We start from the raw sequence: 93,560 nt of genomic DNA on the forward strand, positions 1-93,560 counted from the left end.
GGCTCGTGCATCGCCCTGACTCTTCTCCGCCATGTGCGCATCGTAGCCCGCGACACGCGTCAATGGATACTTGACAGATCCGTCAAGCGATGGTTGACTCGTGTGTCAACGAGACATTGACGCACAGGAGGTGACATCATGGCGAAGAAGGATAAGAAGTCCAAGAAGGACAAGAAGTCGAAGAAGTCCAAGAAGTCCAAGAAGTGACTCGAACCCCACCGAGAAGGCCGGCCCCGTGAGGGGCCGGCCTTCGGCGCGTCTGGGCCTGGGCTCCGCGCTACGCCGTGGGCTGAGCCAGCCAGCAGCCCTGAATGTGGTCGTCTGCCATCCCCACCGCCTGCATGAGCGCGTACAGAGTGGTGGGGCCCACGAAGCGGAAGCCGCGCTTCTTGAGGTCCTTGCTCAGAGCGACGGTTCCTGGTGTCTGGGTCGGCACGTCCGCAAACGTGAGCGGTGGACGATCGCGTGGCTCTGGGGCGTGCTCGGCCACGAGGTCCGCCAGACGGAGGCCACCGTCGTGCATGTCCAGCAGCGCCCGGGCGTTGCCGATGGCCGCGGTGATCTTGGCCCGGTTGCGCACGATTCCGGCATCGCCCATGAGTCGCGCGATCTCCTCCTCGCCGAACTCCGCGACCGCCGCCGGCCGGAACCCCGCGAAGGCGGCGCGGAATGCCTCGCGCTTGCGCAGGATGGTCAGCCAGGACAGGCCGGCCTGGAACCCCTCCAGGCAGAGGCGCTCGAACAGTGCCGCCTCGTCCGGTGAGTCCGGCACGGGCCGCCCCCACTCCTCGTCGTGGTAGGCCTGATACAGCTCGTCGCCCGCCCCGAAGCAGCGCACCTTGTCCATGAGTAGATCTCCCTTCAGAGATTCGAGTGTGCCCCCACTCTGGGCCGCGCGCGTGGCGATGTCCCAGACGACTTCGCGGGCTGGGGATAAGTCGTCGCGTCTTCGGGCGCGCGCTCCTGGCCCGCTCACCGGTTCGGTGGCGGGCTGAGCCGAATGGGCGGAGGCCCGGGGTCAGTTGAGGGCGACGGTGCCGTGCGGGGTGACGCGGTAGAGGTAGCCGAGTGGGCTTCGCCACAGCGCACAGCCTGGACTCTGCAGGTGGGCGAGCCAGTGGCCGGCGGTCTTGGCTCGGTGGATGCGCGTCCTGAGGGGCGCGAGGTTGCCTGTCCAGGTCTGCCCCGGCGGTCCGGACGCCCGGTAGGCGACGGTGTGGTCCTGCTGCAGGCCGCGGCTGGGTGTCTGGGAGTAGGGGAAGGCGTCGGTGGGGAAGATCTGGATCACCGCCTCGCGGAGCCGGTGGCTGGGGCGGTAGGGATCCTCGGCCGGAATCTCCGGCAGGTCGATGACCGGGCGGACCACCACCTGCTTGTCGCCGAGGAGGAGGCGCAGCGTGTCCTGCGTGAGGGAGCCGGCGCCTTCGACCCGGGCAGGGCCGTTCAGGCCGGCCAGGGATGCGGCCGGGATGTGAACGAACACCTGGGTGACGGGGCGCAGCTTCTCCAAGGGCGTGGTGATGGTGCCGCAGGTGTGCCCGGTGCAGCCGGCAGGGTGTGGGCGGTGGCGCTCCGCGTCCGGATCCTGGTCTGCGATGGGACCTGGGGCGGCCGCGTCGAGTAGGGCCGGCTGACCGGCGGCCTGCTGCTGCAGCGCCAGCGCATAGGCGGGGTGGGCCAGAGCGCCCAGAGCCCGGGCCCGCAGCTCGGCCTTGGAGACGCCGGCGGCGGTTGGGTCCGCGCCGGGGAGGAGCGCGGCGATCTGTTCGATGGCGGCGTCCAGGTACTTGGCATCCAGAACGTCGAGCTGGGCGGAGACCTGCATGGAGCCCTCCCTGTACGCATAGATCGACACGTGACGGGCTTCCAGGGCCCGGCGTTCCTCCTCGGCGGCGAGCTGGGGAGCGGCCTCGATGATCAGCTTGTCGATCAGGTTCATCGACGCAGTCCAGCTGAGCCGGTGCTGCTGCTTCAACCAGCGCGTGGACAGGGCGTCGGCCACCTCCCGGGGGAGCGATTCACAACGACCCGCGGCCGCGGCGGCGCGGTGGGGATCCACCTGGAGCTGTTGGACGGCGGTCCACAGCGTGGGGTGCCGGTAGCGAAGGTTGAGTGCGCGGCCGGTCAGGCTGACGGCCTGGCGTGTGGTGCATCCCAGGAGCCCGGCCAGTTCGAGGCCGAACCACTCCGAGATCAGTGGGCAGCCCTCCCCGCCGACCCGGAGGTCCTGCTCGTAGAGGGCCTCGTGGACCTCGTCCTCGGTGTCCAGGTGGTAGCCCACGGCCAGCTGGCTGACCAGGCGTAGCTCGTCGGCTTCGGCCCGTCGTTTCGTGATCCGATTGGCGCGCAGCTGGTCTGCCAGGTGCTGCGCCTCCGTTGTCTTCATACCCCTCACGATAGAAACGACCTCTGACAATTTCGGCCTCCAGAATCGCTCCGGCCAACTTTTTCTTCGACGACTTTTTCTGAAGGGTCCGAGCGGGGCGGAGCCCGTGCGTTGACCGCGGGTGGTCGCCCAGGCTGCGGCTGTATAGACTCTGTCAAGGCCCTCCGGGGCCGTTCCCCGGTTGGTCTTTCGGTAGGGCCCGCCTGACTTTGAATCAGGATTAGCGCAGCAGGTTCGACTCCTGCCCGGGGAGCTCAGACCTTGGTGCGGCGGCGAAGGCTGGCCTGATACCGAAGAAGCCCGCCGTGCCGCCCCCCACCCTCGCGGGATCTCGAAAGCCGCCGTGTGCAGCGCTGCTGCGCGGCCGCCTTGCTAAGAGGCGGATCTGGTGTCGACTACGCCACCAGATCCACCGCACAAGCAGCCGGCTCCGGTGACCCCGAGGGCGTGGTCCTCGATCTCAGTCCGGCGTCTGCGTGGACTCCCGACGTGTCTTCTCAGGGTGGAGGGTGCGGTCCTCGGACTCCTCCAGGATCGCTCGCGCCTGAGCCTCTGGGTCGTCGCTGCCTGCGGCCAGTTCCTCGGGAAGCAGCTGTTCGCGTCCCTCGATCAGTCGGTCGTCCGGTGACTCGGTCATGGTGTGAAGACTAGCCCCGAGCTTCCCGCAGGCGGGCTTCTGGCTCGCACCCGCAGGAGCGGCGGACGACGAGCTCCATCGGGAACGTCTCGTGGGCTTCCGGGCGCTGGTGGAGCACAAGGTCGATCGCCGCGACGGCCATGGCCACAACCGGCTGGCGGACGGTGGTCAGCGGGGGAGCCGAGAAGCGGGTCTCCTCGGTGCCGTCGAAGCTCACGACTGCGACGTCCCCCGGTACTTGCAGGTCGAGTTCGTCGGCGGCCGTTAACAGTCCGATGGCCTGCAGGTCGGAGCTCGTCACCACGGCCGTCGGCCGGTCATCGCTGCCGAGGAGTTCGAGCCCGGCGCGGTAGCCGCCGTCGCGCGTGAAGGAGGTGCGTACCACGCGGCCGGGGTGCTGTCCGCGGCCGCTGTGCGCCTGCATCCATCCCTCCTCACGCCCGTCGGCCTCCGGCGTGACGTACTCACCGATGATCAGGGAGACGCTCTGATGGTGGTGGACGCTCAGCAGGTGCCCGACCGCCATCGCCATCCCGTGGGCGGCGTCCGGTCCGACGGTGGCGTAGCCGGGGACGGGCGCGGCCGAGTCGATGATCACCACGGGCTGGCTCGCTCCGAGGCGGCGCAGCTCGTCGAGCCTGCCCATCGCCGTGGCCCGAGTCACGATCAGGCCGTCGATCTGGCGGTCGCAGAGATCGAGCATCGAACGTAGATGGGCGTCGGGTCCGGGACCCCCGGCTGTCATGAGCAGGGCGTAGCCCACATCGGCTGCGGACTGCTGGAGCTCCCGGGTGTACTCGGCGTAAAAGGGATTCGTGGTGTCACCCACCACGAGGCCCAGGGTCTGGGTACTGCCGAGTGACAGGGCGCGGGCGGTCCGGTTGGGGCGGTAGCCCAGGTGCTCGATGGCCTCCAGCACGCGCTGCGTCGTGGCCTCCGACACCGTCTTAGGGCCCCCGTTCACGACGAAGCTGACCACGGCTGTGCTGACCCCGGCGTACCGCGCGACGTCGCTCCGGGTCACGGCGCGGGGTCTGCTCCGGGGCTGCGTGGGTTCCGAGGTCACCAGCGGCCTCCTGTCTGACGTGGCGATGAGAGCAATCCTAAAGCAGCTTGCGCCAGGAAGGTTACCCGGGTAACTTCGTGTCTACCGCATCGCTGCGGGGACGCATCACGCATCAGCTCCACCCATTGCATCAGTCGAAAGGACTGTGACCCTCATGAAGATCGGTGTCATCGGAACCGGCCAGTTCGCCCGGAGTTTCATCAGCCTCTGGCAGCTGCACCCAGCCGTCGAAGAGGTCTATGTGACGGACCTCGTCCCGGAGCGGGCCGCGCAGCACGTCGAGCAGCACGGCCTGGCCGGCAGCTTCCCCGACGTCGGCGCCCTGCTGGCCTCCGACGTGGACTCGGTGGCCATCATGACGCAGCGCTGGAGCCACGGTGAGCTGGCCCTCAAGGCGCTCGAGGCGGGCAAGAACGTCTACTCGGCGGTGCCGATGGCCATCAGCGCCGAGGAGATCGCCGCGATCGTCGCCAAGGTCGAGGAGACCGGGCTCATCTACATGATGGGGGAGACCAGCTACTACAACCCTGCCGTCATCTACGCGCGTAGCCGCGTCGCCGAGGGCAGCTTCGGCCGCGTCTTCTACTCCGAGGGTGATTACGTCCACGACATGGACAACGGCTTCTCCGCCGCCTACCAGTTCAGCGGCGGTGAGGACTGGAAGCCCACCGCGAGCTTCCCGCCCATGCTCTACCCCACCCACGCCATCGGCGGGGTGCTCGGGGCGCTGCCCACCTACGCCACCACCGTCTCCTGCCTCGGCATCGTCGACACCGGAACCGACGGCATCTTCGACAAGTCCATCTCCCGCTGGGACAACGACTTCTCCAACATGACCGCGCTGTTCGAGCTCGCCGACGGCGGCGCGATGCGCACCAACGAGTTCCGCCGGGTGGGCTATTGGAAGGGCCACGAGTCCCGCTTCCGCTTCTACGGCACCGAGGAGGTCTTCGAGCAGTCCGGCGACGGAGCGACGCTGAGCGTCAAGACCGAGGGCGAGGACTACGCCAAGGGCGAGACCCTCGACGTGAGCGACCTCCTCGCCACCGGGCCCGGCGAGCTGCCCGAGGGCTTCGGCGACGTGGACCCGGCGCTGATGCAGAGCTTCGCCTCAGGCAGCGCCAAGGTCCAGGACCGGGCGCGGCTCCCGCGGGAGTTCGACGGCGCCCACAACGGCCACGAGGGCAGCCACCACTACCTGGCAGACGACTTCGTCCGTGCGGTGACCACCCGCACGCAGCCGCCGGTCAACGCGTGGCGGGCGGCCCGGTTCACGCTCCCGGGCGTGGTCGCGTTCGAGTCCGCACGCCAGGGCGGGGCGCGGCTCCCGATCCCCGACCACGGCGACGGCCCGGCAGATCCCGGCTGGGACTGACCCACGCCCGGGGCGGTCCGGGCGCCCGAGCTATCGTCGACGCATGGCGTTCAGACCACGGCCCGACCGGCCCGGCCCCGGCCAGGAATCGGTGTGGGACTATCCCCGCCCACCCGCCCTTCGGAGATGCACCCTGCCGATCGAGGTGATGCTCGGCGGCGAGGTCATCTGCAGGACATCGGAATCCTGGCAGGTCCTGGAAACCAGCCATCCGCCGACGTACTACCTGCCCAGGTCGAGCTTCGTCGACGGCGCGCTCCGGCCGGCCGAGGGCCGCTCGTTCTGCGAGTGGAAGGGCGCGGCCCGGTACCTCGACGTGCATGGCGGGGGCCGCACGGCGCCGTCGGCGGCCTGGCACTACCCGGAGCCTACGGCGCCCTTCGAGGCGCTCGTGGATCATGTGGCCCTCTACGCCGGGCCGATGGACGCGTGCGTGGTCGGCGGGGAGACGGTGACGCCCCAGCCCGGCGGTTTCTACGGAGGTTGGGTCACCTCGTCGGTCACCGGACCCTTCAAGGGCGCGCCCGGCTCCATGGGCTGGTGACCACCCAATAGCAGACCGGCCCGCGGGGAGTGATCTCCACGCGGGCCGGCCAGGGTCATTCCTGCTGATGGCTCAGATCAGGCCACCTCCACCTCGAAGGCCCCGGCGTCGGGGCCGTCGCCCTGCGGGCGGGCGACGCCGCGCTGGTCCGTGGCAGGTGCGGCCGCCGGATCGCCCGCGTCGACTGCGGGGCTGCCGGCCAGCAGCGCGTGGGTGAGCGTCGGCCCGCCGTTGTCGGCCAGCGGACCGAGCAGGGACTCCTCGACGACGATGTCCGTGGGGGCCGCCGCACCACAGGTGGTGTCGCCCAGCACGTTGGCGCCGAGCGACTCCATCACGAACGGGCCGCCGTAGGAGACGATGCACTCGTCGCCGGAGTTGCCGGAGATGATCGACGCCTGCAGCGTGGCGCTGCCGGCAACCAGAGGGCTGAACGAGCCGAAGAACGCACCGCCGGCTGTTCCCCCGGGCGCGGTGTTGTCGGTGACCGTCGATGACGAGATGGTCATCGCGCCGTCGGTGTGGAACACCCCGCCGCCGTGCCAGCCTGTCGAGACGTTGCCGCTGACCGTGCTGTTGACGATCGTGGTGTCGCCGAGCGACCGGACGCCGCCGCCCACGTCGTTGGCGGAGTTGCCGCTGACGGTGGAGCGCTCGATGGTGACGGTGGAGTTGCGGAACCCGTAGACCCCACCTCCGGCGCCGCCCGTGACGGAGTTGTCGCGCACCGTGCTGTCGCGCAGCACGAGCGTGGCTCCATCACCTGTGTAGATCCCGGCCCCGCCCCTCCAGTAGTCGATGCCGCCGGTGGTGACCCTGCTGTCGGCGACGACGACGTGGTCGAGCGTCAGGTTCCCGTTGTTGAGGACGCCGCCGCCGACTTCGTAGCCGTAGCCGTCGCGCAGCGTGAGCCCCGTGACGGTGGCCTCCACGCCCGTGTTGACGACGAGCGCACGCACGGAGTCCTGGCCGCTGACCGCCACCCCGGGCGCCGCCGACGCGTCGATGACGACGTCCTTGCCCAGCGTGAGCTCGGAGCCGCTCAGGATCGTGGCGCCAGCCAGGTCCGGCGCAAAGGTGACCGTCCCACCGGAGCACACTGCGCCCAGCGCTGAACGCAGGGAACCCGGCCCGGTGTCTGCGTCCGTGGTGACCTCAATGGCTGACGCGCAGGCCAGGCGCAGGTCGTCGACGAGGACGGCCTGGCCGCGCTTGGTCTGTGCGCTGAGGGACAGCGCCCGGACGTCGGCGAGGTCGAGCGTGGCGCCGTCGTCGTTGGTGAACGAGCTGAACGGCAGCGTCACCGTGCGCCATCCCGCGGTGTCGTCGCGGAAGGTCGAGGTGAACGTCACCGGCCGGCTCACCGGCTGGTAGACCCGCACGTAGTCGATCTTCAGGGTCTGCGGGAACGTCGTGTTCTCCCCGACCGCGCCGCCGAAGTTGCCGCCGACCGCCGTGTTCATGATGAGGAAGAACGGGTGCTCGAAGACCCACTGGTTCGGGTCCACGTCGGCGGGTGCCGCGTCGTGGAACTCGATGCCGTCCACCGTCCAGGTGATCTTGCCCGGCGCCCACTCGACCGCGAAGGTGTGGAAGTCGTCGGCGACCGGGACGTCGAAGTCGTACGTGCCGCCGAAGGACTGGCCGCCCGAGTAGCCCGGGCCGTGGATGGTGCCGAACACCGTGGTGGGGTTGCGCCCCACGTTCTCCATGATGTCGATCTCACCGGAGGCGGGCCACGGGTTGCGGTTGATGTCGTTGCCGAGCGCCCACACCGCCGGCCACAGGCCCGAGCCGGATGGCACCTGCGCGCGGGATTCGATCCGGCCGTATTGGAACTCGGCCTTGTCCTGGGTCACCAGGCGGGCGGAGGTGTAGAGGCAGGGGCCGTAGTAGCACTGCTGCGCCGTCTCGGGATCGGTCTCGCGCGTGGTGATGACGAGGTTGCCCTCACCGTCGGTGGCCACGTTGTCCGTGCTGTCCGTGTAGTACTGCAGCTCGTCGTTGCCCCAGCCCGGCTTGCCGATGATCGTGCCGTCGCCGATCTCGTGGGTCCAGATGTCAGCGTTCGGCGCGGTGCCGGCGGGGGTGTTGAACTCGTCGGCCCAGGCCAGCTCCCAGTTGGCGGCGTTGGCGTCGCGGTCCTGCGTGGCGTTGTTCTCGATGCCGACGCTCACCCTCTTGCCGCTGCCCGTGCCGTAGTAGAGGAACTCGAGCCCGGCCGAGCTGCTCCAGTCCTGCGCGGCGGGGAATTCGCGGCGTACCGCGGTGTTGCCCGAGGTGGGGAGCGTGGCTTCCAGCACATTTTCGTACGCGTCCTGACCGGGCACCGCGAGCGCATCGCCGGCCGCGATCTCAGTCGGCAGAAGGCTTGCTCAGCTTCACCTCGACGGTCGCGGGCTTCCCCTCGTCCACCTGGGTGTCGGCGGCCGAGAAGCCGACGGTGAGCGGCCGCTCCGGTGCGACGCCGTAGAGCTCGAAGTCGTCGAGGTAGTACGACTGGGTGGTGCCGCCGGTGGCAAGCGTGCCGAACGCCCAGCCATGGATCTCGGTGAGCCCGAAGCCGTCGTTGGGGGCGCCGTTGCCGATCTCCTTGCGCGTCATCTCGGCGAACGGCAGTTCGACGGTCCTCCAGCCGGAGATGTCGTCGACGAAGGCCGCGGTGAACCGCTCGGCCTTGTCGGCGGTGGAGCCAGGGACGGTGTTGTCGATGACGTCGACGAAGAGATTCGTGCCGGTGCCCTGGCCGTGGAGCTTGAACTTCAGGCCTTCGTAGGCGCTCCAGTCCTGGGACACCCACTGGGTCTCGGTCTCGTCCTCGAAGCCGTGGATGATCACGCCGAAGGAGTCGACGTTGAAGTCGCCCCTCAGCACGTGGTTACCGTCTGTCGCGCCCTCTATGGGTGCGGGCGCGGACGTGGTGCGCTCAAAGGTGGTGGTGCTGTCCGGATCCGTGGCGACGAAGAACCCCAGGGGCACGCCCTCGGCCGTCTTGGCGCCGGTGACCAGGGGAGCCTCGAAGTCGTCAACGACGAGAGGCTCGGCGGCGAAGGCGGAGGGAACAGTGAACAGCGAGAAGAGCAGGGTCGACGCCAGGACGGCGCCACCTGCTCGCGAGATGGAACGGGACCCCGGTCCGGACATGCGGTGGCCTTTCGTGAGGGGGCTCTGCGGGCAACCTTGCCCGGAGAGAGCGCTCCCAGAGAGCGCTCTCTCAGAGAACCACAGAAGTCGCCTTGAGGCAAGAGGTCAGGCGGATTCGCGCGCCACCAGGCTGACGGGGAGCAGCAACCGGTCCACGCCACGGACCTCGGGCACGCCGTCGCCCAGGGACAGAATCCTGTCCGGGCGGGCGATCCCGAGCAGCATCCGGGCCATGGTGCGACCCTGGAGCACGGTGTCCTGACGCACCGTCGTGAGCGGAGGCTCGGCGGCGGCCGCCAGCGGGATGTCGTCGAAACCGACCACCGCCACATCCTCGGGCACCCGTCGACCGGCGCGGCGGAGCGCGCGGAGGGCGCCCAGCGCCATGAGGTCTGAGGCGGCGAAGATCCCGTCGATCTCCGGGGACCGGCTCAGCAGGCGCTCGGTGGCCAGCTCTCCACTCGGTTGTGTGAAGTCCCCGTGCTCGACCAGGGTCGTGTCGAAGAGAACTCCGAGGGCCCCCGCGAATCCTTGCAGGCGGTCGATGGCGGCGGACATGTCGGCAGGCCCTGCGACGGTGGCGATACTGCGGCATCCCCGCGACACGAGGTGTTCGGCGGCGATCCGCCCACCGCCGAGGTTGTCGTTGTCGATGTAGGGCACGCCCAGGGAGTCATCGATGGGACGCCCACCGATCACGAGCGGCACCCCGGCGTCGATCATCGCGCGCGGGATGGGGTTGTAGGTGGCGTGCTCCGAGATGAGCAACACCCCGTCGAGCGGTGCACTGCGCAGGTAGCGCTCGATGCGGTCGAGATCGGGGTACGACTGCGCCATCAGTAGCGTCAGCTGGACGTCAGCCTCCAGCAGCTCCTGGCTCACCCCGCGCACGATGGCGGAGAAGAAAGGGTCTCCGAAAACCCGTGGGTCCGGCTCGGCGGCAACCAGGGCGACGGCGTCCGTGCGGCTGGTGGCGAGGGTGCGGGCGGCCTGGTTCGGGACGTACCGCATGTCCGCGATGGTCCGCTCGACACGCGCCCGGAGCTCCGGGTCCACCGTCGAGACGCCGTTGACGACGCGCGACACCGTGGCCCGGGAGACACCGGCAGCGGCGGCCACCTGCTCCAGGTTGGGGCGGCGTGGCGTCTGCTCCGACGATCCCACCACGTCTCCTCACGACTGCCTACGCCACGGCTGCGGCCTGAGGAGATGCTACTGGACGGGTGTGGCCCGTCCGCCGCAGGAGGCGAACGGGCCACACAATCCCACGTAGGTCTGCTGTCAGAGTGGCTGCGAGAGCAGGGTCCCGTTGCCGAAGGCTCCGACGGTGGCGTAGAGCGTCGACCCGCTGACCTCGACATTGGCCGCACCGTCGGCTTCCAGGAACAGGCTGGCGGTGTCTCCGCCGGCCGGGACCTTGAAGACGCCGGGACCGAAGAGCGAAGCGACGTAGAGGTTGCCAGCCCCGTCGAGGGCGATCCCGGTGGGCGTGATCAGCCCGTCGACGTACATCTCATACGCTCCGGTTCTCGCGTTCACCCGGTACACGGCGCCGCGAGCTCCGAGGCTGTCGTCCTCGGGGCCACCCGGCAGCGACGACACGAACAGCCGTCCGCCCGGGCCCACCTCGACATCTGTGGGCACCCCCTCGAACCCGTAGCTCAAGCCGGCGCAGGACGGCACACCGAGGGCTTCGGCCGCCTCCTCGGTGATGGTTGCCATACTGGCGGGCAGCACCATCAGGGTGCTGATCGCTCCTGACCTGAGGTTCACCGAGAAGACCGCGTTGGCTCCCGCGTCGGCCACGTAGGCGGTATTGCCCGCCACCGCCACCGCGTAGACGTGGCTGTCGACGTCGACGTCGGCGCCTGTGTAGCTGGCAGGGATGCCCAGCGCGTCCAGCTCCGAAACGCACTCCTGGTTGGCCGCCGCATCCTCGGCTGACAGGCCGTACTGCACGTCCTGGTCGGGATTGTTGTCGATCTCGTACTGGGCCAGCTGGTCGGTGATCGTCGTCACGACGCCGTGGGAGTCGATGGACTTCAGCGAGCCGACCATCGGCCTTGGGTCCTCAGGGCCCGCGCCCTGGCTCTCTACGAAGAAGAGGGTGCTGCCGCGGTAGTCGCTGCCGGCGACATCCCACTCGGGCGCCTCATAGAGCGTGGTGGCGTCGCCGCCGGCGACGGTGGTGAGCCTGCCGGCGAACTCCTCCGAGACGGTCACCGCCTTGCCTGGACCCACCGACAGGTGCAGGGGGCCGATCAGCCCATCGGCCAGCGTCGTGGGTTCGTCCGACGGTGGTGCGGCCTGGGCGAATGAGGCCGAGGCGAGAATCATCAGGGCGGCAGGTACGGCCGCCAGCGTGCGCGTCTTCATCGAGGCTCCTCTGGTCAGTGACGGTGGGAGCCGGAACGACATCCTGGTCAAGCCCCCTGAGGGGAAGGCTCGTGGGGAGGCGGGCGGGTGTCAAGGTGTCCTGGCGCAACCCAGGTGGGGTATGCGGCGGTCAGCGGGGAAGCGGGACACCGTTCGTTCCGTCGCCGCCCATATCTGCGTGAGGATCACTGCTTGGGGTGCCTCAGACGAGCGACTCTCACCTCCCGGATGAGCGGCGGTTCGCCGGTGGGATTGAGCAGACTCAGCGGCTGGTCGGCAGTGGTCAGAGTCACGGGGATGGCCCGCTCCCAGAAGTTGTCCCAGGAGTAGGTGTATCGGACGTGGGCGTCGCCCGCCTGGCTCGCGCCCTCCCACACCTCCAGGCGGCGGTCCACCACCTGGGGGTTGTAGTCGTGGCTGCCCCGCAGCTCCGCGTTGGCGTAGGTGACCACCACGACGAACTCGCCGGCCGCCGCCAGGGCCCCGTCGCGGGGGAGGGTGGCGCCCCCGTGCCAGGGCACCCGGACCACATCGACGTCAGCGGTACGCGTCACCACCAGCGACCGCACCAGGGCGGTCCCGCCCGGGCAGCTCAGTTCGATCTCGTTGATGCCCTGGGCCAGGAACACCCGGTCGACGCCGGCTGCCGCTCCCGCCGCGACACCGACGCTTCCGGCGTCCTGGCCGTTGACCCGGAGCGAGACCCCGCGCCCGCCGTCGTCGACCATCCGCACCGCCAGGTCGTGATAGCCCGACTCCCAGGCGGAGGCGTAGACGTCGGCCCGTCCGGCCCCGGAGAGCCGGGCCGCGCCCGCGCCCGCCGTCGTCCAGTCCAGGTGGGCGCCGTCGAACAGCCGGAAGGTGGCGGCGGGGTGGACGGTGGGATCGCCGTCGGTGGCGTCCATCAGGGCGAACCGGTCCAGGGTCACCTCGGCCCCCGGGAGCAGCGAGACCCCGTCGACGCTCGTCCGAAGCGACAGCTCCCGCCGCCCCTTGGCCAGCGGCCCGAGCGTCTCCGCGCTCCCGCGGTACTTCCCCCGCGACCGCTCGTTGAGGGCGAGGCTCGCCGGGTGGTCGACGAAGGCCGCGAACACGCCGTCGACGAACAGTGCGTGCCGCCCGGGCTCGCCCGCGGCGCTGCCGATCGCCTGGAAGCGATACGTCCCGTCGCGGGGCACCTCCACCGTCCACATGGCCGCCGAGGAAACCTCCCGGAACGACGACACGTCCGCCCCGCCCGCGGCCAGGAACTGCCAGCCCTCCGCGGCCCTCGGGTCGTAGCGCGACACCTCGGCCGCCGTGAGGATCGTGTCCTCCGCCTCCACCGTCGCGCGCCACGGATCAGCGGTCGGTGGCCCGGCGACGGCGGGCGTGATGAGCGCCTGGTAGGCGCAGTACCGGTCGTACGGCGCGACCGACAAGCTCAGGCCGCCGTCCTCGACGAGCGCCCCACGCACCGACGACACCATCCGCGGCGCCGCATGGAGTCCGTCGACCCCCGTCAGCACCGCCTCGCGCACCTCGACGTCGACCAGCGTCCCGAACACCGCCGGGTCCAGGCCGGTCAACTCCAGGACGAACTCGCCGTCGCCGCCTCCGCACAGCACCGTGGCGCGCGCATTCCCGGCGTCGACGGCGGCGATCGCCTGGAGGGTGTCCGGCACGTCCGGCTGGGGAGGGGTGACCGACACCGTCGTCGAGCCCTCGAGGTCGCCGTACCACTTGAGCATCCACCAGCCCCCGTTGGCGCCGTGGGCGCGGGCGGTGTTGTCCGACAGGTTGCCCGCGTAGTTCCAGTAGGCCATCTGGGCGTCCACCTTGGTGTCCTCGAACATGGCGAGCCACTGGATCAGCTGGCCGGGGACGGCCATGTCGCGGAGCATGCCGTACTCGGTGATGTTGACGTCGATGGGCTCGATCCCGCGCTCGGCCTCCATCGCGCGGTACTCGCGCAGGTGGCCGCGGTAGGTGCCGAGGTTGTCGATGCCCAGCTCGTGCCAGATGAACACCTCCGGCAGGCAGCCGTGCACGACGGCGTAGTCCAGGAAGTCGGCGGTGCGCTCCGGCTGCCACTGCATGTCGCCCGGCCCGCCGATCCTCGGCTCGCCGAGGCCGTGACGCGCCCAGACCCCGCGGATGACGCCGACGACCGCCAGCCAGTCGGCCAGGAACTGCTCCCGGTGCTCGGGCCACTCCGGGTACCAGTTGCCCCCGTCGGGCTCGTTGAAGGGGATCAGCACGTAGTCACCGGGCCGGGCCGAGCGGGTGGCGACGGCCTCGGTGATCCTTTCCACCACCTCGAGGAAGGCCCAGGCGCCGTCCGGGCCATCGCCGGGGCGCCGGCTGCCGTGGTAGGGCCAGTCCGGGTAGTGGTCCTGGATGTAGATGTACATGTCGCGGCCGTGCTTGGCGAAGAAGGCGCCCTCGACGGCGAGCGCGTCGCCGCTGGGGTGCTGCGTCCCGAACGGCGCCTTCTGGCTGGTGTTGGTGAGGTGGGCGCCGTTGAGCAGCGCGGCGGTGGGGACGCCGTCGTCGCCCAGGCCGTACAGGGTCCCGGAGGCCCCGCCGCGGAAGGAGCCCACGGGGGAGGCGCAATCCACGAGGAGTCGGTCAATGGTCACGGGCGGGCCTTCCGGGGCGGGGTGCGGCGGTGCTGGCGCGCAGGATGAGGTCTGGGGTGAGGGTGATCAGGGACTCTCCGACGGCGCGGTCGCGGAGGAGCTGCCAGCCGCGGCGGCCCAGCTCGGCGAAGTCCTGCGCGACGGTGGTGAGCGCCGGGTTCCACAGCTGCGCCAGGGGATGGTCGTCGAACCCCGCGACACTCACGTCCCGCGGAACCCTGACGCCCCGGTCCCGGAGGCCGGCGATCACGCCCATGGCCACCTCGTCGTTGCCGCAGAACACGGCCGTCACCTCGTCGCGCCCGGCGAGCGCTCGGCCGAGGGGGCGCGCCTCGGCGGGCTCCCAACCCGCCTCGATGATGGCGGGCACCGGCCGGCCTGCCGTGATCAGCGCCCGGCGCCAGCCCGCAGTCCGGCCGCCATCGCCGTCAGGGGAAGGGACGCGCACGTGGTGCACCGTCGGATGTCCGAGGGAGAGGAGGTGGGAGGTCAGCGCGAACGCGCCGGCGTCCTCACCGATCACGATCTGCGCCCTCCCGTCGAAACGACCCCCTGACAGGGCCACGGCTGGCACCCCTGAGGGCAGCCGGTTCAGGGCCGCCACGCCCGCGGGGTCGAACGCCAGCACGATCACCCCGGCCACGGGCTGGGACAGCGCCAGGCCGACGGCGGCGCCCAGCTCCGCCTCCCCGGCGCCGTCGAGCGCGGTGATGGTGACGAGGTGGCCGTCGGCCCGCGCCGCCTCCTCGACCCCGCGGAGGGTCTCGGCGTAGCCGTAGCGCGACGTGTTGCCCGCCAGTACCGCGACCACCCCGGGCGCCCGCCCACCCAGCGCCCGGGCGGCGGGATTGGGCGTGAAGTTCAGCTCCGCGACGGCGGCGGCGACGCGGGCGCGCTTGTCGTCGCTGATCCGCGCGGCGCCGGTGAGATACCGCGACACCGTCGGCACCGAGACCCCGGCCAGCGCGGCCACGTCCTTGATGGTCGCGGGCTGGGCCGTCGCCTCATCCACGGCGGTCCGAGGGCGTGAGCCGGATCAGGCGGGCGCTGGTGGTCAGGGCGGTGTCGGCGTGGAGGGTCCCGGAGGTGGCGTCCCAGCTCAGGTCCCAGCCGTCCGCGGCTTGTGGAAACACGGTCGTGACGGTCACGGGGCGGCCCGTGAGGTGGGGGACCGGCAGCGCCACGCCGTCGGCCTCCTCCCGCTTCCACAGCGCGACGAGGGCGTCGTCTCCGGTGCGGAGTCCAACGGCGACCACCGGGTCCGTCCAGGCTGGCAGCCCGAGCGGCCAGAAGGGGAGCGCGTGCCGGAGCTCGGAGCGGAGAGCCTTGGCCACGTCCACCGCCTCCCGCACCAGCGCCAGCTCCGGACCCGACATGGTGTTGAGGTAGCCGGAGAGATAGATGCGGCCGACGAGCCCAGTGACCAGGCAGAACGCGATCTCCTCCGGGTCCATCCCGTGCTGCGGATAGGCCCAGCTGGCGGCCTGTTCGGGGAGCATCTGCATCGGCGCCGACGCCGCGATCGGCGGGTAGAGCCTGAAGTCCTGTTGGTCCGAGGTGGACTGGAGTTGAAGGCGGCTGAGCATGGCGAAGTCCGCCCGCATTCCTCCGGAGCCGCAGTTCTCCAGAATCAGCCCGGGGTGTCGGTCGAGGACGCCGTCGAGCCAGGCCAGCACGGCGCGCGAGTGCTCCAGCAGGCCGTGGCCGACGCTGTCGGAGGCGTGGTCCGTGCCCGCACCTGGGTTGATGTTGTAATCCAGCTTGAAGAAGCCCACGCCGAAGTCGCTCACCAGGCGGTCGACGACGCCGTCGAGGTGGGCGCGTGCCGCGGGGTGACGCAGGTCCAGGTGGTAGCGGTCCTGCTCGACGATCGGCTGGCCGTGCCGCTGCAGGAACGCCTCCGCGGGGAGTCGGTCCGCCATCGGGCTGCGCACGCCGATCACCTCGGGTTCGAGCCAGAGGCCGGGCGTCACGCCGTGGCCGCGGATCCGGCCGAGCACCTCGTCGAGCCCCCCTGGGAAGCGGGTGGTGGACGGCAGCCACTCGCCGACGCTGTCCCACCAGTGGCCGGAGTCGTCGTACCAGCCGGCGTCCACGCAGAACACCTCCGCGCCCACCTCCGCGGCGGCGTCGATGAGGGGGAGGAGCTTGTCGGTGGTGGGGTCGCCGCCCAGCGTATTCATGTAGTCGTTGAAGCACACCGGCATGAGCTCGTTGTCCGGGTGCGGCCGTCGTGCGGCGCGTCGGTAGCGGGTCATCGCGGCGGCGGCGTCGTCGAGGGTGGCGCCGAGTGCGACGGCGGCCTTGACGGTGGTGAAGGACTCGCCGGGGGCCAGGACGAGGGACCAGGCGTGGTCCAGCTCCGTCGGGCCCGACAGGGCCACGGAGAAGTCGTCGTGCTCCTCGCCCACCTCGATCCGCCACGGCCCGTTGTGTTCCACCTGCCACAGCCAGGCCGCGCCCTCGGGGTCCGAGGTCGCGGCGGCCACCGGGGTGAGCTCGCCGCTGGACCAGGTGCCGCGGGAGACGAGTGTCGCGGCGCCCCTCGGGCGGACGCCGGTGAGGTGGGCCGCGATGGCCGGGAACAGGTCCGGTCGGAAGGGGCGGGCGCTCCACCGCGACTCGGCCAGCCAGTCGCTGGCGGCGCTGTGGAACTCCCAGGAGCCCGCGTCGCGCACGCCCAGAGGCGCGGCCCAGGAGGAGACCGACCGCAGGCAGACCGGCGCCGCCCCGGTGGCCGTGACGGTGACCTCGGAGGAGAACGCGGCCACGCCGTCCGGGGAGGCCAGGAGCACGTCGGCCTGGATCCCGTCGCCGGAGAGGGTGAGGCGGAGACGGTGCCAGGCTCCGTCCGTGGTCGCCTCATGCGTGAGGTAGCGCAGCCGCTCGCCCAGGGCTGTCATGCCGACGCGGGTGCTGGCCAGCGCGTGCCCCGAGGTGGTGGTGAGGATCTGCACGAGCCCGACAGGTTCGGCGGAGGTGACCTCCACTCCGTCAGCCCCTGCCGAGGTCAGTGCCACCGGCCCTTCGGGCGCCGTGGTGAAGGTCAGCGCCAGCCCAGCGTGCCCCCAGGTCAGTTCGGTCACGGTCACTCCCTTGTCGCGCGGTCGCGGCCAGTCAACCACATTTCTGATAACGGTTTCAAGGACGGCCCGCCCGGAGTCCGCGCAGTGGCGGGCGCGGGGCTGGTATTTTGACCGGGTGAGCCCCGGGGGGAGCTCGCGGTCGGCGACCGAAGGAGAAACACCCGTGTCCACCACTGACAGCGACCTCGCGCCCGTCGCGGCCGTAGTCGTCCTCGCCGCAGGCGGCGGGACCCGCATGAAGTCCGCCAAGTCGAAGCTGCTCCATGAGGTGGGGGGCAAGCCGATGCTGAGCTTCGCCGTCTCCGCGGCCGCCGCGCTCAACCCGGCTCACCTCGTCGTGGTGGTGGGGCATCTGCGAGAACAGGTCTCTGACCACCTCGAGAAGCTCTCCGAGGCGGTCACCACGGCCGTCCAGGACGACCAGCTGGGCACCGGGCACGCCGTCGCCTGCGGGCTCGCGGGTCTCGGTGAGCTGGAGGGCGACGTGGTGGTCACCTACGCGGACGTGCCGATGCTGACGGGAGACACCCTCCGCCAGTTGGTGGCCGTGCACCGCGCCCATCACCATTCGGTCACGGTGCTGACCGCGCGCGTCGAGGACCCCACCGGCTACGGCCGCATCATCCGCGACGGGGACGCGGTGACCGGGATCGTTGAGCACAAGGACGCCACCGACGAGCAGCGCGCCATCGACGAGATCAACTCCGGCATCTATGTCTTCGACGCTGCCACGCTCCGCGAGGGCCTCGCCTCACTCACCACCGACAACGCCCAGGGCGAGCAGTACCTCACCGACGTGCTCACCTACGCCCACTCACGCTCGCAGCGCGTGGGCGCCCACCTCATCGATGACGTGTGGCAGACCGAGGGAGTCAACGACCGCGTCCAACTGGCCCGGATCAACCTCGAAATGAACCGCCGGATCCGCGACGCGTGGATGATGGCGGGGGTCACCATGGTTGACCCGTCCAGCACGTGGATCGACGTGGACGTGGACCTCGCCCGAGACGTCGTGCTCATGCCCGGCGTCATCCTCCAAGGGGCCACGACGGTGGGGGAGGGCGCCATCATCGGCCCGGACACCACACTCATGGACGTCGAGGTGGGCCCCGGCGCCGAGGTGATCCGCACGCACGGGTCCTTCGCCGTGATCGGCGAGAACGCCACCGTCGGCCCGTTCGCGTACCTGAGGCCCGGCACCGAACTGGGCAAGGGCGGCAAGATCGGCACCTTCGTCGAGACCAAGAACGCGGTGATCGGCGACGGCGCCAAGGTGCCGCACCTCACCTACGTCGGGGACGCGGTCATCGACGAGGGCGTCAACATCGGAGCCGGCACGATCTTCGCCAACTACGACGGCGTCTACAAGTCGACGACCCACGTCGGCAAGCGCGCCTTCGTCGGCTCCAACTCCGTGCTCGTCGCGCCCGTCGACATCGGGGCGGGTGCCCTGGTGGGCGCCGGCTCCACGATCACCGATGACGTGCCGGCCGGCAGCCTCGCGCTGGCGCGTGGCAGGCAGCGCAACATCGACGGCTGGACGGCCGATCGCCGCCCTGATTCGAAGGCGGCCGCCGCGGCGGCCGAGCACGACGGCAGCATCCACCCTGCTGTTCTGGAGTCCCGAGCGAAGAAGAAGGCCTGATCGACGTGTCGCAGATCGCCAAGAACAACAAGCACCTCATGCTCTTCAGCGGGCGGGCCTATCCCGAGCTGGCGCAGGAGGTGGCCACCCTCATGGACGAGCCGATCGTGCCCACGCGGGCGCTCACTTACGCCAACTCCGAGATCTACGTGCGCTTCGAGGAGTCCGTGCGGGGCTGCGACGCCTTCGTCATCCAGTCCCACACCGCGCCGGTCAACGAGTGGCTGATGGAGCAGCTCATCATGGTGGACGCGCTCAAGCGGGCCTCCGCCAAGCGGATCACGGTGGTGGCGCCCTTCTACCCGTACGCGCGCCAGGACAAGAAGCACCTCGGCCGCGAGCCCATCTCGGCGCGGCTCGTCGCGGACCTGTACAAGGCTGCAGGCGCCAACCGGATCATGTCCGTAGACCTCCACGCCGCCCAGATCCAGGGCTTCTTCGATGGCCCCGTCGACCACCTGTGGGGGCTGCCGGTGCTCTCGGACTACGTCAAGAAGAACTACGACGTGGGCAACATGTGCGTGGTCTCCCCCGACGCCGGCCGGGTGCGGCTGGCCGACATGTGGACCGACGTGCTCGGCACCCCGCTGGCCATCGTCCACAAGCGGCGTGACCACGACAAGGCCAACACCGTGGCCGTGCATGAGGTGGTGGGCGATGTCGAGGGCAAGGTGTGCCTGCTGGTCGACGACATGATCGACACGGCCGGCACCATCGCGCAGGCAGCCCAGGCCCTGCATGACCGGGGTGCGTCCAAGGTGATCACCGCCGCAACGCACGCCATTTTCTCCGGCCCCGCGGTCGAGCGGCTCAACGGCGCGAACGTCTCGGAGATCATCGTGACCAACACGCTGCCCATCCGCACGGAGCAGCCCATCAACAACCTGACGGTGCTGTCCATCGCTCCGTTGATCGCCAAGGCCATCAACGCGGTGTTCCTCGACGGCTCGGTCACCTCGCTCTTCGGGGGCGTCTCGTAGTTTCGTCCGCCGCGTCGCCGCGAGGGCGCCGTCAGGCCTTGGCCACCTGCTGTCGGTACGCCTCGGCCTCCCAGGTCTCGATGAAGCGGCGCTCCGCCTCGTTGAGGGCCCGCACGCGGCCCAGTGCGGTCGCGGCACGGCCCACGGTCAGGGCGTCGACATAGACCTGCAGCGCCGTGGTGGCGGACTTCTCGGAGTCGCCGACCGCGGCCACGCCGGCGCCGGGCACCACCACGATCACCGGGTCCACCCCGCGCGCCTCGCGGAACGCGGCCAGCGCGCCCGGCAGCTCGTCGGCAGTGGTCACCACGAGCGGAAACGAACCGGCGTAGACGATCTGGTCCGGGATCAGCGGGCCCTCGACGAGGAACCGCGCACCGGTCTCGGTGGCCGGGAAGCTGCGGGCGATGCCGCCCTCGTCGGTTGCCACAGCCACCGCGCCCAGGGCCGCGCGGAACGCCTCCGCGACGGCGCCCAGGTCCGCACCGGACGGAGTCGAGGGCTCGTCGGCGGACGCCGACGCCACCGCCTCCTCGATCCTGGCAAGGATCCGATAGCTCTCGGCACGCACGTCGTCCGGGTTGTCGCCGGCGACGATGAGGCCGTGGTTCATGAGGAACGTCGCCTTGGGCGCCGGCTGGCCGGTGCGTGAGGTGAAGTCCTCGCGCCGCGCCGCGATCTCGCGGGCAAGCGGAAGGCCGGGGTCCACGTAGGACACCCAGAGCACGTCGTTGCCGAACATCTCGGCAGTCAGGTGCTCGCCGTCGGCGTTGCAGGTGATGGCGTTGATCAGCAGCGGATGCGTGTGGAACACGTAGGTGTCCGGGATCAGCGCGTGAAACAGGATCTCCACCGACGGACGGCGGGGGCCGTCGTCGCGGCGGGCGAGCCCGGCGATGTGGTTGACCGGGTCGCCAAGGCTCGGGTCGGGGTCCGGGGCGTCGAGGGAGTTCAGCAGCACCTGCATGTCCAGCGGCACCAAGTCCTCGGCGGTGATCGAGGCCAGCGAGACGCCGCTCGGCTTGATCCACAGCACGCCGTCGGCCTTCGCCGACGAGTTGCCACCGCCCGCGCGGGTGAACGCGGGATTCGCGCCGAACTCGTGGGACAGCGCGGTGATCTCGGCGAGCTCGAGCTCGGGGCGGGAGAGGAACTGGGTCACGGTGGTGGAAGCCATCACGGTCTTTCTGAGGTCTGAGAGGGAGCCGGAGAGGATGCCGACGGAGCGGGCCTGGATCAGGCAGTTGCCGAGCGCCGTGGCCTCGACCGGGCCGGCCGAGACGGGAAGGCATGTGCGGTCGGCAGTGCGCTGCGCGAGCAGCCTGTTCTGGCTACCCCCGCCCACCACGACGACGCGGCGCGGGGAGCGGCCGGTGATCGCAGCGAGCTCGGAGATCACGCCGGCGTAGGCATCAGCCAGGGACTCGATGAGGGCGCGCGTGAACACAGCGGGGTCCTCGAGCCGCCCGTCGCCGCCGGCCAGCGCCTTGACCCGGCTCACCATGTCGCCGGGCGGGAGCAGGCTGGGATGGGTGGCGTCGAAGTGCGGGGCGTCGGTGACGGCGCGGGCGGCCTCCACCAGGTCCGGGACGGAGTACTCACGGCCGGCCGCCGCCCAGGTGCGGACCGCCTCGGAGAGGATCCACAACCCCATCACGTTCTTGAGGTATCGGACGGTGCCGTCCACGCCCCCCTCGTTGGTGAGGTTGGCCTGCCGCGACTCCTCGGTCAGGATCGGCGCGTCGAGCTCCATGCCGACGAGGGACCAGGTGCCCGACGAAATGAACACGTCGTCGGCCTCCAGCGGTGCGCCGACGACGGCGGAGGCAGTGTCGTGCGAGCCGACGGCCACCAGCGGCACGCCGGCGGCCGGACCCGTCGTGATCGGACCGACGACGGCGCCCGGCTCGACCACGTCGGCGAAGATCCGGCGGGGGAGGCCCAGGCGCTCGATCAGGTCCCAGTCCCACTGGCCGGTCAGGGGGTCGAGCAGGGCGGTGGTCGACGCGTTGGTGCGCTCCGCGACCGCCTTGCCTGTCAGCCAGTAGCCGAGCAGGTCGGGGAGGAGGAGGAACCGTGTGGCGCGGTCCAGCCGGCCGGCAGCCTCGTCGTCGGCCAACTGGTTGACCGTGTTGAACGGCACGTCCTGCAGGCCGACGCGGGAGTACAGCTCCTCCTCGCTGATCCGCTCGCGCACGAGGGCGCGGCCGCGCTCGGTGCGGGGGTCGCGGTAGTTGAAGGGGAGCTCGAGCAGTCCGTCATCGCCGATGAGCCCGTAGTCGACGGCCCAGCAGTCGATGCCGAGCGCGGCCACCCCGTCCGGGGCGGCCTCCATCGCGCGGCCGATGCCCGCCTGGATCTCGTCGAAAAGCGCCACCACGTCGAGCCGGAGCCCGTCGTCGGTCTGGCGGGCGGCGGTGGAGAAGCGGTGCACCTCGTTCAGCGAGACGCGACCCTCGGCGAACGTGGCCAGCACCACCCGGCCACTCGTCGCGCCGAGGTCCACCGCGATGACGGACTGCTTCGGCATCAGGCTCCCCAGCCCGCCTGAGCCCCGCCCACGCGCTCCTCAGCGATCTTGGCGAGGTAGCCCGAATCGGCGAACGCCTTCATGGGGTCGCCGGCCAGCCCCCGCGACTCGCGCCACTCGGCCAGCATGGGCCGCACGTCGGTGTAGAAGGCGTCCATCATGATGGCGTTGGCGCCGAGGACGTCGTTGGAGTCCTGGGCGTCCTGCAGGGCGTCGGCGTCGACGAGCAGCACGCGGGCCGTCATCTCCTGGACGTTGAGCACGGAGCGGATCTGGCCGGGGATCTTGTCCTCGACGTTGTGGCACTGGTCCAGCATGAACGCCACGCCGTTGGCCGGGTCGAGGCCGCCGCCGCGGCGCACCTCCCAGAGGATGCGGAACAGCTGGAACGGATCGGCCGCGCCCACCACGAGATCGTCGTCGGCGTAGAAGCGCGAGTTGAAGTCGAACGAGCCGAGCTTCCCGAGGCGCAGCAGCTGGGCGACGATGAACTCGATGTTGGTGCCAGGCGCGTGGTGGCCCGTGTCGAGGCAGACCAGCGCGCGGTCGCCGAGCGCGTTGACGTGCGCGTAGGAGGTGCCCCAGTCCGGCACGTCCATGTGGTAGAAGGCCGGCTCGAAGAACTTGTACTCCAGCACCAGGCGCTGCTCCGCGCCGAGCTGGCTGTAGATTTTGGCCAGGGAGTCTGCCAACCAGTCCTGACGACGGCGGATGTCGCCCTGGCCGGGGTAGTTGGAGCCGTCCGCGAGCCAGATCTTGAGGTCCTGCGAGCCGATCTCGGTCATGATGCCCAGGCACTCGAGGTGGTGGTCGATCGCCATCTGGCGGACCTTTGGGTCGTTGTGGGCGAGGCTGCCGAACTTGTAGGCCTCGTCCTGGAACGTGTTGGAGTTCACCGTGCCGAGCTCGACGCCCAGATCGGCGGCGTAGGTCTTGAGCGCGCTCCAGTCCTCGACCTTGTCCCAGGGGTAGTGCAGGGCGACCTTCGGCGACAGGCCGGTGTACAGGTTCACCTGGGCGGCGTCGGCCAGCTTCTCCTGGATGGTTCGGGGGGTGCCGGGGGTGCCGAACACGCGGAACCGGGTGCCCGAGTTGCCGTAGGCCCACGACGGGACCTCGATGACCTGGTCCTCGAGTTGCTTGCTGATGGTGCTGATCATGGTGGGCGCCTCCTCGCGCTTTAATCGTTTCAGGCGATTGATTGAAACGATACAACTCTGTGGGTGTGGGGTCAACGCCGGGGGTACTACGAGACGCTTGATGCCCGGGCTACCAGGGTGGGGGTGAAGGTGATCGTGCGGTGCTCGTGCGGGCGGCCGTGGTCCTGGTCCTCCAGCTCCTGCAGCAGGAGTTCTGCCGCGGAGGACCCGAGCTCGCGCCTCGGCTGCGCCACGGAGGACAGCGGCACGGCCGCGGCGGCGGCGAAGTCGATGTCGTCGTAGCCGACGATGGCCACGTCGTGCGGGACTCTGATCCTGGCCGCCACCAGGCCCTGCAGGAGCCCGATCGCGATCATGTCGTTGGCGCAGAAGATCCCCGTGGGGCGCTCCGTGGCCGACAGCAGCGCCAGCTGCTCCGCCGCCGCACGGCCCGACGCGAAGTCAAGAGCGTTGACGGAGATCGCGAGAATGCTGACGCCGGCCGCAGCCGCGGCCCGCTCGGCACCCTCGCGTCGATCCCTGACCTGCGCCAGCGACGACGGGCCGCCGACGAAGGCGAGCGCCGTGTGCCCCTGGGCGATGAGATGCTCGGCCGCGATCCGCCCGCCCGCCACGTCGTCGACACCGACGGTGCAGCCTGTCCCGCCGTGGGCCCGGTCCACCAGCACTGTGGGGATGCGCGCCTGGAGCAGGGCGTCGACCTCTGGTGGCGTGGCGCCGATCGGCCCGAGGATCACGCCCCGGACCCGCTGGTCCCGGAACGAGCGCAGCGCGGAGGCCTCCCGCTCAGGGCGGTTGTCCGAGTCACCGATGGTGGCCGCGTAGCCCGCCTCCTCCAGCCTGCCCTGGGCGCCGCGCAGGACGTCGGCGAAGAACGGGTTGGCCACGTCCATCACGGCCAGCCCGATTACTTTGCTCTTCCCGGCCCGCAGCGCCTGAGCCTGTTGATTGGGCGCCCAGCCAAGGTGGCGGATAGCCTCCTCCACGCGCTCACGGGTTGCCGGGAGTACCCGCTCGGGGTTGTTGATGACGTTGGACACGGTGCCGATGGACACGCGCGCCATCTCGGCCACGTCACGCATGCTGAGGCGCGGATGGTTCACCGGACTCCGTTCGGATTCGGGGGGCTGCGCATACTTTACGCGCCGACCCCCCTCGGGCCGCGGACGACGAGGGCGCCGCGACGACGACCCCGTCGCGATGGTCATCCCTTCACCGCTCCCGATGTCATCCCGGCCACGATCTGGCGCTGGAAGAAGATGTACATGATCAGCGGCGGGATGGTGATGAGCATGATGTTGGTGAACAGCAGGTTGTAGGACGTGTTGAACTGGCTCTGGAAGTTGAACAGCGTCAGCTGCACCGTGGCGTTCTGGTCCCCCGGGAGGAAGTAGAGCGGGTTCTGGAAGTCGTTGAACACGAACACCGACTGCACCACCACGACGGTGATGATGACGCCCCGGAGCAGCGGGAGGACCACCTGGAAGAACAGCCGCATCGGCCCGGCGCCGTCGACGATGGCCGCCTCGTCGATCTCCTTGGGGATCCCGGCGATGAACGCACGCATCATGAGGACGGTGAACGACAGGCCGAACGCCACCTCGATGAGGATCAGGCCGGGCAGCGTCTTGAAGATGCCGAGCGTCTGCATCACCCAGATGGTGGGCACGACGGCGGGCGGGATGATGAGGCCGGCGAGCACGAGACCGTTGATCCACGGGTTCAGCCAGCTCTTGCGACGCTGCAGCACGTAGGCGACCATCGCGCCGAAGATCACCATCAGCGTGACGCTGGCCACGGTGAGGATGGTGGAGTTGATGAACGCGATGATGAGCATGAAGTCCCGGGTCTGGATGACCGTGACGATGTTCTCCCACAGCACGATCTGCTCGGGCCAGGAGAACTGCAGAAGGTTGGCCTCCTTCTGCGGCTTCATGGCCGTGAGCAGGATGAAGGCGAAGGGGAGCAGGAAGATGACGCTGGTGAGCGCGATCCCGATGATCCCGATGATGTAGCCGATGGGCTTCATCCTGGTCACTGGGCCACCTCCTTTGAGTTGAGCCACCGCGAGAGCGGGTAGATGATCGCGGTCACGACGATGAAGAGGATGACGTTGCCCGCGGTGGAGAGGCCGTAGAAGCCCGCCTGGTACTGCTTGTAGATCACCGAGGCGATGACGTCCGAGGCAAAGCCGGGACCGCCCTGGGTGGTGGTCCAGATGAGGTCGAAGGAGCGCAGGCCGCCGATCAGCGACAGGATGATCACCGTCGAGGTGGCGGGGAACGAGAGCGGCAGCATGATGCTGCGGAAGATGTCCCACGCGCTGGCGCCGTCCACCTTGGCGGCTTCGTAGTACTCCTGGGGGATGGCCACCAGGCCGGCGATGTAGATCAGTGTGGCCAGGCCGATGCCCTTCCAGACGTCGATGGCGGCCACGGTGAGCAGCGCGATGTTGGGGTCGACGAGCCAACGGGGGCCCTCGATGCCGACCACGCCCAGGGCTGCGTTGACCACGCCCGACGTGGGGTTGAGCAGCACCTGGAACGTGAGGCCCACGCCGACGGCCGAGACCAGCACCGGGAAGAAGGTGACCGAGCGCAGGTAGCCGCGCGCCCAGATCTGCTGGACCAGGATGACGGCCAGCAGCATGCCCAGCACCACCTTGGCGCCCGAGGTGACGAACGCGTAGATGAGCGTATTGATCAGCGCGCCGACGAGGCCGGGCTCGCTGAAGAAGGTGACGAAGTTGTCGAAGCCGACGAACGTGGCCTTGAACAGCGTCCACCTGGTGAACGCGAAGTAGAAGGACAGGACGGTGGGGACGATGAAGAGGGCGATGAACACGATGCCGCCCGGTAGGAAGAACCACAGCGGGTAGCTCTTGTCGATGTGCACGGGGGAGATGCGAGGTTTGGCGGCCGACTGCGGCCCGGCAGCCGCGCGCGGTGGGGAGTGGATGGCGGACATGGAGGCTCCTGATGGCTGAAGGTCACGTCGTCGTGGGCGGCTGCGGTGCCGCTGGTTTCAGTGTCGCGGGGACAAGGGAGGAGGGTGGGGGAGGAGCGAACGACCCCCACCCTCCGCGGGTGTGTGCCGGCCCTCACGGGCCGGGGTGGATCACCAGCCCTCGAGGCCCAGCTGCTGGGCCTGCTTCTCGACGTCCTGGTCGTAGAGCTGGGCGCCGTCAGCGGCGGAGCGGATGCCGGAGCCGACCTCGACGGTGATCTTCTCGAGGTTCGGGCCCTTGACGGGGGACAGGAACTCAAGAGCCGGGCTGGCCATGCCGTTGTCGAAGTAGGTCTGGAGATCTCCCACTGCGGCCGGCAGGTCGGCGGGGAGCTCGCAGCCTTCGACCAGGTACGGGCCGGTGGGGGTCACCGCGGCGGTCTGCGCGTCGCAGGCCTCGGGGGTGGCCACCCAGTCCACGAACTTCTTGGCCGCCTCGAGCTGATCGCCCTCGGTGGTCTTCGGGATGTAGAGACCGGCCGGGGTCCAGGCGGTGAGGCCGTTCTTGGCCGCGTCGTCGCCCGGCTGGGCGAAGAAGCCGATGTTCTCAGCGGCGTCGTCCGACAGGCCGACGTAGGTGTTGATCACGAAGGAGAGCATCGGGTAGTGCGCGCCGGAGCCGGTCACCAGCTGGTTCAGCGCCTGATCCAGCTTCGCGGTGGCGAAGTCCTCGTTCACGTAGCCGGCCTCGTAGACCTCTTGGAGCCGCTGGAATCCCTTGAGCGCGGGCTCGTCGACGTACTTGGCCTGGTTGGCGGTGTACTGCTCGGCCCAATCGGGCTCAACCGCGGTCACGTTGTAGAAATCGGCCAGAATGAACAGCTGCGAGGTCCAGGTGTCGCCGTAGCTCTGGATGACGGGATCGATGCCGGCTGCCTTGATGGCCTCGTTGTTGGCCATGAACTCGTCCCAGGTGGTGGGGACCTCGAGGCCGAGGTCCGCGTAGACGGCCTTGTTGTAGAGGATGCCGCCGCCCATGGCCTGGCCGACGGGGACGCCGAACATGGCGTCGCCGCTGCTCACGGCGGTCTTGAAGGTGTCGTCGACACGCTCGGCAAGGGCCTCGCCGGAGAGGTCGACCAGCGTGGTGGTGGGGTCCAGTGCCTGGAGCAGTGATCCGGAGTTGTACCAGAACACGTCGCTCATCTCGTCGGTGGCGAGGCGGGTCTTGACGATGTTGTCGCCATCGGCGCCCTGGGGTCGCGATTCGATCTCCACGACGACCTCCTCCTGGGCGGCGTTGAAGCCGTCGGCGATGGCCTGCGCCGTGAGGAGCGAGGTTTCGGAGTTGTCGACGAGCAGTGTGATTTCGACGGACTCAATCAGATGAAACGTTTCATCTGCATGTGGAAAGGTTAAAATGTTGCTGGTCTCCCTGTCAAGGGGTTCCAGGTCTCAGTTTGGTCACGGCCGACGCCGGAGAGCGTCGGCCGTAACCAACTGGGTTTCGTCAGGTCAGGCTCTCCCGAACCACGGCCAGGATCTCGTCCCGACCGCCGTCGCTGCCGCCAAGGGTGAAGGCGTCCACCAGGACCTCCACACGGTCCTCGAGGTGCGCAGCCATCCGGTCGGCCACTGAGGCCTCGTCGGTGAAGTGCACCATGCCCCGCAGGGGCGCTGCGATGGTGCCTTCCACGAAGCGGTCCCATCGGGCGGGATCGTCCATGAGGTCGCGCACGGTCGCGGGCGGGCCGTACGTCGGCTCGGGCAAGCTGACGCGCCACTCGTGCGTGCCGGAACCCGCCTCGACGGCGACACCAGGCAGGTCCACCTCGGCCGTCACGCCCGCGGGGATCCTGGCGGAGACCACCACGTCGTCGCCTTCACGCTTCCAGCCCACCGCGATCTCGCCGAAGGGCGACAGGTGGCGGGCGGAGGCGTGGGTGAGGCCGCCGCCGGGGCGCGGCGCGATGCGGATCCGGCGGTAGCCGGGTGCGGCGGGGGCGAGGCCCGCGACGGTGCGATGCAGCCAGTCCGCCACCGCGCCCAGGGCGTAGTGGTTGAACGAGGTCATCTCGCCGGGGTTGATGGTGCCGTCGGGCAGCATCGAGTCCCAGCGCTCCCAGATGGTGGTCGCGCCCATGGTCACCGGGTACAACCAGGAGGGGCAGCCCGTCTGCAGCAGCAGGCGGTAGGCCGTCTCGACGTGGCCGGCATCGGCCAGGGCATCGGTCACCAGCGGGGTGCCCACGAAGCCGGTGGAGATCCGGAAGCCCGAGACCCGCACCAGGTCTGCCAGCCGGGCGGCGGCCGCTGCGCGCTGCTCGTCGGTCTCCAGGAGGTCGAACACCAGCGCCATGGCGTAGACGGTCTGCGCGTCGCTGAGGATGCGGCCACCCGGGGTCACGAACTCGCGCCGGAAACCGGCCAGGGCCCGATCAGCCACGGAGCGGGCGTAGGCCTCGGTGTCGGAGTCGCCCACGATGGCCGCGGCGCGGGCCGTGAAGTCGGCGCTGCGGTAGACGTGGGCGGTGGCGACGACGTCCGGATCCGCCTTGGCGCGGGCAGGCTCCTCCGGCGGCGCCGTCGGGTCCAGCCAGTCGCCGAACTGGAAGCCCCCGGACCACACGCCGTCGTCGCCGGCAGCCTTGTCCAGGTATTCCACCCAGCGGCGCATGCTCGGCAGCTGGCGGGCGAGGACGGCCTCGTCGCCGGTGCGCTCGTGCAGCACGGTGGGCACGATCGCCGCGGCATCGCCCCAGGCGGTGGCCACCATGCCGCCGAGGACGTTGGGCACCACGATCGGCACGCCGCCGTCGTCGAACTGGTCGGCCTCGAGGTCGCGGAGCCAGGAGCGCAGGAAGCCGGTGCTGTCGTAGAGGAACTCGGCTGTGGGGGTGAACACCTGGATGTCGCCGGTCCAGCCGAGGCGCTCGTCGCGCTGCGGGCAGTCGGTGGGCACGTCGACGAAGTTGCCGCGCATGCCCCACACCACGTTCTCGTGCAGCCGGTTGAGGAGCTCGTGGGAGGAGTCGAACCAGCCGGTGCGCTCCATGTCGCTGTGGATGACCACGGCCTCGGCGGAGACGATCTCGGCCTCCTCGACGCCGTCGACGCGGGCGTAGCGGAAGCCGTGGAACGTGAAGGTGGGCTCCAGCACCTCGTCGCCGGTGCCGGCGAGGTAGTAGGTGTCGGTGGCCTTGGCGGTGCGGAGAGGGCGGATGCCCAGCTCGTCGTGCTCGAGCACCTCCGCCTGGGTGACGATCACCTCGCGGCCGGACTCCGCGCGCACGATGAGGCGGACCCAGCCGACGACGTTCTGGCCGAAGTCGATGAGAAGGGCGCCCGACGGGGAGCGCCACGTCTTCTGGGCTGCCACCACCTCGGTGACGCGCACGGGCGGGCCGTCGGGGGCCACCAGCAGGCTGAGGTCGGCGTCGACAATCTCGACGGCGTCGTCGCCCTGGGGCTCGGTGATCCGCAGATCGGTGGTGCAGCCGTCGTAGATGTCGTCGGCGAGGACGCGCCAGGTGTGGGCGCGCCAGGTGTCGTCGGTGCCGAGGATGTGCCGGGTGCCGTCGGCGGTGACCACCTCGAGCTGGGCGAGGAGGGAGAGCCTGTCTCCGTACAGCGCACGCCGGTTGCCCCAGGTGAGGCGCCCGCGGTACCAGCCGTTGCCGAGCAGTGCGCGCACGTCGTTGGCGCCCTCGTGCAGCAGGTCGGTGACGTCGTGGGTCTGGTAGCGCAGGCGGTGGCTGTAGGTGGTCCAGCCGGGCGCGAGGTACTCGTCGCCGACGCGCTCACCGTTGAGGCTCATCTCGTAGAGGCCGTGCGCCGTCACATGGAGGCGTGCGCTGACGATCTCGCTGGGGAGGTCCCACTCGGTGGTGAGCAGGGGTGCCGGGGTGAGGATGCCACCGAGGGTCGCGGGGGAGATGAACCGGGCCTTCCAGTCGGTGGTCTCGAGGAGCCCGGCCTCGACGGCCACCGGCTCGCTCCAGGCGGCCCACTCGCCTTCAGCGCCCTGTGCCCGCACGCGCACGACCACACGCTCGCGAGAGGTGAGCGGCGCCTGCGGCCAGGCGACGAACAGCTGCTCGGCGGACTCGGTCTCGTGAACCGTGGCGGAGTCTTCTCTCTGGATTTCGACGGCGTACGCGGACTGCGCCCAGCCGTCGGGGGCGTCGGTGACCTGCCAGGAGAGGCGGGGGGAGGGATCGCCCAGGCCCAGGACAGTGGGGGAGACGGGGCGGTTCTCGACTCGGAGTCGTGTGGTGGTGGTCATCTGCTTCCTCGACGTTGAGACTGACGCTTCCTCGTGAAACGTTTCATCTTATGGTGGCCCGAGGGGAGGAGTTCGTCAAGCCCTGTTCTGGGTTCCGTTTCGCGGCGAATGGAGCGTTTCATCTTCGGAGCGCCTACATTGCTGCCTATGAATCCGCGCGCCGGGGGGCGCCTGCCCAGCATGAACGACGTCGCCCGCGAGGCGGGCGTCTCTCTCGGCACGGTGTCCAACGTGCTCAACAAGCCGCAGGGTTGCCGACCGGAGACCGTCGAGCGGGTGCAGGCCGCGATCACCCGCCTCGGCTTCGTGCGCAACCTCAATGCCCGCTCCCTCGTCGGGGCTACCTCGCACACCATCGGGCTCAACGTGTTCGACCTCAGCAACAGCCTCTTCGTGGACATCGCCAGAGGCGCTCAGGCCACCATTCGGGAGCGGGGCCACCAACTGGTGATCACCGACTCCGACACCGACCAGCGCCAGCAGCGCGAGCATCTGGACTACTTCGACGAGACGCGGGTGGCAGGCATCCTGTTGGCGCCCCAGTTCGACCCCGACGATGACATCGATCGGCTCGGCTCCCACGGCCGACGCGTCGTCGTCCTCAACCACGACACACCGGGTGCCTCGTGGTCCACGGTCCTGGTGGACAACGAGCACGTGGGCTACCTCGCGGCCAGCCATCTGATCGGCCGTGGCTGCCGCCGCCTCGCCTTCGTCGGGGTCCCCGAATCGCTCCAGCCGGCCGACGAGCGTCGGCGGGGCGTCGCCCGGGCGGTCGCGGAGTCGCAGGCCGTCGACCTGCTCGACATCAAGACCAGCGATCTGCAGATCGCGGGTGGCATCGTCGCCGGGCGTCAGCTGCTGGCCATGGATCCTCAGCTGCGCCCTGACGGTGTCGTGTGCGTGGCCGACCTCACCGGCATGGCCATCATCCAGGTTCTGGCGGCCGGGGGCGTGCCGGTGCCCGGTGAGGTGCTGGTGATGGGCTGCGACGCCAACATCAACGCCTGGGGTGGCCCCGTGACGCTCACCACCGTCGCCCAGCACGGCGACGAGATGGGGTCCGTCGGGGCCCAGATCCTGCTCGACGAGTTGGCCGACCCCGCTCGCCCGCCGACACGTCACGTGATCAGGCCGGAGCTGATCGAGCGTTCGTCCACGGCTGCGCTGGCCCGCTGACGCCGGCCCACACGGTGGACGAGACGGCATCCCACTTGGGGAGATGGGCCATGCTTGAGTCGATAGCGAGGGGAGGCTGCCATGGCCGCGAAGATCACAGACGCATCGCTTCGGGCCTTCGTGCTCCAGTTGGGGGACAAGCACCCGCCCATCCAACTCGCCTCCGCGGACCGCACCGTGCGCAACCCGGAGCTGGTCCGCACCCGGTTCGCCCACGTCATCGACTACCTGGCCCGCGTCGAGCTCGAGGTGGACCGCAACGTCCTGGAGCTCCTGACCGTACTGCCGAACGTCAGCGAGGTAGACCGCATCTTCTATCAGGACGTCTGGTACGACCAGGAGATGGCCCACGGCTACCTCCTGGATCAGCTTCAAGGCGACCTCGGGATGGAGCCGCAGGAGCCCTTCATGAGCATCCCGCTCCGGATGAAGCTGCTCGGCGCGCTCGCGCACTGGGAGCCCATCCACGACATCTCGCGCATGCTCTACTACCTGACCGGCGCGTCGACAGAGCGGCAGGCGGTGCTGGCCTACTCGTCGCTGATCAAGGAGCTCACCCGCATGGGGGAGACGGCCATCGCCGAGACGATCATCCACCCCATCAAGCAGCAGGAGCCCGGGCACTTCGCGTTCTACAGGATGAGCGCCGAGAAGATGGTGCAGGACGATGAGCTCAAGCCCTGGCAGGTGCAGGTGGCGCGGCTGCTGCGCTCGAAATCGTTCACGATGGTGGGTGTCGACTACGTGAAGTACTACCAGCAGGAGTTCGGCGGTGTGATGGCCGAGCTCGGCATCGACGCCGAGATCGAGATCTACGCGCGCGAGATCGGGCGCCTCGAGGCGAAGCTGCTGTGGGCCAACGAGAAGGGCATGGACTTCCCGCCCTACTTCCTCACGGCGCTGCGCGAATCGGTGGAGATGTATCGCGGCAGCAAGAGCTTCGAGGCCCCCCGCCCCAACCAGTTCGTCCTGTAGATCCGATTGGCGCGCCCCGGAGCGGCTGGGGTAAGCTTGGCGGGCTGCCTGGCGAGGGACCCCCAGGGTCCGTGATCGACTAGCTCTTTTCCTCGCTCGGCGCCCGCACGCGCAGATATCCACAGCTTGAGGAGATTCACCATGGCAGATGTCAACCTGACCGCCACCACCCGCACCGAGTTCGGCAAGGGCGCCTCGCGCAGGCTCCGCCGCGCCGGATCCACCCCCGCCGTCCTCTACGGTCACGGCACCGATCCCGTGCACCTCGCGCTGCCGGCCCGGGAGACCTTCCTCGCGCTGCGTCAGCCCAACGTGCTGCTCCAGATCACGGTGGAGGGCGACAAGACGCCGTTCCTCGCGCTGCCCAAGCAGGTCCAGCGCCACGCCATCCTGCACTCCATCGATCACATCGATCTCGTGCTGATCAAGGCGGGCGAGAAGGTCACGGTCGACGTCCCGCTGACGTTCACCGGCGAGGCCGAGCGCGGCACCCTGGTCAACCACGAGCTCAACAACCTGAGCGTCCTGGCCCCGGCCGCCAGCATCCCCACCGAGTTCGTCGTCTCGATCGAGGGCCTCTCCTCCGGTTCGCACCTGACTGTCGGGGACATCCCGCTGCCTGAGGGCGTCGAGGCGGCCGTCGCGCTGGACGTCGTGGTGGTCAGCGTCGGCCAGGCGCCGGTGCAGGACCTCGGCGACGAGCCCGAGGCTGCTGCCGCTGAGGGCGCCGTCGCGGCCGAGTGACCGATTCCACCTACCTCGTGGTCGGGCTCGGCAACCCGGGCCCGACCTACGAGGCCACCCGGCACAACGTCGGGTTCTGGGCCGTAGCGGACCTCGCGGACCGCTACGGTTCCTCCTTTTCCTCCCACTCCCGGATGCGCGCCGAGCTGGCGACGCTGACCCTCCCGGGGCCGTCGCCCGTCAAGTTGGTGCTGGCCAGGCCCACCACGTACATGAACGACTCCGGGTCCGCGGTCAAGGCCGTCGCGGCGTTCCACAAGATCAAGCCCTCTCACGTGATCGCCATCCACGACGAGCTGGACCTGGAACCCGGCCGCCTGCGCGTCAAGATCGGCGGCGGGGACAACGGGCACAACGGGCTCAAATCCATCCGCGCCCACCTCGGCACGGGCGACTTCTACCGGGTGCGCGTCGGCATCGGCCGGGCGCCGGGCAGGCAGGACGCGGCCGCCTGGGTGCTGGCGAAGATGAAGCCGGCAGACCTCGAGGGCCTCCGGGTGGACGCGGCCGTCGCCGCCGACGCCGTGGAGCTACTGGTGCGCGAGGGCCTCGTCGCCACGCAGAACCGCTTCAACTCTTGAAACCCGGTGCAAGGATGATCGCGTGAAGTTCCCCGGATTACTGACCGCACTCGAGCGCGACCACGCCCTTGCGGCCACCCTCGCGGACTCGCGCCGCTCGGGTGTCACCGCGCTCGACGTCACGGCAGTGACGCCTTTCTTCCCGCTGCTGACCGCCGCCATCGCTGAGGAGTCCGGCCAGACGGTGCTGATGATCACCTCCACCTACCGCGAGGCCGAGCAGGTGACCACAGAGCTGGGCGGGTTGCTCGGCGAGGACGCGGTGGCCTACTACCCCGCCTGGGAGACCCTGCCCCACGAGCGGCTGTCGCCCAGAGCGGACACGGTCGGGCGCCGCCTCGCCGTGCTCCGCCGCCTCGCCGGCAAGGGCGAGCAGCCCCCGCCGAAGGTGGTCGTCGCCCCCATCCGATCCATCCTCCAACCCCAGGTCAAGGGGCTGGCGGACATGGCGCCGGTGCGGATCGTCGTCGGGGAGGAGTACCCCCTCTCGACCTTGCTGGCGGACCTTGCGGGCGCCGCCTACAGCCGCGTTGATCTGGTGGAGCGCCGCGGAGAGTTCGCCGTCCGCGGCGGCATCGTGGACATCTTCCCGCCCACCGCCGAGCATCCCGTCCGGGTGGACTTCTTCGGCGACGACGTGGACGACATCCGCTCCTTCACCGTCGCGGACCAGCGCTCGACCGGCGAGACGGCATCGTCGGTGATCGCGCCGCCCTGCCGCGAGCTCCTCCTCACGACGGCGGTGCGGGCCCGCGCCAAGCGGCTGGCCGCCGAACACCCCGAGCTCGGGGACATGCTGGGGCGCATCGCGGAGGGCCAGGCCGTCGAGGGCATGGAGGCGCTCACACCGGTGCTCGTGGACGGCCTCGAGCTGCTCGTCGACGTGCTGCCGAAGGGCTCGCTGATCCTCGCCAGCTCGCCCGAACTGATCCGGGCGCGCGCCGCGGAGCTCGTCCAGACCAGCCAGGAGTTCCTGGAGGCCAGTTGGGCGGCCGCGGCCGGCGGCGGGAAGTCTCCCGTGGACCTGGGTGCCTCCGCCTACTGGGGCCTCTCCGACGTGCGGCAGCACGCGTTGGCGATCGGGCACCGCTGGTGGTCCCTGTCTCCGTTCGCCGCCGACGACGAGCCGCACGCCTTCGACGCCGACTCGGTGCACTCCCGCACCATCAAGGTGACCACCACGGAGTCCTTCCACGGAGACACCGAGGTGGCCACCCGCCACATCTCGGCCAAGCTCGCCGACGGCTGGGGCGTGATCCTCTGCGTCGAGGGTCGCGGGTTGGCGGCCCGCATGATCGAGGTGCTGGATGAGGCCGGAATCCCCGCCTCACTCGACGACCTCGAGAAGCCGCCCACCCCTGCCCGCGTCGCCGTGGTGACGTCGTCGCTGCGCCAGGGCTGGCGCGCCGACGAGGCGAAGCTCGAGGTGATCACCGCCGCCGAGCTGACGGGCCAGACGGTCACCGACCGGACGGAACGCAAGCTCCCCGCCCGACGCAAGGCCGCGATCGCTCCACTGGAGCTGAAGTCCGGGGATCCCGTCGTGCACGAGCAGCACGGCGTGGGCCGGTTCGTCGAACTCGTGCAGCGCACCGTCCAGGGCGCGGTCCGCGACTACCTCGTCGTCGAGTACGCGCCCAGCAAGCGAGGGCATCCCGGGGACCGGCTCTACGTGCCGATGGACCAGCTGGACCAGCTCAGCCGCTACGTCGGCTCCGAGGCGCCCGCACTGGACAAGATGGGCGGTGGGGACTGGACCAAGCGCAAGGCCAAGGCGCGCTCGGCCGTACGCGAGATCTCCGCCGAGCTGATCAAGCTGTACGCGGCCCGGCAGGCCACCAAGGGCTATGCGTTCGGGCCGGACAACGTGTGGCAGCGGGAGCTGGAGGACGCCTTCAGTTTCGTCGAGACCCCGGATCAGCTCGCCGCCATCACCGAGGTGAAGTCGGACATGGAGAAGCTGATCCCCATGGACCGGCTGATCTGCGGCGACGTGGGATACGGCAAGACGGAGATCGCCGTCCGGGCCGCCTTCAAGGCAGTTCAGGACGGCAAGCAGGTGGCGGTGCTGGTGCCCACCACCCTCCTGGTCACGCAGCACTACCAGACCTTCGCCTCGCGCTTCGCAGGCTTCCCGGTGCACCTGGCGCAACTCTCCCGCTTCCAGAGCGACTCCGAGTCCAAGAAGGTGATCGACGGCCTGGCCACGGGCCGGGTTGACGTGGTGATCGGCACCCACCGTCTGTTCAGCAAGGAGATCCAGTTCAAGGACCTCGGCCTGGTGATCATCGACGAGGAGCAGCGGTTCGGCGTCGAACACAAGGAGCGGCTCAAGGCCATGCGGGTCAACGTGGACGTGCTGTCGATGTCCGCCACCCCCATCCCGCGCACCCTGGAGATCGCCATCACCGGCATCCGGGAGATGAGCGTCATCGCCACCCCGCCCGAGGAGCGGCACCCGGTGCTGACCTTCGCCGGGCCTCACGACGACGCGCAGGTGAAGGCCGCCATCCGTCGCGAGCTGGCGCGCGAGGGCCAGGTGTTCTTCGTGCACAACCGGGTGGGCACCATCGAGAAGACGGCCGCCCACCTCCGCGAACTCATCCCCGAGGCGCGGGTGGTCACCGCCCACGGCCAGATGAGCGAGAGCCGCCTCGAACAGGTGATGCTGGACTTCTGGGAGCGCCGGGCTGATGTGCTCGTCTCCACCACCATCATCGAAGCGGGCCTCAACATCCAGAGCGCCAACACCCTCATCATCGACCGCGCTGACACCCTGGGCCTGTCCCAGCTGCACCAGCTTCGCGGGCGTGTGGGCCGCTCCCGGGAGCGTGGCTACGCCTATTTCCTCTACCCGCAGGACAAGCCGCTCACCGAGGCCTCCCATGAGCGCCTCGCCACGATGGCCGCCAACACGGACCTCGGCTCCGGGATGGCCATCGCCATGCGTGACCTCGAGCTGCGCGGCGCAGGTAACCTGCTCGGCGAGGACCAGTCCGGGCACATCGAGGGCGTCGGCTTCGACATGTACCTGCGCATGGTGGGCGAGGCCGTGGCCAGCTATCGCGGCGACGACACCGAGACCGAGCCCCAGATGCGCGTGGAGCTGCCCATCGACGCGCACCTCCCGGAGGACTACATCTCCTCGGAGCGGTTGCGGCTGGAGATGTACAAGGAGATCGCCGAGATCCGCACGGAGGCCAACCTGGAGGCGGTGCGCGCCGAGATGACGGATCGCTACGGCCAGCCGCCGGCCCCCGTCGAGGCCTTGCTCGGCGTGGCACGCCTTCGAATGCTGGCCCGGGCGCACGGCATCCAGGAGATCGTGCCCCAAGGCAAGGTGGTGCGGTTCTCACCGGTCCACCTGCCCGAATCACGGCAGATCAGGCTGCAGCGCCTCTATCCGGGCGCCTCGCTCAAGCCGGCCCAGGATCAGCTGCTGGTCCCGAAACCGGAGGGCGACCACCTGACGTGGGCCACCACGCTGCTGGGCCAGCTGTTCGGCTGAGCCGACGGCGGCCTCGGGCTCGCCGAGGGCGATGCGCTAGGCTGACCGCGGTGCCCTGGGGCACGGTCGAAGGTTCGGTGAAAGGTCACACATGTTGCTGAAGCGCGTTGTCCCGCTGGTCGCCGCCGCGGCCCTGTTCGCCGGCTGCAGCCCCATGCCGAGCACGGCCGTTCAGGTGGGGGACACGCGCATCTCCGAGGCCCAGGTGGACGGCGTCGTCGCCAGTTGTGAGTCCGTCGGCATCGGCCCGGATCAGGTTGATCGCCGCACGCTGGTGATGTCTGAGATCCTGGGCGCCGTCGCGGTGGAGATCGCGGCAGAGCTCGATCAGACCGTCACCGACGAAGAGGCGCTCGCCGTGCTGCGCGAGACCGCCGGCGAGAGCCCCGCGCTGAACGACCCGGAGTGCGCGAGGATCGCGGCGGCGGGCTCGAAGCTGCAGATCCTGGTCGCCAAGCTGGGCGAGGACGCGGACATCGCAGTACTCCAGCAGATGTTCGAAGACGTGGACGTGGACCTCAACCCGCGCTACGGCCAGTGGGACCCGGCGGGCGAGGGCGTCACCGGCACCGGCTCGATGTCGGTCCCCTCCTGATCGGAGCCTCGCACCACATGACCTCTGAGCTCGAGCGGCTCCGCCAGGTGATGGCCGAGCTGCGGCTCAAATGCCCCTGGGACGCCGAGCAGACGCACCGATCGCTCCTCAACCACCTCATCGAGGAGGCCTGCGAGGTGGTGGACGCCGTCGAGACCGGAAACGACGTCGAGCTCCAGGAAGAACTGGGTGACCTCCTGCTTCAGGTCTACTTCCATGCGCGCATCGCCGAGGACGAGGGTCGCTTCACCCTCGATGACGTGGCCGCCGGCATCGCGGACAAGCTGATCCGCAGGCATCCGCACGTGTTCGCCGACGAGGCCGTGCCCCAGGACATGTGGCAGAGCTGGGAGGAGCGCAAGCGCGCTGAGAAGGGGCGATCCTCCGCGCTGGAGGGCATCGCCGAATCGCTCAGTGTGCTCGGCCGCGCTCACAAGGTGATCTCACGCAGCCGCTCCCATGGGGTCCCCGTCGAGTTGCCGGACGAGCCGTTGGACGCGCAGAGCGTGGGCCGCGGGATCCTGGATCTCGTGGCCCGGGCGCAGGCGCACGGGATCGACGCCGATGCGGCTGCCAGGGAGGCGCTGCGCGAGCTCGAGAACCGCGTCCGGAGCGCGGAAAGTTAAACCGTCCCGCCACTGCTTCCCACCCTGTGGAAGCTAGGCTGGGCCACGAAAGAGAACCACTCTTGAAAGGGAGCACATGGCATCCATCGAATTCATCCAGGCCCGCGAAATCCTCGATTCCCGAGGCAACCCGACCATCGAGGTCGAGGTCGAGCTTGATTCGGGAGCGAGCGGCCGCGCCGCCGTCCCGTCGGGTGCCTCCACAGGCGCCTTTGAGGCCGTTGAGCTCCGCGACGGCGACAAGGGTCGCTTCGGCGGCAAGGGCGTCCTCACCGCCGTCCAGAACGTCACCGAGGTGATCGGCGAGGAGATCCTCGGCATCGACGCCTCCGAGCAGCGGCTGGTGGACATGGCCATGCTGGAGCTCGACGGCACGGACAACAAGGCCAAGCTCGGCGCCAACGCCATCCTCGGCGTGTCCCTGGCCGTCGCGCACGCCGCGGCCGAAGAGGCCGGCCTGCCGCTGTACAAGTACGTCGGTGGACCCAACGCCCACATCCTTCCCGTCCCCATGATGAACATCCTCAACGGTGGGTCGCACGCCGATTCCAACGTGGACATCCAGGAGTTCATGATCGCCCCCATCGGCGCCGAGAGCTTCGCTCAGGCCGTCGAGATGGGCGCCGGCGTCTACCACGCGCTGAAGTCCGTCCTGAAGGAGAAGGGCCTCAACACCGGCCTCGGCGACGAGGGCGGGTTCGCCCCCAACCTCGAGTCCAACCGTGCAGCTCTCGACCTGATCCTCGAGGCCATCAAGAAGGCCGGCTACGAGCCCGGCGTCGACGTGGCTCTCGCCCTGGACGTGGCCGCCTCCGAGTTCTTCGAGGACGGTGGCTACACCTTCGAGGGCGCCACCAAGACGGCCGACGAAATGGTGGACTACTACGCCGAACTCGTCGACGCCTACCCGCTGGTCTCCATCGAGGATCCGCTCAACGAGGAGGACTGGGACGGCTGGAAGGCCATGACCGATCGCCTCGGCGACAAGGTCCAGATCGTCGGTGACGACCTCTTCGTCACCAACGTCACCCGCATCCAGCGGGGCATCGACACCGCCACCGCCAACGCGCTGCTGGTGAAGGTGAACCAGATCGGATCGCTCACCGAGACCATCGACGCAGTCGACCTCGCCCACCGCAACGGCTACCGCACCATGATGTCGCACCGCTCCGGCGAGACCGAGGACGTCACCATCGCGGACCTCGCCGTCGCCCTGGGTTGCGGCCAGATCAAGTCCGGCGCCCCGGCCCGGACGGACCGCGTGGCCAAGTACAACCAGCTGCTGCGCATCGAGGACGACCTGGACGAAGCGGCCGTCTACGCCGGTCGTTCGGCCTTCCCGCGTTTCAAGGGCTGAGTTGAGGGCCTGATCCGGCACACTGGATCAGTGCCTCAGACTCCTCGGAACAAACCGACCACCAGTGGTCCGGGTCGCGGAACCCCGCGGGCCCGGACCACTGCGCGTCCGGGGGAGCGTGTGCAGCGCCCGCGCGTGGAGCCGCTGCCCGACACCGAGGCCAAGGCCGCCCTTGATCCGAAGCCGGGTCCGCTGCCGCGCGCGCAGCGGGCTCTGTCGGCCACCTGGCGGCTCGCCATCCTCCTCGTCGTCGTTGCCGGGGTGGGGCTGGTGCTGGCCCACTCGCTGCGGGTGTACTTCGCGCAGTCCCAGGAGATCGCCGCCGTCCGGGCGGACATCGCCCTCAAGCAGGAGCAGATCGCGGACCTGGAGGACAAGCTCAACCGCTGGAACGACCCCGAGTACGTGCGCGCCGTCGCGCGGGTGCGGCTCGGCTGGGTGATGCCAGGCGAGGTGGGGTACCGGGTGATCGGCGCGGACGGGCAGCCGCTCGACGGTGCCAGCATCGAGGCCCCAGACCCGGCGGGCACCGGATTGTGGTGGGAGCGGATGTGGGGCTCGGTGGCGCTCGCGGACCAGCCCGTCGAGGAGAGCGCGCCCGCGGCTGACCCGGACCGGACCGTCGCGCCCAGCCCAGAGCCCGAAAGCTAGGAGTCCCTGCCGATGATCGAGCCCACAGAGGCGGACCTCGCCGCGGTCGAAGCACAGCTCGGACGCGAGCCACGCGGGGTCGCTGGGGTGGCGTGGCGCTGCCCGTGCGGAAAGCCCGGCGTGGTCAAGACCCACCCGCGGCTGCCCACCGGGACGCCGTTCCCCACCACCTACTACCTCACCTGCCAGCGCGCCGTCGCCGGATGCTCCACCCTCGAGGCCTCCGGCCTGATGGCGGAGATGACGCAGCGCCTCGCCGAGGACGATGACCTGGCGGCCCGCTACCGGAGCGCCCACGAGGCCTACCTCGCAGACCGCGCTGAGCTGGGGCACGTCCAGGAGATCGAGGGCATCTCGGCCGGGGGGATGCCCACCCGCGTCAAGTGCCTGCACGTGCTGGTCGGGCACGCCCTCGCCGCCGGACCGGGCGTCAATCCCCTCGGCGACGAGGCGCTCGCGCTGCTGGGCGAGTTCTGGACCACCCCCTGCCTCCAGGAGGACGCATGACCACCGTCGCTGCCATCGACTGCGGCACCAACTCCATCCGTTTACTCATCCTCCGGAAGGAGGCCGACGGCACTGTCGTCGAGCTGGCGCGCGAGGTGCGGTTGGCGCGCCTCGGGCAGGGGGTCGACGCCACAGGCGAGTTCCACCCGGACGCGCTGGCGCGGGCGAACGTGATCTTCGAGGAATACGCGGGCATCATCGAGCTCCACCAGGTGGGCGCAGTGCGCTTCGTGGCCACCTCGGCCGCGCGCGACGTCAGCAACCGGGCGGAGTTCGAGCGCAATGTCCGCGACAGACTTGGCGTGGAGGTGGATGTCATCTCCGGCGACGAGGAGGCACTACTGTCCACCACGGGCGTCCTCAGCGGCGTCGAGGCCGCCACCCCGGCGCTCGTCTTCGACATCGGAGGCGGCTCCACGGAGCTGATCGTCGTGCACGACGGGCCGAGCGTCGCCTCGGCGGTCAGCCTCGACGTCGGCGCCGTGAGGGTCAACGAGCGGCTCATGCTCTCGGACCCCGCCACGCCCGACGAGGTGGCCGCGGCCCGCCGCCACGTGGGGAGCCTCCTCGACGGTGCGGGGGTGGACTTCGACTCCTTGGCCTCCGCGCTCGGTGTCGCGGGGACCGTCACCAGCGTGGCCGCATCCGTCCTGGGGCTTCAGCAGTACTCCCGGCAGGCGGTGCACGAGACGCTGCTCAGCCGCGCGGACATCGAGCGCACCGTGGAGCGGTGGCTGGCCCAGACCGCGGCCGAGACCGCGGCCGAGCCGTGCATGCACCCCCTCCGGGCGGCCGTGCTCGGCGCCGGTGGCCTGATCCTCGACGAGATCTCGCGCCGGGTGCCTGGGGGAGCGGTGCTGGTCAGCGAGACCGACATCCTCGACGGCATCGCGCTGGGCCTGCTCGGCGGCTAGCCCTCCACTGGCTGGGCGCTCTGCTCCTTCTGCGTGAAGCCCTCCAGCACGGTGGTGAGGTCGTAGCCCGTGGTGTCCTTCACCAGTTGCAGGGTCTGCAGCATGTTGCTGGCCACCGCCTTGGGCAGCGCGGAGGCACCCTCGGTGGAGACCACGGTGAGGGTCTCGATGTTGGCCATCGGGGCCGCGACCCTCTCCGCGATCTCAGGCAGCACCTCGATCAGCATTTGAAGGACCGCCGCGTCGTTGTAGTGCGCGAACGCTTCGGCCCGCTTGTCCATGGCCTCGGCCTCGGCCTGGCCGACGGCGAGCACCGCAGCGGCCTGCGCCTCGCCCTCGGCGCGCACGGCGTCCGCCTCGGCGACGCGCCGGGCCTTCTCGGCCTCGCCGCGTCGGGCGCCCTCGATGGCCTCGGCCTCGGCCAGCGCCGAGCGACGGGACTTCTCGCCCACGCCGCTGAGCCGTGCCTTCTCCGCCTCGGCCTCCGCGTTGGCGATGGAGGCCGCCTTGCGGGCGTCGGCCTCGAAGATCGCGGCGTTGCGCTGAGCCTCCGCGGCGGTCTCGATCCGGTACCGCTCGGCGTCCGCAGGGCGGCGGACCTCGGTGTCGAGTTGGCGCTCCTTCAGTGCGGCCTGGGCCACGGCCACCTTCTCCTGTTCCATCAGGATGGACTGGTCCCGGTCCGCCTGGGCGAGCGGGCCGGCTGCGGCTGCCTGGGCGCGTGCCGCGTCGGTCTCGGCCTGGATCTCGGCCTGCTTGAGCACCAGCGCACGGTTGGCGATGGCGATCTCCTGCTCGGCGGCGATCTGCGCCTGCTCGGCCTCGCGCCGGGCCTCCGCCTCCGCGACCGCGGCCATCCGTCCCAGCTTCGCGGACTCGGGGCGCCCCAGGTCCGACAGGTAGGTGCCGTCGTCGGTGATGTCCTGGATCTGGAAGGTGTCCAGCACCAGCCCCTGGCCGGTCAGCGAGGACTCGGACTCGTCCGTGACGCGCTGCGCGAAGGCCGCACGGTCGCGGATGATCTGCTCCACGGTCAGCGAGCCGACGATGGAGCGCAGCGAGCCCGCGAGCGTCTCCTGGGTGAACGTCTCGATCTCGTCCTGCTGGGAGAGGAAGCGCTGGGCTGAGGCGCGGATGGAGTCCTCATTGCCGCCCACCTTGACGATGGCCACACCGTCGACGTTGAGCTTGATCCCCTGCCCGGACACGGCGTTGCGGATGGTCACCATGATCCGTCGCGACGACAGGTCCAGCACGTGGAGGCGTTGGATGAACGGGACGACGAAGACGCCGCCGCCCATCACCACCTTCTGGCCACTGAGGTCCGTGGAGACCAGGCCGGTCTCGGGGTTGCGCACCTCCTTGCCCTTGCGGCCGGTGATGATGAAGGCCTCGTTGGGTTTGGCCACCTTGTAGCGGCTCGCGATGAGCAGCCCCACGAGGAGGAGCAGGGCGATGAGCCCCGCGATGGCGGTCAACACTGGTGGCATGGGACGGGCCTTTCGGTCAGGGTTCCAGTTCTGGGGTGGGGGCCGTGGGCGTGACCTCGACGGCGGTGGGGGACACCATGCCGGAGATCCACACGTCGGTGCCCGCGTCGACGGGGTGCTCGGAGCGGGCGCTGAACTTGCGGACGTGTCCGCTCGCCGTGAGGTGGACCTCACCGAAGCCCCCCTCGGGGATGGGGGTGATGACGCGCGCCGTGGCGCCGATCATCGAGTCCGACCGGAAGGTCGCGGTGTCCTCACCGGAGCGCAGGGCTCGCGTGAGCCAGACCGCACCCCAGGCGGCGGTGGAGCCGATGCCGGCTCCCACGACGACGGCCAGCAGCGTGTTGGGCACCAGGGCCAGCGAGAGTGCGCCGCCGAACCCGAAGGCGCCGACGAACGCGGCGATGCTGGAGATGGAGAACAGATCGCTGTCCAAGGCGTCGAGGCCGAGCGCTCCGTCGAGCACATCACCGAGGATCAGGGTCACCAGCACAAGCGCGATGCCCACAGCGCCGATGATCAAGAACGTAGTCAACGGCAGCTCCCTCCGATGGGTGGACACCCCCAGCCTAGCGGCAGCCCGATGCAGCCCTCCGGCTAGGCGAGCATGCGGGTGCCGTTGGGGGTGACTTCGTAGCGGTTGCCCAGGGGGCTGGACCAGTGGAGCTGGCTTGGTCTGGGTTGGTCGGCGCGCCAGGTGCGGGCGGTTTTCGCGCGGTGGACCCTGCGGCTGAGTGGGGCAAGGTTCCCGCTCCGGGTCTGCCTTCGGCGGCCGGGTGTGAAGGGGTGGGTGTGGTCCAGGTCCAGGCCGTTGGCTCGGCGCGTGGAGTAGGGGAACATTTCGTGGTCCATGCTCAGCAGGAGGGCCTTCTTCAACCCGGCCGATGGTGCGTAGTGGTCTTCGGCGGGGATTGCGGGCAGGTTGATCACGGGCTGCACCGTGACATCCAACCCGGGGAGGAGTTCGGCGAGGAGGGTGGTGGTGATGTGTCCGGCGCGGTCGATGCGGGCGGTGCCGGTGAGCTGGCCGAGGGCGTCGGTGTGGATGTGGACGGCCAGCTCAAGCTTGGGGCGGAGCTTGGCCAGTGGGGTGGTGATGGTGCCACACAACGCGCCGAGGCAGTGCGGATCATGACGCTGCCCACCGTCTACAGGCGCAGGCTCCGCAGGTCCGCCGCCGTAGCCGACTGACCCTGTGTCCGGGGCGTTGGCTGTGGTGGGGGCCGGGGCAGTGTCGAGGGCGGCGGCCAGGCCGTCGTGGAGGGCGGGCTGCGCCGCGTGCTGGAGAAGCGCCAGGGCGTAGGCGGGGTTGGCGAGCACTCCGAGGGCTTTGGCGCGCAGGATCGTCTTCGACTCCTCGGGCTGCTCGACAGCCAGCAGGTCGGCGATGCGGTCCACGGCGGCGTCGAGGTAGCGGGCGTCGAGCACGTCAAGGCGGCCGGTGAGGTTCATCACCCCGTCGTGCAACCCCCACACGTGCACCCCGCGTGAGGCCCGCTGCCGCCGTTCGCGTTCCGCGGCGCGGGCCTGATCAGCCTCGATGATCATCTTCTTCAACAGCGTGAACGCGGCCGTCCAACCCAACCCGTCCTGCCTACCCAACCAGCGGTCGGTGACGGCATCGGCCCCCTCGACCGGCAGGTCCAGACACATCGACGCCGCCTTGCAGGCCCGCCCCGCCTCGATCCGGCCCTCCTGCACCGCCGCGTAGAGGCAGGGATGGCGGTGCTTCAGGCTCAAAGCATCAGCCAGCTTCGAGGCCGCCACAATGGGTGGGCAGCGCAGCAGGCCGGCCAGTTCGAGGCCGATGAACTCGGAGACGGCCGGGGTGCCGATGCCCCCGACCACGACCCTGCGCTCGGCGAGCACCTCCAGCACCTGGTCGTAGTCCACGTCGTAGTGTTCCGCGAGGTCACACAGCAGGGTCAGGGTTTGGGCTTCGGCGAAGCGGCGCAGCTCGTCGGCGGAGCGCAACTGCTCCGCGATCTCGTGTGCCTTGTCCTTCATGGGTTCCACGCTATGTCCGACCTCTGACATTTTTGGCTCCCAGGAGGGTGCCTGGCGAAAATTCTTTGAAGAGATTTCTGGGGGTGCGGCGCGGGTGGCGGGGCTCGACGTGGTGGGTGAGTTGGCTTGTCAGCTTGCGTTTCTGAGGCTTCGAGGCCGCTTCGCGGCCTTTCAGCGAACAGAGGTCTGATGGTTGCCGAGAGGGTGGGGGACGGCAGGGCGGCACTGCGCAGCGGTGCCCAACCCGACGATCACCCGACCGGCATCCCGCTCGAGCAGACCCGGCCCCAACGCCGCCCTGCCGGCACGCACCTGGGACCTGGCAACGCCACAGGAGGACGAGTGCGGGGAGTCGGGAGGCGAGGCCCGGGCGGCCTCACCACCCGACCACCGACCCGGCTGGCCGGTACATCGAGACCCTGGACAACGGCCGCCCGGGCATCGACTCACGGCCCACCGCACCCGACCACAAGAACTGCGTCAAGGTGGTAGTCACAACCCTTCGAGACGGGCCACGCCGCTCCGCGGACGGCCCTCCTCAGGGAGCGATGGAGACCGGCCACGCCGCTCCGCGGGCGGCCCTCCTCAGCTTGTCCGGATATGCACGTGCCACCGGACCGCCCCGAGGAGGCGGTCAGGCGGGTGGCGCAGCAGTGGGAGTGCTTCCGCGGGATAAACTCGCCGTCGCGCCCTCGTGGCCCAACTGGCAGAGGCAGGCGGCTTAAACCCGCTTCAGTGCGGGTTCGAATCCCGTCGAGGGCACGGTCAGGCCGTGGCGTCCACGTCCTCTGGCTCCGCCCCGTCGGCCAACAGACTGACCACCTCTCCGAATCTCGGCACCACGGCCACCCACCCCAGCTCGTCCTCGATCCGCCGCGCAAAGGTGGCGGCGGCGGCCGGTTCGCCGTGTGTCACGAAGACCGTCTCCGGCTCCCTGCCCAGGGCGCGCAGCCAGTCCAGGAGGTCCGACGCGTCACCGTGCACGGAGAACTCGTGGTCGCGGACGATCTCGGCTTTGACGGGCACGTAGCGCCCGTTGATCTTCACCGTGTGGGCTCCGTCCTCCAGCGCGCGGCCACGGGTCCCCTCGGCCTGGAATCCAGTGAGGACCACGGTGTTGCGGGGATCCGGCAGGAGGCGCTGCAGGTGATAGAGCACGCGGCCGCCCTCGGCCATGCCCGACGAGCTGACGATGATCATGGGTTCGGTGCGGAGGTTGAGCTTCTTCGAGTCCTTGGCCTCGCGTGCCTCGCTGAGGTCCAGGTCTGTGAAGTCGGCCAACGTGATGTCGTCGGCAAGCTCGCCCAGCGACTCATCGGCGTACACGGCCAGCGCCGCGATCGACATCGGCCCGTCCACCACCACGGGCACCTGGGGGATCCGTCCCTCTCGGGTCAGCTGCACCAGGGCATGCAGCACGGTCTCGGTCCGGTCGATCGCGAACGCCGGCACCACGACCTGGCCGCCCCGGGCGACGGTGCGCCTGATTGCTTCGGCGAACGGCTCGTGCGCCAACTCCGGCTCGAGATGTTCCCGGTCTCCGTAGGTGGATTCGCACAGCACCACATCCGCGCCGGGCGGGGTCTCACGGGGCTTGAGGATCGGGTGATCGTGGCGGCCGAGGTCCCCGGAGAACAGGACGCTCCGCCCGCCGAAGCTCACGTGGACACTCGCCGAGCCGAGGATGTGCCCGGCGCGGACCCAGCGTGCCAGGACGCCGTCGAGATCCACGTCTTCATCCCAAGGAACCGGGCGCATCAGCGGGAGCGTGTCCTCCACGTGCGCGCTGGTGTAGAGCGCCTCGGGGGGCTCGTGCTTGGAGTAGCCGCCCTTCAGCGCGTCCCTCACGGACTGCTCCTGCAGCCGCCCCGAATCCCGAAGGATGATCTCCGCCAGCCGGGCCGTGGCCTCCGTGCACCAGATGGGCCCGCGGAAGCCGTGCTTGACCAGCGCGGGCAGGTAGGAGGTGTGGTCGGCGTGCGCGTGCGTGAGGAGCACGTCGGAGATCGAGGCAGGATCGACGGGGAAGTGGGCCCAGTTCTGGGTGCGCCACTGCTTCTCCCCCTGGAACATGCCCGCGTCGACGAGGATGCGTCGCCCATCGATGGTCAGGAGGTACTTCGAGCCTGTCACGGTGCCGGCGGCCCCGAGGAACGTCAGGGTCGCGCTCTGAGGTGTTCGCATACCCACGATCCTGGCACGGGGGTGGCGACGCCGCGCCCGAGTGGGCGAAGCACAGCTTTGGTTGCGCCTCTCGGTACCATGGAGATCGACAGCCTCCTCCTCGGGTTGCACCCAGAAAGAGCAAGTGACATGGCAAATCCCATCATCGGGCGCCCCGACGCCTTCACCCGCAACGCTGCCCCGCAGCAGCCCACCTACGGCTATGACCAGCAGCAGTACTCCCAGTACCCGCCGCCGGCCACCGCCCCCTACCAGCAGCCGGTCCGCACCGGCGGCGTGATGACGCTCGACGACGTGATCGCCAAGACGGCCATCATGCTCGGCGTGGTCTTCGTCACCGCGATCGCCACCTTCATGTTCATGCCGCCGAACCTGCTGTACCCGGCGGTCATCGTCTCGGCCCTGGTCGGGTTCGTGACCGTACTGATGGTGGCCGGCCGCGCCAAGCTCCCCATCGGCGGCGTGCTGTTCTACGCCGTCATCGAGGGCGTCTTCGTCGGCGCGTTCTCGCTCCTGTTCGAGATGATGTACCCCGGCATCGTGGTCTCCGCCGTGCTCGCCACCTTCGTGACGGCCGGCGCCACCCTCGCGGCGTACAAGTTCTTCAACATCAGGGTCACCGCGAAGTTCCGCAAGGTCGTGTTCATCGCCACGGCGTCGTTGGCGGCCGTGTTCCTGGTCAACCTCGTCCTTGCGCTGTTCGGCATCAACCTCGGCATCCGTGACATCGGCTCGGGCGCCGGCCTGCTGTCCATCGGCATCTCCGTGATCGCGGTCATCCTGGCCGTGCTCAGCCTCGTGGTGGATTTTGATTCCGTGGAGCGCGGCATCGCCGCCCAGGCCCCGGCTCAGGAATCGTGGCGCGCGGCCCTCGGCATCACGGTCACCATGGTGTGGCTGTACACCGAGATCCTGCGCATCATGAGCTACTTCAGGAACTGAGGCCGGCTGAGCTTGCGGGCGTACTGCGAGAGCAGCGTCCGCGAGCCATTGGTCCAATGCAGTGAGCGCCAGGAGCGCGTCGGCACCCAGCTGGCCCCTTGCGTCGATCCACCCACATCGTGGACGACGGGGTCGCTGGGTGCTTCGCATGTGGCCCCGTAGACCACGCGGAGGGCGTGAAAGTCTTCCAGCCGCCCCGCCAATGAGCGCCCCACCCAGTGCTCGGACTCCAGGGTCAACACCCTGTCGATGACCACGTTCTGGCCCGTCTCCTCGAACACCTCCCGCAGCACGGCGTCCGCCGGTGATTCGCCCGGGTCCACGCCGCCGCCGGGCAGGGCCCAGGTGCCGGGGGCCGCAGTGACGGAGGAATTGATGGTGCCGAGGAGGCCGCGGTCGGAGACCACGAGCGCGTAGGCGCCGATCCGTTGATGCCGGTGCGGGGTCTCACTCGAGGAGGCCACGTACACGGTGTGCCGCTCGAGGGGGCGGTGATCCGCGGCGCACACGTCGCGCACCAGCCAGGTGAACAAGATCTCGCCGTCGTGCATGGTGGCGGACAGGGGCCGGATCGGCACATAGCCGTGGTCGAACATGGTCACCTTCGGGTGCTGCCCGTGCTCCACGTGGTAGCTGATCACCGGCGCCCCCACTGGACTGGTGACCCCCACGACGCGCATTGGACAAGTCTAGACGGTGCCCCCGGGCGCGATTGAGCGCCGCGATGACGGCCGGCGGTTAGTATGGCGGAACAGAGCTGAGGGAGGCGCGCCGTGGAGTTTCGTGACAATGCCCGAATCGACAACGCCAACATTCGCTACGGCGGCGGCGGTGGGGGCAGGCGCGGCGGCCGTGGCCTGGCGGTCGGTGGCGGGCTCGGTGGCCTCATCATCGCGATTTTGCTCATGGTGTTCGGCGGCGGCAACCTGGGCATCAATCCGGACGACATCCTCGGCGGCGGTGAGGCGGCGCCCCAGCAGGTCGAACCGAATCCGGACTGCCAGACCGGGGCGGACATCGAGAGCAACCCGGAATGTCGCTGGCCGGCCTATGTCGTCGCGATCGAGAACTACTGGAGCCAGGTCGTCGAGGGCTACAGCCCGGCCACCACGCAGCTGTTCAGCGGGCAGGTGGCCACAGCCTGCGGCACCGGCTCCTCCGAGATGGGCCCGTTCTACTGCCCAGGCGACCAGACGATCTACATCGACACGGAGTTCATGGGCGTCCTGCTCAACCAGCTCGGCGCAGCCGGGGGCTATGCCGCAGAGGCCTACATCGTCGCGCACGAGTACGGCCACCACATCTCCAACCTCACCGGCACCATGCAGCAGGCCCGCTCGATGGGCAACGACTCCGGCCCCACCTCGGGCCAGGTCCGGTTGGAGCTGCAGGCGGACTGTTACGCGGGGGTGTGGTTCGCCAATACGCTCCAGGATCCCGAGTCGCCGATCGAGTCCATCACCCAGGACGACCTGAACCGCATCGTGGACGCGGCGCGGGCCGTCGGGGACGACCACATCCAGCAGCAACAGGGCGGCCGTGTGGTCCCCGAGAGCTGGACCCATGGCTCGTCCGAGATGCGCCAGCTGTGGGTGGCCAAGGGCTTCAACAGCGGCGATCCGAATGTGTGCGACACCTTCTCCACCGACGACCTGGGGCAGTAGGGCCCGCGTTCAGTCGACGAGCGCCGTCATGTCGCGGCCTTCGAGGTCCGCGTAGTGCAGCTCGCCCTGGCAGTCCACCTTGACCACCGGCGCGGAGCGCTGCAGGCTCATGTCGATGACGACGTCGCACTGCTCCTCCGGGGTGGTCTGGAACTGGGCCACCGCCTTGGCGAGCGCGGCAGCCTGGATCAGCGATGGGTCGAACGTGGCTACGGTGGGTGAGTCGTTGCGGCGGGTCTCGAAGACGGGGACGGCGCCCACGCGTGCCCGGTTCAGCACCACCCCGCCCTCCGCATCGGGAAGGTCGGCCCAGTAGCCGCGGGTGGCGTTGAACCCGACGGCGTAGGCCTCGAGGTCCTCCCCGATCACTTCCTCGATGCCCGAGGTGATGTCCGCCACGCTGGTCATGCCCAGCACGGCCACCGCGGTGCCGTCCTGCCGGAAGAAGACGGTCTCGGACTCGGGCCTGGACGTGACGGTCATGAGTACCTGGCCGTCGCGGTAGTCCACGATCTGCAGCACCAGGTCTCCGCGGACCCCGCGGAGGTCTGCGATGTCGAACATCCGCCCCACCGAATCCACGGGAAAATCCTCGGGGTCGAAGGTGGCCTGCTCGAAGTACTGCACGTCAGAGTCCACCCGGCTGATCGTGCCGTCGCGCCACTGGTAGGTGGCCACAGACAGGTCGGGGAGCAGCGCGCTGAGCGTGGCCGCGTCTGCGGTCACGTCCACCTTGAGTACCGGAAGGCCCCCGGCAACCCGGTGCAACTCGGCGACCACCTCTCCCGCGGAGCCGTCCGCCAGGGGCACGGTGACGGTGAAGTCCAAGGGAAAGTAGCTGTCAGGCAGCGGCCTCCCGGTGAACGACGCCGTGGCAGAGGGGGTTGGGCTGGCTGACGGAATGTCCGGTGTGGGGGACCCGCTACCGGTCAGACCGGGGGCGGGTGCTGTGCAGCCGGCGACGAGGGCAAGCAGCGCCACCGCCCCGATCCGCCACGTCCTCATGGCGCCAGTGTAGAAGGGGCCGGGGGGCACCCACTCCACAGGTCAGGCCCGTGGGCCGCACCGCACGCCGGTGGCGTGGTTGGGGCAGTACCCGTGGGGGTTCTTGTGCAGGTACTGCTGATGCTCACGCTCGGCGTAGTAGAAGGTGGCGCCGGGAGTGATCTCCGTGGTGATCTGCCCGTATCCGGCCTCGGTGAGGCGGGCCTGGAACTCGGCTCGCGTGCGCTCAGCCGCTTCGCGCTGGGCGTCGTCGACGGCGAACACGGCCGAGCGGTACTGGGTGCCGACGTCGTTACCCTGTCGGTTGAGCTGAGTGGGGTCGTGGTTCTCCCAGAACAGCCTCAGCAGGTCCTCGAACGAGACGCGGGTCGGGTCGAAGACCACGCGCACCGTCTCCGTGTGCCCGGTGAGGCCCGTGCAGGTCTCCTTGTAGGTGGGGTTGGGGGTGAAGCCGCCCATGAAGCCGGCAGCGGTGTTGACCACGCCCTCGGTCTCCCAGAACAGCCGCTCCTCACCCCAGTAGCAACCGAGCGCGAAGTAGGCCACCTCGCAGCCTGCGGGTACCTCGTCGAGGGGGAGGCCGAGCACCTCGTGGACGGGCATCGGGGACAGCACGGGGGCGCTTCGGCCGGCGAGGGCATCGGCCTCCGACACCATCTGCGGGTGGCCGCGGCGGGCGTTGAGCCAGGCGAGGACGTCGATCTCCATGGTTACGATGCTAACCGGCCCCCCAAGGGCTCAGGATGGGATGCGCCAGTCGATGGGGGCGGCGCCCTGTTCGTCCAACAGGAGGTTCGCCTGGCTGAAGGGCCGCGACCCGAAGAAGCCGCTCCTGGCCGACAACGGCGACGGGTGGGCGCTGGCCAGCACCGGCACCTCGCCCAGCAGTGGGCGGGCCGTCTGCGCGTCCCGTCCCCAGAGGATCGCCACCAGCGGGCCGCCCCGGGCCGCCAGCGCCTCAACCGCGCACGCCGTGACCTCCTCCCAGCCCTTGCCCCTGTGCGACGCGGGCGCGCCGGGCCGCACCGTCAGCACACGATTGAGCAGCAGCACGCCCTGCTCGAACCAGTGCGTCAGATCCCCGTGGGGCGCCGGCTCGATGCCCAGGTCCGCCTTCAGCTCACGGTAGATGTTGACCAGGCTGCCAGGCAGGGGGCGGACCTCCGGGGCCACCGAGAAAGACAGGCCGACGGCGTTGCCGGGGGTGGGATAGGGGTCCTGCCCGAGGATGAGCACGCGCACCTCCGCGAGCGGGCGCGTGAACGCGCGCAGGATGTTCTCCCCGGCCGGCAGGTAGCCGTGTCCCGCGGCCACCTCCTCCCGAAGAAAGGCGCCCATGGCGGCGATGCGGTCCTCCACCGGGGCGAGGGCCGCGGCCCAGTCCGGAGCGACGAGTTCGGCGAGCGGCTTCGGCATGTGACCAACTCTGGCACACACCCACGCCCCGTGAGTCGCCCAGGGATGCACCTGACCCTCCCCCGGTAAATGGCAACCGGGCCTTCCGAATATGGAAAGCAGGCTTACCATTAGGCATGACCAACCCCGATCTCGGTCCTATCCTGGACGACCTGGCCGCCGGGCGCATCGACGCCGCCGAAGCCGGCCGCCGCATCGAAGCAGCGAAGGCGGCGGCAGCCCCGACGACCCCGCAGGACACGCCTCACGACACACCCGCGGACAACTCCGCCCCCGGCGGTCCCAAGGCCGGCGGGCTGGCGCGCATCTCTGTCACCGCGGTGGGCCGGCGGGTGCGGATCGAGGGAGACCCCACCGTCTCGACGCTGACCATCGACGGCCCGCACGTCCTGCGCCGCGTGGGCACGGTGATGGAGGTCAACTCCACCGGCGAGTTCGGCCCCAGCTTCCAGGGATTCTCCCTGATCCGGCCACCGCGCAACCTCGACGATCTCCGCGACATCGGGCTGGGCAAGGAACTCACCATCCGCGTCAACCCTCAGCTCATCGTCGATGCGGAGGTCACCACCGGCGGGCTGCGCACCCTGAATGTGCCGAGGCTGGGACGGATCAGGGTGACGGCCGGCGGCTCGAGCCTTGAGGACGTGCACGAGGTGGAGGACCTGCTGAGTCAGGCCGGCGGGATCAGCATCAGTGGCCCCATCAGCATGGGTCGGTCGCGACTCAGGGTCGAGTCCGGCACCCTCACGGTCCATCTCACGAAGGGCGCCAACGTCACCATCCGTGGCGAGGCGCGCCTTGGCAGGATCACCTGGCCAGGGGGCGGCGAAGGCGTCGACGAATATGTCGTCGGCAACGGCTCGGCGCGGCTCGACGTGGCCGTCGTGATGGGCATGGCCACCATCAGGTCGGAGGACTGAGATGACCGGACGCCACCTGTACCACGCCCCCGCGGACTGCCCCGTGTGCGGGGAAGCGCTCATCACCATCCGCAAGGGATGCCTGCAGTGCGGCACCGAGATCGCCGGCGAGTTCGCCGGATGTGACTTCTGTGCGCTGAGCGAGGCCGACCTCGGCCTGCTTCGGGTCTTCCTCGGCTCCCGGGGAAACCTGCGTGAGGTGGAGAAGCATCTCCAGGTCTCCTACCCGACGGCGAGGGCCCGTCTGGACGCCGTGCTGGCCAAGCTGGGCCTCACGCCGACCGACGAGGCGCCCACATCGGAGGCGTCCCCGTCGGAGGCGCCCCCGTCGGCGAGCGCACAGGATCAGATCCTGGCGCGGGTGGCTCGGGGGGAGCTGAGCGCCGAGGTGGCGGCCCAGCTGCTCGGGTAAGGGTCAGAGAGTGGTGATCCCGGTCACCACGACCATGATCTCGCGGCCGTTGGGCGCCTCGTAGCGCACCTCGTCGCCCAGTTTCGCGCCGACGACGGCGGCGCCGAGCGGCGCCTGCGGCGACACCGCGTGGCTGATGGAGGAATCAGAGCCCAGGATCTCGCGGGAGCCGAGGAGGAACGTTTCGGTGTCGTCGGGGTCGCCGTCGTAGGCGACCGTGATCACCTTTCCCGGCGCCACCTCGTCGTGCGCGCCCTCCGGTTCGCCCACCTGGGCGCGCCGCAGCAGGTGCTCGAGTTGACGGATGCGCCCCTCCATCTGGCCCTGCTCCTCGCGGGCGGCGTGGTAGCCGCCGTTCTCGCTGAGGTCGCCCTCCTCGCGGGCAGAGGCGATGCGTGCGGTCACGTCCGGGCGCCCCACAAGCTTCAGATTGTTGAGTTCGGCCTCGAGCTTGTCGTAGGCCTCTTGCGTGAGCCAGACCACGTCGGTAGAAGTTTCAGACATTCAGCAAGCCTATCAGCCCACCGCGCGGCACCCCTCGATGCTGAGGCTCGTGGCCTCCTTGACCGTGGTCAGCGTCACCTCGACGGTGGTGAGTACCTCGGTGCCGGCCGGGACCTTCACCAGCTGCTCGGCGACCTTCTCGTAGGAGGTCGCCTGCGCGTAGATGCTGCACTCCACCAGCGTGGAGGGATCCGTGCGTTGGATCACGAGCGCCGCGACAACCTTCGTGGGGCTGATGACGTCGAAGTCGCGGACCATGGCGGCCACAGGCGGGTTGGCCCGGGTGATCCCGGTGACGACCACCAGCACGATGACGCCCAGCACGGCGAGGGCGGCCCCGCCGCCGATCAGGTAATCCACGGCGGAACGCCTGGGGTAGCGGGCGGCGATGCGGGCTTCGTCCTGGCTGGTCACGCCGTCCATTGTGCCCTGCCCGCGCCGGCCGGCCATCCGCGCCTGCCACAATACGGGGCATGCCAGGCCCCGAGCCCACCCAGCTGCGGTTGCTGCACGTCCACGCCCACCCCGACGACGAGTCCAGCAAGGGCGCGGCCACCACCCTCAGGTACGTCGACGAGGGAATTCAGGTGATGGTGGCCACCTGTACCGGAGGGGAGCGGGGCTCGGTGCTCAACCCGAAGCTCGCGGGAGACCCGTTCGTGGAGGCCAACATCGCCGAGATCCGGCGGCGCGAGATGGAGCGGGCCAGGGAGATCCTGGGCATCAGCCAGGTCTGGTTGGGATTTGTGGACTCCGGCTTCCCCGAGGGGGATCCGCCGCCGCCACTGCCGGAGGGGTGCTTCGGACTGCAGGACCCGAAGGTCGCGGCGGGGCGCCTGGTTGCGGTGATCCGCCAGTTCCGGCCCCACGTCGTGACCACCTACGACGAGCGGGGCGGGTATCCGCACGCCGATCACATCATGTGCCACCGGATCACGGTGGAGGCGTTCCGCGCGGCCGCGGACCCGGAGGCCTGGCCCGAGCACGGCGAGGCGTGGCAGGCGGCCAAGCTGTACTACCACATGAGCTTCCACCGTCGTCGCTACGAGATGCTGGAGATGGCGATGCACGAGAGCGGGCTGGACTACCAGGTTCCGGCCCGCGACGACGACCCGTACTCACACGCACGGCTGACCACGTTCGTCGAGTGCTCGAAGTACTTCCCGGCCCGCGACGAGGCGTTGAGGGCACACGCCACCCAGATCGACCCCGACGGGCCATGGTTCACGGTGCCGCTGGCCATCCAGCAGGCGGGCTGGCCCACGGAGGACTACCAGCTGGTGATCTCCAAGGTGCCGACGATGATCCCGGAGACCGACCTCTTCGCCGGCCTCCGCGACCTCCCCACCACGCCCGAGTTCTACATCTAGGCGCGCTGCTGATCCGGGCGACGGTGCAGCTGCCAGGCCGCGACCACGCCGCCGATGGCCCCGCCCAGGTGAGCCTGCCAGCTGACCCCAGGCGCCGTCGGGAAGACCCCCCACAACACGGAGCCGTAGAGGAGGAAGACCACCACCGCGATGGCGATCTGGCCGGGCCTGCCGCTGAAGATCCCCCGCACCAGGAGGTAGGTGAGCCAGCCGAAGATGACCCCGGAGGCCCCGGCGGTGATGGTGCCCACCGGGGACAGGAACCAGGCCGCCAGGCCTGAGGTCAGCACGGAGGTGATGCTGGCCACCACCCACCGCACCACTCCGGCGAGGTAGGTGAGGACGCCGAGTACCAGGAACGGCAGCGTGTTGCCGATCAGGTGAGGCCATCCGAAGTGCAGGAAAGGTGCCACCAGGATGTTGGGCAGATCGCTGGTCTGGCGTGGCTCGATGCCGAGATTGTCCAGGCTGTTGAGCGTCAACACGTCGATCACCTCCAGACCCCACATCAGGGCCAGCAGGCCGCCGACGACGACGAGGGCGCGGGACAGCGTGGGGGGTGAGGCCTGTGCTTGGGGCATGACTCAAGTGTGTCGGACGGGGCAAGCCGGCGCACAATACCGGGGGAGGGTACCCGCCGCGACTCCCGTGGCGGCGGCCGATACGCTTACGCGCATGGTCAACCGCCTCGCCCAGTCCGCCAGCGACTACCTCCTGCAGCACGCACACCAAGCCATCGACTGGTGGGAGTGGTCCCCGGAGGCCCTCGCCGCAGCCGTCGAGCTGGACCGGCCCATCATGCTGTCCGTGGGCTACGCCTCCTGCCACTGGTGCCACGTGATGAGCCACGAGTCGTTCGACGATCCCGAGATCGCCCGCTACCTCAACGAGCACTTCGTGGCCATCAAGGTGGACCGACAGCAGCACCCCGACGTCGACGCGGTGTACATGACTGCCACCCAGGCGATGAACGGAGGGTCGGGCGGCTGGCCGATGACAGCATTCCTCACGCCCTCCGGCGCCCCGTTCTTCACCGGCACCTACTTCCCCCCGGAGCCGCAGGGCGGACAGCCCTCGCTGCGCCAGGTGCTCGAGGCGATGGCGGAGGCGTGGCGCTCGCGCCGCGACACGATCATCGGCTCGGCCGACCACATCGTCGCCACGCTCAAGGGCCACGAGGCGCCCGTGCAGGAGGCGGCGCCGGACCTGCGCCAGGCGGTCGACACCGTCGAGTCCTCCTTCGACCTCATCCACGGCGGCTTCGGGCATCAGCCCAAGTTCCCGGCCCCGACCCTCATCGACGCGCTCCTGGTCAAGGGCGACCCGCGCACGCTCGAGCTCGCCCAGCGCACCCTCGAGGCCATGGCCCGCGGCGGCATCTACGACCAGGTGGGCGGGGGCTTCCACCGCTACGCCGTCGACGCCGGCTGGGTGGTGCCCCACTTCGAGAAGATGCTCTACGACAACGCGCTGCTGCTGGGCACCTACGTGCGCGGCTGGCGCCGCACCGCAGACCACGATTCCGGCCTGCGGGCGCTGTTCGAGCGCACCGCCTACGGCATCGTTGAATGGCTGGAGCGGGAGATGGTGAGCGAGCAGGGCGCCTTCATCAGCGGGCTCGACGCCGACTCCTGCGACATCCGAGGCGCCGTCCACGAGGGCATCTTCTACCTCTGGAACCCGGAACTGCTCGACGACGCCCTCGGCCCGGAGTTGGGGGAGTGGGCCTCCGAGGTCTTCCACGTGACCAGGGGCGGCACGTTCGAGGACGGGCTGTCCACGCTGCAGCTCCGCGGACGGCCGGACTTCGCGAAGCTGGAGGAGGTGGCCGCAGTCCTCCTGGAGGAGCGCGGCACCCGCTTCCGTCCCGGTTCCGACGCGCTGGTGGTGGCCGCCTGGAACGGCTGGATGATCTCGTCGCTGGTGACCGGGTCAATGGTGTTCAACGAGCCGGGGTGGTTGGAGCTGGCGGTGAGAGCCGCCGAGCACCTCGTCGCGGTGCACCTGGCCGACGGCGACCTTCGGCGCTCCTCGCGCGAGGGTGTCGCGGGCGAGGGCGTGGGTGTCGCGGAGGACTTCGGGGCCGTTGCCGAGGCGTTCGCGCTGCTGGCCGGGGCGACGGGGGACGCCCGATGGCTGCGCCGGGCGGAGGCGCTGGCCGACCGCGCCGTCGAGTTGTTCGGCCACGCCGACGGCGGGTTCTACGACGCGGCGGAGACCGGGTTGTTCGACCGGCCCCGCTCCTTCACCGACAGCGTCACGCCCAGCGGCACGTCGGCCCTGGTGGCGGCGCTGCGGGTGGTGGGCCTGCTCGCCGAGCGGCAGGACCTCGTCGACAGGGCGGAGGCCGCCGCCCGGACCACATGGGTCGCGGTTGCCGAGACCCCCCGGTTCGCGGGCGCGGCGCTGGCCGACCTGATGATGTCGGACGAGGCGCGCCGAGGGCTGAAGCCCGCTGTCGCGGTGGTGGTGAGCCCTGACCCGTTCGACGAGCTGGCCCGCGCCGCGTGGCGGCTGGCCCCGCCCGGGTCGGTGGTGCTGACGGCGTCCGAGGGCGCGGACGGCTGGGGGTCGCACCTCGAGCACCGCACCGAGCACGCGGTCTACGTGTGCCGCGGCACGGTGTGCTTCGACCCGGTGACCGACTACAACGAGCTGAAGACGCCGCTCTGGTCCCGGGTGTAGCGCACCAGGGTCAGAGCTGCAGTTCTCCGCGCATGATCGTGTCGCCGGAGTGACGGGGCTCGTCGTCGAACAGCTCGTTGGAGAGGTCCACGATGAGATAGCCCGACTCGATCAGCGACGGGTCGATGGTGAAGCGGCCCACCTCGTCTGCGGCGAAGACGCCCACCGAGATCATGCGCGCGAGGTCGATGTTGATCAGCCAGACCTCGACGTAGCCGTTGGGGTTGTTCACCCCGCCGGGCACTTCGACCGCCAGGCTGTAGCCGGCGCTGCGGCGGAGCAACTCCGCGCGGCCGAGCTCCTCATCGGGGCGGTCCAGGGGGGTGAGGACGGCGCGACGCACCGCGTCGCCCAGCTCTGCCGCCCCACCTGAGGCCCACATCCCGGTGGCGCCGGCGGCTGCGCCCAGGAGGACGCCGCCCAGCCCGAACAGCCACTCCCGGCGGCCGATCCCGACGCTCGGGGCAGACGCAGGCTCGGGTGGCGTTGGTGGGCCCGGTGCCGCCGCGACCCCGGTGGCGGCCGCGATGGCGTCCCAGGTGCCGTCGCCGGGATCCGACCATTGGGGTTCGGCGCGGGCAGCGCGGCGGAAGCGGTCAGCCACTGCGTCCAACGGGAAACTCTCGCGCTCGATCATGCTGCGTCCACCTCCTCGAACACTGCTCTCAGCCTTTCCAAACCTCGTCTGACGTGACTCTTCACGGTTCCCAGCGGCAGATCAAGCCGCCTGGCGACCTCGTCGTGGGTGCGATCCTCCAGATACACCAGCCGCAGGATGGTCGCCCGTGGGTCACCCAGGGCAGCCAGGGCGTCGTGGATGATGACCGAGTCGATCACCTCGTCCACCCGGGCCGCCTCGATGGGCGGGTCCCCCGTCATGGCCTCCTGGGTCATGGCCTCGTCCTTGCGGAACGCCCGGGTCCTGGCGCGCAACGCGTCGATCACCTTGAGCCGGCAGATGCCGATCAGCCACGCCGGCAGCGACTCGTCGCTGGCCCGGAGCGAGGCCCGGGACGACCAGGCTGCGATGAACACGTGTTGGGTGACGTCGTCTGCGTCGTCCGAGGACCCCAGCGAGCTTCGTGCGATCGTGTGAATGAGCCGGGACCAGCGTGTGAACGCCTCTCGCAGAGCCGACTCGTCGCCCTCCGAGAAGCGTGCCGCGAGAACCCCGATGGGGGTGGCGGGTGCGTCGACAGTCACGGGACCAGTCTTGCACACCGCCAACCGGCGATGGCGGAGACGAGGCGCGGCTCCCGCCCCTGGGAACCATGTGGAGGGCGGGAGCCGCAGTCGGGGGGACTCGGATCAGCTGCGCGCGCGGGCCCGCTGCGAGGCGACAACCGTGGTGGCCACACCCGCGAGGAGCAGGGACGCGACCGCCAGGTTGAGGAACGAGGTGTCGGCCGGGCCTTCGGCGCCGGTGCTCGGCATGCCGGTGGCCAGCTTCACGGTCTGGGTCGCGAGAGCCAGGTTCTCGTCTTCCAGCGAACCCCACGCGTAGACGATGGTGTTCATGCCGGCCTTGATGTCCAGGTCGGCGGGGCCGAGGACGACGGTGTCGGTGCCCGCGGCCACCACGTCAGCGGCAACCGTGCCGGCGGCGATGTTGAGCTTGGCTTCCTTCGGGTTCTCCAGGCCGGGGACCGCGACGGCTCCGCCGGCGCGGACGTCCACGGCGGGGGCTGCGGCCACGTGGCGAACCGTCAGGCGGGCGCCCTTGTCCGAGGCGGAGGTGTCGTTGACGAAGGGGGTGAGGACGGGCTTTCCGTCGGCCATGAGGTGGGCCACGATGGTGATGTTCGCGCCTGCCGGGACGGCAACGTCGTCGGCCGTGATGATCGCGGCTCCGTCAGCGCCTGCGCCTGCCGCGACGACCTTGAGGTCGTAGGTGCCCTCGGGCAGTTCCTGCGGGTCGGTCAGGGTGCCGGGGGCGAAGTTGGTCAGCAGCTCGGCGCCGTTGGCGTAGACGTCGACGGTGGCCTCGGGCACGCCGTGCAGGATGGAGATGGTGGAGGTGTGGTCGTCGGCGTGGGCCAGAGCAGCGGAACCGACGGTGGCGGCCAGTGCGAGGGAGCCGGCGACGAAGAGGCGGGAGAGCTTCATGGGAGTGGTCCTTTCGAAGTGCTGTTCCAGGCGAGGTTTCGCCTTGACACTGAGTACTTCGAACGGACCACCGCCCTTGGATGCACCGGATCGGAAGTTTTTTCAGATTTCTTTCTGAGGCGCTCAGGCCAGCTCGTCGACCTCCAGCAGGTCGGTCACCAGAGCGGCGATCTGGGAGCGCTCGGAGCGGGTCAGCGTGACGTGCGCGAAGAGGGGATTGCCCTTCAGCTTCTCGATCACCGCGACAATGCCGTCGTGGCGGCCCACGCGGAGGTTGTCGCGCTGAGCCACGTCGTGGGTGAGGACCACGCGGGAGTTCTGGCCCACCCGCGACAGCACGGTCAGCAGGACGTTGCGCTCGAGGGACTGGGCCTCGTCGACGATCACGAACGCGTCGTGCAGTGAGCGCCCACGGATGTGCGTGAGGGGAAGAACCTCGATCATGTCCTGCTCGAGCAGCTCGTCGATCACGTACTTGTTGGTCAGCGACGACAGCGTGTCGAACACCGCCTGCCCCCACGGCTGCATCTTCTCGCCGGCCGAGCCCGGCAGGTAGCCCAGGTCCTGCCCGCCCACCGCGTAGAGCGGCCGGAACACCATCACCTTGGTGTACTTGCGCTGCTCCAGCACAGCGTCCAGCCCTGCGCACAGGGCCAGGGCCGACTTGCCCGTGCCGGCGCGGCCGCCCAGCGACACGATGCCGATGGAGTCGTCCATCAGCAGGTCCAGGGCCACGCGCTGCTCCGCGGAGCGGCCGTGGATGCCGAACACCTCCCGGTCATGCTTGATCAGCTTGACGCTGCCGTCGGGCATCCGGCGCCCGAGCGCGCTGGAGCCGGGGGCGTGCAGCACCACTCCGGTGTGGGTGGGCAGCTCGCGCGCGGCGGCCACCTGGGCGTGTCCGTGCTCGTAGAGGGCCGAGACATCGTCGGTGGTGACGTCGACGGCGGCCATGCCGGTGAAGCCCGTCTGGATCGGGAGCTCGTTGCGGTACTCCTCCGCAGCCAGCCCGACGGCGGAGGCTTTGACGCGCAGAGGCAGATCCTTGGAGACCAGCACCACGTCGTGGCCCTCGTTGGCGTAGTTGAGGGCGACGGCGAGGATGCGCGTGTCGTTGTCGCCGAGGCGGAACCCTGCAGGCAGCGACCGCTCGTCGGAGTGGTTGAGCTCTACCCGTAGGTTGCCGCCCTGCTCGTTGGTGATCAGGGGGGTGTCGAGGCGCCCGTGCTGGATGCGGAGGTCGTCGAGGAGCCGCAGCGCGGAGCGGGCGAAGTAGCCGAGCTCCGGATGGTGGCGCTTCGACTCCAGTTCGGTGATCACCACGATGGGCAGCACGACGTTGTGCTCGGCGAAGCGCAGCATCGCCTTCGGGTCGGAGAGAAGGACGGAGGTATCGACGACGTAGGTCTTGATGGCTGTTTCGGGCTGGACAGCGGTGGGGGAAGCCTGCTGCGGGGACGCGTTGAGCACGATTGCTCCCTTTCGCCGGGGCCCGCGCTCGCCGCGTCGGTCCCCGAATGTTGCTAGAGGACCGTCTGGGCTGTGATGGAGTGGATCTCCATGGCCCGACAATAGCCCCGGAAAGTGGGCACCCGCCAGAGGGAATTACACGGCTGTCATTCGCTGCCGAAGGGAGGGCGTCGTACCTGGGGCCGATGCGATGGGTGCCACGGTCCCCCTCCGGTCGCGACTCGGCCCGCACCTCAGGGGAGCTGACCCGTCGTTGGGCTAGGTTTCTCCCAGGCGTCGCCGTCGACGCCCGGTCCGCGGTCTCGAGCGAGGAGGTTAGGGGTGCCCGCAACAATGATACGGCTTCCCCTGCCCGAGGTGGGGGAGCCCCTGGTGCAGACGCGGGATCTGTCCAAGATCTTCCGGGTGGGTGACTCGCGGGTCGTCGCGCTCAACCGCGTCAACCTGACCATTCCGCGGGGCAGCTTCACCGCCGTCGTCGGCACGTCCGGGTCCGGCAAGTCCACCCTACTCAACATGCTCGGAGGGCTCGAGAAGCCGACGGCTGGGGAGGTGTTCGTCGCGGGGCAGCCGCTCCACCTGTTCACCGAATCGCAGCTGGTCACCTACCGTCGTGAGCAGGTGGGCTTCATCTTCCAGTCGTTCAACCTGCTGCCGTCCCTCACCGCGCTCAACAACGTGGCCCTCCCGCTCAGCTTCCGAGGCATCCCCGCCCACCGCCGTCAGGCCCGCGCCCGCGCCATCCTCACCCAACTGGGTCTCGGCAGGCACCTGCATCACACCCCGGGCCAGCTCTCCGGAGGTCAACAGCAGCGCGTGGGCATCGCCCGCGCCATGGCGGTCCAGCCGATGCTCGTCTTTGCCGACGAACCCACCGGCAACCTGGACTCGCACACCTCCGAGGAGATCCTCACTCTCTTCCGCACCGTGATCCGCCGCTTCCAGCAGACCTGGATCATGGTCACCCATGACCGGCACATCGCGTCGTTCGCTGACACGATCATCTCCATCGGTGACGGCCGCATCACAGACATCAGCCACACCGACCACCGACTCCCAGTGACCACCGCCGACAACCAGAAGGTCGCGCCATGAAGATGACCCAACGACTGTTCCTAGTCCTGATGGTGGTGTTCGGGCTGACGATGATCCCGCTCATCAGCGCCGCAGGCGATCCGGTCGCCGACGGCGGGGCCAGTGCAGGGACCGATTCGGCCGGGGATACCGGCGGCGCCACCGGAGGCACCACGGGCGGTGCTGGTGGCGGCGGTGGTGGCGCGAGCGTCGTTCCGGGTGTGTCCACGCCACGGGTCATCCTGGCCGGGTTCACCACAGACCCGGCGGAGGTCGTCGCGGGTCAGGACTTCACCGTCGCATTCACCCTGCGTAACACCTCGACACGCACCCGCGTGCAGAACATGAAAGTCACGCTGAGTTCGGACGATTCGGCCTTTCTGCCCGCCAGCGGCTCCTCCTCGCTCTTCATCAGCCGGATCAGGGCCGATCAGCTCGAGACCGCGTCCATGGCCTTCCATTCGCTGCCGTCGCTGGAGGAGAAGCCGTACCGGCTCACCCTGACTATCGACTACGAGGACGCCGCCGCCAACCCGTTCACCTCGATCGAAACGGTCTCGATCCAGGTCAGGCAGAACATCCGCGCCGATGCCTCGGTGCCGCAGCTGATGCCCTCTCAGCTGACGCTCGGCCAGGACGCATCGTTGACGTTCAGCATCTTCAATCAGGGCAAGACCAAGCTCTACAACGCCAAGGCCGCCATCAAGGAAGGCCAGGCGATCACCTCGCCGGAGGTCTTCGTCGGAACCATCGACCCGGGTGCCTCGGGCGCCGTCGACATGACGGTCAACGCGGCTGAGGAGGCAGCCGGCCCGATCACGATCACCGTCTCCTTCGAGGACGTCAACGGCAACGTAACCACCATGGACAAGATGGCAGAGGTGGCCGTCATGGCCCCCATGCCCATCGAGGAGCCCCCCCTCGGGGAGCAACCAGGCCAGGAGGCGGGACCATCCCTGCTGATCCCAGCGCTCATCGCGGCGGCACTCCTGGCGCTGGTGGTGATCGTCGCTCTCGCGGTACGACGCCGTCGACGACGCCGGGTGGAGCGCGAGGACCTCGAGTCGCTCGCGGAGCTGGGCGAGGACCCGCTCATCGGGCCCACGGCCCGCTAGGCCCACGATGCGCTGGACGGATCTGCTCGCCACAAGCCTCGCGAGCCTCAGGCAGCGGCTCTTCCGCACCTCGCTGACGGTGCTCGGCGTCCTCATCGGCACCACGTCGGTGATCGTGATGGTGTCGCTGGGCGTCGGGTTGTCCTCGAGCTTCACGAGCCAGTTCCAGCAGATCAGCCTGCGTCAGGTCAGCGTCAACTCCGTACCGACACCGGAGATGGCCGCTCCCGGCCAACCCGCCCAGCTGAGCGGGGACCTGATCCCCATCCTGGCAGCTGAGCCCGGTGTCCGAGCGGTGTGGCCGACCTACCTGGTGGACGTGGAGTTCACCGTTGGGGCCGCCACCCAGTACTTCCAGGTCGTCGGCCTGCCCGCCGAGGCGCTGCAGGAGATGAACCTGGACCTGGCCTGGGGCCAGCTACCGCAGCCGGGCGAAGCCCTCGGACTCGTGCTGGGAGACCTTCTTCACACACAGCTCTGGGACCCTGTCACCGGCATGCCTCTGGAGGTCGACTTCCGATCCGACACCATCTTCGGTGCCTTCGCCACCTTTGGCGAGTACGGACCGGTGCCGATCGGCGGGGGTGAGGACGGGGATGACCCAACACAGCCCGCCAAGCCGCCCAAGCGGATCATCATGCCCGCCGTGGCCCAGATCGCCAACCCGGGTAACGACCAGTGGGGGCCCTACTCATCGAGCGTGTTCGCCGACTTCGATGCGCTGCGCAAGGCCATGGAGAAGGCGATGCCGGGCAAGGCGCTCCCCAACCAGCCCGCCACCGCCGACGGGAAGCCGAAGGGGAAGGCGTTCATCTACACGGAGATCCGGCTCCTGACCGACAGCCCAGAAGACGCCGAGATGGTCCTCAACTCGCTGCGTGAACAGGGCTACGGGGCCTTCGCCGACGTGGAGTGGATCAGGCAGGCCCAATCACAGGCCCTGATGATCCAGGCGGTCTTCGGCGGCATCGGGTTCGTGTCACTGCTGGTGGCGGCCATCGGCATCGCCAACACCATGATGATGAGCGTCTACGAAAGGACCAAGGAGATCGGCATCATGAAGGTGATGGGCGCGGCGCTGGGGGACATCCGGAGGATGTTCCTCATCGAGTCGGCCTCCATCGGCTTCCTCGGCGGCGTGATCGGACTGGTGTTGAGCCTGGCGGCCTCGGCGCTGCTCAACGCCACCCTCGGCGCACAGGTGGCAGGTGAGGGCGGCTCGGGTGAGCTGTCGGTCGTCCCAGCATGGTTGATGGTCGGTGCGGTGGTGTTCGCGACGTTGATCGGCACGCTTGCAGGCCTCGTGCCGGCGCAGCGGGCGACGAACCTCAGCCCGCTGGCCGCCATGCGCGCCGAGTAGCCACCGTCACACGCCAGACCTGTCCGGACCTCAGGAAGCGCCGAAGACCGCCAGACCGATGGCGACGGCGTGCAGGAGCGCCGCGATGATGGTGCAGGCGTGGAACACCTCGTGGAACCCGAACCAGGTCGGCGACAGCTGGGGGCGCTTGGTGGCGTAGGCGATGGCGCCCAGCGAGTAGACCAGGCCCCCGGCCCCGATCAGCAGCACCACAGCCGGGCCGCCGGCCGCCCAGAACTGCGTGAGCCAGCCGACCGCCGCCCATCCCATGGCCAGGTAGAGGAAGGTGTACAGCCAGCGGGGGGCGCCGAGCCAGAGGACCCGGAACAGCACGCCGAGGACAGCGATGCTCCAGATGAGCACCAACAGCGTCACGCGCGAGGATCCCTCGAGCAGCGTGAGGGCGAGGGGGGTGTAGCTGCCGGCAATGAAGACGAAAATGTTGGAGTGGTCGATCCGTCGGAACATCGCGTTGGCGCGGGGTGACCAGGTGCCCCGGTGGTAGACGGCGCTGGTTCCGAACATCTGCACGGCGGCCAGGGTGTAGATGCCGCAGCCGATGCGACCCGTCAGGGTGGGGGCGAACACCGTGAACGCCAGCCCGATGATGAACGCCACCGGCGCCATGCCGAGGTGCAGCCAGCCGCGGAGCTTGGGTTTCGCGGGGCTGGCCGCAGCGGTGTCGGTGGAGGCGAAAGGGGGTTCTGCTATCTGGCTCATGCACATACCTACGGTTGAGTAACTTACGCTTCCGTAGGTTACTACTCCGGCCGCGGGAAGCCAACTGGGCGCTAGTGTATTTCGCATGTCAGCGGTGCAGCGCCTCATCGACCGCGTGTGGCCGCCCAGATGGCTGTATGCCAGCTACGAACGCCAGGTCCTCCGGCACGTGGACCGCGACAGCCTGCCCCGCCACGTGGCAGTCCTGGCAGACGGCAACCGGCGATGGGCCCGGATGAACGCGCCCGGCCAGCCCCTCGTCGCCGGCTACCGGGCGGGGGCCGCCAAACTGCGCGAGTTCGTCGAGTGGTGCGACGACGCGGGCATCCAGGTGATCACCCTGTGGGTGCTCAGCACGGACAACCTGGAGCGCGCCGAGGACGATGAACTGACCCCCCTGCTGGAGGTGATCAGCCAACTCGTCTCGGACCTTGCCGCCACCAGGCGCTGGCGGGTGCAGGCGGTCGGCGCGCTGGATCTCCTTCCGGAGGCGATGTCCGACACGCTTCGGGCCGCGTCTGACTCGACGGGCTGGGTCACCGGCATGCACGTCAATGTCGCGGTGGCCTACGGCGGCCGCCACGAACTCCTCGACGCCGTCAGGTCCCTGCTCGCGGCGCGGGCCGCAGAGGGTGCCACCTTGGCCGAGGTGGCCGAGACGCTCGAGATCGATCAGATCTCCGACCACCTCTACACCAAGGGCCAGCCGGACCCGGACCTCATCATCCGCACCTCCGGCGAGCAGCGCCTCTCCGGGTTCCTGCTGTGGCAGTCCGCGCACAGCGAGTTCTACTTCTGCGAGGCGCTCTGGCCGGACTTCCGCCGGGTCGACTTCGTCCGAGCGCTCCGGGCGTACTCACAGCGGGAGCGCCGTTTCGGTCGCTGATCCCCGGCCTTTGGGGCACCGCGGCAGGTCGTGGCACGATGGCGCGCATGGCCCGCCGCAACCCCAAGAACCGCTCGCGCGACATGGTGATCTCGATGACGGTGCTGCTGGTGCCCATCGCGCTCATCGTCTGGTGGTTCACCCTCAACCCGGAGCCCAAGCCGGAGGTGGTCGACGTCGACGCCACCCTCACCAGGGCCGAGGCGGAATCGCCCTACCCCGTGCTGCGTGCTGGCGACCTCGACGAGGGGTGGGTACCGGTGCGGGTGGCCTGGGCCAAGGAGGGCGACCCGTGGATCACCAGCGAGCCCGCGGCAGGCAACTGGTGGCAGGTGGGCTACCTCTCCCCGGAGGAGATCTACTACGGGGTGCAGCAGCGCGACGGCGGTGCCGGTGCGTTCGTCACCGACACGACCAGAGACGGGAGCCCGCTGGGCGGCGCCGTCGAGCTGGCGGGGCGCACCTGGGAGCGCTTCGAGAGCGACGACGGCCGGACCCGCAGCCTGGTGCACGAGGACGACCTGGTCACCTCCATCGTGACGGCCGACGCGGACTTCACGGCGCTGGAAGCGTTCGCGGCAACACTCACCGAGGGGTAGCAGGGGGAGCCGCGGCCGGTCACTCGACGGCGCGGCGCGCCTTGGCGACCTGCTCCTTGGCGCCGTCGAGGTAGCCCTGGCAGATCTCGGCCAACTTCTCGCCGCGCTGCCACAGCTCCATGGACTCGGCCAGTGACGCGCCGCCGGACTCCAGCCGGCGCACCACGTCGACCAGTTCGTCGCGGGCGGCCTCGTAGGTGGGCTTCTGATCGGTCACGGCCGGTCTCCTTCAGCTGTGGTGGCGACGACGTCGAGGTCGAGCTGACCGTCGAAGAGATAGGCGTGGATGCGGGCGCCGGGTGCGGTGTCGCCCACGGCCGACACAGACCGGTGGGCGTCGTCGACGAGGACGGCGTAGCCGCGCTCAAGGGTCCGTTTCGGGGAGAGCGCGCGGACTGAGCTGACGGCGGAGCGCAGGTGGGATTCCTCGTCGCGCAGCCGGCGGTCGACGGCGGTGTCGAGCTTGTGGCGCAGCAGGCTGAGCCTGTCGTAGTGGGCGGCGAATGCGCTGGTGGGGTCGATCATGACGGGGCGGGAGCGGAGCTGGTCCAGCTGGCGTTGCGCCTCCTGGAGCCGCGCGTCGACCCCCCGCTCCAGCCGCGCCCTCGCGTCCGCCAGCGACGCGGACTCGTCGGCGTGATCCGGCACCACGCGCCTGGCGGCATCCGTGGGCGTGGAGGCGCGGAGGTCGGCCACCAGGTCCACGATGGGGGCGTCGCGCTCGTGCCCGATGGCGGTGACGACGGGGGTGCGAGCGGCGGCCACGGCGCGCACGAGGCCCTCGTCGGAGAACGAGAGCAGGTCCTCCAGCGACCCGCCGCCGCGGGCGATGATGATGACGTCCACCTCGGGGTCCTCGTCCAGCGCGGCGAGGGCGAGCATGACCGACTCCGCCGACGTGGGGCCCTGGACCACCGCGTGCCGGGTACGGATGCCGGCGGCGGGCCAGCGGCGGCCGACGTTGGTCACCACGTCACGCTCGGCGTCCGAGTCCCGGCCCGTGATCAGCCCGATCATCCGGGGGAGGAGGGGGAGGCGGCGCTTGCGGGCCGGGTCGAACAGGCCTTCGGCCTGCAGCTTGCGCTTGAGCTGCTCCAGCTGGGCCAGCAGCCGGCCCTCGCCCGCCACCTGGATCTCCAGGCACTCCAGGCTGAGCGATGTGTTGCGCTCCCACACCCGCGGCTTGACCCGTGCGGTCACCCGGGATCCCTCGGGAAGGGGCCCGGCGGCGTCGAGCACCATGGTGGAGACCGTGACCTGAACCGACATGTCGGCCACCCTGTCGCGGAACGTGAGGAACTGCGTGGGAGCGTTGCGACGCTTGATCTCCACCACCTGGGCGTCCACCCACACCTCTCCCAGGCGCCCCACCCACTCCTTGGTTGCCATGATCACCCGGCCGAGCGGCTGCGGCTTCTCCGAGGAACTCTCCAACCCCATGCGGAGACTCGTCAGTCCCAGAGGCCCGAGGAGCAGGTGGCGAACCAGGTGCCGTGCACCACGTTGCCCACCGACACTGGGACCTCCGCCGGGATCGCGCAGGAGATCTCGATCGCGCTGCGCCCCACCACGTATTGAAACTCCACGCCGGTGAGGGTGTTGCGCCTGGGCTCGACGCTCAGTACCTCCACGCCCATCAGGAGCGCGGGGGAGGCCTCGGCCGGCGGGATCGCGGCGGCCTGGAGGGCGATCAGACTGGGGGAGATCAGCGCGTCGGCGGGGATCCGGAGGTCGCCTCCGGGAGCAGCCTCCGGGGAGGCCTCGAACGCGGCAGCATCCTCGTAGACCGTGACCTCGATCGCCAGCGCCGCGACGCGCAACGACTCGATCACGGTGTACTGGCCGCCGGCGCGCAGCTCGTGCTGCGGATAGGCGACGGGGTCGTCGACCAGCGCCACGAACTGGGCCAGCAGCGGCCCAGGCGCGTGGGTCCCGTACAGCGCCACCCGCGCCAGCAGGTCCGAGAACCGAACCACCTGGGCGCGGTAGCGCGATTCCGAGGCAAGCGCCCCCGTCGTGCTGACCCCCTGCCCCTCCCGCTTGACGAAGCACAGGCGGGCACCGCTCGGGTCCGTGTACGTCCCTACCAGGTCGAAGCCCGGCGCGGTGTCCACTCCGCGCACGCCCGCGCTGAACGCGGACGCGACGAGCTGGTCCAGGGATGGGGCATCGAAGCCGACGGCGTGGAGCTGGGGGGAATCCATGCCGCTAGGGTACCGGCGGAGCACCACCTAGACTGGTTGGCATGTCTAGCGTTGCCCCGGCCATCAAGCGCGTCGTCGTCGCAGCCCCCCGCGGGTACTGCGCCGGTGTGGATCGCGCCGTCATCACCGTCGAGAAGGCGCTTGATCTGTACGGGCCGCCCGTCTACGTGCGCAAACAGATCGTGCACAACAAGCATGTGGTCGAGACCCTGGAAGCCAGAGGCGCGATCTTCGTGGAGGAGCTCGACGAGGTGCCCACCGGCGCCACCGTCGTCTTCTCCGCCCACGGCGTGTCTCCCGCGGTGCACACCGAAGCCGCGGACCGGGGCCTGAAGACCATCGACGCCACCTGCCCGCTGGTCACGAAGGTGCACCACGAGGCCCGGCGTTTCGCGTCCGAGGGTACCCAGATCCTCCTCATCGGCCACGCCGGCCACGAGGAGGTCGAAGGCACCATGGGTGAGGCGCCGGAGCAGACCATCCTCGTTCAGTCGCCTGAGGACGTGGCCTCCGTGGAGCTTCCCCAGCACGGATCTGTGGCGTGGCTGAGCCAGACCACCTTGTCCGTGGACGAGACCATGGAGACAGTGGGCAAGCTGCGCGAAAAGTTCCCGCTGCTCATGGACCCGCCGTCGGATGACATCTGCTACGCCACGCAGAACCGGCAGCTGGCGGTCAAGCAGATCTCGCGCGGGTGTGACCTGATGATCGTGGTGGGTTCGCAGAACTCGTCGAACTCCGTGCGGCTGGTCGAGGTGGCGCTCGAGGCCGGCGCCAAGGCCTCCTACCGCGTGGACAACGCCTCGGAGATCGATCCCGCCTGGCTGGAGGGCGTCCACTCGGTGGGCGTCACCTCGGGTGCCTCCGTGCCGGAGCTGCTCGTCGACGGGGTGCTGGAGTACCTCGAGTCCATGGGCTTCCCGCCCGCGGTGGAGGAGCGCCTGACCGAGGAGACGCTTCAGTTCGCGCTGCCGCCGGAGCTCCGCAAGGACCTGAAGCGCGCCGTCAAGCACTGACGCAGGACGCTCAGGTGAGGAAGCGGAAGAACGGGCTGTCGTAGGCCACTTCCTCCGCGGTCATGCCGCATTCGTCGATCCGCTGCACCAGGAAGCGGTAGTCGCCGGGGTTTCCCAGCTCCACGCCCACCAGGGCCGGCCCGGTGTCGCGGTTGTTGCGTTTGACGTACTCGAAGTAGGTGATGTCGTCGTCTGGGCCGAGCACCGAATCCAGGAACATGCGCAGCGCGCCAGGTTGCTGGGGGAAGTCGACGAGGAAGTAGCGCTTGCGACCCTCGTGGATGAGGGACCGCTCGACCACCTCGGCGTAGCGGGACACGTCGTTGTTGCCCCCGGACAGCAGCACCAGCACGCGCGAGCCGCTGGGGATCTGCACCCTGGGACCCACGCCGCCACTGGGCAGGGCCGCGGCGGCCAGCGCCCCGGCCGGCTCGGCGATGATGCCGTCGACCTGGTAGAACTCCAGCATCTCGGAGCACACCTGTCCCTCGGGCACCCGCACCAACTCGACGCGCGCCTCCTGGATCACCTCGAACGTGAAGTCGCCGACCCGCTTGACGGCCGCGCCGTCGACGAAGGTGTCGATGTCGTGGAGTGTCACCGGGCGCCCGGCCGAGATGGCGGCGGCCACACACGGTGCCCCCTCAGGCTCGACCCCGATGATCCGCACCTCGGGATGGTGCGTGCGCAGCCACGCGGCCGCGCCGGCGAGGAGACCGCCGCCGCCCACCGGCAGCACCACCACCCCCGGCACGAACCCCAACTGCTCGAAGGCCTCCACCACCACCGTGGCCTGCCCGGCGGCCGTGCGCTGGTCGTTGAAGGCGGGCACCAGGACCTTCCCGTCCCCGGCAAGGCGGGCGGCCTCGTCTGAGGCGTCGTCGTAGCTGGCGCCGTGGAGCACCAGCTCGACGAACCCGTGCCCGATCTCGAGGATGCGCTGGCGCTTCTGCCTCGGGGTGGTGTGCGGGACCACGACGGTGGCCTTGATGCCCAGAGCCGCTGCCGAGAACGCCACGCCCTGGCCGTGATTGCCCGCCGAGGCGCACACCACGCCGGCACGCTTCTCGGCCTCGCTTAGCTGGGCCATGAGGTTGTAGGCGCCGCGCAGCTTGTAGGAGCGGACCGGCTGCAGGTCCTCACGCTTGACCCAGATCTCGGATCCGGTGGCCCTCGACAGGCGCGCGTTGAGCTGCACCGGGGTGCGGTGCGCGATCCGGCCAAGCCTGTCCACGGCGGCAGGGATCTGGACGGCGAGGTCTGACAGGGCGCTCATCTGTTCATTGTCGCGGTCTGGGGCCGGATGGGCCAACAGGATGGCAGCATGGATGGATGGCGGCAGCGCAGGTGCCCCCGGAGCCCATCGAGCCGGAGGTGGCGGAGCAGGGGCCCGATTGGACCCTCATCCTCACCCGCGCGCTGGCCCTGGTGGCGTTGGGGCTGGTGGCCGGGGTCCTGCTGGCCAGGCCGTGGGCACCTCGAGACGACCCGGCTCCCAGCCCCACGGTCAGCGTGGCGCCCAGCCCTTCGCCCACGCTGCGGTGAGGCTCACGAATCTGCGGTGCCGGTGCGTCGACGCAGCTGGCGCACGGCGGATCCGTCCAGCAGATCCGCGTCGTCTGCGACGGTGCTGCGCTCGAGGCTGCGCAGCTCGTCGAACTCCAGCATCTCCGGCACCGCGATCTGGCGCGGGGTCTCGATCACCGGCGCGAGATCCGCGATCTCCTCCGATGTGACCCCCAGCTCGCGGAAGCGGCGAGCCGACACCATGACCCGGGTCTCCACGGCGCCGACCGCCTTGTTGTAGTGCTGGACGGCGCTGCCGAGGGACCGTCCCAGCTTGTCGAAGTGCTGGCCCAGCGTGGCAAGCCTGTCGTAGAGCTCGCGCCCCAGCTTGGAGACCTGACCGGCCGTCTCCGCGAGCGACACCTGCTGCCACCCGTTGGCGACGATCTGCAGCTGCGGGATGAGCAGCCCGGGCGAGGCCAGGACGATCTGGCGGCGCGTGGCGTAGTCATGCAGGGCCGGCTCCTGTTCCAGCGCCAGGCGGTAGAACTCGTCGGAGGGCAGATAGAGGACCACGAACTCCGGCGAGCCGAGATCCAGCTGCCAGTAGTGCCTCCCCGAGAGGTCGTCGATGTGCTTGCGGACGTGGGCGGAGAACGTCTTGAAGTGCGCCTTCTGCGCCTCCTCGTCCTCGGTGTTATAGGCCTCCAGGGCTGCGCTCAGCGGCACCTTGGAATCCACGAAGATCACCTTGCCCGCGGGGAGATTGATCCGCATGTCCGGCCGGAAGCGGCCGTCGTCCGAGGTATAGGTGGCCTGGGAGTCGAAGTCACAGCGCTCGGTGAGACCCGAGATCTCGACGATGCGCTTCAGGCTGCGCTCTCCCCAGGCCCCGCGCACCTGAGGCGTGCGCAGCGCGTTGCTCAGGCTGACGGTCTCGCGGCGGATGGCGTCCCCGGAGAGCCGCACCGCCTGCACCTGCTCACCCAGCTCCGCCGCCATCCGGACGCGGTCCTTCTCCACGGACTGCAGCCGCTCCTGCAGCTGGCGCAGACCATCGGTCAATGGGGTGATCAGCTGCTCGGTCGCCTTGAGCCGGGCATCGGCCACCACATCGGCCTGCCTGCCCTGACGCTCCAGGGACTCCGCCGAGAGCACCTTGAAGCGGTCCAGGAGCGACTCCCGGTCTGCCGCGAGCTGCTCAGCGCGCGCCATCGCAGCGTCCCGCTGGGCCGAGAGCGCCGCCACACGGGCCTCGACAGCCGCGGTCTCCCCGCGGACTTCTGCCAGAAGGCGTTGCGCGTCCACGGCAGCGGTGCGCAGGTCCGCCTTCTCGGCCAGGTGCTGAGCCACCTCCGCCTTCACCACGGCCGACTCCTCCCGCGCACGGCTGGCCTCGGCCCACGCCCGCGACACCTCCTGCCGCGCGTCAGAGAGGGCCAGCTGTTCGTCCGCGCGGGCCCGCCTGCCCGAGTCCGAGGCGGCGTGACGGCGCCCGACGACGTACCCGAGGGCGGCGCCCGCGACGAGGGTGAGGAGGCTCAGAAGGAGAGCGATCAGGTCCATGCGTCCACTCAATCAGGGGCCACCGACAATTTCCGTCAGCCACTCCGGCCGGGGGCCCGGAACCGGCCTCCGATTCCGCGGCTACCGTAGGGCCATGCTCGCTTCAGCCCAGGACCACGTTGATCAGCTGACCGATTTCGTCGTCGCCTCGCCCACCTCCTTCCATGCCGCGGATCAGATCGCAGCGCAGCTGAGGCTGGCCGGGTTCGTGGAGGTCGACGCCCGCCGCCCATGGTCGGACGTCGGTGGCCGGCGGTTCCTGGTACGCGACGGCGCCGTCGTGGCGTGGGTGTCCCCGGACACGCTGGGGCACGAGGCCGAGTTCCGGATCGTCGGCACACACACGGACTCACCGGGATTCAAGCTGAAGCCCGGCGCGCACCTGTCCAGCGCTGGATGGACTCAGCTTGGCGTCGAGGTCTACGGCGGCCCCCTGCTGAACTCGTGGCTGGACCGTGACCTCGGCATCGCGGGCCGCCTGACCACACTCGACGGTGCCGTGCACCTCGTGCGCACAGGTCCCGTCGCCCGCATCCCTCAGCTCGCGATCCATCTGGACCGCGGGGCAAACGAGTCGCTGACCCTGGACAAGCAGACCGGGACGCAGCCCATCGTGGCCGTGGAGCTGAAGCAGTCGCTGATCGAGCACCTCTGCGCCTTGGCGGGCATCGCGCCCGGTGACGTGGCGCTGCACGATCTCTTCGTCTTCGACACGCAACGCCCGGCCGTCATCGGCGTCGAGCGCGAGTTCCTCGCCTCGGGCCGGCTGGACAACCTGGCCTGCACGCATGCCGCTCTCACAGCGATCAGCTCGGCCGAGGCCGGCGCAGACGTCGCGGTCTTCGTCGCCTTCGACCACGAGGAGGTGGGCTCGGCCACCACCAGCGGAGCCGGCGGGCCCGTGCTGCAGGACGTGCTGGAGCGGATCGCTGCCGGCTTCGGCCTTGGCCTTGACCAGACGCGTGCCATGTTCGCCCGCTCCAGTTGTGTCTCGGCCGACACCGGGCATCTCGTGCACCCCAACTATCCGAACCACCACGACCCGGTGAACCGGCCGCTGCCCAACCGCGGTCCGCTTCTGAAGATCAACGCCAACCAGCGCTACGCCACTGATGCCGTCGGTGCCGCCATCTGGCTGCGGGCCTGCGCCGCCGCGGGTGTGCCCACCCAGCCGTTCGTGTCCAACAACGCCGTGCCGTGCGGCTCCACCATCGGCCCCATCACCGCCACCAGGCTGGGTATCACCACCGTCGACGTGGGCGTGGGCCTGCTGAGCATGCATTCGGCCCGGGAGCTGTGCGGAGTGGAGGACCCGTGGTTCCTGGCCCGCGCTGTCGCGGCGTACTGGGCCGGCGCCTAGTCAGGCTGCGCCGGAACGGGCGCCGAGGGTCAGGGAGACGGGTCTGGTTGGGGCGCCATCGAGGCAGCAGCCGTCCCGCGAGGAACGGTGGCACGACGTGCACAGCGGAACCGGCAGGTAGAAGTGCGCGATCGGGCGTCCCCGGAACTGCGTCACCTCGATCTCCAGGTCGAAGACGTCTCGGAGCACGTCCGGGCGCACCAGTTCCTGCGGGGAGCCGACGGCCATCACCCGGCCGTCCTTCATCGCGACGATCTGGTCCGCCCAGCAGGCCGCGTAGTTGATGTCGTGGACCACGATCACCACTGTCTTGCCCAGTTCGTCGGCGGCCCGCCGCAGCGTCTGCAGCATGGCGTGGGCGTGGGCCACATCGAGATTGTTGAGGGGCTCATCGAGCAGCACATACTGCGTGTCCTGGGCCAGTACCATGGCCACGAAGGCGCGTTGGCGCTGGCCGCCGCTCATCTCGTCGAGGAAACGGTCCCGCAGATCATCAAGATCCATCCAGGCGATCGCCTCGTCGATCCTGAGCCGGTCGTCAGCCGTCAGACGCCCGCCTGAGTGGGGGTAGCGCCCGAAGCCCACGAGGTCGGCGACGGTGAGGCGGCTCTGAAGATCGTTGGACTGGCGCAGCACCGCGAGGCGCTTGGCGAGCTCTCGTGAGTCCGCCGTCGCCACGTCCAGGTCACCCACCGAGATCGATCCGCCGTCGGCCTCGAGGAGACGCGCGATCATCGAGAGAAGCGTGGACTTGCCAGCGCCGTTGGCCCCCACAATCGCGGTCAGACCGCCATCGCGCAGTTCCAGCGTCACGTCGTTGACCACGAGGCTGCGGCCGTAGCGCTTGGAGAGGTTCCTGACGTTGATCATGTGCGTACCTTTCGGATCACGAGCCAGATGAAGGCGATACCGCCGACGAATTCGATGACCACCGACAACACGGTGGCCTGGCCGAGGAGTTGTTCGAGGACGGTCTGGCCGCCCAGTAGCACGCCGACGCCCAGCAGCCCTGCCATTGGCATCACGATGCTGTGGCGCCCGGTGCCGCTGATCTGGTAGGCGATGGCCGCCACGATCAGGCCGAGGAAGGTAATGGGGCCGACGAGCGCGGTGGAGACGCAGACCAGGAGGGTTGCCACGAGGAGCACGCCCCGGACGGTGCGCTGGTAGGGGACGCCGAGGCTGACGGCGGCGTCCCTGCCGAGGGAGAGGACATCGAGGTCCGCGCGCCGTCGCCACAGCCACAAGCTTGCGGCGGTGACGATGGCTGCGCCCAGCCAGATCAGCTCCGGGTTGACCGCGGTGAAACTGGCGAAGAGGTTGTCCTGCAGAACGGTGAAGGCGCTGGGGTCCAGGACGCGAGCAATCAGCGATGACAGTGAACGAAGGACGGAGCCGAGCACCAGGCCCGCCAGCACCACCACGTAGATCGAGCGGCTCCTCCGTCCGAACAGGACCTCAGTGAGGAGGGTTGCCACCCCCAGCATGAGCGCCACGTTGAGTGCGAACATCGGGTAGGCGCCGATCTGCCCCACGACCGCCACGCCCATCGTCAGGACCAGGAGCGACTGCAGGAACACGTACAGGGCATCCAGCCCCATGATCGACGGCGTGAGAAGGCGGTTGTTGGTCACGGTCTGGAACGCCACCGTCGCTACCCCGGTGGCCCACCCGACCACGATCATCGATGCCACCTTGCGGCTGCGGAGCTCGAGAATGAAGCCGAGGTCGCCGCTGAGGTTGAGGGTCATGAACGCGACGGCGGCGACCGCGCACAGCGCCAGCGCGAGCAGCAGCCGGAATGACGGTGCGATCGAGGTTCGGGGGGTGGTCAAGGCGGTCATCGGGTGCGCATCCGTCCGGTGAGGAGGAGCACGAGAAACACGACGCCGCCGAGTACCCCCGAGACCGTCCCCACGGGGATCTCGTAGGGCGGGTTGAGGGTGCGGGCGAGGAGATCGCAGACCAGCACGAATCCGGCGCCCGCGAGGGCGGTCCAGCCGATGTTGCGCCGCAGGTTGTCCCCGCGCCAGAGCACGATGAGGTTGGGGATCACGAGGCCGACGAAGCCGATCCCTCCCACTACCACCAGCGTGATGGCGCTCGACGTGGCGACCAGGCCCAGCCCCAGATTGAGTGTGGCCTTGTAGGACAGGCCGAGAGCCTTCGAATGCTCCTCGCCGAGGGATGCGAGGGTGAAGCGGTCCGCGAAGAACCACAGCAGGGCGCCCAGCACCGCGAGCAGCCACAGCAGTTCGTAGCGGCCGCGGAGTACGCCGGAGAAGTCACCCTGCATCCAGATTCCGATGGTCTGCATGAGCTCCAGCCGGTAGGCGACGAAGGTGGTGCCGGCTGCGATCACCCCGGCCAGCATGATCCCCACCAACGGCACGGCAACGACGGGGACCGTCGGCGGTAGCGATCTGACCAGCCGCAGGAACAGGGCGGTGCCCGCCAAGGCGGTCAGAATCGCAAGGACCATCTTGACCACGAGCGGCGCCTCTGGGAACAGGAGGATCGCGATCAGGATGCCCACGCCCGCGGACTCGGACGTGCCGACGGTGCCTGGCTCGACGAAACGGTTGCGCACGAGCAGCTGCATGAGGAGGCCCGACAGGGCCAGGGATGCGCCCGCCAACAGCACTGCGAGAGTTCGTGGCACCCGGGAAACGGTGAAGGTGAGCCAGTCGTCGGGCGTGGCGCGCCCGGTGAGGAAATCCCAGGGGGAGAGATCGGCGGCGCCGACGAACAGCGACAGCACCGACAAGCCCAGAAGCGCGCCGAGCCCGCCGAGCCACCCCCAGGACAGGGGGCGGCCGGCGGGCAGAGTGCGCCGGGTGGCGTCGGTGGTGGCAGTCACGGCGTCACGATCAGTTGGTGGCCGTGGCGTCGCTCAGCATCTCCACAGCGTTGTCCACGCCGTGGATCATGATGTACCAGCGTCCACCGTCGAGGTAGGTGACGTCGCCGTTGCTCCAGGCCGTGGTGTTGGCCATCAACTCGTTGTCCAGCACCTGTGCGGCTGCCTGGCCCTCCTGGCCGATGGCCGCGTCGCGGTCCACGACGAACAGCACGTCGGGGTTCGCCTCGGCGATGGCCTCGAAGGAGATGGCGTCGCCGTGGGCCTCGGCGTCGACGTCGGAGATGGCGGGCTCGAAGCCCAGCTCATTGTGGAGGACTCGGTAGCGCGACTCGGTGCCTTGAGCCGACACCTTGCCGCCGCTGGTCATGAGAATGAGGGCAGTCTGGCCCCCGGGCGTCTTGCCCTGTGCGGCCGCGAGGGCCTCCTCAACCTCCGCGAGCTGTTCGGCGGCCTCGTCCTCGGCGCCCACAGCCTTGGCGATGATGTTCGTCGAATACTCGATACCTTCGTAGAACGACTTCTCCGCGTCGAAGGTGATGTCGATCGTCGGGAAGTTCTTCGACAGCTCCTCCACGAGGGCGGCGGTGCGGAAGCCGGCGATGATGAGATCGGGATCCAGTGCGGCGATGGCCTCGAGGTCAGGCTCGACGACGGAGCCGAGGTCCGCATACTTCTCGTCTGCGAACTCGCTGAGCGGCTCGGGGAGCGCTGCGCCCTTGGTGAGTCCCACGACGTTGTCGGAGGCCCCGAGCGCGCGGACGGTGTCCAGGGAACCGAGATCGAGGACGACGATGCGCTCGGCCGGCCCGTCGAGCGTGGTCTCGCCCTGAGTGTGCGTGACGGTGATGGGTTCGCCCGCCGCGGGTTCCTCGGCTGCGGACTGGCCGCCGCACGCGGCGAGGGGGAGGAAGAGGAGGGCGGAGAGGGCGCCGGGGATGCGGGTGCGATTCATATCAGTCCTTCTTGGCAGAGTTTCATGGGGAGTCGACTAAGGGAACCCTAACCTGTTTGAATTTCAGTACGCAAAGATGCCCAATTTGGTGAGAATGGCTTCGGCTAGGGCGGTGGGTCGGGTGGGGTGGCTCGTTCGGTCGGGGGCCACGGGCCCGGTAAGCTCGTCCCTCGTGGCACTCACCATCGGGATCGTCGGTCTCCCCAATGCCGGCAAGTCGACTCTCTTCAACGCGTTGACGCGCAACGACGTGCTCGCCGCGAACTACCCGTTCGCGACGATCGAGCCCAACGTCGGGGTGGTCGGCGTGCCGGACCCTCGGCTGGCGCAGCTGGCCAAGCTCTACGGCTCCGAGCGGATCATTCCCGCGACCGTCAGCTTCGTCGACATCGCCGGCATCGTGAAGGGGGCCTCGCAGGGCGAGGGCATGGGCAACGCCTTCCTGGCCAATATCCGTGAGGCCGACGCCATCTGCCAGGTCACCCGCGTCTTCGACGACGAGGACGTCACGCACGTCGACGGCAAGGTGGACCCGGCCAACGACATCGACACCATCGCCACCGAGCTCATCCTGGCCGACCTCGCCACCGTCGAGAAGGCCCTCCCCAGGGTGGAGAAGGAGGCGCGGATCAAGAAGGAGACACTGCCGAAGCTCGCCGCCTACCAGGCCGCCAAGGACGCGCTGGAATCGGGCAAGGGTGTCCGCGCCGCCGGCCTCGACATCGACGAGCTCCGGGACCTTTTCCTCCTCACTGCCAAGCCCTACCTCTACGTCTTCAACTGCGACCAGGACGAGCTGGGCGACGAGGACCTCAAGGGCCGCATGAGTGAGCTGGTGGCCCCGTCGGAGGCGATCTTCCTGGACGCGAAGTTCGAGTCGGAAGTGGTCGAGATGGACGAGGACGAGGCGCGCGAGTTCCTCGCCGAGATGGGCGTCGAGGAGCCCGGCCTCGATGTCCTGGCGCGCGTCGGCTTCGACACGCTGGGCCTGCAGACCTACCTCACCGCCGGCCCCAAGGAGTCGCGGGCCTGGACCATCCCGAAGGGAGCGACGGCGCCCGAGGCAGCCGGTGTGATCCACACGGACTTCCAGAAGGGCTTCATCAAGGCCCAGGTGATCGGATTCGACGACCTCATGGCGGCCGGCTCCGAGGCCGCGGCCAAGGCGGCGGGCAAGATGCGCCTCGAGGGCAAGGACTACGTGATGGCCGACGGCGACGTCGTCGAGTTCCGGTTTAACGTCTAGGCACTGGGACGGATCCGGGAGGGGTGTAGCGGCGGTGCTCAGGCGAGTTGGGCACGCCATCTTCTACTTGATCATGACTGCGTGTGCCGTGTTGATGGCGATCACGGGAGTTGAATCCGCGCTGGACGCGGCTGAGGGGCAACCAGTCTTATGGGGGACCTTCACCGCGACCGACTGCGAGCCAGCCCGGCGTGGGTGTCGCAGCGTGGGGACGTGGATCAGTGATGACGGCTCCCTTGTCAAGGAGCAGATCTACCTCGATGGAAGTCCTGACGGCGACGGCACTGCCCGTGCGAGCTTCCAGCCGTCGGGTAGACGCAGCGACGAACTCAACAACATCGTCCACGCCGATACCTGGAGCGGGGCGGGCATCTGGATGCCATGGGTTGGCGTGGCGATCACCACCGCGGTCACCATTGACTATGCGAGACGGTGGCGGGCGGGGCGACCCTAGGGGTGGTCAAGAAACGCCGCTTGCACCCTAAGTTCACGTGCTGCCGGGCCTGAACGTAGCACGGGTGCTACGATGGCGACATGAGCGCGTCGGAACCTGTCGTGGAGAGTCTGTCCCAGCGCGAGCTGCGGAATGAGTCCGGACGGGTGCTGCGCGCAGTGGGGGAGGGCCACTCCTTCATCCTGACCAACAGCGGAGTGCCCGTTGGCCGGATCGTGCCCATAGAGGCCCCCCGGGCAGGCCTGGCGATCACCAGGCCTGCTCGGCGGGTCGGAGGCTGGTCGGCACTGGGCATTAAGCGGAAGGCCGCGACGCGGTCTCTGGGGGAGACGCTCGATGACCTGCGCGGGGATCGGCCGCGACGGTGAGCTACATCGTCTACGTGGATACGTCTGCTCTGGGTGCGCTGCTCATCGAGCAGCCGGAGAGCACTGTGCTGGCAGACTGGCTCGATCACACGGCGAGCGCGCTGGTGTCGTGCGACCTACTGGAGACCGAGTTGCGCAGATTAGCCGTCCGGGAAGGCCTTGACCAGGGGGACGTGACTCGTGTACTCGATGGTGTGGCGCTCGCGGCCCTCGACAGGGCCCTCTATCGGAGCGCTGGGTTCCTCCCGATGGCGTACCTTCGCACCCTCGACGCGCTTCACCTTGAGGCCGCGTTGCGGATGGATGCCGACGCCATGCTGACCTATGACCACAGGCTCGGCGAAGCGGCCCGGTCCATCGGACTCGCGGTGATCTCACCTGGCTTCACCAGTGCGGACCCAGCGGAGACTGCTGATCATGGCTGACATCACGCCCTGTCCACCGCGAAGTTGTGCCCTGCGGGGGTCCGTGAGGGCCGAGCCGTGAGGTTCGAGCGGACTCATCCGATGAGATAGACCAAACCCCATCCGCGCGCCTGCATCCGGGCGGTGAAAGCCTGGGCAGAGCGCAAATGCTCCTTGATGTAGCTGCGGTCCTCTTCAAGGCGGGTCGTGTAGAAATCATCCCGGGCGAGCAGTGCGTCGACATCGTCACCGTCGAGCAGTGACAGGTCTCGGGAGATCTCGCTCACCGCGTCGGGTGTGAGGACCTTGATCCATGGGATCCAGCCGCGTGATGTGTGCGTGACGTCGCCCTCGAACAGGTCATACGCGATGCGCGGGCACGCGACACCAGGGGTAGTCAACCGCTGCAGGTATCTCCAGCACTTGTCGAGATACAACATGTCGGGAGCAGATTCCTTCGGTCCCCACGCATCGGCGAGCGGGTCGTCAGACATGAAGGCCCACGGATCCTCGGTTGCCCTGTCGACGAACTCGGGTGCAAGCGGATAGGCGTAGTAGCGAATTCCCATGCCTGCAGCCTGCTACAAGCAGAGTCCCGCAGGGACTCCACAGAGCTCACTGTGGAGAAGGGCTGCCTCCGTGGATTTCGCCTGTGGACAACGGGAGAAGCTGGTCCTGCCAGTCGCGTGACCTTGACTCCTTGACTGGGATAGCTGGCGTCGACGTCGTCGCGCCACGGGGTCTGGGTCGGGCACGGCAGCGTCCGGACGCTGGTTCACCCTCAGTACACTCGTGGGCGCCGCCTGGGAGGAGAATCGCGTGGCCGAGATCCTGACCAAGGCGCTGTCCCTGGTGCTGATCGTCGCCATCGGGTACGGCATCAAGCGGCTCGGCTGGGTGAAGGCGTCCGACTTCGGGATCTTCTCCAAGCTCGTCCTGCGGGTCACGTTGCCCTGCGCGCTGGCGACAAGTTTCAACAGCTACGACCTCGTTCCTGCGCTCGCGTCGCTGGTCGTGATCGGATTCGTCGTCAACCTCGGGCAGCAGGTCGTGGGCTACTGGCTCAACCGTCGCAACGGTCCCCGGGCCAAGGCCTTCGGCGTATTCCACTCCGGGACCTACAACATCGGCGCCTTCTCGATGCCCTACATCTCGGGCTTCATGGGTGCGCCCGCGATGGTCCACACAGCCATGTTCGACGTCGGCAACTCGCTCGCCTCCGCCGGCGTGGGATACGGCTGGGGCATGAGCATGGTCGACCAGTCGAAGAGAACCACGGTCGTGTCGTTCCTCAGGATCGTGTTCAGCTCGCCCATCTTCGTGACCTACCTCGTCCTCGTGGCGATGAGGTCGGCCAACCTGACGCTACCGGACCCGGTCATCGTCTTCACCAGCACCGTCGGGGCCGCCAACCCCTTCCTCGCGATGCTGATGATCGGCATCGGCCTGGAGATCAGGCTGCACCGCAGCAAGCTCACGCGCGCCGCCAAATACCTCGCGCTGCGCTACACCTTCGCGATCGTCCTGGCCCTGGGAATCTGGTTCACGCTGCCGCTGTCCCCCGACATCAAGCTGGTGCTGGTGATGCTGCTCTTCGCCCCGGTGGCGTCCATGGTGGCGGGATTCTCGGAAGAGGCCGGGTTGGACGTGGAGACGAGCGCGTTCATCACCAGCGTGACCATTCTGGTCGCGATCGTCGTGATGCCGGCCATCCTGCTCACACTGGGATGACCGGCAGCCACGTCCGGCCGACTATCGGGAGGACAACACCTCGGCGACGTAATCGACGTCCTTGTCGCCGCGACCTGACAGGTTGATCAGCACGATCGCGTCCTTCGGCATCGACGGAGCCATCCGCATGGCGTGCGCCACGGCGTGCGAGCTCTCCAGGGCAGGGATGATGCCCTCGGTGCGGCACAGCAGCTGGAACGCGTCGAGGCACTCCGCATCCGTGGCCGACACGTAGGTGACGCGCCCGATCTCGTTCAGGAAGGCGTGCTGGGGACCGACGCCGGGGTAGTCCAGGCCGGAGGCGATGGAGTGCACGGGGGCGGGCTCGCCCTCGGGCGTCTGGATCACCTTGGTGGCCATCCCGTGCAGGACGCCGTCGGTGCCCGTGGTCATGGTGGCGGCGTGCTCGCCCAGGACCTCGACACCGCGACCCGCCGGTTCGACGCCGTAGAGGCGCACCTCCTCGTCGTCGAGGAAGGCGGTGAACAGGCCCAGCGCGTTCGACCCGCCGCCCACGCAGGCGGCGACCGCATCGGGCAGCCGGCCCTCGGCCTCCAGCATCTGGGCCCGCGCCTCACGGCCGACGATGGCCTGGAAGTCGCGCACCATCGACGGGTACGGGTCCGGGCCCACGACGGAACCGATGCCGAAGAACGTGTCCTCGAAGTCGCGCGCATAGGTGGAGAAGGCGGAGTCGACGGCCTCCTTCAGAGAAGCGCCGCCCTCGGTGACCTCGACGACCTTCGCGCCGAGCAGCTGCATCCGCACCACGTTCGGGTGCTGCTTCGCCACATCGATGGCACCCATGTGGATCTCGCACTCCAGGCCCAGAAGCGCGGCAGCGGTGGCGAGCGCGACCCCGTGCTGACCTGCCCCGGTCTCGGCGATCAGCTTCTTCTTGCCCATGCGACGGGCCAGCAGGCCTTCGCCGAGGCAGTGGTTGATCTTGTGCGAACCGGTGTGGTTGAGGTCCTCGCGCTTGAGGTAGATCTTCGCGCCGCCCAGGTGCTCAGTGAGGTTCTCGGCGAAGTGCAGCAGCGACGGGCGCCCGACGTAGGCCTTGAGAAGGTGGGCGTACTCCTCCATGAACGCGGGATCGTTGCGGGCCTCGGCATAGGCGGCCTTCACCTCGGCGATGGGCTGCACCAGGTGCGGCGGGAGATAGGCACCGCCGAATCGCCCGAAGTAGCCTGCTTCGTCCGCCTGAGAATAGTTCGTCACGCCGCAGAACCTACTGCCTCGCTGCGCGGCGCGTGACCCGGTCCCGGAAACGAGCCGGCTGAATCGGCGACGTCGCTTCGGTGGACCCCCTCGGTCATCGGGCGCCGACGCTGCGAGACTTGGCCCGTGCGCGTCTACAACTTCTCTGCCGGCCCTGCCATGCTCCCGCTCGCCGTCCTCGAGCGGGCCCAATCCGAACTCACCGACTGGCTCGGCTCAGGGATGTCGGTGCTCGAGGTCAGCCACCGCGGCAAGGACTTCGTCGCCTGCGCGGCCGAGGCGGAGGCCCGGATGCGCCAGGTCATGGGGGTGCCGGACCACTACCGCGTCCTCTTCCTCCAGGGTGGGGCATACGGGCAGTTCGCCGGCATCCCGATGAACCTGACCGCACCCGGTGACCTGATCAACGTCCTCCACACGGGGCAGTGGACGAAGAAGGCGATCTCCGAGGCGAAGAAGCAGGACCTCGTCGTCGACGTCATCGCCGACGAGGCAGCGTCGAGCTACACGACCACCCCGGCGCCGGGGAGCTTCGCGGTCAACCCTGAGGCGAAGTACCTCTACTACACACCCAACGAGACCATCGGTGGCGTCGAGTACTCCTACGTGCCGGACGCCGGTGCAGTGCCGCTCGTGGCGGACCTGAGCTCCACCATCCTGTCGCGCCCGGTCGAGGTCGAAAAGTTCGGCCTGATCTTCGGTGGCGCGCAGAAGAACATGGGGCCGGCCGGGCTGTGCGTCGTCATCGTCCGCGACGACCTCGTCGGCCACGCCCGCCCCACCACCCCGTCGATCTGGGACTACGCGCAGATGGCCGCCAGCGACTCCATGCTCAACACCCCGCCCACCTTCAGCGTCTACCTGCTCGGCCTCATCCTCGAGTGGGTCCAGTCCCTCGGTGGCCTCGAGGCCATGGCCGCGCGCAACTCCGCCAAGGCTACGAAGCTCTACTCCTTCATCGACGAGTCCGAGTTCTACTCCAACCCCGTCGCCCCTGACTCCCGCTCCTGGATGAACGTCCCGTTCGTCACCGCGAAGCCCGAGCGTGACAAGGCGTTCGTTGCCGAGGCAGCCGCGGCGGGGCTGACGAATCTCGCGGGTCACCGAAGCGTGGGCGGCATGCGTGCCTCCATCTACAACGCCATGCCGCCAGAGGGCGTCGACGCGCTGATCGGCTTCATGGCCGACTTCGAGCGCCGGAACGCCTGACCGTGGCCTACCGGGTCCAGACGCTCAACGCCATCAGCGCGCACGGGCTGGCGCAACTACCTCCGGAGTCCTACGTCGTCGCGGCAGACATGCCCAACCCGGACGCGCTGCTCGTGCGGTCCGCCAACCTCTTCAGCCGGGAGATCCCGGCGTCGGTGATCGCGGTGGCGCGAGCCGGCGCCGGGACCAACAACGTGCCAGTTGCAGACCTGAGCGCCCGCGGCGTGCCGGTCTTCAACACCCCCGGTGCGAACGCGAACGCGGTCAAGGAACTCGTCCTGGCCGGTCTGCTGGCGGGGGCGCGCAACATCGTGCAGTCCGTGGAGTTCAGCCGTTCCCTCACGGGGACCCCGGAGGAGGTCGAGGACGCCGTCGAGAGGGGCAAGAAGGCGTTCGTCGGCTTCGAGCTCCCCGGGCGCGTTCTCGGCGTGATCGGACTCGGCGCGATCGGCGTCCAGGTGGCCAACGCCGCCGCGGCGCTGGGAATGCGCGTGCTGGGGTACGACCCCCAGATCACGGTGGGCCACGCCTGGAAGCTGTCAGCCACCGTTGAGCAGGCAACCTCGCTCGAGGAGGTCCTCAAGCGCTCGGACGCCGTCTCGCTCCACATCCCCCTCGTCGCCGGGACGCGTGGCCTACTCGGCGCCGACCGGCTGGCCCTCATGAAGCCCAAGGCGCTACTGCTCAACTTCTCGCGCGCGGCCATCGTCGACGAGGAGGCCGTCGTCGATGCCCTGGACCGGCACAAGCTGCGCGGCTACATCTGCGACTTCCCCTCGCCGCGGCTCAACGGTCATCCCGCGGTCGTCGCGACGCCGCATCTCGGCGCGTCGACGGGAGAGGCTGAGGACAACTGCGCTGTGATGGCCGCCGCACAGCTGCGCGCCTTCCTGGAAAACGGCGACATCAGCAACTCCGTGAATTTCCCCGACGCGGTGCTCGCCCGATACGAGAGGACACGTCGTCTGGCGATCGCCAACGCCAACGTCCCCAACATGGTTGGACGCATCTCGACGCTCCTGGCCGACGCCGGGCTCAACATCGCGGACCTGCTCAACAAGTCCCGTGGGGAGCTCGCCTACACGCTGATCGACGTCGAGGGAACGGTCCCGGACACCTTGGCGGCTGAGATCGGTGCCATCGAGGGCGTCCTCTCGGTGCGCGTGATCTGACGGGGCCGCCCGTGCGCGGTGGCTAGCCGGCCATCGCGAAGAACATGGGGCTGAAGTAGGGGATGAGCCAGACGGCCCACACGAGAATGCTGAACTTGTGGAAGCTCCTGATGGCGTCCTCGTCCTTGCGGAGCAGCACAACCAGCGCCCAGGCGGCGTGGACGAACATGAGCAGGATCGCGATGAGCCCGGAGATCCCGTGGACATCAAACGTCATGCCCCCGACGAAGTCGAACATCATGCTGGTGCCGATCGTGTCGAAGATCAGGCCGAGGATGAAGAACGCCAGATTCCACCACTTGAGCCGTCCGCTGAGACGCTCCCCCCACACGCCGATCGAGTAGAAGATCAGCGCCGAGGTGATGACGATGCTGGCACTTGGGTCCACTATGACTCCTCGGGTTGGGGCGTCTCATGCTAGTGTCCTGCGCCAGAAATTCACTGCGATTGACGGCCCCCAGCGGCGCCTCGCCGCGTTCTCCTCACTCGACGAACAACCAAGTGCTACTTCGCTCGTCGGCCTTGCGATCCATCCCCTGGGACATCGCCACCCATCAACGAACTTCTGGCGCAGGACACTAGTGACGCCGCGAATCGGTGCCTACAGTGGGGGCACACACGGAGGTGAGCCAGTGTCCGACTTCATGTCGATATTCCAGCCAGGATTGGAGTACGTCCGTCAGCAGCGCGACCTTGACAAGATCCTCATCGTCGAGGCCGACAAGGGGGCCCCGGGGCCGGAACCGTTGGACCTCGAATCGGGCTCGGTCACGATCACCCTGCCACCCGAGAGCGTCCCTCAACCCTCCAGGAGCCCCGGAGGTTCGCCGTCAGCGGACTGATCCCTGCCAAAGGCGCGGGGTGGGTAACGTTGGCAGACGTCCGACCACACAAGGAGTTCCCCATGGATCCGACCCGCATCGTCTCCGACGACCAGATCTGGGAGTCGATCAAGGCCGAGTGCGCCGAGGCGGCCGCCCACGAGCCGCTGCTCGCCGGATTCCTGCACACCGTGGTTCTCAGCCAGCCGGACCTGGAGGACGCGCTCAGCCTGATTCTGGCCGCCAAACTGGACAACACGACGCTGCCGGCACTCAGCCTGCGCGACATCATCCACGACGTGATCCTCGACGACGAGTGCATTCAGCGTGCCATCCGCGCGGACCTGCAGGCCGTCGTGAGCCGGGACCCCGCGTGCCCCGGCTACGCCAACCCGCTGCTCTACTTCAAGGGCTTCCAGTCCATCCAGGCCTACCGGGTGGCGCACTTCTACTGGATGCATGACAGGAAGCCGCTCGCGCTCTATCTGCAGAGCCGCATCTCAGAGGTGTTCGCCGTCGACATCCACCCCGGTGCCCGGATCGGGAAGGGCATCATGTTCGACCACGCCACCAGCGTCGTGATCGGCGAGACGGCCGTGGTGGAGGACGACTTCTCGATGCTGCACGAGGTCACCCTCGGCGGTTCGGGCAAGGAGGGCGGCGACCGTCACCCCAAGATCGGCCGAGGGGTGATGATCGGCGCCGGCGCGAAGGTGCTGGGCAACATCCGCGTGGGGGAAGGGGCGAAGATCGGCGCAGGCTCCGTGGTGCTCCACGATGTGCCTCCGCACACCACGGTGGCGGGTGTCCCGGCCAAGATCGTCAACATCCCGGCCTCCGCTCTGCCTGCATTCGAGATGGATCAGAGCATCGACGACCTTGAGGAGTCCGGCCGCGAAGCCGTTCCGCAAGGGTGGTAGCCGAGCCGGAACTTTCGGTGGAATTGCTACCGCCGGCCCCTCCGGCGGCGATACCGTGAGCCATGCGCATCAACGACGTCATCGCCAGCAAGGGCTCCACTGTCATCACCGCCCGCTCTGACCAGAGCGTCGCGGACCTCGTGAAACTCATGACCCAGCACCGGATCGGAGCCGTCGTCATCACCGACGACGACCAGACGGTCACCGGCATCGCCGGCGAGCGGGACGTGGTGCGGGCGCTTGGGGAGCGCGGCGCCGCGGCCCTGGAGGCCACCATCGGCGAGATCCTCGACCGCGACGTGCACGTGTGCGTCCCGGATGACGACATCGCCAGCGTGGCGGCGGCCATGACCGAGTTCCGAACCCGCCACATGCCTGTGGTGCAGGAGGGGCACTTCGTGGCCATCGTCAGCATCGGCGACATCGTCAAGAGCCGGATCGACCAGCTGCAGACGGAGCAGGAGTACCTCATCAAGTACGTCCAGAGCTGATCGGGGCGACCTCAGCCCACCCAGGCCACGCGCTCGTCGGCCAGCTCGTCGACGACGCGGGCCACTCTCTCCGCGTGCACGGCTGCCACCAACCCGCCGAGGACCATGGTGTCGAACCCCTCGCGCGCCGCGTCGATGGCGGTGGCCCGCACGCAGTAGTCGGTTGCGATGCCGCACACGTCGACCGCAGTGATGCCGTGCAGGCCCAGCCACCGCGCCAGTCCGATCCCGTCGTCCTCGCCCCCGATGGTGCCCTCGAAGCCGGAGTACGCGGCCGCGAAGGAGCCCTTATCGAACACCGCATCGAAGGCCAACCCCCGCAGCACCGGATGAAGCTCCTGTCCGGGGGTGCCGACCACGCAGTGGGGCGGCCAACTGTCGACGAAATCAGGGCTGTCGGAGAAGTGCGCTCCCGGGTCGATGTGGTGATCCCGCGTCGCCACCACCCGGCGGTAGCCGTGATCGCCGTTCAGCAGCTCTGCTGTCTTCTCGGCCACGGCGTTGCCGCCGTCGACCCCGAGGGCTCCGCCCTCGCAGAAGTCCACCTGGACGTCCACCACGATCAGTGCCTTGGCCACGTCGGCCCCCTCTCGGCTCGGTCCGTCCAGCCTAACGCGGTAGCCTCGGCCGCATGGAGCGATGCATCCACGTGACGGCCGTGGTGCTGCGCGATCCCACCGGCGCGGTGCTGCTGGTGCGCAAGCGCGGCACGTCGATGTGGATGAACCCGGGAGGCAAGCCTGACCCGGGGGAGTCTCCTGAGCAGTGCGGCGCCCGGGAGGTCCGGGAGGAGCTCGGCCTGGTTCTGGATCCCCTCCGGCTGGAGCCCCTGGGACTGTTCGAGGCGGCCGCCGCCAACGAACCGGACCACACCGTCGTCGCGCACGTATTCAGCTGGCCTGATCCGGTCCTCGGCCGGGTGCAGCCGGCCGCGGAGATCGACGCCGTGCGCTGGTCGGATCCCGTCGTCGCGCTCGACGGGTCTGATCCCACCCTGGCGCCGCTCTACACCACGGTGATCGCGCCGCTCCTGGCTCGGGCGGGTGACCGGTCTTAAGTAGGGGATGAGTCCTCCTGCCGCGGCGGCGGCGCCCAGTTCGCGCCTGCTCGGGTGCTGGTGTCAAGGGATGGCTGTGCGGTTTCACGGTCATGCCGAGAGTCGGATGTCGAGACACAATCGGGCATCGGTAGTCTCTGAGCGTGAATCGAAGGTGGGGGCTGTACTTGTCCGCGGCGAGGGCGGTGCTGGGTGTGATACCGGCCCAGATGGGGCTGTGATCGCTTCGGTGGCGCGCAAGGATCAATGTCCATGACAAGACGAAAAGGACATAGACGTGGCTAGGGCAGGGAGTCGACAAGCTCGGAGGAAGGTCGGTGGTTCACGATTTGCTCGGAGCCGTCCATGGCTCACTCTTGCAGTAGTTGGCGTTCATGCACTCGTGACTCGCCCCCGAGAGGTAGCCGACGTCCTTCGGCAACACCGCCTCCTTGGCGTGGATGTAGTCGAGGCCACGCTGGCCTGGATCGTCGTTGCGACGGGCATCACGTTACTCACGGCACTCGGCGCCGCTGGGTTGTTCTTCTACTTCGGGGCGGATGTGCCGTGGCTAATCCTGGCAAGCGTCATTTCAACACTTGCCTTGTTTACCGTCCTCGTAATCAACGGGCTTTCGTACCTGCTTGGTATAGAGGAAGTCAGCTTGTGGCATGACGTTCTCGTTGTCTCAATAGGGATGTTGGGGTACTTACTGATCGTGTGATCGGGTTGAGCGTGGGGGGGGGGGGCGGCACTGAGAGACTTTTCCGCGCGCTGGAGGCTCGGGTCGGTCGGAGCCCGCGTCTACGGCGGAGCGACCCTTGAGCTCGATGAGGCCTGTCCCATCAGCCAACTGGCTGAGACAGTGGTTGAGCCCCGTACCGCCTGAACGCGCGCAATTGCCGCGTCTCGGGCATACGAGACGGTCCGCGACAAGGCCTGCCGGTAGAGTTCCGATGCACGATGGATCGGCATCAGCAGAAGGGTGTCGTTGATGGTCAGTGGCGGAGCAGGGTCTCGGGCAGCGTTGCTCAGGTGGGTCCGCTGGTTGTGGATGGTGCCGGTGGTGCTCTGGCTTGTTCTGACGTGGGTGACCTTCTCGCCTGGAGCCAGCGTGTCTAGCGTCGCGCTCTGGCTGGCCGTTGCCAGCCCGGCCCTGATCGTCGGCTACCGGGCGCTCTTCATCGCGGGATTGTCGGTGTCGCAGTCGGGGCCGCAGGTCATTTACCGCGGTCTGGTCGCTGCGAGGAGCATTGATGTCTCCTCGATCGAGGAGTTCGAGATCTGGGACGTGAACTTCTTCTCGGGGGTTTCGGCGGGGTTCGTCCAGGTGCGTCGGACGGGCAAGCGCCCCGTGGTGTTGTGGGCGTTGGGGTACGCGACGCCGGACACCCATGACATTTTGCTGCGGGAGATCGAGGGGACATGTGCCGATCTCTGGGGATGGGCAGCGCGGGACTCGGGCCAGCCGCGGAGGGCTGAGTCCCTGGCCCCAACGCGGATCAGGCCAAGTGCCATCGAGGTCGTTTCTACGGACATTCTCGGCCGCCGAACCCTTTGGTCGGGGTCGATCAGATCGAAATGACACACCCCACGGCGGGGATCCCACCGGTCGCCCACTTCTCGAGCGGTAGCGACTTACTGTGTGGTCCTGAGTGACGCGACCTACATCCGCACATGCCGCGGGTTGCGCGAGGGTCGTGTGTCGGCTCCGCTTGCCGCAGCGCGGTATGCCTTCGTGTTGAACGCTGTCCGCAACGAGCGGGTGGCCCCGTTCCCGCACATCAGGAGTGGGGCGCTACGGCCTTACCCTTGCGGTATGGCCCTGCCTCGCCACACGACGGACGCCGCCCTGTCGGCTTGGCTCGCGCCCCGGCTGCTGCCGTGGGGACCGGCTGGGGTTCCGGTGGGTGCCATGGTGCCGACGGGCTTCGCGGCGTATGTGCGGGTCCTGCACCCCCTGCCGGACGGACGCCGCTGGCGGGAGATCGCGGCGTCCAATGGACGCGTCCTGCATCCCCTGGCGCAGTGGAGCCACATGTTCGACACCCTGCGCCACCCGAACCTGTGGCCGCCGGATGGCCATCTCCCGCGCCCCGACCACGACGCGCTGGTCGCGCACCTGCAGGCGTCTGGGGACGTGACCTACGCGGTGTGGGAGGGCTACGGGTTCTGGGGAGGCGGCGCGGTCGAGGCGCACCACCCCGATCTGATGACCTACGAGGTCCCGGTGCCGAGCCGGGTCCCGGGGGGTGCCGAGCCGGTGTTGGCCCTGCCGCACCGGCGCTACCACCTGTTCCGGGCGCCCCTGGCCGCGCACGAGACGTGGGTCGAGGACGAGAGCTTCGGGCAGTCGGCGAACCTCGTATGGCCGGACGACCACGTCTGGTGTCTGGCCACCGAGATCGACTTCGGCTTCACGCTGCTCGGCTGCGAGCGCGCGGTCGCGGACGTCGTTCTCGCCGATCCCGCTCTTGAGGCGTTCGAGGTTGGTGTGGACGACAACATGAGCTGGTCCGGGGACGCCATCAATCCGGCGCCCCGGCGGGCCTGACAGCCGCCTCCGACCCGCCGACCGGCCCGTTCGACCCGGCCGATCCAGCTCGCCCCGCCTGCTGAACCGCCGCACGACGCGTGAACCGGGCACCAGACGATTCCACCTGAGCTGGAGTT

Annotated in this window: 91 protein-coding genes and 2 tRNA genes (1 of these 93 only partly in view); 45 read left to right on the forward strand and 48 right to left on the reverse strand. The window is 69.1% G+C overall.

Annotation, left to right across the window (positions count from 1 at the left end; genetic code table 11):
* The 3 genes from ACZK39_RS10780 to ACZK39_RS10790 form a co-directional block, all read right to left on the reverse strand.
* A protein-coding gene (locus tag ACZK39_RS10780) for a hypothetical protein (protein ID WP_182798602.1) crosses the window boundary here: on the reverse strand, positions 1-33 show its start. 180 nt of this gene lie to the left of the window's left edge; the window shows 33 of its 213 coding nt (coding positions 1-33); the start codon lies at positions 31-33; the stop codon falls past the left edge of the window.
* Between the two features lie 244 nt (positions 34-277).
* Positions 278-847 carry a DNA-3-methyladenine glycosylase I gene (locus tag ACZK39_RS10785; protein WP_463613312.1) on the reverse strand — a complete coding sequence of 190 codons (570 nt, stop codon included), beginning with the start codon at positions 845-847 and terminating at the stop codon, positions 278-280.
* 171 nt (positions 848-1,018) lie between these two features.
* Positions 1,019-2,386 carry a 13E12 repeat family protein gene (locus ACZK39_RS10790; protein ID WP_459054908.1) on the reverse strand — a complete coding sequence of 456 codons (1,368 nt, stop codon included), beginning with the start codon at positions 2,384-2,386 and terminating at the stop codon, positions 1,019-1,021.
* Between the two features lie 174 nt (positions 2,387-2,560).
* Between ACZK39_RS10790 and ACZK39_RS10795 the strand changes: the two genes are divergently transcribed.
* Positions 2,561-2,639 (forward strand) — tRNA-Gln (locus ACZK39_RS10795).
* 207 nt (positions 2,640-2,846) lie between these two features.
* Here the strand turns inward: ACZK39_RS10795 and ACZK39_RS10800 are convergent.
* Both ACZK39_RS10800 and ACZK39_RS10805 read right to left on the reverse strand, forming a co-directional pair.
* Positions 2,847-3,023, reverse strand: coding sequence for a hypothetical protein (locus ACZK39_RS10800; protein WP_463613313.1), 177 nt, complete (start codon positions 3,021-3,023; stop codon positions 2,847-2,849).
* Between the two features lie 10 nt (positions 3,024-3,033).
* Positions 3,034-4,047, reverse strand: a complete 1,014-nt coding sequence (locus ACZK39_RS10805) for a LacI family DNA-binding transcriptional regulator (RefSeq protein ID WP_463613314.1) — start codon at positions 4,045-4,047, stop codon at positions 3,034-3,036.
* Between the two features lie 196 nt (positions 4,048-4,243).
* Here ACZK39_RS10805 and ACZK39_RS10810 point away from each other — a divergent pair, with 196 nt between their 5' ends.
* Both ACZK39_RS10810 and ACZK39_RS10815 read left to right on the forward strand, forming a co-directional pair.
* Positions 4,244-5,464, forward strand: coding sequence for a Gfo/Idh/MocA family protein (locus tag ACZK39_RS10810; RefSeq protein ID WP_463613315.1), 1,221 nt, complete (start codon positions 4,244-4,246; stop codon positions 5,462-5,464).
* Between the two features lie 43 nt (positions 5,465-5,507).
* On the forward strand, positions 5,508-6,008 hold the full coding sequence (locus ACZK39_RS10815; protein ID WP_459054904.1) for a DUF427 domain-containing protein: 501 nt from the start codon (positions 5,508-5,510) through the stop codon (positions 6,006-6,008).
* A 77-nt stretch (positions 6,009-6,085) separates the two neighbouring features.
* Here the strand turns inward: ACZK39_RS10815 and ACZK39_RS10820 are convergent, their stop codons facing one another.
* The 7 genes from ACZK39_RS10820 to ACZK39_RS10850 all read right to left on the reverse strand — a co-directional run bounded on the left by ACZK39_RS10820 (position 6,086) and on the right by ACZK39_RS10850 (position 17,235).
* Entirely contained in the window at positions 6,086-8,311 is a 2,226-nt protein-coding gene (locus ACZK39_RS10820; RefSeq protein WP_463613316.1) for a choice-of-anchor Q domain-containing protein, read from the reverse strand.
* 52 nt (positions 8,312-8,363) lie between these two features.
* Entirely contained in the window at positions 8,364-9,152 is a 789-nt protein-coding gene (locus ACZK39_RS10825) for a carbohydrate binding domain-containing protein (RefSeq protein ID WP_463613317.1), read from the reverse strand.
* A 105-nt stretch (positions 9,153-9,257) separates the two neighbouring features.
* The gene (locus ACZK39_RS10830; RefSeq protein WP_463613318.1) at positions 9,258-10,316 is read right to left on the reverse strand and encodes a LacI family DNA-binding transcriptional regulator; all 1,059 of its coding nucleotides are present in this window, start codon (positions 10,314-10,316) and stop codon (positions 9,258-9,260) included.
* A 117-nt stretch (positions 10,317-10,433) separates the two neighbouring features.
* Positions 10,434-11,528 (reverse strand): ScyD/ScyE family protein, encoded by a 1,095-nt coding sequence (locus ACZK39_RS10835; RefSeq protein ID WP_463613319.1) that lies wholly within the window; start codon positions 11,526-11,528, stop codon positions 10,434-10,436.
* 185 nt (positions 11,529-11,713) lie between these two features.
* Positions 11,714-14,149: a carbohydrate-binding protein gene (locus ACZK39_RS10840; protein ID WP_463613320.1), complete on the reverse strand. Its 2,436-nt coding sequence runs from the start codon at positions 14,147-14,149 to the stop codon at positions 11,714-11,716.
* Complete coding sequence (locus tag ACZK39_RS10845) at positions 14,139-15,161, reverse strand: LacI family DNA-binding transcriptional regulator (protein ID WP_463613321.1); 1,023 nt, start codon at positions 15,159-15,161, stop codon at positions 14,139-14,141. The genes ACZK39_RS10840 and ACZK39_RS10845 overlap by 11 nt, the downstream gene beginning before the upstream one ends.
* The gene (locus tag ACZK39_RS10850; RefSeq protein ID WP_463613322.1) at positions 15,154-17,235 is read right to left on the reverse strand and encodes a glycoside hydrolase family 36 protein; all 2,082 of its coding nucleotides are present in this window, start codon (positions 17,233-17,235) and stop codon (positions 15,154-15,156) included. Before ACZK39_RS10850 ends, ACZK39_RS10845 begins: the two co-directional genes overlap by 8 nt.
* A 163-nt stretch (positions 17,236-17,398) precedes the next feature.
* Here ACZK39_RS10850 and glmU point away from each other — a divergent pair, with 163 nt between their 5' ends.
* Both glmU and ACZK39_RS10860 read left to right on the forward strand, forming a co-directional pair.
* Entirely contained in the window at positions 17,399-18,880 is a 1,482-nt protein-coding gene (glmU, locus tag ACZK39_RS10855) for a bifunctional UDP-N-acetylglucosamine diphosphorylase/glucosamine-1-phosphate N-acetyltransferase GlmU (RefSeq protein ID WP_182781789.1), read from the forward strand.
* A gap of 5 nt (positions 18,881-18,885) precedes the next feature.
* Positions 18,886-19,860, forward strand: coding sequence for a ribose-phosphate diphosphokinase (locus ACZK39_RS10860; protein WP_182781790.1), 975 nt, complete (start codon positions 18,886-18,888; stop codon positions 19,858-19,860).
* Positions 19,861-19,891: 31 nt separating this feature from the next.
* Here ACZK39_RS10860 and ACZK39_RS10865 read toward each other — a convergent pair whose 3' ends face one another.
* The 7 genes from ACZK39_RS10865 to ACZK39_RS10895 form a co-directional block, all read right to left on the reverse strand.
* Positions 19,892-22,390: an FGGY-family carbohydrate kinase gene (locus ACZK39_RS10865; RefSeq protein WP_463613323.1), complete on the reverse strand. Its 2,499-nt coding sequence runs from the start codon at positions 22,388-22,390 to the stop codon at positions 19,892-19,894.
* The gene (rhaI, locus tag ACZK39_RS10870) at positions 22,390-23,550 is read right to left on the reverse strand and encodes an L-rhamnose isomerase (protein WP_182781792.1); all 1,161 of its coding nucleotides are present in this window, start codon (positions 23,548-23,550) and stop codon (positions 22,390-22,392) included. The genes ACZK39_RS10865 and rhaI overlap by 1 nt, the downstream gene beginning before the upstream one ends.
* 86 nt (positions 23,551-23,636) lie before the next feature.
* The gene (locus ACZK39_RS10875; RefSeq protein ID WP_463613324.1) at positions 23,637-24,653 is read right to left on the reverse strand and encodes a LacI family DNA-binding transcriptional regulator; all 1,017 of its coding nucleotides are present in this window, start codon (positions 24,651-24,653) and stop codon (positions 23,637-23,639) included.
* Positions 24,654-24,754: 101 nt separating this feature from the next.
* Complete coding sequence (locus ACZK39_RS10880; RefSeq protein ID WP_182781937.1) at positions 24,755-25,579, reverse strand: carbohydrate ABC transporter permease; 825 nt, start codon at positions 25,577-25,579, stop codon at positions 24,755-24,757.
* Between the two features lie 5 nt (positions 25,580-25,584).
* Complete coding sequence (locus ACZK39_RS10885; protein ID WP_182781793.1) at positions 25,585-26,517, reverse strand: carbohydrate ABC transporter permease; 933 nt, start codon at positions 26,515-26,517, stop codon at positions 25,585-25,587.
* A 150-nt stretch (positions 26,518-26,667) separates the two neighbouring features.
* Positions 26,668-27,948: an ABC transporter substrate-binding protein gene (locus ACZK39_RS10890; RefSeq protein ID WP_463613337.1), complete on the reverse strand. Its 1,281-nt coding sequence runs from the start codon at positions 27,946-27,948 to the stop codon at positions 26,668-26,670.
* Positions 27,949-28,006: 58 nt separating this feature from the next.
* On the reverse strand, positions 28,007-30,781 hold the full coding sequence (locus ACZK39_RS10895; protein ID WP_463613325.1) for a family 78 glycoside hydrolase catalytic domain: 2,775 nt from the start codon (positions 30,779-30,781) through the stop codon (positions 28,007-28,009).
* Positions 30,782-30,961: 180 nt separating this feature from the next.
* Between ACZK39_RS10895 and ACZK39_RS10900 the strand changes: the two genes are divergently transcribed.
* The 11 genes from ACZK39_RS10900 to ACZK39_RS10950 all read left to right on the forward strand — a co-directional run bounded on the left by ACZK39_RS10900 (position 30,962) and on the right by ACZK39_RS10950 (position 42,418).
* Entirely contained in the window at positions 30,962-31,960 is a 999-nt protein-coding gene (locus tag ACZK39_RS10900) for a LacI family DNA-binding transcriptional regulator (RefSeq protein WP_459054889.1), read from the forward strand.
* Positions 31,961-32,041: 81 nt separating this feature from the next.
* Complete coding sequence (locus ACZK39_RS10905; protein ID WP_459054888.1) at positions 32,042-32,935, forward strand: GTP-binding protein LepA; 894 nt, start codon at positions 32,042-32,044, stop codon at positions 32,933-32,935.
* 141 nt (positions 32,936-33,076) lie between these two features.
* Positions 33,077-33,679: a 50S ribosomal protein L25/general stress protein Ctc gene (locus ACZK39_RS10910; protein WP_459054887.1), complete on the forward strand. Its 603-nt coding sequence runs from the start codon at positions 33,077-33,079 to the stop codon at positions 33,677-33,679.
* Entirely contained in the window at positions 33,676-34,260 is a 585-nt protein-coding gene (pth, locus tag ACZK39_RS10915) for an aminoacyl-tRNA hydrolase (protein WP_459054886.1), read from the forward strand. Before ACZK39_RS10910 ends, pth begins: the two co-directional genes overlap by 4 nt.
* Positions 34,261-34,282: 22 nt before the next feature.
* A complete protein-coding gene (gene mfd / locus ACZK39_RS10920; RefSeq protein WP_459054885.1) occupies positions 34,283-37,768 on the forward strand; it encodes a transcription-repair coupling factor in 3,486 nt (1,161 codons plus the stop codon).
* Positions 37,769-37,859: 91 nt separating this feature from the next.
* The gene (locus tag ACZK39_RS10925) at positions 37,860-38,363 is read left to right on the forward strand and encodes a hypothetical protein (RefSeq protein ID WP_459054884.1); all 504 of its coding nucleotides are present in this window, start codon (positions 37,860-37,862) and stop codon (positions 38,361-38,363) included.
* Positions 38,364-38,380: 17 nt separating this feature from the next.
* Positions 38,381-38,989 (forward strand): nucleoside triphosphate pyrophosphohydrolase, encoded by a 609-nt coding sequence (locus ACZK39_RS10930; RefSeq protein ID WP_459054883.1) that lies wholly within the window; start codon positions 38,381-38,383, stop codon positions 38,987-38,989.
* A gap of 76 nt (positions 38,990-39,065) precedes the next feature.
* Complete coding sequence (gene eno / locus ACZK39_RS10935; protein WP_182781803.1) at positions 39,066-40,346, forward strand: phosphopyruvate hydratase; 1,281 nt, start codon at positions 39,066-39,068, stop codon at positions 40,344-40,346.
* Between the two features lie 120 nt (positions 40,347-40,466).
* Complete coding sequence (locus tag ACZK39_RS10940) at positions 40,467-40,997, forward strand: FtsB family cell division protein (RefSeq protein ID WP_182781804.1); 531 nt, start codon at positions 40,467-40,469, stop codon at positions 40,995-40,997.
* Positions 40,998-41,009: 12 nt separating this feature from the next.
* A complete protein-coding gene (locus tag ACZK39_RS10945) occupies positions 41,010-41,504 on the forward strand; it encodes a DUF501 domain-containing protein (protein ID WP_182798580.1) in 495 nt (164 codons plus the stop codon).
* Positions 41,501-42,418: a Ppx/GppA phosphatase family protein gene (locus ACZK39_RS10950; protein WP_463613326.1), complete on the forward strand. Its 918-nt coding sequence runs from the start codon at positions 41,501-41,503 to the stop codon at positions 42,416-42,418. Before ACZK39_RS10945 ends, ACZK39_RS10950 begins: the two co-directional genes overlap by 4 nt.
* Here ACZK39_RS10950 and ACZK39_RS10955 read toward each other — a convergent pair.
* The 3 genes from ACZK39_RS10955 to ACZK39_RS10965 all read right to left on the reverse strand — a co-directional run bounded on the left by ACZK39_RS10955 (position 42,415) and on the right by ACZK39_RS10965 (position 45,915).
* Positions 42,415-43,908: a flotillin family protein gene (locus tag ACZK39_RS10955; RefSeq protein ID WP_182781807.1), complete on the reverse strand. Its 1,494-nt coding sequence runs from the start codon at positions 43,906-43,908 to the stop codon at positions 42,415-42,417. The genes ACZK39_RS10950 and ACZK39_RS10955 overlap by 4 nt on opposite strands.
* A 16-nt stretch (positions 43,909-43,924) precedes the next feature.
* The gene (locus tag ACZK39_RS10960; RefSeq protein WP_463613327.1) at positions 43,925-44,443 is read right to left on the reverse strand and encodes an NfeD family protein; all 519 of its coding nucleotides are present in this window, start codon (positions 44,441-44,443) and stop codon (positions 43,925-43,927) included.
* Between the two features lie 62 nt (positions 44,444-44,505).
* On the reverse strand, positions 44,506-45,915 hold the full coding sequence (locus tag ACZK39_RS10965; RefSeq protein WP_463613328.1) for a hypothetical protein: 1,410 nt from the start codon (positions 45,913-45,915) through the stop codon (positions 44,506-44,508).
* A gap of 688 nt (positions 45,916-46,603) precedes the next feature.
* Here ACZK39_RS10965 and ACZK39_RS10970 point away from each other — a divergent pair.
* Positions 46,604-46,677: transfer RNA gene (locus ACZK39_RS10970), tRNA-Leu, on the forward strand.
* Positions 46,678-46,680: 3 nt separating this feature from the next.
* Here ACZK39_RS10970 and ACZK39_RS10975 read toward each other — a convergent pair.
* Positions 46,681-48,099: an MBL fold metallo-hydrolase RNA specificity domain-containing protein gene (locus ACZK39_RS10975; RefSeq protein WP_463613329.1), complete on the reverse strand. Its 1,419-nt coding sequence runs from the start codon at positions 48,097-48,099 to the stop codon at positions 46,681-46,683.
* Between the two features lie 129 nt (positions 48,100-48,228).
* Between ACZK39_RS10975 and ACZK39_RS10980 the strand changes: the two genes are divergently transcribed.
* The gene (locus ACZK39_RS10980) at positions 48,229-49,041 is read left to right on the forward strand and encodes a Bax inhibitor-1/YccA family protein (protein WP_182781812.1); all 813 of its coding nucleotides are present in this window, start codon (positions 48,229-48,231) and stop codon (positions 49,039-49,041) included.
* Here ACZK39_RS10980 and ACZK39_RS10985 read toward each other — a convergent pair.
* On the reverse strand, positions 49,026-49,721 hold the full coding sequence (locus tag ACZK39_RS10985; protein WP_255443428.1) for an NUDIX hydrolase: 696 nt from the start codon (positions 49,719-49,721) through the stop codon (positions 49,026-49,028). The two genes, ACZK39_RS10980 and ACZK39_RS10985, sit on opposite strands and share 16 nt — an antisense overlap.
* 93 nt (positions 49,722-49,814) lie before the next feature.
* Between ACZK39_RS10985 and ypfJ the strand changes: the two genes are divergently transcribed.
* A complete protein-coding gene (ypfJ, locus tag ACZK39_RS10990) occupies positions 49,815-50,705 on the forward strand; it encodes a KPN_02809 family neutral zinc metallopeptidase (protein ID WP_182781813.1) in 891 nt (296 codons plus the stop codon).
* A 9-nt stretch (positions 50,706-50,714) separates the two neighbouring features.
* On the opposite strand, the gene ACZK39_RS10995 is transcribed toward ypfJ, so the two are convergent.
* From ACZK39_RS10995 to ACZK39_RS11005, 3 genes are read right to left on the reverse strand one after another with little or no spacing between them, the layout of a single operon-like run.
* Entirely contained in the window at positions 50,715-51,710 is a 996-nt protein-coding gene (locus ACZK39_RS10995; RefSeq protein WP_182781814.1) for a hypothetical protein, read from the reverse strand.
* A gap of 42 nt (positions 51,711-51,752) precedes the next feature.
* The gene (gene msrA, locus ACZK39_RS11000; protein WP_182781815.1) at positions 51,753-52,418 is read right to left on the reverse strand and encodes a peptide-methionine (S)-S-oxide reductase MsrA; all 666 of its coding nucleotides are present in this window, start codon (positions 52,416-52,418) and stop codon (positions 51,753-51,755) included.
* A gap of 30 nt (positions 52,419-52,448) precedes the next feature.
* Positions 52,449-53,126 carry a uracil-DNA glycosylase gene (locus ACZK39_RS11005; RefSeq protein WP_182798574.1) on the reverse strand — a complete coding sequence of 226 codons (678 nt, stop codon included), beginning with the start codon at positions 53,124-53,126 and terminating at the stop codon, positions 52,449-52,451.
* Between the two features lie 116 nt (positions 53,127-53,242).
* Here ACZK39_RS11005 and ACZK39_RS11010 point away from each other — a divergent pair, with 116 nt between their 5' ends.
* Positions 53,243-54,046, forward strand: a complete 804-nt coding sequence (locus tag ACZK39_RS11010; protein WP_463613330.1) for a hypothetical protein — start codon at positions 53,243-53,245, stop codon at positions 54,044-54,046.
* 1 nt (position 54,047) lies between these two features.
* Positions 54,048-54,458 carry a DUF2089 domain-containing protein gene (locus tag ACZK39_RS11015; RefSeq protein ID WP_182798572.1) on the forward strand — a complete coding sequence of 137 codons (411 nt, stop codon included), beginning with the start codon at positions 54,048-54,050 and terminating at the stop codon, positions 54,456-54,458.
* A gap of 3 nt (positions 54,459-54,461) precedes the next feature.
* Here ACZK39_RS11015 and greA read toward each other — a convergent pair whose 3' ends face one another.
* Positions 54,462-54,962, reverse strand: a complete 501-nt coding sequence (gene greA / locus ACZK39_RS11020) for a transcription elongation factor GreA (protein WP_182781819.1) — start codon at positions 54,960-54,962, stop codon at positions 54,462-54,464.
* Positions 54,963-54,974: 12 nt separating this feature from the next.
* Complete coding sequence (locus ACZK39_RS11025) at positions 54,975-55,376, reverse strand: DUF4307 domain-containing protein (protein ID WP_182781820.1); 402 nt, start codon at positions 55,374-55,376, stop codon at positions 54,975-54,977.
* 59 nt (positions 55,377-55,435) lie between these two features.
* Here ACZK39_RS11025 and mca point away from each other — a divergent pair, with 59 nt between their 5' ends.
* On the forward strand, positions 55,436-56,332 hold the full coding sequence (gene mca / locus ACZK39_RS11030) for a mycothiol conjugate amidase Mca (RefSeq protein ID WP_182781821.1): 897 nt from the start codon (positions 55,436-55,438) through the stop codon (positions 56,330-56,332).
* Here the strand turns inward: mca and ACZK39_RS11035 are convergent.
* On the reverse strand, positions 56,329-56,913 hold the full coding sequence (locus ACZK39_RS11035; RefSeq protein ID WP_182781822.1) for a rhomboid family intramembrane serine protease: 585 nt from the start codon (positions 56,911-56,913) through the stop codon (positions 56,329-56,331). The two genes, mca and ACZK39_RS11035, sit on opposite strands and share 4 nt — an antisense overlap.
* A 94-nt stretch (positions 56,914-57,007) precedes the next feature.
* Here ACZK39_RS11035 and ACZK39_RS11040 point away from each other — a divergent pair, with 94 nt between their 5' ends.
* A complete protein-coding gene (locus ACZK39_RS11040) occupies positions 57,008-59,017 on the forward strand; it encodes a thioredoxin domain-containing protein (protein WP_182781823.1) in 2,010 nt (669 codons plus the stop codon).
* Positions 59,018-59,027: 10 nt separating this feature from the next.
* Here ACZK39_RS11040 and ACZK39_RS11045 read toward each other — a convergent pair whose 3' ends face one another.
* The 4 genes from ACZK39_RS11045 to phoH2 all read right to left on the reverse strand — a co-directional run bounded on the left by ACZK39_RS11045 (position 59,028) and on the right by phoH2 (position 62,593).
* A complete protein-coding gene (locus ACZK39_RS11045; RefSeq protein ID WP_182781824.1) occupies positions 59,028-59,654 on the reverse strand; it encodes an anti-sigma factor in 627 nt (208 codons plus the stop codon).
* Entirely contained in the window at positions 59,651-60,220 is a 570-nt protein-coding gene (locus ACZK39_RS11050; protein WP_463613331.1) for an RNA polymerase sigma factor, read from the reverse strand. The genes ACZK39_RS11045 and ACZK39_RS11050 overlap by 4 nt, the downstream gene beginning before the upstream one ends.
* Positions 60,221-60,325: 105 nt before the next feature.
* Positions 60,326-61,123: a DUF4397 domain-containing protein gene (locus tag ACZK39_RS11055; protein WP_463613332.1), complete on the reverse strand. Its 798-nt coding sequence runs from the start codon at positions 61,121-61,123 to the stop codon at positions 60,326-60,328.
* Between the two features lie 123 nt (positions 61,124-61,246).
* A complete protein-coding gene (gene phoH2, locus ACZK39_RS11060) occupies positions 61,247-62,593 on the reverse strand; it encodes an RNA 5'-3' helicase PhoH2 (protein WP_463613333.1) in 1,347 nt (448 codons plus the stop codon).
* Positions 62,594-62,926: 333 nt separating this feature from the next.
* Between phoH2 and ACZK39_RS11065 the strand changes: the two genes are divergently transcribed.
* Genes ACZK39_RS11065 through ACZK39_RS11075 form a run of 3 tightly spaced genes read left to right on the forward strand, consistent with a single transcriptional unit; the run spans position 62,927 to position 66,142 of the window.
* On the forward strand, positions 62,927-63,688 hold the full coding sequence (locus ACZK39_RS11065) for an ABC transporter ATP-binding protein (protein ID WP_182781827.1): 762 nt from the start codon (positions 62,927-62,929) through the stop codon (positions 63,686-63,688).
* Complete coding sequence (locus ACZK39_RS11070) at positions 63,685-64,782, forward strand: COG1361 S-layer family protein (RefSeq protein ID WP_182781828.1); 1,098 nt, start codon at positions 63,685-63,687, stop codon at positions 64,780-64,782. The genes ACZK39_RS11065 and ACZK39_RS11070 overlap by 4 nt, the downstream gene beginning before the upstream one ends.
* 7 nt (positions 64,783-64,789) lie before the next feature.
* Positions 64,790-66,142, forward strand: coding sequence for an ABC transporter permease (locus ACZK39_RS11075; protein ID WP_463613334.1), 1,353 nt, complete (start codon positions 64,790-64,792; stop codon positions 66,140-66,142).
* A 30-nt stretch (positions 66,143-66,172) separates the two neighbouring features.
* On the opposite strand, the gene trhA is transcribed toward ACZK39_RS11075, so the two are convergent.
* Positions 66,173-66,853 (reverse strand): PAQR family membrane homeostasis protein TrhA, encoded by a 681-nt coding sequence (gene trhA / locus ACZK39_RS11080; protein WP_463613338.1) that lies wholly within the window; start codon positions 66,851-66,853, stop codon positions 66,173-66,175.
* 94 nt (positions 66,854-66,947) lie between these two features.
* Between trhA and ACZK39_RS11085 the strand changes: the two genes are divergently transcribed.
* Together ACZK39_RS11085 and ACZK39_RS11090 are read left to right on the forward strand one after the other, a co-directional pair.
* A complete protein-coding gene (locus ACZK39_RS11085) occupies positions 66,948-67,748 on the forward strand; it encodes an isoprenyl transferase (RefSeq protein WP_182781831.1) in 801 nt (266 codons plus the stop codon).
* A gap of 47 nt (positions 67,749-67,795) precedes the next feature.
* Positions 67,796-68,347, forward strand: a complete 552-nt coding sequence (locus ACZK39_RS11090) for a DUF4245 domain-containing protein (protein ID WP_459054863.1) — start codon at positions 67,796-67,798, stop codon at positions 68,345-68,347.
* A gap of 19 nt (positions 68,348-68,366) precedes the next feature.
* Here ACZK39_RS11090 and ACZK39_RS11095 read toward each other — a convergent pair whose 3' ends face one another.
* Genes ACZK39_RS11095 through ACZK39_RS11105 form a run of 3 tightly spaced genes read right to left on the reverse strand, consistent with a single transcriptional unit; the run spans position 68,367 to position 70,551 of the window.
* Positions 68,367-68,564, reverse strand: coding sequence for an exodeoxyribonuclease VII small subunit (locus ACZK39_RS11095; RefSeq protein ID WP_182781833.1), 198 nt, complete (start codon positions 68,562-68,564; stop codon positions 68,367-68,369).
* Positions 68,561-69,787, reverse strand: a complete 1,227-nt coding sequence (xseA, locus tag ACZK39_RS11100; RefSeq protein WP_182798565.1) for an exodeoxyribonuclease VII large subunit — start codon at positions 69,785-69,787, stop codon at positions 68,561-68,563. The genes ACZK39_RS11095 and xseA overlap by 4 nt, the downstream gene beginning before the upstream one ends.
* Before the next feature lie 11 nt (positions 69,788-69,798).
* Positions 69,799-70,551 (reverse strand): hypothetical protein, encoded by a 753-nt coding sequence (locus ACZK39_RS11105; RefSeq protein ID WP_182798564.1) that lies wholly within the window; start codon positions 70,549-70,551, stop codon positions 69,799-69,801.
* A 41-nt stretch (positions 70,552-70,592) separates the two neighbouring features.
* Between ACZK39_RS11105 and ACZK39_RS11110 the strand changes: the two genes are divergently transcribed.
* Positions 70,593-71,567, forward strand: coding sequence for a 4-hydroxy-3-methylbut-2-enyl diphosphate reductase (locus ACZK39_RS11110; protein ID WP_459054861.1), 975 nt, complete (start codon positions 70,593-70,595; stop codon positions 71,565-71,567).
* A gap of 10 nt (positions 71,568-71,577) precedes the next feature.
* Here the strand turns inward: ACZK39_RS11110 and ilvA are convergent, their stop codons facing one another.
* A complete protein-coding gene (gene ilvA, locus ACZK39_RS11115; protein WP_459054860.1) occupies positions 71,578-72,843 on the reverse strand; it encodes a threonine ammonia-lyase IlvA in 1,266 nt (421 codons plus the stop codon).
* Positions 72,844-72,899: 56 nt separating this feature from the next.
* Here ilvA and ACZK39_RS11120 point away from each other — a divergent pair, with 56 nt between their 5' ends.
* Positions 72,900-73,112, forward strand: coding sequence for a hypothetical protein (locus ACZK39_RS11120; protein ID WP_182781838.1), 213 nt, complete (start codon positions 72,900-72,902; stop codon positions 73,110-73,112).
* A 3-nt stretch (positions 73,113-73,115) separates the two neighbouring features.
* On the opposite strand, the gene ACZK39_RS11125 is transcribed toward ACZK39_RS11120, so the two are convergent.
* A complete protein-coding gene (locus ACZK39_RS11125) occupies positions 73,116-74,639 on the reverse strand; it encodes a DNA recombination protein RmuC (protein ID WP_459054859.1) in 1,524 nt (507 codons plus the stop codon).
* Between the two features lie 94 nt (positions 74,640-74,733).
* Between ACZK39_RS11125 and ACZK39_RS11130 the strand changes: the two genes are divergently transcribed.
* Positions 74,734-75,999 (forward strand): M18 family aminopeptidase, encoded by a 1,266-nt coding sequence (locus ACZK39_RS11130; protein WP_182798562.1) that lies wholly within the window; start codon positions 74,734-74,736, stop codon positions 75,997-75,999.
* Here the strand turns inward: ACZK39_RS11130 and ACZK39_RS11135 are convergent, their stop codons facing one another.
* From ACZK39_RS11135 to ACZK39_RS11150, 4 genes are read right to left on the reverse strand one after another with little or no spacing between them, the layout of a single operon-like run.
* Positions 76,000-76,869, reverse strand: coding sequence for an iron ABC transporter ATP-binding protein (locus ACZK39_RS11135; RefSeq protein WP_182781840.1), 870 nt, complete (start codon positions 76,867-76,869; stop codon positions 76,000-76,002). It abuts the gene before it with no gap.
* A complete protein-coding gene (locus ACZK39_RS11140; RefSeq protein ID WP_182781841.1) occupies positions 76,866-77,843 on the reverse strand; it encodes an iron chelate uptake ABC transporter family permease subunit in 978 nt (325 codons plus the stop codon). Before ACZK39_RS11140 ends, ACZK39_RS11135 begins: the two co-directional genes overlap by 4 nt.
* On the reverse strand, positions 77,840-78,859 hold the full coding sequence (locus ACZK39_RS11145; protein WP_220490777.1) for an ABC transporter permease: 1,020 nt from the start codon (positions 78,857-78,859) through the stop codon (positions 77,840-77,842). The genes ACZK39_RS11140 and ACZK39_RS11145 overlap by 4 nt, the downstream gene beginning before the upstream one ends.
* Positions 78,860-78,869: 10 nt before the next feature.
* Positions 78,870-79,814, reverse strand: a complete 945-nt coding sequence (locus ACZK39_RS11150; RefSeq protein ID WP_459054858.1) for a siderophore ABC transporter substrate-binding protein — start codon at positions 79,812-79,814, stop codon at positions 78,870-78,872.
* Positions 79,815-79,986: 172 nt separating this feature from the next.
* On the opposite strand from ACZK39_RS11150, the gene ychF reads away from it, so the two are divergent.
* The 4 genes from ychF to ACZK39_RS11170 all read left to right on the forward strand — a co-directional run bounded on the left by ychF (position 79,987) and on the right by ACZK39_RS11170 (position 82,307).
* Positions 79,987-81,060, forward strand: coding sequence for a redox-regulated ATPase YchF (ychF, locus tag ACZK39_RS11155; protein WP_459054857.1), 1,074 nt, complete (start codon positions 79,987-79,989; stop codon positions 81,058-81,060).
* Between the two features lie 205 nt (positions 81,061-81,265).
* Positions 81,266-81,514: a hypothetical protein gene (locus ACZK39_RS11160; protein WP_459054856.1), complete on the forward strand. Its 249-nt coding sequence runs from the start codon at positions 81,266-81,268 to the stop codon at positions 81,512-81,514.
* Between the two features lie 80 nt (positions 81,515-81,594).
* Positions 81,595-81,882: a type II toxin-antitoxin system Phd/YefM family antitoxin gene (locus ACZK39_RS11165; protein ID WP_459054855.1), complete on the forward strand. Its 288-nt coding sequence runs from the start codon at positions 81,595-81,597 to the stop codon at positions 81,880-81,882.
* On the forward strand, positions 81,879-82,307 hold the full coding sequence (locus tag ACZK39_RS11170) for a type II toxin-antitoxin system VapC family toxin (RefSeq protein ID WP_459054854.1): 429 nt from the start codon (positions 81,879-81,881) through the stop codon (positions 82,305-82,307). Before ACZK39_RS11165 ends, ACZK39_RS11170 begins: the two co-directional genes overlap by 4 nt.
* A 74-nt stretch (positions 82,308-82,381) precedes the next feature.
* Here ACZK39_RS11170 and ACZK39_RS11175 read toward each other — a convergent pair whose 3' ends face one another.
* On the reverse strand, positions 82,382-82,855 hold the full coding sequence (locus ACZK39_RS11175) for a hypothetical protein (protein WP_182798558.1): 474 nt from the start codon (positions 82,853-82,855) through the stop codon (positions 82,382-82,384).
* 250 nt (positions 82,856-83,105) lie between these two features.
* Here ACZK39_RS11175 and ACZK39_RS11180 point away from each other — a divergent pair, with 250 nt between their 5' ends.
* Positions 83,106-84,017 carry an AEC family transporter gene (locus tag ACZK39_RS11180; protein WP_182781848.1) on the forward strand — a complete coding sequence of 304 codons (912 nt, stop codon included), beginning with the start codon at positions 83,106-83,108 and terminating at the stop codon, positions 84,015-84,017.
* Between the two features lie 21 nt (positions 84,018-84,038).
* On the opposite strand, the gene trpB is transcribed toward ACZK39_RS11180, so the two are convergent.
* A complete protein-coding gene (trpB, locus tag ACZK39_RS11185; protein ID WP_459054853.1) occupies positions 84,039-85,238 on the reverse strand; it encodes a tryptophan synthase subunit beta in 1,200 nt (399 codons plus the stop codon).
* Between the two features lie 126 nt (positions 85,239-85,364).
* Between trpB and serC the strand changes: the two genes are divergently transcribed.
* Complete coding sequence (serC, locus tag ACZK39_RS11190; protein WP_459054852.1) at positions 85,365-86,447, forward strand: 3-phosphoserine/phosphohydroxythreonine transaminase; 1,083 nt, start codon at positions 85,365-85,367, stop codon at positions 86,445-86,447.
* 2 nt (positions 86,448-86,449) lie between these two features.
* Positions 86,450-87,619 (forward strand): phosphoglycerate dehydrogenase, encoded by a 1,170-nt coding sequence (locus ACZK39_RS11195; RefSeq protein WP_220489022.1) that lies wholly within the window; start codon positions 86,450-86,452, stop codon positions 87,617-87,619.
* A 22-nt stretch (positions 87,620-87,641) separates the two neighbouring features.
* Here ACZK39_RS11195 and ACZK39_RS11200 read toward each other — a convergent pair whose 3' ends face one another.
* Positions 87,642-88,007: an HsmA family protein gene (locus ACZK39_RS11200; RefSeq protein ID WP_459054851.1), complete on the reverse strand. Its 366-nt coding sequence runs from the start codon at positions 88,005-88,007 to the stop codon at positions 87,642-87,644.
* Positions 88,008-88,251: 244 nt separating this feature from the next.
* On the opposite strand from ACZK39_RS11200, the gene ACZK39_RS11205 reads away from it, so the two are divergent.
* From ACZK39_RS11205 to ACZK39_RS11215, 3 genes are all read left to right on the forward strand, one after another.
* The gene (locus tag ACZK39_RS11205; protein WP_182798553.1) at positions 88,252-88,461 is read left to right on the forward strand and encodes a DUF6191 domain-containing protein; all 210 of its coding nucleotides are present in this window, start codon (positions 88,252-88,254) and stop codon (positions 88,459-88,461) included.
* Between the two features lie 62 nt (positions 88,462-88,523).
* Positions 88,524-89,360: a serine O-acetyltransferase gene (cysE, locus tag ACZK39_RS11210; protein WP_182781853.1), complete on the forward strand. Its 837-nt coding sequence runs from the start codon at positions 88,524-88,526 to the stop codon at positions 89,358-89,360.
* Positions 89,361-89,422: 62 nt separating this feature from the next.
* Positions 89,423-89,851, forward strand: coding sequence for a CBS domain-containing protein (locus ACZK39_RS11215; RefSeq protein WP_182781854.1), 429 nt, complete (start codon positions 89,423-89,425; stop codon positions 89,849-89,851).
* A gap of 11 nt (positions 89,852-89,862) precedes the next feature.
* On the opposite strand, the gene ACZK39_RS11220 is transcribed toward ACZK39_RS11215, so the two are convergent.
* Positions 89,863-90,429: an isochorismatase family protein gene (locus tag ACZK39_RS11220; protein ID WP_459054850.1), complete on the reverse strand. Its 567-nt coding sequence runs from the start codon at positions 90,427-90,429 to the stop codon at positions 89,863-89,865.
* A gap of 53 nt (positions 90,430-90,482) precedes the next feature.
* Here ACZK39_RS11220 and ACZK39_RS11225 point away from each other — a divergent pair, with 53 nt between their 5' ends.
* From ACZK39_RS11225 to ACZK39_RS11240, 4 genes are all read left to right on the forward strand, one after another.
* Positions 90,483-90,908: an NUDIX hydrolase gene (locus tag ACZK39_RS11225; RefSeq protein WP_459054849.1), complete on the forward strand. Its 426-nt coding sequence runs from the start codon at positions 90,483-90,485 to the stop codon at positions 90,906-90,908.
* Positions 90,909-91,344: 436 nt separating this feature from the next.
* Positions 91,345-91,611 carry a hypothetical protein gene (locus ACZK39_RS11230; protein WP_459054848.1) on the forward strand — a complete coding sequence of 89 codons (267 nt, stop codon included), beginning with the start codon at positions 91,345-91,347 and terminating at the stop codon, positions 91,609-91,611.
* Between the two features lie 342 nt (positions 91,612-91,953).
* Complete coding sequence (locus ACZK39_RS11235) at positions 91,954-92,472, forward strand: hypothetical protein (protein WP_463613335.1); 519 nt, start codon at positions 91,954-91,956, stop codon at positions 92,470-92,472.
* Positions 92,473-92,706: 234 nt separating this feature from the next.
* Positions 92,707-93,441 carry a hypothetical protein gene (locus tag ACZK39_RS11240; protein WP_344676232.1) on the forward strand — a complete coding sequence of 245 codons (735 nt, stop codon included), beginning with the start codon at positions 92,707-92,709 and terminating at the stop codon, positions 93,439-93,441.
* The last annotated feature ends 119 nt before the right edge of the window (positions 93,442-93,560 follow it).

The sequence above is a fragment of the Tessaracoccus luoxuelianae genome, from assembly GCF_055326245.1.

Bases quoted from the DNA above. Each gene is read 5' to 3' on its own strand.
- ACZK39_RS11240 (WP_344676232.1), top strand. From the start codon at position 92,707: ATGGCCCTGCCTCGCCACACGACGGACGCCGCCCTGTCGGCTTGGCTC.
- ACZK39_RS10790 (WP_459054908.1), bottom strand. From the start codon at position 2,386: ATGAAGACAACGGAGGCGCAGCACCTGGCAGACCAGCTGCGCGCCAAT.
- ACZK39_RS10865 (WP_463613323.1), bottom strand. From the start codon at position 22,390: ATGCCGAAGCAGTCCGTCATCGCGGTGGACCTCGGCGCGACGAGTGGC.
- ACZK39_RS11070 (WP_182781828.1), top strand. From the start codon at position 63,685: ATGAAGATGACCCAACGACTGTTCCTAGTCCTGATGGTGGTGTTCGGG.
- eno (WP_182781803.1), top strand. From the start codon at position 39,066: ATGGCATCCATCGAATTCATCCAGGCCCGCGAAATCCTCGATTCCCGA.
- ACZK39_RS11045 (WP_182781824.1), bottom strand. From the start codon at position 59,654: ATGATCGAGCGCGAGAGTTTCCCGTTGGACGCAGTGGCTGACCGCTTC.
- ACZK39_RS10980 (WP_182781812.1), top strand. From the start codon at position 48,229: ATGGCAAATCCCATCATCGGGCGCCCCGACGCCTTCACCCGCAACGCT.
- ACZK39_RS11140 (WP_182781841.1), bottom strand. From the start codon at position 77,843: ATGACCGCCTTGACCACCCCCCGAACCTCGATCGCACCGTCATTCCGG.
- mca (WP_182781821.1), top strand. From the start codon at position 55,436: ATGCCAGGCCCCGAGCCCACCCAGCTGCGGTTGCTGCACGTCCACGCC.
- ACZK39_RS10885 (WP_182781793.1), bottom strand. From the start codon at position 26,517: ATGTCCGCCATCCACTCCCCACCGCGCGCGGCTGCCGGGCCGCAGTCG.
- ACZK39_RS10910 (WP_459054887.1), top strand. From the start codon at position 33,077: ATGGCAGATGTCAACCTGACCGCCACCACCCGCACCGAGTTCGGCAAG.
- ACZK39_RS11005 (WP_182798574.1), bottom strand. From the start codon at position 53,126: ATGCCGAAGCCGCTCGCCGAACTCGTCGCTCCGGACTGGGCCGCGGCC.
- ACZK39_RS10995 (WP_182781814.1), bottom strand. From the start codon at position 51,710: ATGAGGACGTGGCGGATCGGGGCGGTGGCGCTGCTTGCCCTCGTCGCC.
- msrA (WP_182781815.1), bottom strand. From the start codon at position 52,418: ATGGAGATCGACGTCCTCGCCTGGCTCAACGCCCGCCGCGGCCACCCG.
- ACZK39_RS10835 (WP_463613319.1), bottom strand. From the start codon at position 11,528: ATGAAGACGCGCACGCTGGCGGCCGTACCTGCCGCCCTGATGATTCTC.
- ACZK39_RS10815 (WP_459054904.1), top strand. From the start codon at position 5,508: ATGGCGTTCAGACCACGGCCCGACCGGCCCGGCCCCGGCCAGGAATCG.
- ilvA (WP_459054860.1), bottom strand. From the start codon at position 72,843: ATGAGCGCCCTGTCAGACCTCGCCGTCCAGATCCCTGCCGCCGTGGAC.
- ACZK39_RS11040 (WP_182781823.1), top strand. From the start codon at position 57,008: ATGGTCAACCGCCTCGCCCAGTCCGCCAGCGACTACCTCCTGCAGCAC.
- ACZK39_RS11135 (WP_182781840.1), bottom strand. From the start codon at position 76,869: ATGATCAACGTCAGGAACCTCTCCAAGCGCTACGGCCGCAGCCTCGTG.
- rhaI (WP_182781792.1), bottom strand. From the start codon at position 23,550: ATGATCAGCACCATCAGCAAGCAACTCGAGGACCAGGTCATCGAGGTC.
- ACZK39_RS10950 (WP_463613326.1), top strand. From the start codon at position 41,501: ATGACCACCGTCGCTGCCATCGACTGCGGCACCAACTCCATCCGTTTA.
- ACZK39_RS11035 (WP_182781822.1), bottom strand. From the start codon at position 56,913: ATGCCCCAAGCACAGGCCTCACCCCCCACGCTGTCCCGCGCCCTCGTC.
- ACZK39_RS11105 (WP_182798564.1), bottom strand. From the start codon at position 70,551: ATGGATTCCCCCCAGCTCCACGCCGTCGGCTTCGATGCCCCATCCCTG.
- ACZK39_RS10880 (WP_182781937.1), bottom strand. From the start codon at position 25,579: ATGAAGCCCATCGGCTACATCATCGGGATCATCGGGATCGCGCTCACC.
- ACZK39_RS11010 (WP_463613330.1), top strand. From the start codon at position 53,243: ATGACCAACCCCGATCTCGGTCCTATCCTGGACGACCTGGCCGCCGGG.
- ACZK39_RS10895 (WP_463613325.1), bottom strand. From the start codon at position 30,781: ATGACCACCACCACACGACTCCGAGTCGAGAACCGCCCCGTCTCCCCC.
- ACZK39_RS11175 (WP_182798558.1), bottom strand. From the start codon at position 82,855: ATGGGAATTCGCTACTACGCCTATCCGCTTGCACCCGAGTTCGTCGAC.
- ACZK39_RS10985 (WP_255443428.1), bottom strand. From the start codon at position 49,721: ATGCGCGTCGTGGGGGTCACCAGTCCAGTGGGGGCGCCGGTGATCAGC.
- ACZK39_RS11090 (WP_459054863.1), top strand. From the start codon at position 67,796: ATGGCCCGCCGCAACCCCAAGAACCGCTCGCGCGACATGGTGATCTCG.
- ACZK39_RS11225 (WP_459054849.1), top strand. From the start codon at position 90,483: ATGGAGCGATGCATCCACGTGACGGCCGTGGTGCTGCGCGATCCCACC.
- ACZK39_RS11130 (WP_182798562.1), top strand. From the start codon at position 74,734: ATGCTCGCTTCAGCCCAGGACCACGTTGATCAGCTGACCGATTTCGTC.
- ACZK39_RS10955 (WP_182781807.1), bottom strand. From the start codon at position 43,908: ATGCCACCAGTGTTGACCGCCATCGCGGGGCTCATCGCCCTGCTCCTC.
- ACZK39_RS11075 (WP_463613334.1), top strand. From the start codon at position 64,790: ATGCGCTGGACGGATCTGCTCGCCACAAGCCTCGCGAGCCTCAGGCAG.
- ACZK39_RS11085 (WP_182781831.1), top strand. From the start codon at position 66,948: ATGTCAGCGGTGCAGCGCCTCATCGACCGCGTGTGGCCGCCCAGATGG.
- ACZK39_RS10810 (WP_463613315.1), top strand. From the start codon at position 4,244: ATGAAGATCGGTGTCATCGGAACCGGCCAGTTCGCCCGGAGTTTCATC.
- ACZK39_RS10925 (WP_459054884.1), top strand. From the start codon at position 37,860: ATGTTGCTGAAGCGCGTTGTCCCGCTGGTCGCCGCCGCGGCCCTGTTC.
- ACZK39_RS10905 (WP_459054888.1), top strand. From the start codon at position 32,042: ATGGCCGCGAAGATCACAGACGCATCGCTTCGGGCCTTCGTGCTCCAG.
- ACZK39_RS11165 (WP_459054855.1), top strand. From the start codon at position 81,595: ATGAGCGCGTCGGAACCTGTCGTGGAGAGTCTGTCCCAGCGCGAGCTG.
- ACZK39_RS10800 (WP_463613313.1), bottom strand. From the start codon at position 3,023: ATGACCGAGTCACCGGACGACCGACTGATCGAGGGACGCGAACAGCTG.
- ACZK39_RS11215 (WP_182781854.1), top strand. From the start codon at position 89,423: ATGCGCATCAACGACGTCATCGCCAGCAAGGGCTCCACTGTCATCACC.
- cysE (WP_182781853.1), top strand. From the start codon at position 88,524: ATGGATCCGACCCGCATCGTCTCCGACGACCAGATCTGGGAGTCGATC.
- ACZK39_RS10900 (WP_459054889.1), top strand. From the start codon at position 30,962: ATGAACGACGTCGCCCGCGAGGCGGGCGTCTCTCTCGGCACGGTGTCC.
- ACZK39_RS10975 (WP_463613329.1), bottom strand. From the start codon at position 48,099: ATGCGAACACCTCAGAGCGCGACCCTGACGTTCCTCGGGGCCGCCGGC.
- ACZK39_RS11065 (WP_182781827.1), top strand. From the start codon at position 62,927: ATGATACGGCTTCCCCTGCCCGAGGTGGGGGAGCCCCTGGTGCAGACG.
- ACZK39_RS11110 (WP_459054861.1), top strand. From the start codon at position 70,593: ATGTCTAGCGTTGCCCCGGCCATCAAGCGCGTCGTCGTCGCAGCCCCC.
- greA (WP_182781819.1), bottom strand. From the start codon at position 54,962: ATGTCTGAAACTTCTACCGACGTGGTCTGGCTCACGCAAGAGGCCTAC.
- ACZK39_RS10965 (WP_463613328.1), bottom strand. From the start codon at position 45,915: ATGAAGGACAAGGCACACGAGATCGCGGAGCAGTTGCGCTCCGCCGAC.
- ACZK39_RS11055 (WP_463613332.1), bottom strand. From the start codon at position 61,123: ATGAAGCTCTCCCGCCTCTTCGTCGCCGGCTCCCTCGCACTGGCCGCC.
- xseA (WP_182798565.1), bottom strand. From the start codon at position 69,787: ATGGGGTTGGAGAGTTCCTCGGAGAAGCCGCAGCCGCTCGGCCGGGTG.
- ACZK39_RS10930 (WP_459054883.1), top strand. From the start codon at position 38,381: ATGACCTCTGAGCTCGAGCGGCTCCGCCAGGTGATGGCCGAGCTGCGG.
- ACZK39_RS11125 (WP_459054859.1), bottom strand. From the start codon at position 74,639: ATGGACCTGATCGCTCTCCTTCTGAGCCTCCTCACCCTCGTCGCGGGC.
- ACZK39_RS10785 (WP_463613312.1), bottom strand. From the start codon at position 847: ATGGACAAGGTGCGCTGCTTCGGGGCGGGCGACGAGCTGTATCAGGCC.
- ACZK39_RS11120 (WP_182781838.1), top strand. From the start codon at position 72,900: ATGGCGGCAGCGCAGGTGCCCCCGGAGCCCATCGAGCCGGAGGTGGCG.
- ACZK39_RS10945 (WP_182798580.1), top strand. From the start codon at position 41,010: ATGATCGAGCCCACAGAGGCGGACCTCGCCGCGGTCGAAGCACAGCTC.
- ACZK39_RS11015 (WP_182798572.1), top strand. From the start codon at position 54,048: ATGACCGGACGCCACCTGTACCACGCCCCCGCGGACTGCCCCGTGTGC.
- ACZK39_RS11150 (WP_459054858.1), bottom strand. From the start codon at position 79,814: ATGAATCGCACCCGCATCCCCGGCGCCCTCTCCGCCCTCCTCTTCCTC.
- ACZK39_RS10825 (WP_463613317.1), bottom strand. From the start codon at position 9,152: ATGTCCGGACCGGGGTCCCGTTCCATCTCGCGAGCAGGTGGCGCCGTC.